Here is a 115,343-nt window from a genome sequence, read left to right on the forward strand (position 1 = left end):
CACGATCATCAATCCAAACCCGATACGAAAGCGAACTATTTTTTGTTTTTTCTTTCAGATAGTCATTCAGCAAAATATTGACATCTTCTTTTGATGAATGAACGAGAAATGTTGCTCCCTTTACAGCTTTTAGGGTCGGAAGCTTTGTTGAAGACGGCTGAAGAATAAGACACAGTAAACTTACCACAATGACCATATTGATTGCTAATAATCCAAAAAAAGCGATTTTCCATTTCATTGTTCCATACTCCCTAACAAATGTTCATAGACACGTTCAGCAATTTTTTCATATCCTAATTCATTCGGATGAAATTGATCATCGTAAAGCAAATCATCACGGTTATCGAATAAATCCTTCACATCGACAAAAATCGCTCGATCATATTTGCTTAAAACCGCTTGGCTTCCGCGGTTCCACATATCGATCACCTCATCGATTTCAGGAACGTCTTGAAGCGGGCTTGAGAATGGATTATACACCCCAACAAGAACAATCGTAGCATGTGGATTCAGCGCGCGCAGCGATTGCATGAGCCGGTCTAATTTGGCAGCAAAGCTTTTCTGATTTTTCTCAAATAAATCATAGGTTAAATCAAACAAATGAGAACGGACAACTTTCATAATATCGTTACCACCGATCGTGATCAACACCATATCGGCTTCCCTTATCTCTTGTTCGTGAGACTGAATGACATCCTGCAATTGTGAAAGACGTAAGCCTCTTTTTCCTAAATTCGTGACCGTAACAGAGCGAACTCCCTTATTATGCAATAATTTTTCTTTGAGATCAAAAACATAGCCGCCCTGATGGTCTCGATCTCCTACTCCTTCCGTTAATGAGTCGCCAAAAGCCACCACATTCCAATCCCGGGGGATAAAATCCTGGTCGATTATTAAACGACTCGGAAGACCGATTTGCCGCAATGGAATATTTTCCATTTTCATCGCTTCCGTGGCTGAGCATCCCCCACTTAGAAGCAGTGACAAAAACAGAAGTCCCCATTTTTTCATTTCTTTCACCTTCCTAGAAAAAGGAAAACACGAAGAGGCAAAAATGCCACCACATTTTTGCCTCTTTATGATGATTGCAAAATTTTAATATGCTCTAGAATTTTCTTGTATGGAACGTTATTCATTCCATTATAATATTGAACCACTTTTCCTTTTTGATCGACTAAATAGAAACTGGTTCCGTGGATGACCTGGCTTTGGTTTGCTGGCTTTTGTACAATCGTTTTAAAATTCTTTTGAGCAAAAGCTTCAATTTCTTGCTGAGTGTATCCCGTCAGCAAATGCCAATGACGAGTGTCAGCATCAAATTTCTCAATATATGCTTTTAATTGCTCCGGATGATCGTTTTCCGGATCCACACTAAAAGAAACAAATTCAACCTCTAATCCCTCTTCTTTGGCCATTCGCTGCAGCTTCGCCATATTGGCCGTCATTGGCGGACATACATCCGCACAGCGAGTAAACATAAAATCAGCTACCCATACTTTCCCTTTTAAGTCTTTTAAGCCAAACGGTTGATTATTCTGATCCGTAAAGGTAAAAGACGCAACCGGCCAGTTTTGGGCATCAGGGATCTTTTTACTGCATGCAGCTGTGAATAACAAAAGTATGCTTATAAGCACAATGGCACTTGTTTTTCTCATCGCTAAATCCACCTGTTTTCATTTCCTCTTTCATTTTACCAAATGTTTCATGATTTATTCAACGTAGTACATAAAACCAATCGCACCTGCACCTGTATGAATCGAAACAATCGGCGTCGTATATACTATGTCAATCTGCTCATAGCCAGTTGCCTCAACAATAGATTGCCTTAAGCGATTCGCCAACGTCAACGCATCAGCATGGGCAATGCCGATCGCACGAATCGTTTTGCCGGTCGCATCCTCGACCAGCCGTTGTGTGAAATAGCTGACGATCTGTGAATAGCTCCGCGCTTTCATCACAGGCGTATAGATGCCATCCATCAGCGCCGCAATCGGCTTGATGTTCAGCAATGAGCCGAGCAACGCTTTGCCGCGTCCAATTCGGCCCCCCTTCACTAAATGGTCCAACGTGTCAACAGCTATATAGAGACGCGTGCCGCAACGGACTTTTTCAAGATGCTGAATAATATCAGCACAGCTCTTCCCTTCTGCCGCTTGCTTTGCTGCTTCTATGACCTGGAATCCTAGGGCAAGCGAGATAAATTGCGAATCAACAACTGTCACATTTGCCTGTGACATGGCCGCTGCCTGTCTTGCCGATTGCACCGTCCCACTTAGCGCGCCAGCCATATGAATCGAAAGGATTTCACATCCATCTTCTCCCAAACGGTTATATAGCTCCAGAAAGCTTCCTATTGAAGGTTGAGAACTTTTCGGCAGCTCGTTTGCTTGGGCCATTTTTTTCATAAATTCTTCTGATGTGATATCCAAACGATCTGTATAGACTTTGTTGTCCATTGTAAAAGTGAGCGGAATCACTTCAATTCCATACCTATTTAATGTTTCAGTAGGAACATCTACTGTCGAATCCGTTACAATTTTGATTTTGCTCATTATTTCACTTCCTGGAGTTAAGGCTCATTGAACATTATACAATGAAACGAGTGAAATGCCTATAATAAATGCAAAAAAAGTTGCTTTGCTTTGGCAAAGCAACTTTTTCATATGATGCTTATGCATTATTTTTTAAAATATCTGTCTTGAAAATTTGTTCATAGACAGGCCATTTCAACACTCTTTTTAAATGATCCCTAAACGAATAAACACAACGGGCTTCCCGAGACCAATAGACCTTTGCTATCAGCGTCTCTAAACGTGATTGAACAATAAAGCGATAGGTGTTATCTTCCTCCAATACTGGAATCTCAATAATTTTTACCTTCTGTCCATAAGCATTCTTGAACTCCAGGCTTTTGAATAGCAAAATATCAATCCTCTTTTTTGACCGATTTATTATTATTATACACGAAATCGGTGTAAAAGTATGTCAGATTGCGCGAAAGATTTATAATTTTTTTAGCGAAAAATAACGAATGACTCATTGTGCTCCACATAACGATATCGACCTGTATCCACATTTAGCCTCAAATGAGCAGGCGATCATCTGATTTCGATTGTCGGCCGACCGAATACCGACCGCTTCCAAACACCCCTCTCTCCCCTACACTCTGTTAAGCGGTGGGAGACTTCTCAATAGATATATTAAATAAGTAAATGAAATAAGTTCGGATCTTTATTGACTTCCTGATAAGGAAATCCCTTCTTTTTCATTCTCTCAATGAGAGGAGCATAATCCTCCCGCCGCTTCAGTTCGATCCCCACTAATGCAGGTCCGTTCTCTTTATTATTTTTCTTTGTGTATTCAAACCGCGTAATATCGTCCGTCGGTCCTAGCACTTCATCTAAAAATTCGCGCAATGCTCCGGCACGCTGTGGGAAATTAACGATAAAATAATGCTGCAAGCCTTCATAAATCATGGAACGTTCTTTGATCTCCTGCATCCGATCAATATCATTGTTTCCTCCGCTAATGACACAAACAACGGTTTTTCCGCGAATCTGCTCTTGATACAAATCCAAAGCGGCGATTGGCAAGGCTCCAGCTGGTTCAACCACGATGGCATTTTCGTTATAAAGTTCTAAAATGGTCGTACACACTTTCCCTTCTGGCACAACGACGATGTCGTCAATCATTTCTCTGCATAACGCAAACGTTTTTTCTCCTACTGTTTTGACTGCTGCTCCATCCACAAATTTATCAATTTCCTCTAAAGTCACAACTTCCCCTTTCTCAAGTGCCGCTTTCATGGATGGAGCTCCGGCTGGTTCGACGCCAATCAGTTTTGTGGCAGGCGAGATGCTTTTGATATATGTACCGAGACCTGCCATCAATCCGCCGCCACCAATGCTGGCAAACACAAAATCAATCGGTTCCTCACAGTCATTAAGAATCTCCACTCCGATCGTTCCTTGTCCAGCCATCACATACTCGTCATCAAACGGGTGAATAAACGTTCTCTCTTCTCGCCCGGCGCATTGAACAGCCTCGTTAAAGGAATCGTCAAATGTGTCGCCAACTAAAACAATCTCTACCATATCTTTTCCGAATAATTGAACTTGTGAAACCTTTTGGCGTGGTGTTGTCGCAGGCATATAAATTTTTCCATGCACACCTAACGCGCGACATGAATAGGCCACTCCTTGAGCGTGATTACCTGCGCTAGCACAAACAATTCCCCGTTTTCGTTCTTCGTCTGTCAGATGCTTCATGCAGTTATAAGCGCCGCGAATTTTAAACGAGCGCACAACCTGCAAATCCTCACGCTTTAAATAAACTTGACAGCCATAGCGCTCCGATAGCAATGCATTTCTTTGTAGCGGGGTGTGGTATACAACATCTTTTAGCGTATGATGCGCGATTAAAACATCTTCCACATACACGGCTCCTCGTTTTCGTTTCAATTGCTGTTCCATATTCCCTTGTCCTTTCCATCACTTTTTTAATTTGAAAATTATATCACAAATTTTAAAAAAGGAAAGGGAATTTTCAAAAAATTTATAAAAACAGGGCATTTACTGAGAATCGTCGTTTTGTTTCGGTTCTTCATACTCCTCTGCGAATTCGGTCGCCCATCTTCCTTCATCGAACCAATTTCTTGTTTGCCGCATGGTGCGGTCAGTGAAAAGATGGTTTTCAAGAAACAGATGAAAAAATGCTTCTGCAGCTCCAATCGCCAACGTTGCGAAAAAAGCAACATAAGCCATATTGGCCGTTCGTTCGATTAACCAATAACAAAAAAACCAAATCAGCCCGAATGACAAAACAAGATCAGCAAGCGTTGCCACGAAATTTCCCATTCGCGGTAAAATCAATAAATCGCCAAGCACATATGAAATCACTGTTGCCGCCAATGAAATAAAAAAAATAAGCGAAATCGGCGTATTAAAAATGGTTAAAAACGAAAGCAACACCGTACTCCATAAAACAAATTTGATCACGAATGAAATGATATGCTTCATAACTTCTCCCTCCATTCTCGTTTAGTTATTGTTATCGTTCCTTTTCTACACCCTCTCTATTCAAAATCGGTCAAAAGAAAAACGTGCTTCGCAATAAGCGAAGCACGTTTTTGCGCAGACTGAAACGGACGCGGTAAGTCCTATATCCATCCAATTATGTGTTTTCACCCTTTCTTGTGGTGCCGGACAAAAGAGAAACGAAAACTGAAAAACACGGTTTACGGAGAATCGGAACGCGCATTTTTTCATGTCAAAGACCGGCCGTGTTCGGAGTGCGGCCGCTTGCGTTCATAGACGAGAAACGCAAAGTCATACCGGTTTTTTTCGTCCTTTTGGCCTTGCTGGCTTGACACCAGGCACCATTCTCCCTCATCAAACGAAGGGAAGAAGGTATCCCCAGCAAATTGCCCAGCAATCTTTGTGATATAAAGGCGATCAGCCAACGGCAGCGTCGCTCGGAATAACTCAGCTCCTCCGATAATAAAAATCTCTTCATTCTCGCGCTCTGCTGCGATTTTTTGAATATCCGCTACAGAATGAATAATCGTGCAGCCTTCGGGACGAAAAGAATGATTGCGGGTTATAATAATATTTTCTCTTCCTGGCAGCGGCCGGCCAATCGACTCAAACGTTTTTCTGCCCATAATGATGGGATGGCCCATCGTAACGCGCTTAAAATAGGCAAGATCGGCTGGCAAATGCCAAGGCAATTGATTATCCTTCCCAATCACGCGATGGTGATCCATTGCGACAATAAGCGAAATCATCTTCTCTCTCCTTTAGATCGCAACCGATGCTTTAATATGCGGATGCGGATGATAGTCAACAATTTCAAAATCCTCAAACTGATAATCAAAAATAGAGTCCGGCTTCCGCTTAATCACCAGCTTTGGCAACGGTCGCGGCTCTCTTGTTAATTGAAGCCTTGCTTGTTCCAGATGGTTCAAATACAAATGAACATCCCCGCCTGTAAAAATGAGCTCACCAACTTCCAATTCGCATTGTTGGGCGATCATATGCGTCAGCAGGGCATAGCTGGCAATATTAAACGGCAAGCCAAGAAACGTATCGACAGAACGCTGCTGCCACATGCAAGACAATTTTCCATCCGCCACATAAAATTGAAACGCATAGTGGCAAGGCGGCAATTTCATTTTGTCAATTTCCGCGACATTCCATGCGCTAACAAGCAAACGGCGCGAATCAGGATTTGTTTTAATTTGTTCAATGACTTGGCTAATCTGGTCAACCGTTTTACCGTCCGCTCCTTTCCAAGAACGCCATTGCGCTCCATAGACAGGCCCCAATTCCCCGTTTTCGTCAGCCCATTCATCCCAAATCGTTACGCCATTTTCCTGTAAATAGCGAACATTGGTGTTGCCGCTTAAAAACCAGAGCAGCTCATAAATAATGGACCGAATATGTAGCTTTTTCGTTGTTAATAGCGGGAAGCCCTGTTGCAAATCAAATCGCAGCTGCCGACCGAATACCGATCGGGTCCCCACTCCTGTTCGGTCTGTTTTTTCAATCCCATTTTCCAAAATATCTTCAAGTAATTGTAAATATTGCTGCATCGTGCTCACCTCATGTTCTATCATAAATGAAAAAGAACTCATTTTCGAGTTCTTTTCGTCAATTGCTGCATAAATTCATACGTTTTTGGTGCCAATCTCTGCAAATGAGCGCGCGTTTCATTGTTATGATAGTAATAAGCAAACGCTTCCGCAAAATATTCTTCCGGATAATCAAGAAAATAGTACTGACCGGGAAACAGGCGCTCTGCTTCTTCGCGCCAAATCGCCAAAAAATCCGGGGTTTCATGAATGTCGTTCAATACAATATAATCTACAGAATGGGCAAGCTCGTGCAATTCTAAATTGATGGAACCATGCCCTTTTCCTTTGTCACTATGCCCGATTTTAACGAGCACAAGACGTGAACCGCCCATCCCTGGCACATCATCCCATGTTAAAAGCGCCATATAGCCGCGGGGCACCTTTCCGCGCAATGATCGGGCGGACGGCTCATCCGTCAGCTTTCCATTAAACAGTTTAATATATATCTGTTTATCGGCCATTTTTTGTAATAAATCCCCGTCAATGCGAGCCAGTGTGCTCACCATTTTTTTGGCCTCTACCTGGTTGAATGGCCCATCAGGCAAAATGACCATGTTTCGCAATAGCGAATAAGAGGGAACGTCCATCCCAGCAAGAGAGCTTGCTCTTAATAAAACACCGTGCGTATTCGGATATGGCGAAAACGACAGCAGCGGAATAACAGCTACAACCATTGCCACGAGACCAATCAAACGTTTCATCCAGCTATTTCCCTGCCTTTTCCTGCATGCTATGAAACTATCAAGCCAACAGACTCTTTTTTTCTACTATAGCACACGAAAACAGCTAGAGAAATGCAAAATTTTAGGAAAAAGAGGGAAGATGGAAGATGCCGCTTTGCTTAATGCGGCTAACAGCTTCGGCTAATCTCTCCTCATCTTGAACAAGAGCGATGCGGACAAAACCTTCCCCATTCGGGCCGAATGCATGTCCCGGCGTTACCACAACATGGGCTCGATCCATCAAAGCATAAACAAACTCTAGCGATGTCCATCCATCGGGAATTTCTGCCCAAACAAACATGCTTGCTTTTGGCCGCTCAATGTCCCAACCAATAGAAGAAAGGCTCTCAATCAACAAATCGCGGCGAGATTGATAAATGTTTCGGCTTTCTTCACAAAAAGAAGCTCCTTTTGTCAGAGCTGCGACAGCCGCTTTTTGAACAGGCAAAAACACGCCATAGTCTAGGTTGGATTTAAACTGTGAAAACACCTTGAGAATTTCTGCATTTCCACAGGCATATCCAATTCGGCATCCAGCCATATTATAACTTTTCGACAGCGAGTTGATCTCAATGCCTACATCCTTCGCTCCAGGAATAGATAGAAAACTAATCGGCTTATGTCCTTCATAATACAGCTCGCTATAGGCGAAATCCGAAACAACGATCACGTTATATCGTTTGGCAAATTCAATTACCGCTTGAAAAAAAGACTCAGTGGCTAACGCAGGAACAGGGTTCCCCGGAAAATTGACGATCATCATCGCCGCACGTTTTGCCACTTCCTCCGGGATCTCGCGAAGATCTGGAAGAAAGCCATTTTCTTTGCGAAGCGGCATGAAATAAGGCTCTGCTTGGGCCATCGCAATTCCTGTTGCATACGCCGTATAGCCTGGATCAGGAACTAAAATAAAATCGCCGGGATCGGCAAACACCATCGGCAAATGAACAAGACCATCCTGAGATCCCATTAAGCAAACGACTTCTTCATTTGGGTTCAGCTGCACCTTATGCTCCATTTGGTAATAGGAAGCCACCGCATCGTAAAATTCACTCGTTCCTGTTAAAGAATAACCGTATGTATCAGGCTGGCTGGCATAAAAAGCGATGGTTTCTCTTACAAAGGACGGCGGCGGCAAATCGGGACTTCCGATACTTAAATCAATCATATCAAATCCTTGAGCCATCTTCGCTTTTTTATAAGCAACCAACTCGCTAAATACAGAAGCGCCGAACGCTTTCATGCGCTCTGATATTTTCATTTCCATTCTCCAAAAAACCCCTTTCTTTTTCTTATTTTTTTGATATATATTATGAATATAAGGAATACTCCGAGACAAAGGATTTCACAATACCAGTGTAGCACAATTTGATCACTCTAGAATAGAAAGGATAGGATAAAAATGAATGCGATTTTTTTCGGACTAAGCTTGCTGACGATTGCTTATTACATTTATAGCTGTTTTGCTGACTCGTAAAAACTCGCAGACTCCCCTGCGAGTTTTTGTTTTCATGACTATTTGGATATATTTCGACAGTCGGCAACTTGCTGTTGCCACGATTTAGCATAAACAAAAGACCGAACAGCCCGCCGTTAATGACAAATACGTTCCTATCAGCGGTGTTGTTCGATCGCTCAACCTTCCTATCTATCGCGCTATTGTTTTTTTTGCGAGCAGAATCAAGTTCGTGCGCTCCCGTTTCCGTAGTCGTCGTTCCTTGCCCTTGGATATGCGGAGAGCTTAAACCCGTCTTGGACGAATCTTTTTTTCGTTTTGACATGTTGTCACCTCCGTCCATGAACGTCCCCATCTTTATTTTTCTCTATTCCTTCTGCCAATTCAATCACCGCAAAATGGAACTTAGCCGTTTTACGCGCATAGACCGAAAAGCCGAAACGATGAAACCTTGTGCTCTGCCAATAGTCTTTAAGCACCACGCGCTGCCGCGCAACCCGTTTCGCATGGAAGATGGCCTCTTCAGCCAGCTCTGTATAAAGGGCAAAGGACTTTATGCCTTGAATGCCGTCCGATTCGACAATGGATTGTTCAAACATCGGATCGAAATAAACGACATCAAAGGAATGATCCGGAAGGGAACGTAAAAAAGAAAGGTAATCAGCGTGGAACACTTGAATGCGCCTCATCGCCTCATTCATTTGAACGATACCTGAATCCCATTGGCGCAATCCTTGCTGAACTAAATAAGCGATATAACGGTTCCCTTCTGTTCCAACAACAATGCCGTTTTCCCCTGTTACCGTACTGGCTACGATGCTGTCTGAACCGATTCCTACTGTACAATCTAAAAACGACATTCCTGGTTGCAGTTTAGTGGCTTCCAAAAACGGCTCCGTCTCTCCGCGCAATACCCTTTTCACTCGAAACATCGCCGAATTCGGATGAAAAAAGAAAGAGGACGTTCCATCAGACGGATATATTTCTAAACGTTTTTTTCCGACTACCATCACTTCATCGCCGTATTGCATTTGTAAGGCTTCTACCGACATTTTCTGACGCGGCACGTACAGAATATCGAGCTCATCCGCGATTTGTTTTGCCTTGGCGATCATGCTTGGATTCGTTCTTCCTGCAGTCGTAACAATCATACAAACCTCCACCAAAAAAGGATGTCTTGAAGACATCCTTATTCGCAGTGCGCTTCTAATGCACTCATAATATTTTCCATGACCGCTTCCATTGAATTTCCTTCAATTTCATGGCGCGGGATGAAATGGACAACCTCTTTTCCCTTAAGCAGCGCCATCGATGGCGAAGAAGGCTCGATTCCCACGAAATACTCGCGCATTTTTGCTGTCGCTTCACGATCCTGACCGGCAAACACCGTCACTAAATGATCCGGTTTTTTCTCACTGCGTAAAATCGCTTGTGTTGCGGCAGGACGCGCCAAGCCAGCCGCACACCCGCAAACCGAATTGACAACGACAAAGGTTGTTCCTTGAACATGTTCCATAAAGTTCTCCACTTCCTCAGCCGTTGTCAGCTCTTGAAATCCCGCACGGACAAGCTCATCACGCATCGGTTGAACGAGCTGGCGCATATATTCTTCATATGCCATTGACATTTGAATCCCTCCTAAACATGTCTTCAATGTCAAAAGGATACTATTTCCTTACGAAAAAATCAACGAAAAATACTGCTGTATCGATAGAAGCAAATACGTCTCTAGCCACCAGCAAGTTCACTATGATACTTGATTTTCACATCTTGAAACGGCGTGTAAACGGGATCGGCTCATCAAATTGACATGTTAACATGTGTATGGATATGGAGTTCATGAGTAGTAAAGGTCTCTTCCAACCGTGAGTTTTTACAGACCCCGTTCTGGGTTTCCTCTTTTTGAAGTTAGATTTATATAAACAGCCTTTATTCCATCAATCTTGATGATGCCTTCCTCCTTGTTTAATGGTGACAAATTGCAAAATGATCGGCGTACCTTTAAGTGGAACATCGGCAGAATTTAAAATCAACTTTCCTTCCTGTACTTCATACACGTTTTGCGGCTGCAGCACCCCGTTTATAAACAAATTGATAAAGGATACGTTCTTCGGGTCCAGTATTCCTCGATTTCCGTATTCCTTTAGTTCATCATCATTTGTATAAACCGTTTTGCAGCCATCGGATATCGAATTATATTGATACGTTTCGACTTGCAAAATTTGCAGCGGGATGAGCAAATCTACGCTGAGATGAATCGTTGTAGTTCGATTCACCCAGTCATATACCCTTGGAACAGCAATCACATGCCTCTGATCGTTCTGTTTTTTTCTCATAGATACCACCCAAACTGAAAAATAGATAACCAATCTTTCTCTTTATCAAGCGCTATTTGCCTTTTATGCAAGCGTTTGAAACGCTTGACCTATCAATGGAACGAATAGGATAACCGATTTCCCGGCCAATATGGATGGGAGTCTGTTCTGATCGATATCATTAGACGGCCCTTCAATCAAAAAATGCCAGCGGATCAATCGATCTTTCTGTCAGAAACAGAAGGAAAAACGGCGCATAAACTGGTTGGATTGATTCAGGCATTCGCCTGCTTTTTATATTTTTATGCAGAAAAAAAACATAAAGTGAACAAGGAAAGAAGATTATACAAACTAAGATGAACCTCTACTCCATCTCAGTGGATATGTTAATAGATCCAATGAGAAGACGGAATATATCGCTCTCTTTTTTACAGACGGAGGCAAGTCGGTTGCTTGCCTCGATCATGCCAAAGCGTGACCAAGAACAAAACAGCCAGCCACTTCCCGACAAAATTTATCTGTCTGGAAGCGATTGTTGTTCAGTCATCCGACCGTCATCATATCATCATAGGCTCCTTATCTGCTCATTTGCGGAAGTGATGTTGTCACAGCCAATGGGCTGAATCTATTTTTCTTTTTTATTCAAATACATGATAATTGGCTAAATCATTTTACCGTCCTCACTCATATGATAAATCATGAACAGTTAAGCAATAAACATGACCCGCGCAGTTGCTTTCTTTTTTTATGCCTTGCTTACTATGTTGGTTTATTGCTTTCTTAATTAAAAATCAAGAGGAAAGGGGGGATATGTTCATGGCTCTTCAACTTATGAAGCTCTTTGTTGGCGCTGCTACGGCCATCACGACCGTGCCGACCAGCACCAAATTTTTCTACGTCGCTGCAGCTGATACAGCAGCAGGAGCTACGCTTACGATTGATGCGGCAGACTTTTTGGATGACAGCGGAAACGCGGTGACAACGCTACCAGCTTTAGCGACCGACAACAGCTATTACACGGTTTATGTGAATGGAGTTTTACAAATGGATGGAATCTCTACCTATACACCTGGTGGTACTGGGGTGGGATCACTTGCGATTGACGTGCCGGCGGGCACAGATACTATTCCGGCTGGAACGCCGATTGTGCTCGAAATTGTGCAATTCGCTCCAACCGCAACGACAGACGTTGAAACGTAACTTTTTTATAAAACTATACAATCAAAGCGTGACGGGCCATCCATCACGCTTTGATTCATTCTTGGGATTGATTGTCACTTATTAACAAAAATACAAAATTTTACTTTTCTTGTTTTCTCGTTTCTGTCATCTGTTTCCACACTGACCCTTTTGCTTCTTCGCCACCTTCAATGCGCTCGATGGCCATTTTTATTTGCATGCTCACTTCAAATTCCGGATCGTCTTCTGCCGCTTTTAATGCTGGCAAAGCGGATTCATCGCCGGTTTCGTATAGAAACATCGCGGCGCGCCAGCGGACAAGCTTGCTTTCATCCTTTAGCGCTTCAATCATCACCGGAATCGCCTCAGGATCGCCGATATCGGACAAACAGTCGCCAGCCGTACGGCGAACAGACACCGCTTTATCCTTTAACGCCTCATATAAATATGGCAGCACCTTTTTACCGCCAATCATCCCTAAATAAGCAACAGCTAAACGGCGAATCGATACTTTTTCATCCTTCAGCGCTTTTGCCAAAACAGGCAAGTCCGCTTCGCTCGGCTCCGCCATTTGCTCTAAAGCGGCATAGCGCTTGGTCCAATCTGGATGATCGAGCATTTCTTCTGTTACTTTTAGGCTGGTACGCCGTTGTGTCTTCGCTTGGTCTCCGCTGCGAAACATTTCCACCATTCGCTCCAGACGCTCAGGCGGATAAGCAGCGGAGAGCTCTTCGATCACTTCAGCTCCAATTTCGTCAAACGTACCGTAACGAACTCCTTTTTCCGACCATTTTCTTTCAAGAACTACATTCTCGGCATATTTTTGCGCTTCTTTTACAGCGTCCATAAACCGTTCTGGCAAGCCAAACCGCCGCTCCTGCTCTCCGTCTGTCAGCTTGACCTGCATAGGCAGACCGTACAGCATTTGGACGTATACCTTTACTTCACCGAAATGCTCATTATGCATACGCGACCCAGCTTGGGCATCTTCCGCGTCTTCTCCGAACACTTCCCGCACCTTTTGCAAAATTTCTTTCCAATGATACTTAGCGTTTCGTTCAATGGCTAAGAAATCAGCCACATGATAAATCCCTTTTACTCCTTCAATTTGCATAATTTGCTGCAAAAGCGGCGGAGCCGTATGAATATTATCCGCTTTATAATTATAGCTCTTCCCAAATGGAAGCTCCTCATCCAGCAATACTTTCATCGTATTTGGACTTGGGGTTGGTTCAATCGATCGAATCCGCAAAATCGCTCCCTCCTTTATCATGAAAATCCCACTCTTTATAAAATTGCTGTAAAAATTGCTCCATAAATTCATGGCGGCGGATCGCAAGGTTTTTGGCGCTTTTGGTATGCAATAAGCTTTTCAATTTCAATAGTTTTTCATAAAAATGATGAATCGTGCTGCTAGGGCCATGCCGATATTCTTCTTTCGTCATCACATTTCGAACCGGCAGTGCCGGATCATACATAGGCTGCCCGCGATGGCCGGCATACATAAACGTTCTTGCAATTCCAATCGCCCCAATCGCATCGAGCCGGTCGGCATCTTGGACAACCATCGCTTCCAATGTTCGCGGCGCTTCTCCATTTCCTCCTTTATAGGAAACGGTTGAAATCGCCTCGATGACACTGTTTTCTTCTTTTTTCGAGAGTGAGCAGTGTTCCAGCCATTGTCTAACCTTTTTCATTCCCGCCTCTTCACTTCCCGCTATCTTTTCATCCGCAAGATCATGAAGCAGCGCGGCCATTTCCACGATAAACACGTCAGCTCCTTCTCTTTTTGCCAGCCAACAGCCAAGGCGGCGAACCCGTTCCATATGCCACCAATCGTGACCGCTTGAGTCATGCCCCAATACAGTTTTTACGTACTTTTCGGTTTCACGAATCATTTGTTCTTTGTTTTTCATCCCATCACCGACAAAAAACCGCCCTTCCCCTAAGGAAAGGCAGCTTATTCCTTTTTATAATAATTTCTCAATTTCCTGTTTTAATTCCGCAGGTCTTGTCTTGGGCGCAAATCGTTCAATAACCGTTCCATCGCGATCAACAAGAAATTTGGTGAAATTCCACTTAATCGCTTTTGTTCCAAATACCCCTGGCGCTTTCTCTGTTAAATAATCAAACAGTGGATGAGCATGTTCTCCGTTCACATCAACCTTTGCAAACATCGGGAACGTCACCCCGTAATTCAGCTCGCAAAATTGAGCAATTTCTTCCTCCGTTCCTGGCTCTTGGCTTCCAAATTGATTACATGGAAACCCGAGAACCACCAATCCCTTATCGCGATATTGGTCGTACAATTCTTGTAGTTCCTTATATTGCGGAGTAAATCCGCATTTGCTCGCCGTATTGACAATCAATAAGATATTTCCCTTGTACTCCGCTAACGTTTTCTCCTCGCCATGAATCGTTTTCACTGTGAAATCGTAAATGCTCAATTAGCATCACCCCTCTCTCTTTTATAATAAAAGAACGGAGAGGAACTTTTCCACTCTGGCACTTTATCATTTGGCCAATAATTTCAGTTCGTGAAGAGATTTTAGCATATATGGCAGCATTTCCTGCAAATCATCGATATGGGTTTCATCAATAAGCCGGCCAAATTGCACTTTTATTTCATGGCTGCCTTGCCCGCTTTTATAATCGCGTCGCAAAGTTTGCGAAATGCTCCGATTGCTTCCCCAAATCTTTTGGAGCACTTCTTCCACTAAAGGGCAGACTGTTTCCTCCTGCATTAGCGGCATCGTAAACATAATCGTTAATTTGCACCCTGGAGCCGCTAATGTTTGCAGCAGTTCTCCAGCCATTTGCTCCAAATCCATTGTCAGCTCCACCTTGCACGATACATCCACTCCTAGCTGTCCCCGTAGCTGAAAAGCAATCTCGTACATTCGTGAAAGGTGCGCTAAATCGATGAAATCATGGCGCTCTATCACTGCGATGACGCCTTCTAAATCTAAATCATAAACAGCTCCTTCGATCACTGTTTTCAAATTATCAAACACGGTTGGATCAAACATTCGTGTGTCTCCCTCTTTATGAACTCCATCTTTATTTTTCAGCAGCAAAGTTGAACATGGGCCTCTTTCACTCGAAAGCGAAGGGGATGAGAACAACAGCATTCTCGTCATCAACAAAAAAATACTTCTGTTCGACAGACGGCCAGCTTCGCCGGATCAGCCACTTAGTTAAAACAGCCCAATCGCTTGTCCGCGCTCATCAATATCCATCTGTAATGCGGCCGGCTCTTTCGGCAGTCCCGGCATCGTCATAACGTCTCCCGTCAAAGCGACAATGAAACCGGCGCCTATCGATGGCTTTAACTCCCTCACCGTAATGGCAAAGCCTGTCGGACGCCCTAATTTTTGTGGATCGTCAGACAGCGAATACTGCGTTTTCGCCATGCACACAGGTAAGCGATCCCATCCGTATTCCGCAAATTGAGCCATTTGCTTTTGCGCCTTTGTAGAAAACTCGACCGCTTGGGCTCCGTAAACAGCATGGGCAATTTTGCGAATTTTGTCAGGCAGAGGATCATGGAGATCATATAAAGGAGCAAATTGGTTTGTGCCATGTTCGATCATATCCAGCACTTTTTCCGCTAGCTCCATTCCTCCTTCGCCGCCTTTTTCCCATACTTCTGTTAAAGCAACTGGATAGTGATGGTCGCGGCAAAATGACAGCAGCGTTTCGATTTCTTGATCCGCATCAGTGATAAAGCGATTAAGAGCAACGACAAACGGCAAACCGAAGGCTTGAATGGTTTCGATATGCTTTTGTAAATTGCTTAACCCTCTTCGCAACGCATCCACATTTTCGACTGACAGTTCTTGCTTGGAAGCGCCTCCATGCATTTTCAACGCACGAACGGTCGCAACAATAACAACAGCGGCCGGTTCGATTCCTGCGAAACGAGCTTTAATATGCAAAAACTTTTCCGCGCCTAAATCCGCACCGAATCCTGCCTCTGTTACCACATACTCACCGAGCTTCTGTGCCATTTTCGTCGCAATGATGCTATTGCAGCCATGGGCAATGTTAGCGAACGGACCACCGTGCACCAGTGCTGGTGTATGCTCAGCCGTTTGAACTAAATTCGGTTTAAATGCATCCTTTAAAAGCAGCGTTAACGCTCCCTCAACACCCAAATCACCGACGGTCACCGGTTGCTTATCAACATTATACGCCACCACCATTCGCGACAAACGCTCTTTTAAATCAGTTAAATCTTTGGCTAAACAAAAGACAGCCATAATTTCTGAAGCAACGGTAATATCAAAGCCATCCTCACGCGGCACGCCTTGAGTTGGACCGCCGAGACCGACGATCACGCGGCGGAGGGCGCGGTCATTTAAATCGACCGCTCGCTTCCAAACAATGCGGCGCACGTCAATGCGCAGTTCATTTCCTTGATGAATATGATTGTCGATAAACGCTGCCAAGGCGTTTGTCGCGGTCGTAATCGCATGCAAATCTCCTGTAAAATGAAGATTAATTTCATCCATCGGCAGCACCTGTGAATAACCTCCTCCAGTTGCGCCGCCCTTTACGCCCATCGTCGGCCCAAGCGATGGTTCGCGCATTGCCACAATGGCTTTTTTGCCAAGCTTGTTCAACGCCTGCCCCAACCCTACTGTAACGGTTGATTTCCCTTCTCCGGCAGGAGTCGGGTTAATCGCTGTCACTAAAATCACTTTCCCATCTGGCTTGCTGGCTAACCGTTTCATCACATCAAGCGAGATTTTCGCCTTATAGTGACCATATGGCTCAAACTCCTCCTCTAAAAGACCAAGTTCCTGCGCAATCTCCTGAATGCGCTTTAATTTGATTTCTTTGGCAATTTCAAGATCTGTCTTCCATTTCGTTTTCGTTGTCATCGCTTTTCCTCCATCTATTCAACAGCTTGTTCTATTAATATTTATTTTATCATTTAGAGAAATGTGAAAAAATTGATTGAACAAAATTCGTAATGTTCTTATAATTAAATTATTTAGAAAAATAAGGAATGGAGGATGAGACGATTGCCTATTAATATTCCCAAAAATCTACCTGCTAAAGAAATATTAGAGCAAGAAAACATTTTCGTGATGGATGAAGAACGGGCTTATTCCCAAGATATCCGCCCGTTGAATATAGCGATTTTAAATTTAATGCCACAAAAAGAAAAAACAGAAACACAGCTATTGCGCCTGCTCGGCAACTCGCCGCTGCAAGTGAATATTACCTTTTTGCATCCGGAAACACATGAAGCAAAAACGACAAGCAAGCATCATCTCGAACAATTTTATACGACCTTTCCTTCGATTCGACATCGCAAATTTGATGGAATGATTATTACCGGAGCTCCTATCGAGCATTTGCCATTTGAAAAGGTGGACTATTGGCGCGAGCTTCGAGACATTATGGAATGGACAACAACCAATGTGACCTCGACCTTGCATATTTGCTGGGGAGCGCAAGCGGGGCTTTATTTCCATTATGGCGTTCCAAAATATCAGCTGCCGCAAAAATGCTTTGGCGTCTTTGAACACTCGATCAAAGCAAAAAATATCAAACTATTACGCGGGTTTGACGATGTATTTCGCGTTCCGCATTCGCGCCATACTGATATTTCGCACAAAGATATCGAAGCCGTTCCAGAGTTGACGATTCTAGCGTCCTCCGATAAAGCAGGAGTATGTCTCGTCGCCTCAAACGATGGCAAACACATTTTTCTAACAGGGCATCCAGAATACGATGCCACTACACTCCAAGAAGAGTACGAGCGGGATCTCGCTAAAGGCCTGCCTATTCAAATTCCGGAATCTTATTTTCCAAATGACGATCCGACCAAACCGCCGTTGAATACATGGCGTGCTCATGCCAATTTGTTATTTGTCAACTGGCTCAATTACTACGTCTATCAAGAAACGCCTTATATTTGGGAGTGATGTTATTCTTTTTTCTTCGTGTTTATCTAATTGAAGAAAAAACTTGATTTAATAGGTTTTTTCCACCTATCTTCCCTTATTGTTTTTATTGTATTTAACTCATTTTCACCTAATTACGTGGTCAAATGCGTGGTCAATGTGGTCACAGAAAAAGCGGGAGCAATCCCGCTTATTTTTTAGATATCATATTTACATAGAATTTCACAAAGAACGTCATATATTTGGGAGTAAGTCGATTCTTTTTCTTTAGATTCGGCTAAATTGAAAGGCTTATCAAATTAATATTTTTCACTTATTTTCCTATCATTCATTTTAATGTACCATCATCCACCGGGAAGTTTCCCCACCTCTTACGGAATGGAGGTGGGGGCATATTCTGCTTACCATTTTTTATCTCTCCGTCTATTCCCCCTGCATAATCCAGCTTATCGTACAAAATGAACGCCAGATCCTTATGTAGGCCTTTCGATCATTGACAGAAGCCGAGCTTCCTTGATATAATCCAAGGTAATTGAAGAGGCGATGGAGTTCGCCGTAATTGCCTTTGAGCTGATGACTCCTACCGGTATGCAAATACTGGTGGAGTCTTTTTTTGTCCAAACTATTGAAGGGGTGGAAAAAATGATTTATATTGTTGTTGGCATCGCTGGCATGATCGGAGCGTTGTCTCGCTATTATTTGGGGCTGTTCGTGGATATATGGTGGCATCACCCATTTCCGTTTGCCACATTGTCCATCAATCTGATCGGCTGCTTTGCAATCAGTTGGATCACCATGTATTTAGCGCGTTTGCATAGACTCCCTTCCGAGCTTATAACAGCCATTAATACCGGATTTATCGGTTCGTTTACAACATTCTCCACATTTAGTGTAGAATCGGTAAGACTCCTTCAACAATCCGAATGGGCCATCGCCCTTAGCTATATTTTCAGCAGTTTAGCAGGAGGGCTTGCAATGTCTTGGCTGGGAGCTCAGACAGGTAATTTCCTTTTTGTTAAATCAACACAAAAGCATCGTTTCGAAGGAGAAAAAAAGTAATGCTCAATCATTCGGCTTTATTAGTAGCGATCGGTGGATTTTTTGGCGCCATTGCCCGATTCAGTATAAACAATTGGTTGAAACGGAGTGGAAGCACCCCTTTTCCAACGGGCACCTTTGTAATCAATTTAGCGGGAGCTTTTCTATTGGGATACATCTTAGGCAAAGAGCTGAATCAAGGCTGGCAGCTGCTATTAGGCACTGGGTTTATGGGAGCTTTCACGACCTTCTCTACATTTAAATTGGAAGCGATTCAGCTGCATGCGAATCGGAAACGGAAAATGTTCCTTCTATACTTAGGCGCAAGTTATCTATTCGGGATTCTTCTCGCCTTTTTAGGCATGAAATTAGGCCAGCGATGACGTCTGCTGGCTGCATGTAAGACTTTAAACTAAAAATTTGTTATAATGTTTAAATGGTTGCTTGTCGACAGTACTATACTGATTCCTTCTACACAGCAAAACTTCTTATATCTCGACAAAAACAGCTAAAGGGTTCGACACAAAAAAAAGAGAAATAAAGAAGAAAGCGATTCAGCACAGAAAAAAGAAAGGGATGACATAGGGATGAGAGCCGAACGAAGAAAACAATGGAAAAGTCATTGGAAAAAGTATAAGCACCTATATAAAGGATCGCGGATGGAACGGCGCAACAAATGGCGAAATAAGTGGGAAGATAAATATATGGCCAGTTAAATAAAAAGCAGGTTGTAGACAAAGTTGATGTTGACGTTGTCTACAACCATTTTAATTTCAAGAGGCTTAGCAAACAAGGAGCATAGCCGAGTAAAGACGCAAATCGAACAAGAAACGTTCATGAGCGGATGAATAAGGCCAATGACGCAGCCTAAAAGGGCTTGCCTTTGTTAATAGGCAAACCCTTTTAGGCTTTTTATAATAAATAGTAGATACTCGTGGTGCCAGAAGAACGGCTCACGCCGCTTTAGCGTTTGCGCAACATAAATAGCCACATAAATGTCAGCGCCTGTTTTAACTCTGTCGGCAGACCGGAAACAGCCTCTTCATCCACTTCTTTTTTATACACGCCTTTCCCGTCCACAAGTTCCCAGCCATTCTCTTGCGCCAGTTTTTCAAACTCCCATGGCATCATCGTATTGCAAATGACCGACTTGCCGTATAGACGCTGATAGCTGTTGGCTCGAGGGCCTGCTGTCGGACCAAGCAGCCCGACACATAAATAGTGGCCGCGCTTAATGACCCGTTTCATTTCATTTAACGCTTTTAACGGTTCTTCCGTCCATTCAAGTGAATTAATCGCCATCGCTCCGGAAAACGCTTCATCATCAAAGGGCAAATGAGTCAAATCCCCTTGAATAAACCGAAGCTGCTCATTTTCTCCTCTTATTCTCGCTTTTTCCACCATTTCATACGATAAGTCGATGCCTACCACTCGGTAGCCTGACTGCGCCAGCTTCCAGCTTCCATATCCGTCTCCGCATCCTAAATCAATCATTTCGCTCCCAATGGGGATATAGGAGGCAAGAAACGGCAAAATCGTTTTCCTGCTTCCGCGTTCCCACATGTCCTCACTGCTTTTATTCCAAAATTCGGCCCGTTCGTCCCACTGCTTTTTCGCTTCTTCGTGCCATTTAAACATGTTCGCTGCTTCCATCTCCTCTAAGTGAAAAAGTGGCTGTAAACCGATTATACATTGATCTTCAATGATTGAGAAGGACCACATGCTTTAGACTAGCATGATAGCAAACTTTATTTTTTCGCTCCCCTCCCTCTCCCACTTCCACTCTTAGGGTGAGAGACGCGCGGCGGATTAGGTTAAAACTCGATTCCCTTAACAGCGGAAATCCCTTCATGATAATCATGCTTCACCGCTTGCATGTTCGTTACAATATCGGCTAGAGCTATTAATTCCTTTGCGGCTGAGCGCCCCGTAACCACCAGATGAAGATGGGAGGGGCGCATTTTCATCAGCTCGACTACCTCGTCCAAGGAAAGAATATCATCAATAGGAAAACGCTGAATCGCCAGCGCATTATTGAGTTCATCTAAAATCATCAGATCATAGCTTCCCGACATGATTTTTTCCTTGGCAAACCGCCATGCTTCAGCTAATGCTCGACGATGCTCTTGCGGTGTTTTCGTCCATGTAAATCCAGCTCCCATCGCATATATCTCAATCCCTAATTTTTTCAGCATTATATGCTCTCCATATGTCCGCTCAGGCGATTTAATAAATTGGATGATGGCTACTTTTTTCCCTCTTCCCGCCGCTCGCAGCGCCAGTCCAAGAGCGGCCGTCGTTTTTCCTTTTCCATCACCCGTATACACAATCAGTCTTCCTTTATTTTGTGTCAACGATCTCACCTTCTAATTCAGGAAACCATTGAATGGTTTCCCGCAACTTTACCACTTCTCCGACAAGAATGATCGCTGGATGAGAAATGCCCGCTCCTTCCGCTTTTTCAGCAATATTTTGTAGCGTGCCAACAACCGTGCGCTGCCGCATCGTCGTGCCCCATTCAATAATAGCGACTTTCGTTTCAGGATCCTTTCCATGTTGGATCAGCTGCTGGCAAATATAAGGCAAATTTCCGATCCCCATGTAAAACGCGATCGTGTCGCTCCCATCCGCTAACGCTCTCCAATTTAAGGAATCGGCTCCATGCTTGCTGCGGACATGTCCAGTCACAATGGTAAATGAAGTCGCCAGATGACGATACGTGACCGGAATGCCTGCATAAGCAGCAGCGGCAATGCCTGCGGTAATTCCGGGAATTACTTCAAACGGGATGCCGTGCTTTACTAGCACCTCCGCTTCTTCCCCGCCTCGTCCAAATACAAATGGATCGCCTCCTTTTAGGCGGACCACCATTTTGCCTTGCAGCGCTTTCTCCACAAGCCATTGGTGAATTTGCTCTTGAATGTTGTCATGCTTTCCCGGCTCTTTTCCGGCATATATCAATTGCGCCTCGTTTTTCGCATATTGGAGCAAATCTTGATTAACGAGACGATCATAAATAATGACATCGGCTTTTTGAATACATTCCAATCCATAAACGGTCATCAGCTTCGGATCGCCTGGTCCCGCTCCTACTAAATATACTTTTCCTTTGCTCATGTTTGCTCACCACCTTGCGATACACTCGCTTCTGCAAATGTCGTCATATTCAACATATTCACAGCAAATTGCAGCAACGGAAAGGCCACTGCCGCCCCGCTCCCTTCGCCAAGCCGCATGCTTAAATCAAGGAGCGGCTCTTTTCCTAACAACGTTAATGCCACACGATGGCCCGGTTCTTGCGAGCGATGCCCCGCAATCATATAGTCGGCTGCATAGGGATGAAACAATTTAGCTAGAAGAGCAGCAGTTGTACAAATAAAACCATCAAGTAAAATCGGAATACGCTTTTCCGCCGCGCGCAGCATCGCGCCAGCCATTGCCGCTATTTCGAGGCCGCCAATCTTAGCTAGCAGCTCAAGCGGCTGAGAAGGATCCGGACGATGAAGCCGCAATGCCTGTTCGATGACTTTCGTTTTATGGGCGATCCTATCATCGGAAATACCCGTTCCTTTTCCAACGAGCTGTTCGACTTTTTGGCCGCTTAATGCCGCTAAAATCGCACTGGCAACAGTTGTATTGGCAATTCCCATTTCCCCGACGATCAAACAGCGAATCCCTTGTTCAATCATCTCATTAGCTTGCTGATAACCGACCAATAATGCTTGCTTTGCCTCTTCCTGCGTCATCGCTTCTTCTTCGCAAAAATGATTCGTTCCATATTTAACCTTTTGACGAATAACCCCTTCTCCCGGAATATCGGATGCTACCCCCACATCCACGACAGCAAATAATGCGCCAATTTGTTGGCTAAATGCATTGATCGCCGCCCCGCCGCGCACGAAATTCATCACCATTTGCGCCGTTACTTCTTGCGGAAACGCAGAAACACCTGTTTTGGCCACTCCGTGGTCGGCAGCAAACAGAAGCACACCAGGCGGGGTCACCTGCGGAACATGAGACCCTGTCATTTTGGCAAGCTCAATGACAAGCTGCTCTAAACGTCCAAGGCTGCCAGGCGGTTTGGTAAGTTGGTTGACATGGGCTTCTACCTTTTGTCCCGCTTGTTCATCTAATGCTGGAATATCAAACAATGGGGTTACCTCCTTTGAAACTCCTTCATTTTTTGTTCAATTGTCTCGATTCGGACATGGCGCTTGACACAATCCGCTAACCGATCAAAGGCCTGCTCGCGCATCGCTCGATACGAAGGACGGTCATATAAAGGCGGAAGCCCTTTGCTGTGCCGGATGTGATTTAATAAATGGGCGCGAAAGGAATCGTTATGAAAAATATCATGAAAATAGGTCCCCCATACCCGTTCATCCTCTGTCTTGCATCCGTCTGTATGGGCTCCCATAGCAATCAGCGAAAGATAGCCGTCACAAGGCGTTGAATGTCCCATATGAATTTCATATCCGCGTACTTGGAAGCGCTCATTGCCAAGCGTCAACACACCCTCTGAAAGCACGGTTGTTTTTTCTTTCTCCAAGGTCGTATCGATCGGAAGAAAGCATAGTCCTTTCAGCTGCTTCACGGTTGTCTCCACGCCGAATGGATCGCGAATATGCCGGCCAAGCATTTGATAGCCGCCGCAAATTCCGATGATGGCGGTATTTCCTTGTTCATAAAGACGATTGATTTCGTCTGCGATTCCACTTTCTTTTATATACAGCAAATCTTCCATCGTATTTTTGCTTCCCGGCAAAATCAATAGATCCGGCTGACCAATTTCTCTTGCTTTTGTAGCAAAACGAACATGACAATCCGGCTCGCTGAAAAATGGATCGATATCGGTAAAATTCGAGATGCGGGGATATTGAACAACGACAATATCAATCTCTTTTTGAGCATTTTTGTATCTAGAAAACTCCGCCAGCTTAACAGAATCTTCTGCATCAATAGGTAAATCCGGCATGTACGGAACGACGCCGAGCACCGGCACATTTGTATAGGCTTCAAACCAATCCAATCCGGGCTGCAAAAGCGCCACATCACCGCGAAATTTATTAATGATCACGCCGATCACTCGTTTGCGGTCGGCTTCTTCTAAAAGTTGCAACGTTCCTACTAAACTTGCAAACACGCCGCCCCGCTCAATATCGCCAATCAAAATGACAGGAGCGTTCGCCATGCGAGCAATACGCATATTGACAAGCTCACGATCGTTTAAATTAATTTCAGCCGGACTTCCGGCTCCTTCGATGACGATTCGATCATATTCAGCCATCAGCTTCCGCAATGAGCGCTCGACAACTTGCAGCCCCATCGCAAAAAATTCGTTTCGATATGCACTTGCTTTCATGTTTCCATACGGTTTTCCGTGGACCACGATCTGCGACTCATTTTCCCGGCTCGGCTTAATTAAGATGGGATTCATATCTGTAGTTGCCACAATTCCCGCTGCTTCTGCCTGTACTCCTTGTGCGCGGCCAATTTCTTTCCCGTCAAACGTGACATATGAATTGAGCGACATATTTTGCGATTTAAATGGAGCTGTTTTCCATCCCTCCTGGGCAAAAATCCGGCAAAAAGCAGTGGTAATGATGCTTTTGCCTGCATCGGAATGCGTTCCTTGAAACATAATCGGCAGCGCTTTAGGCATGATGCTTCATCCTTTCGCATTGTTGAAGCCAACGCTTTACCATATCAGGACATGATGGAAAATACAGATGAATATAGCCAGCGACAAGATTTCCGCGCATATAGCCATCCTTTTTCACTCCGCGCAATCCTTTTGCTTCATAGGCAAAATCGCTTTCTGCCAAACGCGTAAAAGTAGAATAATGAAATTCATGACCTCTGGCCGCCGTCCCTTTCGGAAGCAGAAAATGATCTCCTGTTACTTCACGATAACCAAGAGCGGCTAACTTCTCCTGCATGCGCACTCTCCCCGGAATGACACCGACCATCTCGTAAAACGTGCGGTCTGTCGTTTCAATTCCTTCTGTCAAAAACATAAATCCTCCGCACTCTGCAAGGGTAGGAATTCCGCGTTCAATGGCCTGCTTTATTGATTGCTTCACATGCTCTTGCTTGGATAGCTGTTCGGCAAATTCTTCCGGAAATCCCCCGCCGATATACAAACCGTCTGCATCATCTGGAACCGTTTCTCCAGCCAGTGGTGAAAAAAACATAAGCTTCGCGCCATATGCTTCCAGCATCTCAAGGTTTTCTGGATAATAGAAATGAAAGGCAGCATCCTTCGCAACCGCGATCCGAACAGAAGAGACAGCATCACTGGATAAAAAAGAAGGCTTCACTTCTAATTCGGGAGCTTGAGCTAATTGCAACAGCCGATCAAGATCAATCGTTTGGGCGATTCGCTCGCCAAGCTTTGCAAAAAAATGGTCAAGCTCGCCGCGTTCAATGGATGGCACGAGTCCCAAATGCCGTTCAGGAATATGTAAATCGTCTTGTTTTTGCAAATATCCAATGACCGGAATGCCGCATTCTTGTTCAATCGCGGCCTTGACTAATCGAAAATGCCCTTCGCTGCCCACGCGATTCGCAATGACTCCAGCAATATGCACGCGCTCATCCAACAGCTGAAAGCCGCGGACAACAGCAGCTGCACTGCGTGCCATCCCTGAACAATCCACCACTAACAACACCGGGCTTTTTGTCAATAAGCTGATTTCGGCCGTCGACCCTTCTATCGAAGTCGCTTGCTTGCCATCAAAGAAGCCCATGACACCTTCAATCACGGCAATGTCTGCTCCTTCCCCCCCTTTTTGGCAGACCGCTTTCACAATGTCCTCTCCGCCCATCCAGCTGTCTAAATTGCGGGATGGACGGCCGGTAACAGCGGCATGATAGGTCGGATCAATATAATCAGGACCGCACTTAAATCCCTGAACCGTATATCCTTTCTTTTTTAGCGCCGCCATCACGCCAATAGTAATGGTTGTTTTGCCGACACCGCTTCCCGTTCCGGCGATCACCATTCTGCGCATTGCCTTTTCTCCTCCTGAAGCAAAGCAACGGAAATCGTTACATTGCCTGATTTTTTCTTCACAAGCGCAAGCGTATCAGCGCCGCTGTACAATTTTGCTGCCGGCTCGCTGACACCATACGCTCCCGTATAACGAAAGACCGTTTCCGAAGGTTGTTCGATCTCCACTTGATTAAGCTGTGCGGGAGAATAACAAATAAACTCCCAACCGTATTTTTGTACAACCTTAAGGAGCCCTTGTTCGTCCTTTTTCAAATCAATTGTACAAATCGCTTTCACGCTCTTCCAGGAAAATTGCAGCTCCTTGAGCGTTTCCATAATGACCGCTTCAATCTCCTCGGCAGATGTGCCACGATTGCAGCCAACGCCAAGAACAAGAACCTTTGGACGATATAGCACGCCATTCTGTAAAATCGCTTCTTCATTTTTGGAAAGCAGCCGATGCGTAACAACAAGGGCCGCATCCGGCTTAGCAGCAAGTGCATCTGCAATCGAAGCATAGACGCGAATATTAGACGGTAAAGGCGTATCATATCGCCACCAATTCCGTTCGCCTGATTCTTGGATAATGGCGACATGCTGCTCATTCACCACCGCAGCGCTCACAGGGGTCAGCTTGTCTTCCGACTCCCATACCCAGCCGAATGAGCGGCCGAATAAATCTACAGCGATCGTTTTTTGAACATCGGAAGCGGTTGTGATAACGGGATGGGCATGCAAAAGTTGAGCTACCTCACGAGTTAATTCGTTCGCCCCGCCAAGATGGCCAGATAATACGCTTATGACATGCTCCCCTTTATCATCAATGACAACAACGGCCGGATCTGTTTTTTTATCCTTTAATAACGGAGCAATCATCCGCACAACCGCGCCAAGCGAAATAATGAGAATCAACCCACGGTATGTAACAAACAGTGAGGGAAGCAAGAGACGCACATTTCCTTCAAATAAATGAATGCCTTTCTCCTCTTCATCGCCTCTGGCAAATTTGCTCGCGTAATATACACGGGCGCCTGGCAGCTGCTCGCCGATTTGGCGCGCGATAGTCACCCCATGCTTCGTAATCGCAACAACAGCGTACATGCTATTTCTCCCCCTGCCTATATCCATGCGTAAACGTTCGATCATAGAGCTTTGAGCGGTACGAACGCTCAGCTATTGCCGAATCAAGCGCCCATCCTGCCAAGATCAGCGCGTGCTTGCGAATGCCGTTGGCACGCATATCTTCATCTAATGTTCCGACCGTTGAACGGACAATTTTTTGATCTGGCCATGTCGCTTTGTACACTACAACGATTGGCGTTTCCTCGCTCCATCCCGCCTCAAGCAGCGCTTTCGTTACCTTTTTCGTCAACGTGGCGCTTAAAAATAACGCTAGCGTACAATGATGTTTCGCTAATTCCTCCAGCTTTTCCTTCTCAGGAACAGGGGTGCGTCCTTCTGCGCGCGTTAAAATCACGGTCTGGGTTAAATCGGGAACGGTAAGTTCAGCATGAGCAGCCGCCGCTGCTGCAAATACAGAGCTGACACCAGGAACGATTTCAACGCCAATCGCTTCTTTTTTTAATTGAACCATTTGTTCAAGCGTTGCTCCATAGATCGACGGATCGCCGGTATGGAGGCGCACCACTTTTTTGCCGCTTTTGACGCGCTCCACCATCAGCTGAACGATCTGTTCTAAGTACATGCCTGCTGTGTGGAAGATTTCCGCTTCCGGTTTAGCTTGCTTAAGTAAGGCATCATTCACAAGCGAATCTGTATAAAAAATCGCATGCTTTAACGGTTAATACGTTGCCAGTGGGCATGACAATAAAACCTGCTTCTTTCAATTTTTGAACCATGTCACAGAACGGTCTGTCAACATTTCCAGCTTTAAAAGATCACCATCTTTTAAATGTGTTTGGACAAGCTCTCTTCCTTTATCCGGCGTCACCCCCTTGTACCAAACTCCTTGCGGATACACGATTACTACGCATGCATCATTACAGCGGCCATTGCAGCGCGTTCTCGTTGTGTGTACAGTGCTGTCTTACAGATCAATACGTGATGCTTTACTCCAGTTAAATTCCACGTTGTCACACCGATCCTCTCCTTTTTGATGAAATAAAAAAGCACCTCTATCGATAGAGGTGCAGAAAAATGCATACGGCCAATCACAAATGCATATGTATACCATTCCCCCGCACGTCTACCTATAATCCCGTAGGTATCCGGCCGAGCAAATAAGGCAGGTCTCCTGACTTAGAATCATCGCTTCATTGCGCCTTCCCGAAGTTTCCTTCAGTGACATGATGCAATGAAGCTCCTCATCACAGTGGCGGGTACCGTGACGGCTTTTCACCGTACTTCCCTTTTAAGCCTGTCCCAATAGAGAAAGGCACCTTACTTGCTTTAGCAAACGATTCAATGATTCAGTTGTTCCTCCACAATGATATGATGAATTTTCGAAAAAAGTCAACCATTTTTATTTTTCGAACAGTTTTGTTTTAGCGACAACAACTCCATCGCTATCAACATACACATGCGCGCCCGGCTCCCAATGTACGCCCCCGAATTCAAGAACGCGATCACGCGCCCCTTTCCCTTCTTTTTTGCTTTTGACAGGGCATGTCCCAAGAGCGATTACGCCAAGCGGCATTTGCGCAATTTCAGCTGAATCGCGAATGCAACCATGGACAATCACGCCTGCAAGTCCTCGTTCACAAGCGATTTGTGCCAGACGATCTCCGAGCAATGCACAATTTCGCGAACCTTTTCCATCAACAACTAACACCGTGCCTGCCGGAATGGTTTCTAGCGCTTCGCGAACGAGCACATTGTCCTCGAATACCTCAACAGTGGCAATCGGTCCGGAAAACTCTGTTTTTCCGCCATAAGAATGCAACGGTAATTGGCACACTTGCAGCTCCGACAAAAATTGATCACATAAATCTGCTGTCTTCATTTAATTTCCCTTCCCCCATTTTTCTTTGTCTATTAAATCCTTTTGACATTTTGAAAAAAAATCCTGCAAAATCCGTCAAAAAAAACAGAGGAACGGTGAAATAAGAAGAACTAATATGGTTTCCCGCAAGTGTGGATGATCATTTTACTAAAAATATGGAATGATTGAGCTAGACACAAGCTTTTCTGCCATATGCATGCCCAGTCGGCAAGTCATTTGCTTGCCGACTACGGCAGAAAAGCGACGAATCAAGCCATGCCAACGGGCTTTTATTGGATCATCAGCACACCTGATTGTTTACATAAAATTATTATCGTAATACATTCTAGTCGAGCCTCCATATATGCAGACAGTCCCTATATAAGCAGGTTTCGACAGCATGCTTTGGCGTGGCCGAGACAAGTCAGCAGCCTATCCTCTAACCGTGGTTCTCCATTTTATACAGCACGAGAAATAAAACAAGTAATCCACCACCAGCGATTAGGTCAACAGCTAAAACCGTCCGGATTTATAAATTAAATATAACAGCCATAAAAACATCAAAGAGGCGATACCAAACCCAATCTCAATTGCTGGAATTTTCCAAAGTAAAGTCGATTGCCTACCTAAAGAAGAGCCAATAATAATCCCTGCCATAATAATGCTGAAAGACAGCAGCACAATACTGAACGATAAGCGATTACTAATTTGATCTAATTTTTTTAAAAAAAGCGGCCATTCAGGAATATCCATTTTCAAATGCAGCTTTCCTTGTTTAATAAATGCCGTTAACTCCTTCATGTTCTTAGGGAAGTCCAGCAACATTTCTCCATAATTGAACACGCGCTTCCACACTTCTTCGGTTAGATGTTTAGGATGCAAGCGCTCCTTTAATAGCTGGCGGCCGAATGGTTCAGCAATATTGAGAATGTTCAGCTCCGGATCTAACTGCTCTGCTACGCCTTCCACTGTTAGCAACGTCTTTCCCAGAAGGGTTAAATCCTTCGGAATGCGAATAGAGTGTTGAAAGGCAACATGAAACAAATCATGAAGAGCCTCGCCAAGACTGATTTGGCTGAGCGGAACATTGTAGTATTTCTCTCTTAATTGTTCGATATCCTCATGCAATCGCGATACATCGACATGCTCAGGAACAAGCCCCATTTGATACAGCGATTTAATGATCCCATCTGTATTATGACGCATTAATGCAATCACTAACGAAGAAAAGTGATATTTCATATCTGGCGTCAGACGCCCGATCATCCCAAAATCAATAAAAGCGATCACCTCCCCCGGCAATACGAATAGATTGCCGGGATGAGGATCTCCATGGAAAAACCCTTCTCTTAAAATTTGCTGCAAAATTGCCTTGGTTAGACGTTCGGCCAAATGTTTCAAGTCATATCCGCTTTCCTTCAGCCGCTCCAACTCATTAAGTTTGATGCCTTCCACATATTCCATCGTTAGCACTTTTTTGCTTGAATACTCCCAAAATACTTTTGGAACATAAATGCTAGGATCTTGTTTAAATTGCTGAAAAATTTTATCAGCATTCCTCGCTTCAATCGTATAATCAAGCTCGGCCCGAAGAGATTGCGAGAATTCTTCAACCATATCGCCGATTTGATATTGCGCGGCCCATGAAAGGCGGCGCTCAGCGAGAATCGCTAAATCTTGCAGAATTTCTAAATCCGTTTCAATCATATGGGCGATATTCGGGCGCTGAATTTTAACAGCGACTTGTTCTCCTGAATGCAAGATGGCTCGATGAACTTGTCCAATCGAAGCAGCCGCAATCGGAACCGCCTCGAACTGTTGAAACAATCGATCCACATCACTTCCTAATTCCTCATGAACCGTTCGTGCGACTTCGGCAAATGAAAAAGAAGAAACTTGATCTTGCAGCTTTTCCAATTCCCGAATAATAGGGCCAGGAATTAAATCCGGACGCGTGCTCGCAATCTGCCCCAGCTTCACGAAAGTTGGACCCAACTCCTGTAAAACGAGCCTGATTCGTTCTCCAATTGTTTTTTCATTCTTTTCCTGCGCATCGAAAAATAATCTTTGTGGAAGAGAAAGAAACTGGGAAAACCCGATTTCCTCCGCTACGATCCCAAAGCCATGGCGAATCAAAGCGACAGCGATCTCCCGATAACGACTTACATGACGCATCCTTTTTCCGGCCATTGGTTTGTCTCCTTTTGCAGCTCCAAAATCTTTTTATTTACTCGTTTTTCTGCTCCAAGCGTTGAATTCGTTCTTCTAATTGGCGAATATCCTCTTTTGTAGCTAAATCAAGTTTATCAAGCATTTGTTTAAACTGCTCGCGCACAGCGCGTTGAAACTCCGCTTTCCCTTCTTCCTTTTGCCGAATCCATTGATCAATTACATCTTTTGACTCTTCTAAAGATAATTCTCCTCTTTTCACTAGCTCATCCACCAATTTCTCTGCTTGCTCTTTGCTGACAGACGCCAAACCAAGCCCAAACGCCAACATTTTTCTAATCATATCCATTCTTATCCTTCCTCCTTCATTATGTGTTTTTTACATCTTTTGCATTTCGTGTTTGTTAGCTTCAATGTACCTTTGAATTTCGCTCCTGTCAAACATCTGTGCCTTCTGTTCCACCATAAAATGACGTTGCTTTGAATCCATCATGCCCTTTAGCAATAGAAAAGTTCCGCCAAACGGGCTATAAACATCGAATAAATCATCTGATTGAAGGAGTCGGCGGCTCGGTTCGTCCTTGTCACGCAAAGGCATGACGCTCTTACACCAATAAGAGGGAGGAAACAAAAAGCGATATATGATCGGCTGCCCAAAGCCGTTGTTTTTTTCCTTTGCCCAGTACCCAGCATTGTCTTTTTTCTTAAAATCGCTTATAATTCGTCGAAATAGGGAGGAGGAAACGCTTTGTTTCAAGTCGTTGAATATAAACGAAATGATATGATGATTTCCACTAATCGTGCCCTCATTCAAATGGACCGCGTATGCGAGTTTCTGGCTCAGTCCTATTGGGCCAATCAAAGGGAACGAACAACGATTATCAAATCGATTGAACATTCGCTGTGCTTTTCTCTTTTTCACGGCCAGACACAGATTGGATTTGCACGCGTGGTTACTGACGGAGCGACATTCGCCTATTTATGCGATGTTTTTATTGATGAAGCCTATCGCGGCAGAGAGCTTGGCAAGTGGCTGGTAGAATGTGTCCTGCAGCACCCGGATCTTCTCAATATCCGCCGCTTTTTATTAGTGACAAAGGATGCGCATGGTCTTTACCAGCCGTTCGGATTTGAAGTGCTGCATGAGCCAGATCAGTTTATGGAAATCTTTCGCCATTGCTAATGGTTGCTGCTTAAGTTTGCTTTCTACCCGGCACGTGCTCAGCTATGCCGGGTAGAAAAAGAGCAAGCATTTTTTAATATTTTGCAATGAGCCTCCCCCACCTACAATCCGTTAAAGAGACGGGAGACTTCTTGGTGGATAATGTTAAAATAAAAAAGTAATTCTTTTTTCCTGCTCATTCCACACTAAATGGGCATTAAATGTTTTATCCCCTTTTTTAAATCCTTTGATTAAATCTGTCTTTCCGTGCTGCAGAAGCTTTTTTACATTCGTTTGTGAAATCTTTTTACCGAGAATCACCTTTGAGATCGTAAATGAGCATTTTGTTTTCGCATAATGCGCGCAGCCATAAAACTCTCCTTTATCAATGACTGTTCCACCGCAATACTTGCATTGGCCGATCGGTTTGCCAAGCGTTGCTTTCGATGTTGTACGCTGAATAGAAGCGGTATCGAATCCTGAGAAATTCCAATCCTTCGCCATCGCTGTTGCATCTTCTATGATTTTTATCGACAGCTTTTTTACTTGTTCCATAAATAGGGAAGCAGAGGCTTTTCCTTCGCCAATCTCGCTTAAACGCTGCTCCCATTTTGCGGTCATTTCCGGCGAGGCTAAAATCTTATCCCCAATCGCTTCAATTAAAATTTTTGCTTTGTCAGTAGCATATACTTGATTTTTTTTCACTTCGATATACTTTCGGTTTTTCAACATCGTAATAATGCCAGCCCGTGTCGCTTCCGTACCGAGACCTTCCGTTTTAGCAAGCACTTTTTCCAATTCTTCGTTTTCTAAAAATTTCCCCGCTGTTTTCATCAACGTAATCAATTGACCTTCTGTATACCGCTTTGGCGGCTGCGTTTTGCCTTCTTTCACATCGACTTTTTCCACTTTCCCCCGTTCTCCTTCCGCAAGCGGCGGAAGAGCGGCTACATTCTCTTCGTCATGCTGAAAGAAAACTTTCCGCCATCCTTCCTGAATTTGCTGCTTTCCTTTTGATATGAAAACCGCCCGCCCATCAACAAGCGTCGTCACTGTCGTATAATCAAAAATGGCTTCAGGATAATGGGCAGCAAGCAATCTCCGGACAACTAGATCATAAATATTTCGCTCCTCTTTCGATAACGTTTCAGGATTCACCACCTGCTCAGTTGGAATGATCGCATAATGGTCTGTCACCTTTTTTTCATTTACATAACGTTTATTATGTAAAATACTTGTGTTTGGAAGCGGAAAGAAGGATTGATACGCTGCAAATTGGTTTAATTTTTGCAAAATTTCCGGAAACGCTTCCGCTTCCCCTCTTGTTACATATTGTGAATCAGAACGGGGATACGAAACGATTCCTCTTTGATATAGCTTTTGTAAAATATCAAGCGTTTTTTGCGGAGAGAATTGATAAAGTTTGTTAGCCGTTGCTTGCAGCGACGATAAGTTAAATAAAAGCGGCGGCTGAAACTTTTTCCGTTCCGTCTTGATTTCTTTGACTTCCGCTTGTTTATCTTGGCAAAATGCGGCAATTTTATTGGCCAGCTCTTGGTCCTTTAAACGAGAATCCTCCTGTTGCATCCATTTGCCCTCATAATGTTTGCCGTTCATAACAAATGAAGCAACAACCTCCCAAAACGGCTCTGGTTTAAAGCTTTCGATTTCTTTTTCACGCTTGACAATTAAAGCGAGAGTTGGGGTTTGCACCCTTCCAGCTGAAAAAACATCATTCATTCCTTTTTGTTTAAGTAAAATGCTGTAAATGCGAGACGCGTTCATGCCGACAAGCCAATCGGCACAAGCGCGCGCATATGCCTCTTCAAATAGCGGCCATGTTTCTTTTTCATCAAGCAGCCGGCGAAATCCTTCATCAATCGCTTTTGGAGTTAACGAAGAAATCCAAAGACGTTTCATCGGCTTTTTCACACCGCTCATGTGAATGATATTGCGGATGATCAGCTCTCCTTCCCTCCCGGCATCTCCTGCGTGAATAATTTCTATAACCTCCGGTTTTCGCAAGAGCTCCTTCACTATTTGAAACTGCTTCGCCTTGGATTTTTCCACTTCATAGCGAAATTGCTCGGGAATGATCGGCAGCATTTCCAGCTTCCATTGCTTCCACTCCGGCCGATACCGTTCAGGCGGAGCCAGTTGGAGCAAATGGCCGACTGCCCATGTCATATAAGCCCCCTTTGGAAACAACTCGTTTGGTAAAATTTCAAGATAGCCCTGGCGTTTTTTGGTCTGAAAAATCGAGGCCAACGCGATTCCTTGATCTGGTTTTTCCGCGATAATCACTTTCATAGCTTCTTTCTCCTTTAACCGATAAACGACATTTTTCTATATTAATCAACTTTAAAGATGAACCGAAGGATATCCCAAAAATCTCCAGTCGAAAAAGTCCCATCACGAACATGACCGTTGAAAAACAGGCCAAACTCCTGCATGCAAAGGTAAACATGCCAAGTTCCATCCATCTCTATCGAGTAAGTTCGCTATTTTTGCACATACTACTATATGGAACCTACAGGAAAGGGAGTGGCAAAAATGAAGCGAATGCTTCTCATCATGCTCACGCTGTGGATGATTATCATTCCGCTCCATCATACACAAGCAGCAAGCAACGCTCAACGTTATACTTGGAATCTCGCCGATATTTATCCATCTGAAGACGATTTCAACAAAGATTACGAAAAAGCAGCCAAAAACATCCCGTTATTATCATCCTATCAAGGAAAGCTTCATAACGAAAGCAATGTGGCCAAACTGTTCGCTCTGCAGGAAAAAACAGCGCGCACGCTTGAAAAACTCTCTCTTTATGCACATATGAAGCAAGATTTAAATATTGAAGACAAAACGGCAGCCAGCTTAAAGGCGAAGCTAGAGGTGCTTTTTTCTCGTTATCAAGCCGCTACTTCATTTATCGAACCAGAAATTTTATCGCTTCCTAAAAGCAAGCTGAATGATTTTCAAACAAGCAAACAACTAAAAGGATACCGCCGCTATTTTCAAGAGCTGCTGGAGCAAAAAAAGCATACGTTGTCAAAAAAGGAAGAACAACTGCTCGCTAAGCTCTCTCCAATCACAAGCGATGCCGAAAATATTTACAATAACGCTTCACGAGGCGATTATACTCCTCCCGTTATGAAAACGGCGGATGGCCAAACGGTGCAGCTTACAGAAGGCAATTATTTAAAAGCGCTTGAGCACCCTGACCGGGCCTATCGCCAGCAGGCGTTCCAAACATTTTTTAAAAGCTATGAGTCCTTCAAAAATACCGCAGCAGCAACATTATATGCTTCCGTTAAGGCGGATGAGCTATATGCCAAAGCACGCCGGTACAAATCAGGCCTTGATGCGGCTCTATCGGCCGATGATGTACCGGAACAAGTGTTCACGAATCTGATCTCAGGAGTCAACCAGCATTTATCGTCGCTGCACCGCTATGTGGAGCTGCGAAAAAACATATTGAAAACAGACCAAATCCATAGCTATGATATGTACGTTCCGCTCGTCTCACAAACAGTGGCCAACCAAATGAGGTTTCCGATTGACAAAGCACAGGCGCTTATACTCGAAGGCTTAAAACCGCTCGGCAAAGAATATATAAAGCAAGTGAAATATGCCTTTGACCATCGTTGGCTTGATGTCTATCCCCGCCCTAAAAAATATACAGGCGGATATAACACGGGAGCCTATGATACCCATCCGTTTATTTTGTTAAATTATGACCATTCACTAGACCAAACATTGACGATCGCTCATGAGATCGGCCACGCTATGAACTCTGTCTATACAAACCAAACACAACCTTACCGCTATTCAGGGCAATCCATCTTTACGGCAGAAGTGGCTTCGACAGCTAACGAGTGGCTGATGATGGATTATTTCATCAAACAGGCAAAAAACGATGAAGAAAAGTTATATTTACTCAATCAACAAATTGATCAAATTCGCGGTACCTTATATACACAAGTGATGTATTCTGAATTTGAAAAAACGATTCATGATCAGGTGCGGCAGGGCGGCAGCCTAACCGCTGAAGATTTGAATGCGCTTTGGCTTCGTTTGTTGAAAAAATACCACGGCCCTGCTTATGCGGCAGATCCTGAAGCCGGTCTTGGATGGTTGCGCATTCCTCATTTCTATGACGCCTTTTACGTATATAAATATGCAACATCGATTGCCGCATCGTTTGAGCTCGTCAAACAAATGAAGAAAGACCAAACAGGAGAAGCGACAAAGCGCTACTTAACATTTTTAAGCTCCGGAACATCGGATGATCCAATTTCTTTATTAAAAAAAGCCGGAGTGGATATGACTTCTCCGCAACCGTTAAATAGTCTTTTCGCTTACTTCGATTCGCTCGTCAATGAAATGGAACACATTTTGCGAAAACAAGGCAAGATATAGCAAAAACAGACCGCTTCCATACGAATGGAAGCGGTCTGTTCATTACGATGCCTGCTCGTTTGACATTCTTGCTGATTTCAGCTGCATGCGAAAAATCAACGATTGAATAATCGAAAAACAACCGCCGACTACCCAATATAATGATAAAGCGGACGGAACAGAGTTCGCCCCTATAAAAATCATGATCGGCATAATATAGGACATGATGGCCATTTGTGACATTTGCTGCTCCGACATCGTTGGTGACAATTTCATGGAGATGAATGTCGTGAGAGCAGCTAAAATCGGCAAAATCAAATATGGGTCGCGATGCCCGAGCTGTACCCATAAAAATGAATGAAGTGTAATTTCCTGCGTCCGTCGAATCGCATAATACAGTGCCATAAAAATCGGCATTTGAATTAATGCTGGCAGGCAGCCATTCATCGGATTCACTCCGTGCTTTTGATATAGCTGCATCATTTCCTGCTGAAGCTTTTGTTGTGTTTGCATATCTTTGCTTTTATACTTTTCCTGCAATTTTTGGATCTCCGGCCGAAGCTTTTGCATCGCTAACGATGTTCGGAACTGCTTCAGCATGAGCGGAAGCAAACAAAACCGCACCATCAACGTAACAGCAATGATCGCCGGGCCATAGTTTCCACCAAACAAATCTCCCAATACCAAAAGCAGCTTGGACATCGGATAAACAAAATAATGATCCCAAATTCCTTGGCTATGCTCATTAATCGGAGCATTGCGATTGCAGCCACTTAACACTCCGACAATCACGAATAACATCAACAGCCATTTTTTCTTCATCATTTAGCCTCCTTGCTTATTCTCTTTTTAGCGAAAAGCAAGGAGACTCCTTCCATCCTCATCGGAAACAGGCGATCGTTCCCTGACTGGAATCTTTCGCTGCCTCCATATAAACAAGCGATACAGCGGCAGCCGTATCCATTGATTATCCTGCTGCCGGCTGTGTACCTCCACATCATAAAACTCAAGCTGATGGAGAAACAGCCTATTTTTCCGATATTGAGTCATGTAGCATTTCATCGCTACAAACAAAGCGCTCACTAACGATAAATAGGGCAGCAGATCAAAGGGTGTTTCCATTTCCCCTACCTCATTTCTTTCAGCGTCCTACCTAACATAAACATAACAGATTTGTTTAAGAAAAAAAAGCGAGATGTTCGCCCCCTCACCATATTTGCTGAAAAAACGACCGCAGCGATCGCAGCCATTCATGAAACAGCTGATACTGGCTGGCTATGTAGATCAGCAACGAAAAGGAACCATAAAAGAGGACCGTTTCCAAGCGGCTCCCTGTCCGGTATAACGGAATTTTGTATCGTTTATCCTGCAAAGGCCAGAACAGCGGCACTCCCTGAACCGATAAAAAATCCTCTAAAATGTGAAGCAAATAACCTAATACGAGCCCCCTTGCAAAAACCGACGGCGATTCAAGCATAATAATAAGAGCGAGTACAGCCCAAACAAAAAGCGAGTGAGTCATTCCGCGATGGCCGAACGCCTGCTTCACTTTTTGCGCAGCTCCTAATGACCGGCGGCCGACATATGATTTCGGTTCATCAATATCCGGCAGCAAGCTCCCCGCTATAATCCCGGCCGTATAGCTAATCGTAAACGGCAAAGAGGTTTGTGAAGCGATTGCCGCTCCAATGCACAACGATGTCACCACATGAGTATGATACCGCAATCAACCATCACCTACAAACACGTTTTCATTAATGATACCACAAAAAAGAATATTTGTTCGTCTCCTCACATTCTAATACGAAAAGCGCCTAATCGCAATAGACAGTAAGAAAATTGGTGAAAAACTTTAGCCATTATTCTAGGTAAATCCCTCTCACCATGATTACTTCTCACACGTGTTTAAACCGGCTTGCTGATTGCCTGTTCATTTTTTCTCATCCACTCTATTTCATTTCCTCGCTTTTTAAAAAAGAAGGCATTTTGTGTTTTGGGCACATATATTATGTATATAAGGGAGGGGTGCTATGTTTCCAAACTACAAAGAACTTTATCCTACCTCGGCTATTCCAATGGGGGAAAATGACCGCAACGCTTTTATACAAAATCTTTCTGAAAACAAAAAAACGTTGTTTTCCGCAACCCATTGGGTCATCGCCTTAGAAGGCTCGCCAACGGACCACGCTAGCGAGCTGTATTATTGGACCGTCAAAGTATACCCGTCAAACAATGAAAACATATTTTACTACGAATATCCTCATCTCGCCTCACTGCCGCTTTACTCATTTCATGATGCCGAACTGCTTGCTAAAGAAATTGAGCTGCAAATCAAAACCGACGAGTTATTTACAGAAAAAAAGCCTTTATTAAGATTTATATAATGTTTAGGTTTTTTCTCTTTTTACATCGCTTTGTGAAAAAGCATACAAAACTTTCTTGCTATTTTTTCAATTCTTGATTAGCACTAAAGTGTTTGGCAAGAGTAATGATCATCGCTCCCATGCGCTCCAGCTCTGGAGCAACGATGCGATCGACCCCTTCCTCAGAAAGCGCCTCAGCCGTTACTTTCCCAACGGCACAAGCGACCACATCCCTAGCAAAAGCCCGACGCAGCTGCTCAAGGTCTTTCTTTTCCTTAACAAAAGAAAAGAAAAAACGCACTTGCATCGCTGTCGTAAAACAAACAGCATCAACCTGCTGGTTCGTCACTTCTTCATATAGCTGCCCAAGAACCGCTTCATCTGGTGCAATATGCTGATAAGGCAACAATTCCGTATAAATGGCGTCCGATTCCTGGAGAAATTGCTTTAATGACGGAGCAGTATCTCCGTATAGTTGGACAACCACACGTTTTTGAGCAAATGAAAATGATTGTAGCGAGCGAATTAATCCTTTCGTCGTTCCGTCATCGCTTTCCGCAATAGGAGCGATTCCGATTCGTTTCAGGGCGGCTGCCGTTTTATAGCCGCGAATAGCAACATTCGCTTGCCGAATCGTCTCCAGCCACTTTTCTTTCATTCCTCCTCGCTCAGCTGCTTCTAATAATGCATCTACTCCAATCCCCGTTGTAAAGATCATCCAACTTGGGCGGCTTGCAATCACCTCTTCGATTTCGTGAACAAGCTCTTCTTTTTTAGCAAATACCGTTCCTTGAGCAGGTCGCACAAGCGGAATGCCTCCTTGCTTTTCAATCAATGTTGCCATTTCTTCCAGCTTTCTTGATGCACATAAAACGACTCGTTTTCCCTTCAATTTTGCTTCCCCTTCCTTGCAATGATGTTTATTTGCTAGACAAAATCCCCATGAACCTTGCCCTATCATTCTTGTAAACTATCTTATGTCGATTTTTTCCGCCGCAAATGGCTTAAGAGCGCAGCCATGCGAGGTCCCTAATGAAGAATACAAAACATTGGTCAACAGTCTCTAAAACGTTTAGAGCTTGATTGACTTGTATATCCATGTAAAAACCAACGTTCAGAGGCGGGGGACATCACCTGCTCACATGAAAATAGATGTTAAAGTAGTAACCGTACGTTATGCTCACCTAGCACCGCGGATCCTAATTTAAACGACCATAGACCAAACAACGGCTCGCTTGCTAGCCAAAGGAAACACAGGTTTCAGATTTGTTTCATTTTTCATACACATAGTATATAACAAAAGGAAAAGCGTTGGCCACCTATCCATATAAAACCTCTAAAAGCGACAAAGAGCGGTCACAGACCGCCCTTTTTTTACAGCATATACATATGTATCAGCTTGCGCCGATCAAACGAACCGTAAATACGTGTTGGCTTGATGGAGATAATATCGTCAAAAGCAATATTCATCAACCGCATTTCTCTGTTGTATACAAATAATTTTTGCGCATCTTGATATAGCTTTACCGGCAAAAATGTTGCTTCTCCATGACGCATCTTGATTTTGACAGGCTGTTTTTGCTGAATCCATTGGATAAGTTGGTTATACTGATCCCCTGTCATAAAACTCCCCCTTTTTCTTTCCATTCCAATAAAATTATATAGAAGAAAATATTGAACAATAAACCAAAAAAAATCAACAAATTTTTGAGCAGTTAAACGAACCTTGTCATTTATGCATCAATGTGTTGAAAAAGCAGGATTTATGTCAAAATAACTCTAATGATTCCCCCTTAACATTTGACAGTTTTTTTGTTTACAATGAAATAGACTAGTACATGCTGTCGAAATGCGAAAGAAGGTGCTTTTATGCTTAATATTTTGAAGGATTTTTTGTTGAATTTATTTTTCATTTTAGCTCCCATTTTCGCCGTTCCGTTATGGCTAGAGGAACGAAAGGTGCCAAAACTGCTTAAAAATCATGTGCTAACCGTTTCGTTTGCTTTAACGACCTTTCTTTGCATGACTTTTCCAATCAGCACCGACACAGAGCGCGATTACAATCTGCACCAAATTCCTCTTTGGCTCGGAAGTTTATATAAAGGACCGCTTGTTGGCTTCATTCTTTGTTTGCTTGCAATTGGATATCACATACTTTTAGGAAAAGAACAATGGATGATTACCGTCATGCCATCCTTTTTTGTGATGTTCGTTAGCATGCTGCTGTCAAAATATTTTTTATCATTGTCTGTTAAGCAGCGTATCTTGCTCACCTTTGTTTTATCCACCTTTTCCGGGATGTTGACCGTCCTATTGGATCAAATGGCGTTCTCATCGCTGCCGTTTTGGTCTTCGTATTTGATTATTCAACCCATTAGCATGGCAACAGCCTGTTATTTAAAAGAAATGCTTTATAAAAACAACTCATTGCGCAAACAAATTATTCGAGCAGAAAAAATGGAAGTCGTTAGCCACTTAGCCGCTTCCATTTCTCATGAGGTGCGCAATCCGCTCACTGCCGCCCGAGGTTTTATGCAGTTGCTTGAGCAGAGCCATTTGCCACCGGAAAAACGAAAGCAGTACATCCAAATTGCCATCGAAGAATTAGATCGGGCGGAGTCGATTATTACGGATTATTTGACATTTGCTAAACCGGCCCCAGAATATGTAGAAAAGCTCAATGTCAAAACAGAAATTGAACGAGTCATTGATTTGCTGCGTCCGCTTGCCAACATGAACAGTGTGGATATTCAAGCATCGTTAATCCCCTTCCATGTAAAAGGAGAACGAGAAAAATTCCAGCAATGTTTATTGAATATTATGAAAAACTCCATTGAAGCAATGCAAAATGGCGGAACACTTGATATTTATGTATCTATTGAGCATGAGCAAATTTTAATCCGCGTGAGTGATACAGGAATCGGCATGACAAAAGAACAAATCGACCGGCTTGGTGAACCTTATTTTACGACGAAAGGCACAAAAGGAACAGGACTTGGCATGATGGTCGTTTATCGCATCGTTGAATCGATGGACGGAACCATTCATATTACAAGCGAAGTTAACAAAGGGACAACCGTATGCATCTATTTCCCATTAGCGCAATCAAGACAAAAGCAGACGGCCAGCGACCAAGAAAATGCTCTAGTCATTTAACCTTTTCCTTCATATACATAATATGAACCGCTCCAGCCTACGCGCTGTCAAGATGAGAGATTTCTCGGCAAATATGTTAAAATAAGAAAGAAAGATGAGAATAAAGGAGAAGCTTATTGACAATGATTCATTTAAAAACAGAACGAGAAATTCAGCTTATGCAGGAAGCCGGAAAATTACTGGCTGCTTGCCATCAAGAAATTGCCAAACTCATTCAGCCAGGAATAACAACAGCAGAAATTGACCATTTTGTTGAGAATTTTTTAGCTCAACATGGAGCTACTCCAGAACAAAAGGGGTATAAAGGCTATCAATATGCCACATGCGCTTCGATCAATGATGAAATATGTCATGGTTTTCCACGCCATGAGCCGCTGAAAAACGGGGATATCGTCACCATTGATTTCGTTGTAAATTTACATGGAGCGCTTGCTGATTCGGCATGGACATATGCCGTTGGCGAAATCAGCGAGGAGCTGAAATCCTTGTTATTTGTTACGGAACAATCTTTATATAAAGGAATTGAACAGGCTGTAGTCGGAAACCGGATCGGGGATATCGGTTATGCTATCCAAACATATGTGGAAGCACAAGGTTTTTCAGTTGTCCGCGACTTTACGGGTCATGGCATCGGTCCGACCATTCACGAAGAACCGTTCATTCCCCACTTCGGGCAAAAAGGAAAAGGGATGCGCCTAAAAGAGGGCATGGTGATTACGATTGAACCGATGGTAAACACCGGAAAATGGCAGAGCCGCATGGACAAGAACGGCTGGACAGCCAGAACGGTAGACGGATCTTATTCTGCCCAATACGAGCATACAATTGCCATTACGAAAAACGGACCGTTAATTTTGACTACTTGTTCCATATAAAATGAATGGAGGTCCGCCTTTTGCGCGGACCATCTTATTCACTTTTTATTTGCCGTTCGTACAAATCATTTAGATACATCGTGAAAAGTGAACCTGTCAAAGCAGCAGGAAGAGAGAATGTGATATGATAGCTCTCAAACGGTTTAAAAAGGAAGGAAAGCATCATGAAGCGATATGAAAATTTAGACCTTATTTCGACTAAAAAAACATTTTCTGACTTTCGTCGATGGCAAAAAGAACGAAAAACCAAACAAAAGGATCTTTCCTATCAAGTTCCACACGTTGATCCGCCTGAATATCAACAGCTTCATGAGAATCAAGCGAATACATTGCTTTCATGGATCGGCCATTCTACCTTTGTTATCCAAATAAATGGAATAACGGTTGTGACAGACCCTGTATGGGCTAAAAGAATGGGGACAGCTAAACGGCTTACTGCTCCGGGAATTGCGATCAACGACATGCCAACTGTCGATGTTGTTCTTATTTCACACGGCCATTACGACCATTTACATTTTTCCAGCATTCGCAAACTAAAAGGAAATCCTCATTTTTTCGTTCCAGTTGGCCTTGGACGTCTATTCCGCCGAAAAGGATATCAACATGTGACAGAATGCTCTTGGTGGGATACCGTGGAGTATCGAGGAACATTCTTTACCTTTGTGCCCGCACAGCACTGGACAAGAAGAACATTGCTAGATATGAATACCTCCCACTGGGGAGGCTGGATCATCCATACAGATGGACAGCCAACCTTTTATTTTGCCGGTGACAGCGGCTATTTTCGCGGCTTTCGCGAAATTGGTGAACGTTTTTCTATCGACTATGCGCTCCTGCCCATCGGCGCTTATGAACCAGAATGGTTTATGGGGCCGCAGCACGTGACTCCTGAGGAAGCCGTTCAAGCCTTTATGGACTGTCAAGCCAATATATTTATTCCCATGCATTATGGAGCGTTCCGCCTCGCTGATGACACACCGCAGGAAGCGCTTGACCGTCTCGTATCTGAATGGCAAAGGCGCCAGCTCGATCTAGAACGGCTGCGCTGCTTAAAGCTTGGAGAAGTATTGAATTGCTGCGGCTAGCCAGCATAGGCAGACAGCCCTTGCTGCTTAATAAACGGCAAGGGCTGTCTGACGATCATCCATCTCCTATTCCATTTGCTAACGGTCATAGCCGCGAAACACATAGGGCTCTTCCGGTTGTTTCATCGTATGCCAAGATGCTACCTTCACATATGGAATAACAGCATTATACGGCTGGTAATACATAGTGGATAGTTCCCCTTTTATATGAATCCATTCATCATTTTTGAGAGCAGGCGGTTTTGCAAACTCAGCCAGCAGTCCATAGACCCCTGAATCAGCTACACAATGGATGATGCCAAATCGCAAAATAAATACTTGGTCCTTATTCGTTGTTTCATCATGGTAAACAAAGCCATCCAATTCAATCTCTTTATCGCTAAACTCACCTGGAAATTGATAAATGGTCTCAATCGCTTTTAAATAGTTTTGGTCATTGAGAATCAGACTGGATTTTTTAGAGAACTGAGCCAAATCCTTTCTCATTAAATCCTCATAGCCGCTTCGATCATAATAAATGCTTGTATCAGGACGCAAAAACTGCCGCTGCACGGTAGGGTCTTCGCTTTGCGTATCAAATCCTGGAATATGAAACCCTTTGGCTTTGACAATGTCTGAATCCAACGTAGCGATGGGAAATGCTAATGCTGAGACGATCGGAAAAATGAAAATAGCATAATTAAGCGCTTTTTTCCACTTCGGCTGCCCCTCTTCATGATGATGGCAGCAATCATCATGACAATGGTGATGATGTGTATGTTTCTCCTTTCGATTTGCGATGATAAATTGAATAACCGTTAGAAAAACAAACAAAAAAATGGCACTAAACGACAAGTAAGAGTAGCGCATATTAATGTATTTGCTTATATCACCAGTGGCATGCAAATGAAAAAAAACAAAAGCAAAGCCAAGTAAAATATATGTGCGCAGCATCGAACCGCCCTCCTTATTCACCGCTTTTTTATGCTGAACTGCCAGCAAGATATGGCCACCAAGCTGTTTCATCTCATCGATTCAACTATCGCCCTGCTTCCAAGCCATATGGATAGTAAAATTTCCGGATCAGAAAAGTCGTTCTCCTTAATGAATCCCCCTCCACTTACCCTTTGTTTAGAGGTGGGAGACTTCTCGACAGGTTATGTTAAATCAATAATGAGCCGATAAAAACAAAGAGTGTAATATAAGCAATCAGCACAAGCACAAATCGTGTTTTAAACGATTGAAGCAGCATAAGCGTATTCTTAATATCCAACATCGGTCCATATACTAAAAAGGCAGCCAATGCTCCAAAAGAAAATGTATTTTGAAACGACGAAGCAATAAATGCATCCGCTTCAGAGCATAATGAAAGCACAAACGCCAGCGCCATCATCACAAGAGATGCCGTCATTTTCCCGTGTCCAATGGCCAGAAGTGTTGATGTTTTGACGTACGTTTGCATAGCAGAAGCGATAAAAGCACCGATAATTAAATATTTCCCTGACGTAAAAAATTCTTCCACCGTATGCTCTAGTGTCCCCATCCATTTTTCCTTCAATGTCCGGGACGGGGAAGCATGGATCACTTCTTGGTTTCGCAGCTGCTCATCTTTTTTATATTGTATCGATAATATGAGTCCAACCATGACAGCCACAATATACGCAAAAACCGCACGATAAATCACCATTTTAAAATTGCTGCCAAAGGCAATATACGTAGAAAACAGGACGATTGGATTAACGACAGGCCCTGTCAACATAAACGGAATGGCAGCATGTAGCGGCACCCCTTTCGTAACTAAACGGCGGGTAATCGGTACAATGCCGCATTCGCATGCTGGAAACAACACGCCAATGAGAGCTGAATACAGGACAGCCAGCACTTTATTTTTCGGAACCCATTTTTTGACCATTTCTTCTGTCACAAACATTTGAATAATGCCCGAAATAAATACACCAATTAATATAAAAGGAATAGACTCTATTAAAATACTAACAAAAATAGTATTAAGCTGTAGAAAGGACTTCATGCGGCCTCTCCTTTTCTTTAATAAAGTTCATAACAGGATCTCACCATTATATCTGATGGTATCTGTAACACCCCTCGGTCAAAAGGGTCTCGCGACTTGTTTTTCACCACGCACTTCTGTAACGAAAATGAGCGGAAAAATCGGTTCAACCTTCGTATCCATGCAACTGTGAACATGACCAATTCCAACTATATATTGGCCATTCCATCAACGGATCATGTTGCAATCAGCCGACTGATTCCATCGTTCCAGACGTGCCGTTGCTGTATGCGAAGCATCGATGATCGTTATACTATCATAATACAACTGAACGTTTCAAACTTTCTATATGGAAATACAGATGGAGTTTTCACCAGAAACCCATCTCCTCCATTTTTTCGACAACGGAAGATCAATCGGTAACGGACTTCTGTCACGTCAAAGCGCCACTGAGCGCCGAACAATCAGCCGCTTACAAACAAAGCCACTTGCAGGAAGCAGCATCAGTTGCCCCTGGCAATCGGATCATCATATAGAGGTCTATGGCAAAAAATTTATTAATAAAACACCTTATTTGTTGAATATGTTTCCGTTTATCCGCATTGGCCAATAGCGTCTTTTTATGCCGGATGAAACAAATGATCGCTGACGGAAGCCAATCGCCAGAGACTTACCTGTCGCACGAATGTATAGCAAAAGTTCACACAACACCGTTTCCCGACCGATTCCGTCGTTATTGACAAATATACCCTAACAGCAACTTTTTTATTTTAGCACGACTGATCCATCCTTTTCATGAGAATTTCATAAAATTTTCTCATAAAAAAACGAAGCGTTTCCACGCCTCGTTTTCCTATCCATCTTTTATTCTTTCACTTCTTTTTTCCACAGACCAATCATCAAGGCTGTGACGATGGATCCTATTAAAATAGCAAGTATATATAACCATGGACTTCCTTTGACGATCGGAATGACAAAAATTCCGCCATGCGGCGCTGGAAGGCCGATTTTAAACAGCATCGTTAACGCTCCGGCAATCGCCGACCCGACAATAATCGAAGGGATGACACGCACCGGATCGGCGGCTGCAAATGGAATGGCTCCTTCCGTAATAAACGTGGCGCCCATAATATAACATGTTTTTCCAGCTTCCCGTTCCGCTTTTGTAAATTTACGCTTAAACAATGTCGTGGCCAAGGCCAGACCGAGCGGAGGAACCATCCCTCCTGCCATAATCGCCGCATGTGGAGCGTAATTTCCGGCATCAATCATGGCAAGTCCGAATGTAAAGGCCGCTTTATTAATCGGTCCACCCATATCAATCGCCATCATTCCGCCAAGAATGAGTCCCAATAGTACAAGATTCCCTGTTCCCAGACTGGAAAGCCAATGCTTCATTCCATCATTTAATGCTTTTACTGGATCGACAATTACATACAGCATAATAAACCCAGTTATAAGAATACCAAATAGCGGATAAATCAATACAGGCTTAATGCCTTCAAACGCAGCAGGGAGCTTATGAAAGGCTTTCTTAAGTCCAACCACTAAATATCCGGCTAAAAAGCCTGCGATTAATCCTCCTAAAAATCCAGCCCCGCCATTAGCTGCGATAAATCCACCAACCATTCCTGGCGCAAATCCTGGGCGATCAGCAATGCTCATGGCAATGAACCCCGCAAGCACAGGAATCATAAGCGCAAAGGCGTTGCCGCTTCCAATATCCATCAATGCCTTGGCTAATGGATGAAACGATGGATCGTTTGGATCAAAGGCTTTGATTCCAAACAGGAAGGAGATCGCAATCAAAATCCCCCCGCCGACCACGAACGGAAGCATGTTTGATACGCCGTTCATCAAATGCTTGTAAAAGCCTGTACGTCCTTTCACATGAGTTGATTCCAGCTTGGCCCCACTTCCTTGATAGACGGGTGCTTCTTGCTTTAAGGCCTGCTCAATCAGCCTTTCCGGTTGGCGGATCGCTTGAGCAACAGGCACTTGCAGCACAGGCTTCCCTCTGAAGCGCTCCATTTCTACTTGCTTATCTGCCGCAACGATAACAGCAGATGCTTCTTCAATCTCTTTCGCTGTTAATTCATTTTTGACACCGCTTGAACCGTTCGTTTCAACTTTGATGTCGATATTCATTTCTTTCGCTTTCGCTTTGAGCGCATCAGCCGCCATATACGTATGGGCAATTCCGGTTGGACAAGCTGTAACCGCTACTATTTTTTTTGCTGAAGCTGGCGCCGTTTCAGGCTCTATCTCTTCTGCCGCTTCTTTTTCTTTGATGACAGAAAGCAGCGCTTCCTTAGTTGAAGCGCTTTCAACACGTGAACGAAATGCGGCATCCATCAGCATGGATGATAGACGGGCGAGCGCTTCCAAATGAGTGTGATCCGCCCCATCCGGAGCAGCAATCATAAAAAATAAATGGCTTGGCTTTCCGTCCAATGCGTCATAATCGATTCCAGGATTAGATCGGCCAAAGGCCACCGCCGGTCTGGCCACCGCGGATGTTTTCGCATGAGGAATGGCAATTCCATCACCGATTCCCGTCGTACTCTGCGCTTCACGGAGCAAAACCGCCTCTTTAAACGCTTTCAAATCATGCAATACACCTGCTTGCTCTAATGTTTGAGCAAGCTCGTCAATAATTTCCTCCTTTGTTCTCGCTTTCGCCTCAAGAACAATCGTTTCCTCTGTTAATAAATCCGTAATTTTCACGATCACACCCTCCTTTTAAATGCGCATGATTTTTACTTGGCCAAGCAACCGCTCGACATTTTCTTTTGTGCATAAGTCTTGCGAAAAAGCGGTAGCGCTTCCGGATGCGACACTATAAGCAAATGATTCTTCTACACTTTTTCCGCTCGTATAGGCAGCTAGAAAGCCTGCGACCATCGAATCACCAGCGCCAACCGAATTTCTTACCGCTCCCTTCGGCGCTTCAGCAAACAGCGCGGTTTCCTTATCAAAAAAGAACGCTCCCTCTCCTGCAAGTGAGACAATGACATGCTTCACACCCCATTCAACTAGGCGGCGTCCATATATGGCGGCCTCTCTTTTCGAATGAAAAACCGTATCAAATAATTCTCCTAGCTCGCGATGATTCGGCTTCATTAAAAACGGCTGGTCGTTCATGAGCCTCTTTAGGGCGGGGCCGCTTGTATCCACGATCACTTTTACCTGCGCTTTTTTCGCCACGTCCATGATTTGTTCATAAAAACGCACAGAAAGCGAGGAAGGAATGCTGCCAGCCAGCACGAGAAAGTCATCAGGCCGCAAACATTGAATTTTTTTGAGCATTTCCTTTTGCGAATCAAAGGAAATCGTCGGGCCTTTTCCATTAATTTCGGTTTCTTTTCCCGATTTTAATTTAATATTAATTCGCGTATCTTCCGGCACTTTGACAAAATCAAACTGAATATTTTCGCTCTGTAATTCATGCTCAATAAAGGCTCCTGTAAATCCACCAATAAAGCCTAAAGCCGTATTTGGCACACCAAGACGTCTCAGTACGCGCGATACATTAATTCCTTTTCCACCTGGAAAGGTCGTTGCACTCAACGCTCGATTCAGTTCACCAATTTGAAAATGATCTACTTCGACAATATAGTCAACAGAAGGATTTAGTGTACATGTATAAATCATTTTGTCACAACCTTAACCTCGGTCTTTGCTTCGTATTGTTCCAGCAGTTCTTCATCTAACTCATCTGTAATAATCGTGGCCGCTGGCAAATCGGCAATTTTCGCAAATGTGCTTTCATTTATTTTCGAGTGGTCTGCTAAAACATAGGCTTGCCGAGAAAGCTTAATCGCCATGCTTTTCACCATCGCTTCTTCCGGATCTGGTGTTGTGTATCCGTATTCAAGATGGATGCCATTCACACCAATAAAGCATTTGTCAAAGCTATAATTTTCTAATGAATGAAGCGCCCCGCGTCCAATTAGCGCCTTTGTTTTCTTTTTAATCAATCCCCCTAGCAAATAAGTGGGAATATTTTTCTCCAGCAATGCTTCTAAATGAGTGATGCCGTTGGTCACAACAATAAGATCTTTGTCATTTAAATGCGGTATCAATTCAAGAGTCGTTGTGCCTGCATCTAAGTAAATGCAATCGCCAGCTTCAACAAAACCCGCAGCATATTGAGCGATCATTCGTTTTTCTTGTATATACTTTTCTGATTTCTCAAGTATGCTCAATTCCTCTCTTTTTTGATGCAAAACAGCAGCTCCTCCATGAACGCGCCGCAATTTTTTCTCCTTCTCCAGTTGGTTTAAATCGCGGCGAATGGTTGATTCGGAAGACGCCGTTGCTTCAACCAGTTCCTGCAATTTCACAACCTTTTTTTCTGCTAATAGTTCTAGAATCAGGCGATGTCTTTCCGCTGTCAGCACGGTCTCACCTCCCCTTCTGAATCATATCGTTGCTTTCATCATATCGTATGGCGAACGAAAAATCAATCAAAAACAATCAAATTCATTCATAAAAAATCAAAATTTATCTATAAATCAATCAAAAATAATCATTCCCGATAAATACAGCTTGAAGGTCGAACAAAAGGTCTCTAAAAAATAACGGCCGAAGATAAGTCCACATACTCATCTTCGGCCGTCAAAAAACAACACGAACTCTAATATTCATATACATGGCTAGCGATTCGTCCGCTCCAAACGCGGCATATATTGCGTTTCGATAAACTGAATAAACTGCTGGGCATAATAAGGGTCAAACTGTGTTCCTGCACAGGCGCGTAGTTCGGCCACAGCTTCTTCAAATGTCTTGGTGGGCTGATACGGGCGCTCTGTTGTCATCGCATCAAAGGAATCGATGATGCATAAGATGCGAGCCAGCTTCGGAATTTCCTCTCCTTTTAATCCATATGGATAGCCTTTTCCATCATATCGTTCATGGTGAAGCTCAACAAGCGGCAGCACATCTTCAAACCGGCGATTCGAAGCTAAAATTTCTTTTCCCCATATCACGTGCTTTTGGATAATTTCCCATTCATGAGGCTCCAGCTTTCCTTTTTTATTTAAAATGTCGCGCGGCACTTCGATCTTTCCGATATCGTGAATAAGCGCTCCTAAAATAAGCGTTTGTTTTTCATGATCGGTTAGATCAAGCCGTTCACTGAATTCAAGCGCATACGTAAAGACCCGCTTGCTGTGACGGTACGTATAGACATCCTTTGACAAAAAAATTCTCAACAGCTGCTCCATGTCCTCCAAATCTTCTTTAAATTCAATTTGACTCCAACAAATATTTTCCTCGTCATATATTTGTACATTATTCTTTCCTTGCGCTTTTGCATAATACATGGCTTGATCTGCTTTATGAATTAACTCACCGCTGTCATACATTCCTTTTTCATATTCAGCAATTCCACAGGAAAAAGAAAGACAGCGATAAGGAACATATTCAACACCAATAAAATACGTATCATTCACTTTTTTACGCAGCCGATCGAGAAATAAAAAGGCCGCTTCTTTCGTTGTGTTCGGCATTAAAATGGCAAATTCTTCGCCGCCATAACGCGCCACAATATAATTTTTCTCCTTTGTTTCGGCTTGCAATAAATCACCGAAAAACTTCAACAGCTCGTCCCCGCGCAAATGGCCATTGCAATCGTTATATTTTTTAAAATCATCCAAATCCAGCAACGCGAGGCAAAAAGATTGCGGCAACTTTTTCACATCTGCAAAATGTTCTTTTAACGTTTCTTTAAAAAAACCATGATTGTACAAACCCGTTAAATCATCCCGATTCGCTCGTTCAGCGACGGATTGATATAGCTGCAAAAACTTTCGAAATACAAATGAAAGCAATGTGACTAAAACAGTAAATAAAAATAAACCAAAGAATCTCTGCTCATTTAATAAAATAGTTAAAACTAAAGAAAGGAGAAGTGTAACAAAGTAGCTGACAGTAGACTCTAACAATACTCCCATATCAAAAGTACCTTTAAATATTTGACCAGAAAAAAAGAAGAACAGAAACATTAATGTCACATTTATACTAAAATATACTACTAAACTAATCATGTATGGCCATAAATTATACGTATTGATTGCACCAATTTTTCCATTAAATAAAAGAAAAGAATAATACGCTCCCAGAATCATTAAACAGTACATGGAAAAATTAAAGAGATGTCTCCATAAGGACATTTTACGTCTGTAAAAAAGCTCTACTATACTACAAAGCAGCAGAACTTTTAAAGCTAAATCCGTTCCGTACAAAAATAAGGTGGCAAGATATACCGACGAATCCATTGAAAATGAATTATCTTTTGGCGGAAGATTGATTAGAAAAAAATTTAACAAAGTAATCGAGCCAGCTAGCATATAAATTAAAACCCAATCCTCTAGGGATTGAGTATGAAAGTGATCTTTTATAACAATCAGAGATATTCCTAAAATTGAGATAAATAATGTATAGATCTTTTCATGGCTTTTCAAATCTACCTTTACAAACATATTAAATCACTCTCATTATAAGAATTTTAAGAAGGAGTAGTATCATAACTACTCTCCTTCTTTGTTAAATTAACCACCAAGTTTATATCCCGATGTCAACGCCACGATAACAGAACCGATGATTAATAGGTTCACAAGCACTTTTTTAACGGTTACGTTCATCCTGTTCACCTCCCTTCATGGGCGGTTTGATGTGAAGAAGGATTATTCTGTCCATTCACCATAAGATGCTGAACAAAGAGAAACGCTCCTACATTCATGACCACATCGCCGATGCTGATTACTTGCCGGCGCGGATATGGCGGGGAAAGCGGAATAATGTCTCCTAAAAACGGCAAAACAGTGGAAGCGTGAATCGCTTCATGCTTTCCATATATGCCAGCCTTCAAAATTTCGACATACTCCCGCCCAAGCGTTTGTGCAGCTTCAATGGAAACAGGCATCCTTCCGCCGTTGACTGCCATAACAATGAAATTCAAAAACACTCCTGCAAAAATCACCAAAAAACCCGGCTGGTGTCGATTCATCCAGAGAAAAATCAGGCCAACTACATAAATCAAAAGAAACAAGACATTGCTAGCTTGACCAATTATATCTATTTTATTTTGCAACATAAAAATACAAATTTCAATCCCTAGTAAAATAGGAAAAAGCCAGCCGCCGCGCAAGTTTATATGGGCAATCCCTTTAAAATTTCCCCCGCGCAATAAACCGATTAATAATGATAAAAGAATACCGTCATAAACCATCTTTTACTCTCCTTTACCTCTCGCACCTTCCATCAATCGTCAAAATTCGCGCGCATGCCCTATGCCATCTCATTCTCTGAATCTATATACATCCACCTTGCGAAGAACTGGGAAGTCAATGGTTGGAGGCCAGTCCAAGCACTTGCTTTTCTCATGCAAAAACCAGAAAAAATATTTAGAAAATTATTACCCTTTATATCCATTAAATCTATTCTTGTATAAAAATGTAAATAGGAGTTTAGAACTATTTATATCAAGATATCTTTCAATCGCCCTTCTTCTCGTTTCAAACTCTATTATACAGCTTAAAGCGAAGCAGCCGGCTTATCGACCTCACACCTTTCCTTTGCGTCATGCATCTTGATGACGAAAACGGTCGTCCGAATACCCTATCTGATCATTGGCGAGAGAAATGTGGACACATTCCATTCATACCGTTGCACTCGATTACACCACGAAAAGAAAGATTCATTCCGTTCTCTATCGATCATTTCGCATAACAAATGGCCGAGCGGCACCGCCTTTCACTGCCTGCCAAGCGATGATCTTCGGCCACCTTTCAAAAGGAGAAGGCGTTCCAGCGCATTTTCCCCGTTGTCCTCTCCTTCACTTAGAGGTAGGATTGTCTTACTTGCTTCTATCGTTTTTGTCCCCCTAAATGCCCCTCCCGGAAAAAATAACCACGATTTATATCGCTTTATTTTTTATGAGCTTGATCGGAAATACCATATGCTCTGCTAACTCCGGAACATCAATAAACGGATTGCGATTGCCTTGAATCAGAAAAATGGCTTGATTTCGATGTCTTTCATAAAGCGTAGCGGGAAACTGTTTGTGCCAGCGAATAAGCAACGGAACATCAATTTTACGGCGGACTCCCTTGGCAATTTGCGTCGGATAGCGCAGTAAAAAATATAACATCGCCCTTGCCACTGTCCCTTTTCCGTATTCCGGTTCAAAAAAGCCATTTTCAGCGACGCCGCAATGATTTTGAATCAGTTCATCAGGTGATTCTGGTTCATAGAAGGGAAAGTCAGCATATGGAAAGTTAGAGCGGACCGTATTGCATTCCGGCTGGCACACAAACAGATGATGCAAATCTCCTTTCATCGGCTCTCGCGCTCCAAACCATGATTGCGGCACAACATGCTCCGTGTTAAATTTAAATTGCTGTTCAATCCCTTTTATCTTTTGTTCGACATTCAATTCACTTTTTCTTATTTTTTTTAACAGCAGCCGGAATTCCTCATATCTCTTTTTAACGATTTCATAATCTCGGACAATCATCGCTTCCGGGGCCTTTTTCTCTCCTGAATAAATGCTTTGAACGGAGCCATCCGGATGAAGATCGACCCATGTATACAAATACTCATCCTTACTGAAAAAATACGGCAATCTCCGCTTATGCGTTTTTGTAATCAGTTCGTGATACTGTACAAACAGGGACAGCTTATCCGCTTGATGCTCAATCTTCCGGTAATATCTCTTAATCGCTTGACCATCTTTTGTTTCATCGTAATAGATCCTTGCATCCGCTTGGATTTGCTGCTGGTTTTCCTTCAATACCATCAACTGCGTATCGCAGTCCTCGCAATTCCACTGTTCAAGCTCCTGAACACTTTTCAACAGGTTCATTTCATTTTCCATCTTCCTCCACCCGCCTTTTAGGAGGTTTATCCGCCGATTTTTAGGCAAACAACAAGCTTCTCTGTCCCCTGATTGATAAACGGCTGCATATGGATCGTCATTCTTTCTCTATATGGTACGTCAATGCTTGCTTTCTTGACCGTGCGCATCTTGTTTGGCTTTCCATTTTACACTAGAACGCCACGGGTCATTTGAATTCACTAGACAATGAGAAGACAACAAGGAAGGGGATGATGATTGATTGTTTCTTCTGTCTACAACTAACGTAGCAGCTAGCTCTCAGGATGAAGCCGATGATGCAACTGGACAAATAAAATGGTGATTATCTGTATTATATCAAAAAAACCGATTGGCAGATATTCACCATTTGAAAAACTGTCGAGGCATGCCTAGTAAGCAAGGTTCAGTAACTGGAAGCTCTGAAAAAATAGCGGCCGGAGGCAAGTTCAAAAACCTTCCTCCGGCCGTTGAAAAACCGCACGAGATCCATATGAATCAAGTGACCCTTATATAGACTTTTTCACTTAGCCGCTTTTCAGCCATGCTACCAGACTACCGCATAATAAACGACATGACGCTGAATAAAATGACGGCTAGGCCCGCTGCAATAAAAGAAGGAAGCAGCTTCGTGCGCGCATATTCAATCACCGGCAGATCTAAAATGGTACAAAGCGTTACCGTGTTATCGCTAAGCGGGGAAGCAAAAGCGCCAAATGTACCGCTAGCAAATACAGCGCCAATCACTAATAAAATGTTCGTGCCCGATTCATGAGCAAGCGTAACGCCAAGCGGCATTAATAATCCCCACGTTCCCCAAGAGGAGCCGATAAAATAAGAAATCAGCGCACCTAATAAAAACAATACAGGAGCTACAAAATAGTGAGGAATCCAGCCTTTTACATGATCCGTAATATACTGCGAGAATCCCAAGTCCTCAGAAATCGCGGACACCGCCCAAATTAATGAAAGCATAATAATGACAGACATTAACTCATTTCCGCCTTTGACAAAATGAGTGAGCAAATCCGCTAGCTTAAATTTTTGAAATAAAAAGTAGGCCACAGCGATGATGACCGTTATGATTAACGATTCCAGCATGACTCCAAGGGCATCGCTGCGCAGAAAAGCATCAAAAAAGCTGTTTGCTCCTTTCCGTCCGTCCCACCAGCTAAGAAATAACGTTAATACAAGCACAAATGAAAGAGGAATCATTAAATTCCAAGGCCTGATCGGCGTTTCTTTTTCAAATGCCTTTGGACAGGTTTCTAATCCTTCCTCCCCTTGAGCCTCGTTCGGATTGGCTTCCGCCTCGCTTGCCGCTTCAACCATGACCGCCTGATTCCATTTTTTTATGTCGGCCATCGGCTCCGTTTTTTTCGAGTATTTGAAAAAGCTATAATACAGACCAACCACAATAATGGTGAATGAAAAAAAGTTAAAAGGAATGCTTTGGACATAAATGGTGTAGGCTTTTTCATGAATCCCGGCGGTTTTCAGCGCTTTATCAATCACCGACACCATGTATCCGACAAACGCAGTCGCCAGCGGAATCAACGCTACGACAGGATTGGAGGTCACTTCAATTGTAAAACCGATTTGCTGGGACGATAAATGAAGACGTCTTTTCAGCGCTTTCATAATAGGAGCCACGGTCACAATCCGAAAATCAGGATCGCTAAAGGTCACCATCGTCGAAACCCACGTAAGCAGGAGAGCGCTTCTCGCTGTTTTCACCTTTTTGCTCACGAGGTGAACAAAGCCTTTGATTCCTCCTGTATATTTGATCATACTAATTAAGCCAGCAAATACATAAAGGAAAATAATAATTCGGATGTTATTCGTTTGCATAAGATTATGAACGACATAAGACAGCATCGTTTTTAAACCGCCAAGCAGCGTTGGCTCTATTAAGTAGCTGCCTAGCATCAGCGCAGCAAACAAACCGGGAATGACTTGCCGCGTCCATATTGATAGTGGAATCACAATTAAAAATGGGAGAAGAGATTTCCAAGAAGGCTCCATCATGAACCGCTCCTTTGTCAATAAATCTTTTACTTTATATGTTAGTATGATTCGTACGGCTAAAATGTATTCTCTTCTCCATTTTGGCTATTGGTTTATCCGCGCAGACGAAAGTGAGCATTCATTTGTCCTTTTAACATTTTTTCTCTAACTTCCTTTGTCAACTCTTTGCGAATTTCTCGGGTCGTAACGCCCTCTTCTCGCTTATCGGCAATATCCATTAATCGTTCTACATCATCAAATGAATATTTGCGCGCTCCCTTTGATCGATCTGGAAAAATGAGCTTTCGTTCCTCATAGTAGCGAATCTGCCGTTGCGAGAGCCCTGTTAACTCACTAACAATTCCGATCGAAATAACCTTTTTGAATTTATAAGAATCTTCTTTATGTGACATGGCGCCCCTCCTATGATAGTTTTTCTAACATTATTATAAAAGTTTTAAGGGAAAACTGTTACCATATTGTTAAAAAAATTAACAATCATTCCGATTTTATGTAAGAAAAACTAACAAAAAGATATGAAATCATTAGCTGAATCATATAAGATGAAAAGAAAAAGGGAGTTGATCATATGGGAGCATTCATGCGGAAAGCCCTGTCGAAACAAAAGCAGTTTTATATTTATGAACTGATGAGGAAGGGACAGTTTGTCAATCCCGATCTCCTTTCCCAATGGACCGTAAGCGATCTGCGTCATGAATATGAGAAAAATAAAAGCCGGCGGAAAAGAAACGGAGGGGATGATGTTGAATCGGCAAGCTCTTGAATTAGCTAAAAAAGTCGTAGATTTAGATATAAAACGCGACGAACTGTTTGAACAGCTTATTCTTCTTGTCGGCGATCGAGCGTACGAATTGTTGCGATTCGTACAAAACAGATGATCTTTCATCGCCCCCTGCCTCTCACTCCTTTTCGTCCAGGGGGCCCTATGTACAAAAAAGGAGCATAAAATTAGCTCCTCTTCTTCATCGGCATTTTTTCAATAGCCTTTTATGTCTCGTTTCCATCCCTTGATTTTCCATTTCAAATAAAGTGAACTAAACCAGCTTCCTCTATAATTCCAACCGTTGTCGTAATGCTTTGACATAATTCCGGCTCACCGGAATTTTATCGGCCGTTCCCTCGAGTGACAGCTGATATGCTCCATTAAACCAGGGGGTGAGCTGCGCAATTTTTTCCACATTCACCAAGTAGCTTTTATGCGGCCGGAAAAACAGATTTCCTTTTAGCTTTTGCTCCAAATCCTTTAGCGACACCTTCGTATAATACGTTTTTTGCTTCGTAACAATAAGCGTATCTTTAATTTCTCGACAGCAATACAAAATATCGTGTGGCGAAACATAAACAATCCCGTCGTCTTCCTCGACGGCCAGCTTGCGAACCGCCTCCTCAGAAGCAGCCGGCCTCTCTTTTTCAAATTTGCGAATCAAACGCCATATTGTTTCGCGAATCTGCCCTTCATCAAATGGCTTCAACAAATAATCGACCGCTTCACATCGGAACGCCTCTACCGCATAATTAGGATAGGCGGTAGCGAACACAATGCTCGGCGGCTGCTTCATGCGCTGCAGCATTTTAGCTAGACTTAATCCGGACATTTCCGCCATTTCAATATCAAGAAAAACCACATCGGGCTCTAATGTAACAATTTTCTCTAATGCGCTTTCTCCGCAATCCGCTTCACCGACAAGTTCGATCTGTTCATATACACAGAGCAGATGCTTTAGCTCTTCGCGGCTCAAAGGCTCATCATCTACGACCATAACCTGAATACGCAACCGCATATCCCACCTTTCTTTCTGTATATGGAACAAGCAATTGAACCGTTGTTCCCTTTCCTTTTTCAGAGGCAAGCGAAAGCTCCGCCTCCTCCCCAAGCAGCGATTTTAAACGCTCATAGACATTATACAATCCGATTCCTGCACCGGATTGGGAAGCAATCGGTGCCTTCAACAATTGCGATAATTGCTCCTCTGTCATTCCTTTTCCATTATCAGAAACGGAGATTTTCACCATACTTCCCTCTGCTTTGACAGAAATAACAATTTCGCTTCCTTTTTTCATATGCTTCAAACCATGCCGCACCGCATTTTCGACAAGCGGCTGCAATGTCATCGTCGGCAGGGTCATTTGCTCATACCCGGCCTCGATTTCATAGCGGACGCGCAATTTATCTTGAAATCTCGCTTCTTCAATCGTCAAATACGCCTGGACATGCCTGATCTCCTCTTCCAGTGTTGACAGCATCTCCGTTGCATCCGCTAAATTTTTGCGAAAATAATACGCTAAAGACACAAGAAGCTGTCTGGCGCGATTCGGATCGATTCGAATACATGAGACAATCGTATTCAACGCATTAAATAAAAAATGCGGGTGCACCTGTGCGTGCAGCGCTTTAATTTTCGCTTCTTTCATAAGCTGATAATATTTTTCTGCTTCGGCAATTTCAAGCTGCAGGCTTAAAAGCGAAGATAGCCCTTTTACAAATTCTACTGCAATCGATGATAGCTCCGCTTCCGAATGAAAATAAAACTTAAGTGTCCCAATGGTTTCATCTTTTCGCTTCAGCGGAGCAATAATGGCTTTATGCAGCGGACAATGCCGGTGACCGCAAATCACACGATCGCGCACAATCATCATTTCTCCTGTTTCAATCACTCGGCGCGTCATTTCTGTTTGGATCGGCTCGTCAGCCAAGTGGTGGTCACTGCCTGCCCCCACATGGGCAAGAATATGAGTTCGATCCGTAACGGCCACCGCTACGGACGGCACCTCCCGAATAAAAAGCTCGCATATCGCCCTAGCGGATTGCGGAGTCAAGCCGTTTCGCAAATGATGAACGGTTGCTTCGGCCAGACGCATCGCTTTTTCAGCCTGTAAAGCCCCCGCTTTTTCTTCCTCTTGAAAAACATTGCGAATCACTAAAATAAAAATGGCGCTGCCAAGCCCGTTCGCAATAATCATTGGAATTCCGATTTCTTCTACCAAAAGCCACGCACTCGCAAAGGGCTTGGCCACCAACAAAATAACAAGCATTTGCAAAGACTCGGCGGCCATTCCCACCATAAGTGCCACACGCGGCGAAAGAGCGTTCGCTCTTTTTTTACGATGATGCACAATCCCAGCAATAGCACCGGCAGCCATCGTAGAAATTCCGCAAGCTACAGCGGTAAATCCACCAAGAAACAACCGGTGAATTCCGGCAATCAGCCCGGCTCCAAGCCCTACTTTCCAGCCGCCGAGAAGACCGGCAATAACAACTCCAATAACACGCGAATTAGCAAGCGCTTCATTCTCTTTTAACGACCATGGCCATTTCATAATTTCAAATGTTTCAACCCGAACGGTCAAGCCTGTATAAGTACCAACAATGCCGAAAATTCCGAAAATGACCATAATAATAAACCGCTGCATCCCGTCTACTTCTTGATGATAAATTAAGCGGCGAAAATATGGAAGACGCGTCAATAAAAAAGCGACCATCACAATAATTCCAAGCCTTTCAACCATGGAAAGACAAAGCTGCCACATCGCTCTCACCTCTATTTTTTATCATATCATGTTTTACACATTTCGCTAAAACTTTTGGTGTTGGTATTTACAGAAAAATCAAAAAAATATATTCATTCTACTTTCGCATCAGACAGTGCTCGAATAGCCAAAAAAGCGATAAAAAAACGGGGCTAGAAAATCAGCTTCTCCCCCGCTTTCATGATTGATTAAAAATCATCTATGCTTTCGTAGGCAATCCATTTTACAGATCCAAAACCATCCTTTCCGCCCATGCTTCCTTCAGCTGCTCCCTTAATATTGAAAGCAGTTCGGCTGCCGGCAGCGCCTTAGCTAGCCGATATCCCTGTCCAGCCCATAATGCCATCGCATGCGGGTCGCCATGCTGGGCAGCAGCTTTGCGCAGCTGTTTAGTCAAATGATGCACCTGCGGATAAGCAGCTGGAGCGGTTGCATCATGTTGAAGGAAAAATCGATTCACAAGACCTCGTGCCGGCCGCCCTGTAAACGCACGGGTAACCGCTGTCGTTTGAAACTGCGGATCAGCAAGCGCTGCCTTGTGCACCGGATGTGCCCCGCTCTCTGGGCAACGCAAAAAAGCGGTTCCCAACTGTGCGGCACATGCTCCTGCCGCCAACACGGAAGCAATATCCCGTCCTGTCATGATTCCCCCTGCTGCAATCAACGGCACCTTGACAACATCGCGAACTTGCTGCAATAAAACCAATAAGCTCGTTTGGTCGTCCGCTTCTTTGCTGTTGCGAAATACGGAACGATGCCCTCCCGCTTCCATTCCTTGCACACAAAGAGCATCCGCTCCCTCTTGTACTGCCTGGATCGCTTCATCCTTTGATGTCACGGTTACAATTATAAAGGAGCCATGAGCTTGTAATGACTCCATCACCTCGCGTGAAGGACAACCAAATGTAAAACTGACGACCGGGACTTTTTCTTCCCTTAAAACCGCAAGCTTCTCCTCCCACTCATCATCGTCCCATTTTTCTGCTTCAAGCGTGATGCCAAAACGTTTCGCTTCTTCCGCTAATTCTGCTTTGTAGCTGACTAATTCCTGCTCGTCTGCTTTATTTTCCCCAGGTACAAATACGTTGACGCCAAATGGAGCAGTGGTCAAGCCCCGAATCTTTTTTATTTCACTTCTCATTTCTTCCGCCGTTTTATAGCCGCCAGCTAAAAAACCGAGCCCTCCGCCATTGGACACTGCAGCGGCCAGCTGTGGAGTTGAGGCCCCGCCTGCCATTGGGGCCTGAATAATAGGAAGCTGAAGCGAGCGCAGCATTCCGTTCATCGGCATCTCCCCCTTTCCGACTGTTGCGCACCCATAAAAAGCTGCATGATGTCATAGATGAATACAGGATAACTATCTGAAATCCAACAACCATTTTGGGATAAATTTTCTTTACAGTCCACCGAAATACTTTGCTTCTGTTGAAAGAACCGTATATATAAGCTACTTTCCGATAAAATTTGGCTTCCGTTTTTCAAGAAAGGCGCGAATCCCTTCACGATGATCTTTTGTTTGCCGCATATGCTGCTGCCATTCTGCTTCAAGCTGCAATACCTTTAATAACTCATTTTTGCCTAAACGGGCATACAACATTTTACTGGCAATCATCGCTTGCAGCGGCTTAACCTGCCATTCGCTGATTTTTTGCTCGATTTGCTCCCCATCTTCCGCCAGCCAATCAACGATGCCAAGCTCATAGGCTTCATGTGCGCTCATTTGTTTTCCTTCCCAAATCAATTGCTTAGCCTTGATTTCACCGATCCGTTTCGCTAAAAAGAAATGACCTCCTCCATCCGGAATCAGCCCAATCCCAATAAAATTCATGGCTAAACGCGCTTCCTTCGCAGCCATCACATAATCGCCCGCTAAAGCCAAGCTTAATCCCAACCCTGCTGCAGGTCCATGAATCGAAGCAATGACGACCTTTGGCAACGTATACAAAGTCACAATAATCTTTTGAATCGTACTCATCACCTTATGAAACGCTTCTGGATCATCTACATTAAGCATCGTTTTAATATCGCCACCGGCAGAAAACCCTCTTCCTCTGCCGCGAATGACAAGAATGGAGGCTTCACTTTGCTCGACTTGATGCAACGCTTCTAACAGTTCATTTAGCATTTGAACATTGATCGCATTTAATGATTCGGGACGATTGAGCTCTAATAACGCCAAGTTTCCTGAAAAAGAAAGCACGACTGTTTCCATTTTTCTCCCCCTTGTTTGACTCATATGGGTGCGATCATTCATAGCAAGACCGTCTTATTTTCATTTTCTGTAAAACTGCCGGCATGACAGACGGCATGCGGAAAAAAGCTTGAACAATCCACAGCCCTTTTATTTGTATTTCCTCATAGCAAGCAAAATTCCTTTTTTATAAGCCAAAATCCACCCCCTCGCATCTAGTAAAGCCATCATTATGGTCCGTTATCCTCAAAAAAGAGCAGCGGCGTAAAGCCGACACCCCATCCTATAAACAAATAGAGTTTTGAAACGAAAATAAAAATCTCATATAATAAAGTTAATGCACCAACGAGTAGGAGGACAGGCAGTGGACAAAGAAGAACAGGTCTTAATGAGCTTCAAGAATTTATTAAATAAGTTGATTTTGCTTAATAAGACTAAGATGGAAGAAAGTCTTAAGGGTTATAAGCCTTCTGAAGTACATTGCATCGAATACATTGGAAAACATGTAGATTCCAATGTAACAAAACTTGCGGAGTTCTCTTATATGACTAGAGGTGCCATAAGCAAAATGACCAAGAAGCTCATAAAAAAAGGCCTTATCGAAAGCTACCAGAAGCCGGATAACAAGAAAGAAATCTATTTTAGACTCACTGAGCAAGGGAAAATCATTTATAAAATCCATGAGGAACTGCACAAAGAATTTCGAGAGCGAGATAAAGCCGTATTTGAGCAAGTAACAGAGGAACAACTTGATATGATGATCCATTTCGCAGAGAAGTATAGCAGGCATTTGGAGGCGGAAATAAAAAAACAGGGGATCAAAATAAATCAGAACAAATTTGATGAATAAAAATGAACCAAAGACAGCCCAACTCTACCTGAGGAAAGGCTGTCTTTTTATCGCGATTATTTTGTTGACAAAGAAACAAAAAATGATATATTGTTGACAAGGAAACAAAATGACAACTTTTAAGGAGAGAATCTAAATGTTGAAATTTAGAGCACACAATGGACAGAACAGAGAACAAACCATAGATACAAAGGCTTTACTATTCGGTCTTATGTCCGTGTTTCTTTGCGGTGTAGGCTTCAGCATCATAGCGCCTGTCGTCCCATTTTTAGTGCAGCCTTATATAAATAATCCGGGAGAACAGGCTATCGTTGTTACGCTGTTGACCTCTGTTTATGCGATCTGCGTGTTTTTTGCGGCCCCCGCACTTGGGGCTTTGAGCGACAAATACGGTCGTCGCCCATTGCTCTTAGTATGCCTTTTGGGTTCGGCCATAGGGTACTTCGTTTTTGGTATAGGAGGAGCTCTATGGGTGCTATTTGTCGGGCGCATCATAGAGGGAATCACAGGCGGGAGCATAGGCACGATCTTCGCATATTTCGCAGACATCATTCCTCCGGAACAGAGAACTAAATATTTTGGATGGATGAGTGCAGTTGTAGGCGCAGGCACTGTCATTGGCCCGACTCTGGGTGGATTGCTTGCCAAGTTGGGGTATTCTGCACCCATGTATTTTGGAACGATCATCACTTTATTGAATGTTGTTTATGGATTCCTTTTTATGCCTGAAAGCCTTGACAAGAATAAAAGACTGAAAGAGATTACCATAGTAAGACTGAACCCATTTACGCAGCTTACAAACATACTTTCCATAAAAAACTTAAATAGGCTGCTTGTCTCCGCGTTCTTGCTTTGGATACCGAACGGATCTTTGCAAGCGGTGTTTTCACAATTTACAATGGATACTTTTAGTTGGAAACCTGCGCTAATCGGACTTATGTTTTCCATTATTGGCATCCAAGACATCCTTTCACAAGGTTTCATCATGCCAAAGCTCTTGAAAAAACGCGGCGATAAACAGATAGCCATTCTTGGAATGGCTTCAGAGATGATAGGCTACATTCTTATTGCGTTATCTGCTTTATTCTCATTCTATCCTCTATGCATCGCTGGAATGTTTATATTTGGTTTTGGCGATTCGATCTTCGGTCCTTCCTTCAATGGGATGCTCTCGAAGTCTGTCGATTCTAGTCAACAAGGAAGGATCCAAGGTGGCAGCCAATCTATTCAGGCTTTAGCAAGAATAATTGGGCCAATTATTGGAGGGCAAATCTATGTATCACTTGGGCATGCCGCACCCGCTTTTATGGGCATGATCCTTATAGCAGCGGCAATACCTGTTTTGTATAAGGGTACGCATATAAATATGTAAACGACCACCTGCTTTATGGAGGCAATGCCCTACCTTCATTTTCGATGATAGAAAGGAACGCAAATGCGCCATATACATCTTCACGTCGAGACAAAGTCGTCTGAAACGCGAAGCTTTTGGTATCAAATGGTTTGCGAACCATTATACTCTTTTTTCATTGCACACGATAAAGGGAAAATTGTGTTGATGGAACTATACTCAATCTAACTCTTCCACGTTAATACTCCTTGAGTAAGTTCCTTTTATTTTTTCCATAACTGACAACATACTGTTTACTCCAACTAGAATTAGTGAAATTTCCCGTATAATTAAACGTAATATTGCTCCCATTCGACCAACTTCTCCAGAAGTTTTATATATTGATTAAGCGATAATTTCCCATGGTTAAAAAAGTTTTTCAAAATCTTTAATTCATAATAGAAAGGCTCCATTAGCTCACCATTCCTATCTTGAGGGAAAAGTTGTATGTTTTAAAATAGCGTTCAGAGCGTTTATTGCAAACTCACGAAAACGATCTTCATAACCCCATTTGTCATTGCTAATGTTATAAGCTTCTTCACCTTCATCCATTTCTTCGCGACAATTTTCACAATAACGAATAATAACTTCGTCGTCACAAGGGTTATCGAGTTTCCAACTTTAGTCAGATTCGATTAATTTGGTGTTCAAACATTTCCCAAGCACAGTTCTAATATTTGACCTAATGGTTTCATCAATAGTACCATAATGTTAGTTAGTGATAACTAACATATTTGGGAGAGGAATGAGGAATGTGCAAAAAGAGATGAAACAATATATAATTTTAATTATTGGATTGCTAGTAATGGGCATAGGGATTGCAATGGTTACGCAAGCTGAACTCGGTACGACACCAATTGCTAGTATACCGTATGTATTAAGTCTTATTTTTCCTTTAACGATAGGACAATTTACGATCTTCCTAACTGTTTTATTTGTATTAATCCAAGTAATTATTTTAAGGGAAGATTTTCCTAAATTTCAATATCTTCAGTTGTTGATTGGTTTTATATTGGGTTACTTTATCGATTTGGGTATGTTGATTTTTTCTTATTATCACCCTTCCTTATATATTGAAAAGCTAATTTTATTAGTTGTAGGGTGTGTCATGATCGCATTAGGAGTGATCCTTCAATTAGCAGCAAATACGATTCTTAACCCTGCAGATGGGATCATAAAAGTTATTTCCATGAAGTACGAACGGAACTTTGGGAGATTGAAAATAGCGTTTGACTCATTACAAGTAATCATTGCTGCGCTTATTTCGTTTTGGACATTTGGGGAAATACAAGGGATTAGAGAAGGAACGATTATGTCAGCTTTTCTTGTCGGTTTTTTTATTAATAGAATTAGAAGGATACAACAGTTATATCTAAAAAAAAGACAACATTTAAAATAGCATTATACCAACTTTCTTTTATATTTTTTGGGTTTATAACGATTGCGAAACGGGTGATGATATGGAAACAAACGAAAAAATTTTAGATTCAGCTATTTCATTAATGGCTTCAAAGGGATATAAAGCTGTAACGATTAAAGAAATAGCAAGACATGCTTCTGTCAGTGAAATGACAGTATACCGCCAATTTGGGAACAAACAAAATATTTTAGACGCCATTATCGCTAAATTTCAATATGCTTCTTTCATAAAAGAACAATTGGAAAAAGAGCTAACATACGAATTAGAACATGATTTATTACTATACTCGACGATTTATCAAAATTATATGATGAAAAACAAACAAATTTACATGATATCTGTTCTCGAGCGAAACACCATGCCTGATCTTCACCTGACTCTTCACAAAAACGTTGAAGAAATTCAGCAGTTTTTATTAGATTACTTTAAGGAAATGCAAAATCGGGGCAAATTGATTAAAGGCAACATCGATTCATTTGTAGCCTTATTTATGCGGTTCAATTATGGTCACTTTGTTTCAGAAACGTTGCTAGGATTTTCAAATATTCCTATTTCAAACGAAGAATTTCTTAAGGATGCTGTCTCTGTTATAGTAACAGGATTAACTCCTAAAGCTTCTAAATAAAATCAAGACGTGGGGCATAGAAGCCCCCAGCCCCCATATACCTCCAAAGGAATTTTTCGTGAGCTTTAATTCGAAAAATTTTCTCGCCGACAAAAGAAAGCAGCAAATAAAAAGTTTTTTCTTTCTACGGAGGATGGGAAAGAAACCAGATGCAGGCGATGCTTGTTTATGCGGCCATGAATTTGATAACTGCCTATGGAGAAAGGGCCCCTCCCTTCTTTTGCATTCGAGTATGCATTTATGTTTGTCGTTTCACCAAGAAAAACAACTACGAAAAATGAAACAAAATAGGTGTAAGACAAAAGTCTTACACCTATTTTGTCAACAGTCTGAAAGAGGGGGTTCCAAGCTGCTTTTGGGACACCCTCTTGCTTATTTTCGAAACTTCTTTAACTGTTCATTGATTTCTTTTGTCTGTGCATAAATTTGCCGATACACATGGAATAGCTCTTGATAGCGCTGAGCTGCGTCCTCTTGAGGCTCAACCAGCTGTTCGACTTGCTTAAACGTAGCTGCACACTCTTCCAAAGACTCAAACCAGCCGCAGCCGCATGCCGCAATCATCGCTGCCCCTAAACCTGGCCCTTGTTCATTTTTCAGTTTTTCAATCGGTGTATGAAAAATATCGGCTTGAATTTGTAGCCACTCATGACTTTTGGCTCCCCCGCCGATGGAAACGATCGACTTCATTTTTTTGCCGCTCCGCTTTATGATCTCCACCGACTCATTTAAAGAAAAAATAATGCCTTCCATCACGGCACGCGCAAAATCCCACTTTGTATGCGATGCATCAATTCCGATAAAAGAGGCGCGAATATGAGCATCGGCATGGGGGGTTCGTTCCCCAACTAAATATGGCGTAAATAACAGTCCATTGGCTCCGATTGGCGATTCTGCTGCTTGGTGAATCACTTCTGAAAACGAGATTTCCGGCATAAATGTTCGTTTTAACCAATCAAAACTATATCCGGCAGCCAAGGTAACGCCCATAATATAATACGAGTTTGGCTTCGCATGGTTAAAATAGTGCACCTTTCCAGCAAAATCTTTGGTCGCCGTTTGCTCATATGCTAAAACAACACCCGATGTGCCGATGCTGCACATCGTTGTTCCTTCTGATAAAATGCCAGCTCCGATCGCTCCACACGCATTATCCGCTCCACCGGCAAACACCTTGACATTCGCGGAAAGCCCGATCTGTTCGGCAATATCGGAAAGCAGTGTGCCTACATAGCTAGTCGATTCCACAAGAGGTGGACACAATCGCTCATCAATGTCCAGAAGCTCGCAAATTTCTCGGCTCCATGCTTTCTTTCGTATATCCAGTAATAACGTGCCAGCAGCATCGGAATACTCCATTGCCATCTGCCCGGTCAGCCGAAAACGAACATAATCCTTTGGCAACAAAAATGTGTAGGCTTGTTGGTATAACAGAGGCTCATGCTTTTTCACCCACAATATTTTCGGTAAGGTAAATCCTTCTAACGCGCGATTTTGCGTAATAGATAGCAATCGATCCACTCCGACCCGTTCTTCAATTTCACGGCATTCATTTGCCGTTCTTGTATCATTCCAAAGAACGGCCTTTCGCAGCGCCTCTCCTTTCTCATTTAAGAGCACCAATCCGTGCATCTGTCCGGAAAAGCTTAATCCGCATACGGAGCGCGGATCGATATTGGCTGTTTGTACTACTTGTCTTAACGCAACCATCGTTTTTTCAACCCAATCCTCCGGGTTTTGCTCACTATATCCAGATTGCGGCTGATAGAGAGGGTAAGGCTCCGTCCACTCCCCTCTCACCTGCCCGTTTCGGTCAACAAGCAACACTTTTACCGCACTTGTCCCTAAATCAATTCCGATAACGTATTCCATATGGACCTCTCTCTTTCATTAACGGGATACGCTCAACACGCTGACTTCAAGCAAATATTGGTTGAGCAACGTCTTAAGACGCTCGAGACGGCCGGATGTATTGCGAATCTCACCAAGTTGCAGCGCATATTTTTCTAATTTTTTAAAATCAGCAGTTTCTTCGACAATCTCGCGACCAATGCCTTCCGTATAGCTCTTGTACCGCTCTTCGATCAATTGTTCAAATACGCGGTCTTCAAGCAAACGATGGGCCACTTTCAAGCCGATCGCAAAGCTGTCCATGCCGGCGATATGGGCATAGAACAAATCTTCCGGTTCAAATGATCCTCTTCTCACCTTAGCGTCAAAGTTCAAACCGCCTTTGCCAAGACCATTGTTTTTCAAAATTTCGTACATGGCTAGAGTAGTAGAATACAAATCCGTCGGAAACTCGTCCGTATCCCAGCCTAATAGCGCATCTCCTTGATTCGCATCGACCGAACCAAGCATGCCGTGAATGCGGGCGACTTGCAATTCGTGCTCAAACGTATGGCCAGCCAACGTTGCATGATTGGCTTCAATGTTGAATTTAAAGTAGTCTTTCAGTCCATATGTTTGCAAAAATGCAAGAGCAGTTGCCACATCGAAGTCGTATTGGTGCTTCGTCGGCTCTTTTGGCTTCGGCTCAATCAAAAATTGTCCATCGAAACCAATTTCTTTCGCATAGTCCACCGCCATACGCAAGAAACGGGCCAAGTTGTCAAGTTCCAGCTTCATATCGGTGTTCAGCAGCGTCTCATAGCCTTCCCGTCCTCCCCAGAAGACGTAGTTTTCCGCTCCGAGCCGTTTGGCAATCTCGAGCCCTTTTTTCACCTTCGCTGCTGCATAAGCGAACACATCAGCGTTGCACGACGTCGCCGCTCCGTGGACAAAGCGCGGATGGCTGAACAAATTCGCCGTATTCCAAAGCAGCTTCGTTTTGCTCGTTTTCATGTACTCTTCGATCATGTCGACAATTTCATCAAGGTTTTTGTACGTTTCAGCAAGCGTATCTCCTTCTGGAGCGATATCGACATCATGGAAGCAGAAAAACGGAACGTTCAACTTTTCAAATAGTTCAAACGCCGCCTCGACGCGTGCTTTCGCCAAATCCATGCCGCTGTAATGGTCCCACGGGCGAATCATATTGCCAGCGCCAAACGGATCCGACCCATTTCCGGTAAATGTATGCCAATATGCAACCGAAAACCGCAAATGCTCCGCCATCGTCTTGTCGCCGACCTTTTCTTCCGGATTGTAAAACTTAAACGCTAATGGATTGCGTGACTGTGGACCTTCATACGCAATCGAGCCAATATTCGGAAAATAAGCCATATTCAAATCCCCCTTAGCGGTTAATTGATATCAACACGCAAGAATCATATTGCTTCAGTTCCATTATAGCGCTTTCATGTTTGTTTGTCTATCGGATAAACAAAGTATTCTATCACTCTTTCTTAATTAAAAAGTATGAGTCGACTTCCGCACAGCAAAAGACGGATCGGGATGAAGGCCGCTTCAAATGATGTTTTGATGTTGAGTATTTTTGTTTTACTAAATGGCTCATCGCGGGGACGCCTAATTCTGCAGTAGCTTTTCCTCCCCGCTGTTCATTTGCGTCAATCACAGCGGTATCCATGCCTCAAAAGTTATTTTTACGGTCTTTATAATTTTTACCCTAAAACTTTTAACTAAGGCATTTGCACACCATTATGCAACGTCATCGTGCTTTGCGGATTTTCCAACATGAATTTCCTCAATTCTACCCATGATTTTGTCAGCAACACAACCATACTCTTTTAATTGGGAGGTTTATAAATGGGAAACGGATGGATTCGTGTACTTCGTTAATATCTTCAATAGGCCGTGGTTAATTTGGCAATTTTTAAATGCGAACGACTGCATAATATCATCTATTTTTTCCTCCGATAATCCTTTAAACAGTTTTGCATACGTCGGCTGAATTAATGCTCCTGCATAGACGGTTAAAATGGTTTGGGAAAGGCAAGCAATATTATGACTATGAATAATATCAGGATCCCCAATGACTTCTTCCAAATGATCCGCCAATTGTTCCACCATCTTTCTTGCCTTAAAGCCTGGAAGCCAAATCATCCAATCATCCGTATTTAATGTATGCTTTAGCTTAATAATCGAAGCGATCCGCTGCATATACTCCGATTCAGGATCCAGCGTGACAAGTCCCATTACCCCGACATCTTTATAGGTCCATGTCGTCCAATGTGCTCCAAACTCTTCGAAAATACTAATTTGGTCGTCCATGGCCCGCAAACGATCTGGAATTTCATTAGCCGGTCCGTTATACACGGAACCAAATTCCCCTATCCAGAGCGGAACATGATATCTTTCGGCAAACTGGGTGCCTTGATGGTTTTTAAATTCCTGTCTTTGTACGTCTTTATCCCAATATTTTCCCCCCGCAACACGGGCATTTTTAGCATCCGCCACCCCTGGATATGATCCTGGTCCAAATCCTGCCGCCGTATAGTTATGACTGCTGTAAACAAGATTGTCTGCAAACGGCGCTTCTAAGCCATCAAACAAAACAGAATAACGATCACCTTCAAGAAAAATGATATGATCCGGATCGATATGGCGCACAGCCTCGACCGCTCGCCGGTAAATGCGATTGATCCTGTCCCAATCCGGCTTGTAGTTGTTGAAAAACGTATGTGGATAATCTCCGTGCGGTGTATTTACGCAAGGTTCATTCATCAAATTATAACCGGCGATAACGGCTCTTCCCCGATAACGCCGTGCGAACTCTTCCCACAATGCGACAAATCGATCTTGATATGTCCGGTCATGCCAAAACAAGCTGTGTCTAATATCATTGTCCGAATGCCAGTGGGTATTTTGGTACCCTTGAACAGCGTGGAGATCTAAAATAACATATAACTCATGCTTCTCACACAAATGGATGATTTTGTCCAATCGTTCAAAACCGCTTTCCTTGTAAGTAAACGGCTGCTCGTCATCCTCAAAATGCCGATAATTCAAAGGCAGACGTATTACATTGGCCCCCCAGCTTTTAATAAATCGAATGTCGTCTTCTCCAAAGAAATAATGTTGCATTCTCTCAAACAAGAACTCTGCCTTCCCTTTCCCAATGACTTCAGCAACCGTATGGCGCAATGCATGCTCCGAACCGGTATAGCCGTTAATAAAATCTTCCATGTTCATCCAACCACCGATACAAGTGCCTCTTAACTGTACAGGATTTCCGTTTTGATCGGTAATCTTGTTTTTAGTAACCTTAAGCATTTCCATATTTGCCCTCATCCTTTCTTTAATTTTGATTTACTTTTTCATCAGGCTGGTTTTCCTCCAGCCCTCATTTCATCAATTATTCGATTTGTCCCAAGCAAAACCAACGGCTTTTAAGAACTCTCTTGCCAAAATCATATGGCCTGCGGCGAATGGATGAACGCGATTCTAAGCTAAAGCGGCAGGATAAAGGGCCGTTAATACATCATTAAAGGCTGACTGGGTATCGACGAATACACCGTTCGCTTCTTTCGCTATTTTTTTTTGACAACCAGGCCGTATTGATCCATTGTCCGGCGCATCGCATCCTGTTCATTTCCTTCTATATAAAATGGCGTCATAAGGATCATTCCTTTTACGAAAGGCCTTGTCTCGATCACAAGGCTACGGAGCGTTTCCTCGTATTCATCTAAGTACACATGTTTTTCTTTTATGAATGGCAAATCGTATTGCCGCCAAACATCGTTAATTCCAATCATAATCGATATCCAGTCCGGTTTTTGAGCAATGACATCCTCCTGCCACCTTTCCTTTAAATCGCGCACCGTATGGCCGCTTATCCCTTTGTTGACAACCCGGATGCCAAGTTCCGGATAAACCGCTTGCAGGAGGCCATTGATATAAGATACATATCCTGTGCCTAACGCTCCGAATCATCCTTCTCCCTTTGGCTTGGAGCGGTCACAATCTGTTATAGAATCGCCAATAAATAACAACTTTTCTCCCTTTCTGATCTTCATTTGCTTCTCCCCTTTGAAAATTAAACAAACTTGCTCGACTTAAGCTTCAACTAAACCACCTGAAATATCGGTTTTTCAGAAATAAAGCAAATGGGTATATTTGGAAATATTACTTTCAACCATTCAGCCAGATACTTCATGCCTGGCTCTTCACTTTCTGCGTGCCCAAGTACAATCAAAGCCTTTTGTCTCCCTAGGTGCACAGCATCCCGAACGTATTCTGGAGTTTCCCATTCTGGACCTTCTCCATAAATAATTAAGTCAAGACCCTCTTTTTCAAACAGCGGGATAGATAAAGCCCCTCCACCTCGATACCCGGCCAATAGCCCGATGCGGGTGCATGGGGCTGATAAATCCCCAGAGACACGTACAAATGGAATACCTAGCCTTCTTTTCACGTACTCGGCAATTTCTTTTACAGTCATTTTCGGAATGATCAAAATGGTGGCGGCTGGTTGATGCTCAGAAACATACGCTTCCCATTCCAAAGCGCGGACTAACCCAACCATAATACCATCCGGCTGATATCGGTGCCAGTAATCATGAAATCGATAGATCGCAACACGAGATTCATGGATCAGGAGACGTTTTTCATCATATACAGGGTCATTTTTCAATATTTCTGTATTGTGTGTGTGGCTATAAAATAGCCCTTCATGAGTAATGAGAAGATTTGCCCCCATTTTAACCACCTGTTGAATGACATGACAAGTAGGCATAAAACTCGTCGCGATCCCCTTGATTTTCATGTTTGGATCGCCATGCACAAGGGTATCCACCGCATTTGGAATTTCCCCTATCGGTTCCATCAGTTTATCCAACACATTCTGGACAGTTAGCGTCATGGCTCTATTCCTTTCCTAGCAGTCTATTTACAATCATTTATTGATTCAAACCTACAATTTCTGTAAATTTTTTCCTAACCCTCAAACATAAGCATCTCACCGACAACTACTAACACAAGTATAGATTGAAGAAAATCTTAGTTCGTTTATCATCTAAACTAACATCGTGCTGAATCTAGGTCCCAAGTATCATGATCTAAACCCGCCCCTTGAACCGTTATCGACCATACTCAACAGCTTAAAGGCTGCAAAGCAATCTTTTGCGACAGCCTTCTTTGCTGATCTATTTATTTTTCCTGTTGCCACGCCGCTTGTTTTTCCTCCATTTTGCGGAATGTCCACAAAGCGCTGCCCATCACAATAAGTGAAAATAGACTAATGCTGAAAAACGGAATAAGCCCTGGGATCGACATAAAAACGATGAGCAATAGCCCTAGGCTGATCAGCATGACAAGAGTCATAAACGGATTAGTCATTCCAATCAGAAAGGAGTACTTAATATACTGCCAAAAGCGCAGCTCATAATGCACATAAATCGGGAACACATATAACAATGTCACGACGTAAAAGATAGAAACAATCAACAAAGCGACGGAAAAAGGCAACTGCCACGCTGCTGAAACCTGGGCGATATATAACATGTCGATATAGATCATATACGCTACAACCATAAGTAAAAGCCCCATTCGATTCGCCCGCAAAAACTCCTTTTTGTATGTTTGAATAAACGTTTTAAACACAGGAACAGAATCATCATGAAATAAAAGCCACTTCCGCACAATCGTAAACAATGCCACCGTCGCCGGGGCGATACCGAACACGATGGCTCCGAGTGCCGTAAAAAGCAGCCACAAAATATTGATATACGCAAGTCTTGTAATCCACTCGCAAATACGGTACAGCTTCCCATCTAAAAGACCGGAACGCATGACGACTCCTCCACCTTTGTTCTTGCTTTCTGTTGAAACTAGTATACCACACTCCAAAAAGAGAAAGGAGGAGCTTCCTGACTCTCCCTTTCTATTATCCTATTTACCAATCAAATTTCGCTCCTAGTGCAGGATAGGCAAAAGCAGATTCATACTCCTGAATAGGCCAAAAAGCCGCCATCGACCGGGACGGTAATTCCAGTGACAAAACCGCTCGTGCGTTCATCGACCAACCAAAGCAGCGTTCCCAACAAATCTTCCGGGTTTCCTAGCCGTCGCATCGGGGTATGGGATAAAATTTTCTCCGTGCGTTCGGTATAGGACCCGTCCGGATGTTTCAAAAGACGCTCGTTTTGCTTCGTCAAAAAGAATCCGGGGGCAATGGCATTGACGCGAATTCCAGCTTCAGCAACATGCACTGCCAGCCATTTCGTAAAATTTTCAATTCCGGCTTTCGCCGCGCTGTATGCCGGCACCTTCGTCATCGGCCGCGGTGCGCTCATAGAAGAGATATTAATAATTGTGCCTCCTTTTCCGACCATTTGCTTCAGAAATATTTGCGTCGGAATCACCGTGCCAAGAATATTTAAATCGAACACATACTTAAATCCATCGGCCGTTAAATCAAAAAATGTTAGGATGTTCTGGTTCTCGATGTCTTGCCGTTCCAACATCTCTTTTGTTGTGATGCCTTGTGGATGATTGCCGCCCGCTCCATTAATGAGAACATCGCACGGTCCATAGACAGACAATATCGTTTCCGCCGCCTGTTTGACACTATCAATATCCAATACATTGCATGAAACAGCCAGCGCCTCTCCACCTTGCTCGGCAATGTCCTGCTGCACCTTTTCCGCCTTTTCCATCGTCCGATTTAAAATTGCGACTTTCATTCCTTGACGGGCCAGCTCTTTTGCCATGCAGCTGCACAGCACTCCGCCGCCTCCTGTTACAACTGCCACTTTTCCTTTTAAATTTGGATGGATGGGGAGCATACGCTTTCTCCTTCCTGTTTTCTCTTTTCATTCTCCAGACTGTCCCAAACGCCCCAAAGATACATAATGCCAAGTGCCCGATCATACATTCCATAGCCGGGCCGCGCTTTTTCATTCCAAATCATCCGTCCGTGATCCGGCCGGATATACCCTTGGAAATTCGCCTCGTGCAGCGCCTTGACAATTTCACAGATATTCAGTGAACCGTCGCAGCTGCGATGAGATGTTTCTTCAAAATTACCATTCTCGTAAACTTGAACATTGCGGACATGGGCAAATGGAACCCTCCCCATGGCCAGAAAATGCCGGAAGATTTGCGGAATGTCATTGTTTGGGTTGGCCCCCAGCGAACCGGAACATAACGTCAGTCCATTGGCTGGACTTTCAACCATGTTGACGATTTTCTCTAAATTTTCTTGATTCGTTACAATCCGCGGCAGCCCGAATACCGACCAAGGCGGGTCATCAGGGTGCAACGCCATTTGAATGCCGCATTCCTCAGCGACTGGAATAATTTGTTCTAAAAAATAGTGCAAATGGTCAAACAAATCGTCTTCTGTCACCCCTTTGTACAACTCAAAAAGACGTTTGATCGTCTTCAACCGTTCCGGTTCCCAGCCGGGCAGCAAAAAGCCGTTTGCTTCGTTTTCAACGCTCCGTACCATTTCTTCCGGGTCAATTTGTTCAATTTTTTCTTTTTCATAGGCAAGGACGGTAGAGCCATCTGGCCTCCTTTTAGCCAGATCAGAACGCGTCCAGTCGAAAATCGGCATGAAGTTGTAACAAATCACTTTTACGTTTGCCTTGGCTAAATGACGAATCGTTTGTTTGTAATTTTCAATGTACCGCTCTCGTGTCGGCAAGCCTAGCTTAATATCTTCATGGACGTTGACACTCTCAATGACTTCAAGATGAAATCCTTTTTCATGGACGTGCCGCTTTAATTCCAATATATCATCAAGAGGCCAAACCTCTCCCACCGGAATGTGGTAGAGCGCCCCAACGATTCCTTCAACCCCTGGGATTTGTCTAATATCATCCAACGAAACCGTATCATGGTCTTTTCCAAACCAGCGAAAGACCATCTTCATTCTCATCTGTCCTCCTTTCATGGTAAAGGAAAGTATTGCTTAGCATTGAAATAGCATATATCTTGAATGATTTTCCCTAATAATGCGTAATCTTGGGGAATCTCCCCTCTTTCGACCCATGAACCGATCAAGTTGCAGACAATTCTTCGAAAATATTCGTGGCGCACATAAGATAAAAAGCTTCTAGAATCGGTCAACATGCCAACAAATGTGCTTAACACCCCCACATTGGCGAGATCCTTTAAATGCGTCACAATGCCATCTTGATGATCGTTAAACCACCAAGCCGCCCCAAATTGCACTTTTCCTTTTATCACTTCTTGCTGAAAGTTGCCGATCGTTGAAGCAACGACATAGTTATAAATTGGGTTTAACGTATACACAATCGTTCTCGGCAATTGCCCTTCTTTGTCTAATGCATTTAAAAAGGCGTTCAACGGCTTCGCAAAGAGAAAATCGTTAATCGAGTCATAGCCGGTGTTGGGCCCGAGTTGTCGAAACATTTTCTCGTTTGTATTTCTAATCGAGCCGATGTGAAGCTGCATCACCCAGCCGAGTGATTGGTAGAGGCGAGCCAGAAAACATAAAGTGAATGTTTTATATTTTTCTTCTTCCTCCCCGCTGACGGCAAATCCTTCTTTTCGTTTTTGGAAAATGGCACTTGCTTCATTCCAATCGCACCAAGCATACGGCAGATACTCCAATCCGTGATCAGCCATCCGGCATCCAGCCTCGTGGAAATAGCGAACGCGGTTTTCGATAGCTTGCAACAGCTGCTCATAATGCGTGATCGAAACGCCTGCCGTTTTTCTTAATTCATCAACATAATCTAGAAAAGAGGACCGATTCAGTTCCAAAAGAGCGTCTGGCCGAAACGAAGGCACTACTTTAACAGGAAACGATAGATCTTCGGCGATTTGTTTATGGTATGATAAATCATCAAGCGGATCATCGGTTGTGCCGATCCATTCAACATTGGACTTCAGAATAAAGCCACGGGCTGAAAATCCCTCTTGTTGCAGCAACGTATTGCAATGATTCCATATTTCCCACCATGTCTGTTCGTTCAAAAGGGCATCGACCTGAAAATACCGTTTCAATTCCAAGTGTGTCCAATGATAGAGCGGATTCCCGATACAATAAGGGACCGTTCGGGCCCAAGCGCGAAATTTTTCCTCAGCCGAAGCTTTTCCAGTAATATACGGTTCCTCAACTCCTAACATCCGCATCGCTCGCCATTTGTAATGGTCCCCTTCAAGCCAAAGCTCGGTCATATCGTGAAACCGTCGGTCTTCGGCAATCTCCCTTGCGCTTAAATGGCAGTGATAATCGATGATGGGCAACGTTTTCGCATATTCATGATACAGCGCTTGTGCATGTTTGTTTTGCAGCAAAAAATGATCATGAATGAACGGCTGCACGGTTTCTCCCCTCTCTTTTCTTTGCCAGTTAAACAAAGTAGTGCGGATATTGTTTTTTCAACTGATCCTTTTCAATATCCACAAGCCGCAAATGTTCCTCCATTACTTTCCGGACTTTCTCTGCTTCTTTATCCGCAATCAATTGATAAATTTGCTTGTGATGAGAAATGATAATATCCCAGTCTAAGTCGGAAGACAATCGCAGTACGCGTAAACGATTGAAATGACTGTTTAAGCTTTGCACCATCTTCCATGAGCGCGACATGCGGCAACCATCAAAAATAAGTTGATGAAACATCTCATCAAGCTCAAAAAGTTCCAAAAAATTCCCTTTTTCCACGCACAGTTCCTGCATCATAATGTTCTTCTCAAGTTGAAACAAATGATCTTGGCGAAATCTCGTGCAAGCTAACGCCGCGACTTCTTTTTCAACCACCTCACGAATGAAACGCCCTTCTTCAACATGTTCCAGATTAATACGCGAAACGATCGTCCCACTCTGTGGAATGATATCGAGTAGCTCTTCCTGCGCCAGTTTTAAAAACGCTTCGCGTACCGGGGTGCGGCTAATATGAAGCTGCTCAGCAATTTCTTTTTCTGAAATTTTCGTTCCTGGTTCAAGCTTCAGACGCAAAATTTTTTCTTTCAGCATGTCATACAACTGATCTCGCGCTGAGCCTCTAATGGAACTTTTGATTTGCTGGCTTTGCTGGGAAGTAAACATCGTCATTGAGTTCTCCCTTTCTTCTATACTAGTATGGTAGAAACCAAACAAATGGTTTTCCTTCATTTTACTCCAATCTGTTCCACCTATCCACCTTTACCCTCCGAATGATCTGTTCTTTTTTCACTCTCCCCTCACGATCAAGACAAGTTCGTCTATTGATTCTAATCCCCGCTGAGTCGTCTCGTACATGTAACAGCTTGCCTCGTTCATCCTCCGCTTGCCGGTGTAAAGGATGCAATCGATTCTCCAATGGCGACAATGTCCATACCATCCCTCCTTTTGTTAACTGTTTTTCCCCAAAACCTCATAATCTTTACGTGCATTTAAAGATCATACGCTACGATTTTTAAACCCATAAACTTACGAATACGATGTCATTTGATTGTCATCGAGACCGGAATACGTATACGTGGCATCTTTAATTGGTTCGATTTCGATGAGCGTCACTTCATTTTTCGTCAACAGAAGAGACAAACGAGCCGCACCGTTTTCCGCCCTCAGCCGTTCAGTCGTTACTTTCGGCCGTGCCACTTGACGCAACGTCTCAATTGCTTTCCGGCTCGGAAAGCGGGGCCGGTCCATCTGCTTCCATACTCTCCACGGGTTTCCGTACTCTTCATTAACGGTTTGCCGTTTCATAAATCCATCAGTAAATGGAATGGGAATATCCAGCCGTATTTCTTTGGTCCATCCCTCGCCTTTTTCCATAACTAAATTCCAGAGCACTACCGCGACCGATCCATCTTTCCGCCTAGTCACCATCATCTCTGAGTCACGATACAGCAGTTCCTCGCCCAATGTATTAAAAAACGTAAATACATGAAACGTCGGTTTCGGAATCGCATGGAGTGCCACCAAACCGAATCCGCCGTGAAACACCGCTTTTGGTACGTCCATTTCCTCAAACACATCGCTAAACGTCCAATACGAAAACGAATCGACATAATCGCCGCCTTCACTCAAAATACGGGCGATATAGGCAGCATTGAGAGCCGTATCATGAATCGGGTTGACCGGGCTATACGACGTGTTATATTCCGTAATATGAAACGGTAAATTTGGGAACGGGGATTGGTTAATCAATTCGCGCACCGTTTTGAACTGCTCAAGCATATCTTCGGGCGGCTCAAGCTCCTGGTAGTAATATTCAAACGTTTTCTTATGCGGCGCCTTCGACGTATAGGCATGCCGACTTACAAAATCAACAGGTATATGTTTTTCGGCACAAAAATTCAAGAAATCGACAATCCATTCGTCGCTTCCCCCGCAAATAGCGGGACCTCCGACTTGCAATTGAGGATGCACACTTTTTACCGCTTGTGCCGTCACTTCATATAGCTTAAAATATTCTTGTTTGTCTGCATCCTTCCAAAAATTCACTAAATTCGGCTCATTCCATACTTCAAACGGCCATGTTCGCACTTCCTCCATCCCGTAGCGTTCAACAAAATGGGAAACGACTGCCACAATTAAATCGCGCCATTTGCCATAATCTTTCGGCGGGGTAACGTTTCCTTTCCAATAAAAAACGGTTTGCTCTCCTGAAGCGAGCGCGCTCGGCATGAACCCGAGTTCAATAAACGGGCGAATGTTCAAATCCAAATATGAATCAAGAATCCGGTCGATGTACGTAAAGTTGTAGAACGGCCTCATTTCTCCGTCTATTTCTACTTCTCGATAAATCCCGACATCATCGGAAAGCAAGCCATGGCCGCGAATATATTGAAATCCAATTTTCTCTTGGACGAGCTTCAGATGATCTAAATATTCCTTTTGTAAAGCAAGGCCGAGCCGGCCGGTGCCAACACAAAATTTCCAATTCTTCCTGAAGTTCATTCGCCGACCATCGGGCACTTTAACGACTTTCATCCTCTACGCCTCCCCTATTCATTATCGATAAATTTTCCGTCCATATTGGTCATCGATGCCTGATTTGCGATAAAAATACGTATTGATGACATCACGCCATTCCTTTGCATGTTCAATCTGAATCGCAAGCCGTTCCAATACATCCATATACCGTTTTTCGTCCATTTTCCCTTTCAGTTGCTCCCACCGTTTTTTGAGCTGTTGGGTCTGCTCTACTCCAGCAAAATGAGTGTTGTAAATATGCTGCATCACTGTTTCACCCGATTTTAAACGATAGGTATACGGAACATGGTGAAAAAACAGTAACAGCTCATCAGGACAAGTATCCAATAATTCATACATCGTCGCATTTTCCGGAAAATACTGTGCGGTATAGCCGGTTCCGGTTGCGACCGTCCGATCGACTCCGATTCCTTTGCAGTCAGCATAGTGGTACGTTCCCCAATGGGAATATTCATATCCATCCACGTTCGGTCCATAGTGGTGGCCTGGGTTCACCATCCAGCCGACGCCAAGCGGAGCGGTATAGTTTTCGTAAATGCGCCATGATTCCAAAAGCATTCCGCTAATTTGCTCAACGAGTTGCGGATCATTCCCAAATGTTTGCACAATCCATTCTTTCGCTATTTCCTCCGCAGACAAATCCGGATTCCAAGCAAGACGCCCAAATCCATATAAATTGGCTTGTGCGAGCGTATGCCCAGTCCAGTTGGGGTCATCGCCAATATTGGATACACCGACCATGCCACTATACCGATAACCGAATAAAGAGCCATCGATCACTTTTTTCACTTCTGATCCTTTCCCTTTGGCATATGTATCAAATTCAAGCACCTCTTTCCATTGAGGAACAAGAAAACATAAATGCTTTTGCTGTCCTGTATACTCTTGGGTGATTTGAACTTCTAGCATTTGGTTCGTTTTCGGCATGGCGCCGAATAAAGGGGAAACGGGTTCCCGCACTTGAAAATCCATCGGGCCGTTTTTAATTTGTAAAATAACGTTCGAATGAAACTGCCCATCCAATGGCTTAAAATGCTCATAAGCGGCTTTTGCTCGATCTGTTGTTCTGTCTCGCCAGTCCTGCTGACAGTTATAGACAAAACATCTCCAAATCACGACACCTCCGAACGGTTCCAGCGCTTCGGCCAACATATTTGCTCCATCCACATGATTGCGTCCATAGGTGAACGGACCGGGTCGGAACTCGGAGTCCGCCTTGACGACAAAACCGCCAAAATCAGGGATATAGCGATAAATTTGTTCAACAGTTTCCTTCCACCATTGCTTTACACTTGGATGAAGCGGATCGGCGGTCGAAAGCCCACCGATTTCAATCGGACTCGCATAGTTAATGCTTAAGAACGTTTGAATGCCGTATATCCGGAAGATATCCGCCACTTCCGCCACTTCAGGTAAAAACTCTTCCGTGATCAAATTCGTTTCTGTTTGATGAACGTTTACATTATTGATCGAAAGCGCATTAATGCCTATGGAAGCAAGCAGCCGCGCATAATCTTTAATCCGTTGCTTTTGTTTGACAAACTGGCCGTCAGCAAAGAAAATCGATCGTCCCGCATACCCGCGCTCAATACTTCCATCCATATTATCCCAGTGATTGATCATGCGCAATTGATTTCTCGGCTGTTCTACGATTGACAAATGGTAAACATCTTCCTTCATCTCAAGCAAGCGAAGGAAGTGAAACACACCGTATAGCGTTCCTTTCTCTGTCTTCCCGGCAATGTAGATGTACGGTTGCCCATCGTGAACATAAGAATAAATAACATAGCCGTCCGGATCATAAACTGCCGTAGCGTCACGATCCGGCCATTGCTCCTTTATCTCATCATCATCAAGCGTTCCGAGCCAAATAAAACTCGTTTGTCCAGCTTCCGCCGTTACTTGCGGCTCGATGCCAAACATCGATGCCATTCCGACCTTTAGCTCTTCCACTGCCGCGCGGAAAACCGAGGACTCCCCTTTGGCTACAATCGTTTTAACCAATAATGGACTGTCTTGATATTTATCATTTTTCTCATATCGCAGCCAGCAAGATTCATATTCTTTCGTCATGTCCGCCTATCTCCTCTCATTCTTTTTCTGCCCCTAATACAATCCCCTTAACGAAAAACCTTTGCACAAATGGATAGACGACCAGCATCGGCAACGCCGCAATAAAAATTTGCGCTGCTTTCACCGTCCGTTCAGACAAATTTTTCATTGTTTCGGCATCGACACTCATTTTCGTAAAGTCTTGTTGAACAATGATTGTTTGCAAGAAAGTGGATAACGGATAATGTTTAACATCAGACATGTAAATCATCCCATCAAACCATGAATTCCAATGAAACACCATTGTAAAAAGCGAAATCGTCGCAATAGCTGGAATAGAGATCGGCAAATAAATTTTCCAAAAAATCGTAAAATGATTAGCCCCATCCATCAAAGCGGCTTCTTCAAGCGATTTCGGCACCGATGTCCGGAAAAAGTTAACAAGCAAAATTAAGTTGAATGAACTGACCGCCGATGGCAAAATCAACGCCCAAATGGTATCCATCAATCCAAGTTTCGTCACGACCATATAAGTTGGCACAAGGCCGCCGTGAAACAGCATAGTAAAAACGAAAAACCACATATAAATTTTCCGACCATGAAATGCTTTGTCACTTTTGGATAATGGATAAGCCGCACACAACATGACTGCCATAGAAATGACAGTTCCTAATATAACCCGCAAAAACGAATTCCAGAGCGAGCGCAAAAAGTTTTCATTTCCAATCGTTTTTTCGTACGCATCAATTGTAAAATCGACCGGCCACAGCCCGACAAGATTGGCGGTCGCCGCCGCGCTTCCGCTAAAAGAAACGGCTAAAATATGAATCAACGGCAAAATACAAAGCAACGCAATGACGGTTAAAAGAACATAGTTAAAAATGGCAAATATTTTATAGGACAAACTTTTTTGATAATGATGATGCATATCCTCCCCTCCCTTAAAAGATTTTATAATTGGCATATTTATAAGCGAGTCGATATCCCGTTACCACTAACATAAAGCTGATAATAGATTTAAATAACCCAACGGCGGTCGCATAACTGAAGTCTCCATTTAAAAGACCAACGCGATAAACGTACGTATCAATAATATCGCCCGTTTTATAAACAAGCGGATTGTACAAGTTTAAAATTTGGTCAAACCCGGCATTTAAAATATTTCCTAACGATAATGTTCCGACAACGATGATAATCGGCAGCATGGAAGGCAGCGTAATGTAAATGGTTTGCTGCCAGCGATTCGCACCATCAACGATCGCGGCTTCATACAACGATGGATTGATTGAAGTAAGGGCGGCTAAAAACACGATCGTGTTAAATCCGCATTCTTTCCATACATCCGTCACAACAACGACCGTACGAAACCAATCGTTGTCACCGAGAAAAAAAATAGAATCCATTCCAAATAAAGATAACATGCGATTGACCATTCCTCCTTCAGGAGAAAGCATGTCAATCAAAATCCCGCCTAAAATTACCCAGGATAAAAAGTGCGGCAAATACACGATCGTCTGGACAGTCCGTTTAAACTTCACCACGTATATTTCGTTAAGGAGCAAAGCAAACGCAAGCGGCACTCCGAGATTAAAAATGATTTTCAATGTGGAAATAACAAATGTATTCCATATAACTTGACGCGCATCTTCATATTCAAACATCGTTTTAAAATGTTCAAGACCGACCCATGGCGAGTGCAAAAAGCCAAGCCACGGCTCATAATCCTGAAACGCCATAACGAGTCCGACCATTGGAATGTATTGAAAAATAAACACAATGACAATGGCGGGAAGCAGCATCGCATGCAGCTGCCATGTCCCCCTCCATTTTCGTTGTTTCCTTACTTCAACTGCCGCTGTTTGTCCTTTTAAATCCACTGCCGGTTGCATGGTTTCCTCCTCCTTTCATCTGATCAAAAACATTTTTGCAGAATCGGTTCATACTAAAAAATAGGTGCAGACATTGATTGTGATTTCAAACATTCCAACCATGTCCGCACCGTCACATCCATTCCGCTTTACTTTTCCCCTTTCACCGATTGATACCACTCATTTACTTCTTTTGTCATTTCTTTACCGCCAGACTCTTCCCACTTTTTCACAAACTCGTCAAATGCACTGAGCGGCGCTCGACCATAAATGATGTTGGCGAACGTTTCCCGCTCCATTTTCGTCAAGAATTCCGAACGTTTTTGCATCGTTTTTGTTGGCGGTCCAGTAAACTCATTTTCAATACGGTATTGGTTTTGCTCATTGACGATGGTAGCCGCTTTCATAAAGGAATCGCCTAGGGAGACAATCCGTGTATACTCATAAGCGTTTTTCGGCTGGCGTTTGGTTGTATACATTTCTTCGACTAAATCGTAAAGCATATATGGGACGGTCGGAATGGCTTCAGTAATAAAATAGGTTCCTGGATCCAATCTTCCACCTGGAATTTCTTTGTCATCATAAACAGTCTTGCCGTCTTTCATGACATAGTCATAGCCTTCAGCCAATCCATATTTAAAATACTTCGAATCGTTATATACATAAGCGAAGGCTTCATCTAAGTACTCAAAAAACTTATCCATATGTTTAAAATCTTTGCTAAATAAGAACATCCCTGTAACGAGCCCTTCACCGCGGCGTCCAATTTTTCCGTCTGGCCCACTCGGCAGCGGATATGGCTCAACCACCGCCCCTGGGTTGTTTTTTAACGCGTCTGTAATCGGCCATCCAGATGCCCATGGAGGCGCAGAGATGATACCGGATTTTCCAGCTACAAAACTTTTAATCGCTGTCTGTTCGTCTAAAATCCCAACTTCTTGATCTAAGTATCCTTTTTCATACCATTCATGTAATTTCTCTAATCCCTTTTTGATCGACGGCTGGACAGAACCATAGACTAAAGAGCCATCTTCATCTTTTGACCATGAACCAGGTTCATAATTGCCGTACGCACCAAAAATAAAACTTCCGTCAGCAAGCCATGTCGCCAAACCATTTTTACTGGCCAACGTCAAACCAATGGTATCCTTTTTGCCATTTCCGTCAGGGTCTTTATTCACAAAGGCGTCCATAATTTTTTCAAGATCTTCAATCGTTTTTGGCGGCTGCAATTCTAATTTGTCGAGCCAATCTTTGCGGATCCAAAGCAATGAATCTGAGCCGTTACCGCCAGAAAAACGCGGAATGCCGTAACGTTTTCCATCAACCGTAGCCGGGTAAAACGCTTCTGGGAACTGATTAAAAATTTCCTTCAACCTCGGAGATGCGTATTTTTCAATGGCCTCATCAATAGGCATTACTTTTCCAGAACGAATCAAATCGTTGATTAATTGTCCGTCCGACACTTTGAATACGTCGGGCAACTTCTGGCCGGACGATAGAGCGAGGCGAATCTTATTATGATATTGCTCATCGTTCGGAGCCGTCCATAGAGTTTTCCATTTAATCCCCAATTCCTTCTCTGACCATCGTGTGATCGGATTGTTATTCAAATCTTCCCCATTTCGAAATTTTGTGTCATCTTTTAGGGTACGCACAGTTGTAATGGTGACTTTTCCATCTTTCGATTCACTGGAGCCGCCTGATGAAGCTGATTCATTGTCCGTGCACCCCGCAAGCATTCCAACAGCCAATGCTGTTGCTGCTAAAGTGGCCAAAAACTTTTTTAGCATTTTTCTCCCTCCAATCCTACTTTTCTAGATCCCCCTTAACCGGAAACTACTATAAAGAAAAACGGTACCCCTCTAATTCAATCCCCCCCTTCACGACTAAAAGTAAGCGATTTCAAAATAAACTTTAACAAGCGATATTCTCTCCCTGCAGAATGTAATCATTAAAAAATTAACATTCTAGTATGTTAGTTTGGCAACAATCTTCCTTAATTACTTCCAAAAGATATAACAGCCAAACGCATAATTTCGCACTGAATGATTATTAGTAATACTAGTATACTAGTTTAATTCCGATTATAAAAGAAAGTCAATCTATATTCAATACCTACATGTCAAAATTTTTTGATTATTTTTCGTAAGAACTTTTCCTATTTTTGGTTAAATGACTGAGCACATCAAACAAAAGTCCGAAATTCCGACATTTACGACCCACCAAAAAGCCGGCTTCGGCTCGTGTCGTTCATCGAACAAAAACGGCCCATTTTTTCTTCCTTTTATCGGGAAGTTATCAAGCCATGTATCGTCGTCGGCTATTCCCCAAAACGTTACACTTTGAACCACCTCACGACATTCTTTAAATAGGGAGAAAATTTGTCCGTATCGTTCTGCCTGTTGCGCTATCGTTTCCTTGGTCGGTCTTGTCAAATCGTTCCGATGATCATGAAACTCAAACATGGAAATATCGAGTTCAATAATGTGAAAGACAACACCGAGGGACGCATATCGCAATGGCCGCGCGAATCTCATCCAGCGATGGGCGAGCCAAGCTCCAATGAGCCTGCATACCGATGCCATGAACTGGAATTCCTCTGGCGCGCAATGACTTGACAAGCGCAAAAATTTTCTCTCGTTTTTCCAGAAAACATTCATTGTAGTCATTGTAAAAAAGCCGGGCATCTGGATCGGCCTTATGTACATAAAGAAACGTTTGTTCCATAAAATCGGCCTCGATGATTTGTCGCCATTTGGATGAGCGCAACAACTCATCCCCTTCGTCGGTGACTGCTTCATTGACGACATCCCAGCCATATACTTTTCCTTTGCAACGCTGGACAACGGTTAAAATATGGGATTTCATCCGCTCAAGCAGCACATCCCGACTAACAAAACGGCCTTGGCTGTCCTGACGCACCCAATCTGGAGTTTGATCGTGCCATATAAGTGTATGCCCCCGATCCATCATCTGATAGGAATACGCAAAATCAACAATTTGATCGGCTTGTTCAAACCTTCCTTTGGCTGAAGGCGTTCACACTTCATATGATTTTCCGCTGTCATGCTGTTTACATGGGCAACCAACAGCTGTTTTTGCATTTGAATAGTCACTGGGGTTAACTGCGGCGCCGATGCGAAAATCATTCGCAAACACCTTGTGGAGGGGGGAGCAAGCAGTTCATGTTCGCTCCCCCTCCTCAAGCCATAAAATACTCGTCACGCCGCGCGGGTAATATTTGCTGCCGCTAATTTCACCGGCAATTATTTGGTCGCTCCAGCTCCAAATCGATAGCTCGGGATGTGTGAGCCATGCTACATGCGCCGCATCGGCTTTCTTTCCTAATTCATCCCATTTCCATCCTAAAAGATGCCGGGCAATAAATTGGCACAAATAGATTTTGCTGAGCCATGAATTGTTACTTGTTGATGAAATTTTCCATCCGCCATCCGGGAAGAGGCAAATTCCTTCTCGTAACACATAACGCAAATGTTTGCGCAGCGCTTGAATATATCCCCCAAAGCGGCCGTCGTCTTTTAAAGCCTCATGGCAATTCGTGAAATAAGGGAATACAAGCCCCTCGATGGCCGGAATGATTTTCGAATCATTTCCTTCTCCCATTACGGCCGGAATATACCCGTCATCGGTCACATAGCTGACGATCGTCGCCGCGCATTTTTCCGCCTGCTCCCCAGCCAGTGCGGCTCCTTCTTCCTTGCCGACATCACGGAACAATTTCTCAAGCGCTACATAGGCCGCCCAACATTTGCCCGCCAAATATAAGTTGTTGCGTGCTTGGCCAAGAGAAACGTCTAAACTATCATATGTCGTGATTTCCGCTCCCCCCATCGTACGGCTGCTATCAAGTCCCATTATTCCATTCCGCTTTTGCGGCTGGGGATGATCGCGGCGAATCATGCTTTCCAAGCATTGTTCTAAGATGGGGAGCCGCTGTTGGCGCCATGCCCAATCTTTTGTTTGCTCGATGTATACCGCGGCGCAAAGCACCCAGTTGACGAGTTGTTCGTGCGTCATATGCGAAAAGCAGCCGCTGATTCCATATAGCTCATAAGAAGAATACTGGGGACGGGAAAACGTATTGGCCACTCCCATATCATGAGTGAAGCTGATGCCTCCCGGATATTCTGTTTCCTCTCCCGGAAAGCGGACACGATCCTCATAGCTATACCGTTCAACATATAAATCAAGCACATTTTTAACTGTCCACGGATTCATTTTCAACTCAAAAAACAGCTGATCAACGGTTAAATCAAAGGTATTCATCATGCGATATTCGCCTTCATTGACAACCCAAATCGGCTTCCCTTCATGCTCAAGCAGCTGGGTGTTGCCGTAATAACTTCGAATGGCATGAGCCATCATAAATTTTTGATCGTCGGAGAGCCATGCTTTTTCAATGAGCTCGTTCGAACGGAACGACTGTTCTTTCAACACCTCCACCTGCTCTAACGCATAAAGGCCCACTTCTTCGATATTGTTGAAAAAACGGGTATAGAAATAAGAAGCATCCATTCCCACCGTTGCATAACCGCCACGGTAGAAACAAACGGCAAATTGATATGTTTTCTTCTCCCCAGCTGGCACATCCGCAATTAATGCGCCGATTTTCCCAAGTCCGAACGTCCAGTTTTCTTCGAGCGGAGTCGTCAAAATATCCTCCATACTAAAATGCAAAGCAGAGCGGACGCCTTCATCTTTTGATACAATCCCAACAATCCGGCCTTGGCCAATCCCGCACAGCTCTTGGCACGTTTCATCGATTCGTCTCATCGACGTATACGGATCGGTGCCTTCAAATCCGAAAAATGCCCGTCGCGCTTTTGTTCCGTTTGTATTGTCAATCGTCATCTCGACGATAACGGCTGGGACTAACGCCAGCTTCAGCTCTTCAGCGGTCGCCGTTTTTGGATCCGGCACCGCTTTCACCGGAGAATAAATCGTAAACGTTAAATCTTCCGCTTTCCATGTATCGGTCGCAACACGAAATTCCCGTTCGATGGCCTCTTTGGCAAACGGAAGGAGAATGTTCGGCTTTTGCGGATTCGGATCCGGATTTTCAATATCATATCGTTTGCTTTCATCTTCTCCTGACATTTCTAAAAAGGGAAGGACATGATACAAGCCCGGTTTACTTAACGATTCTATCCCAATCCATACGTTTTGCCGCGGCGGTCGGCCGAGTTCAAGATCCAAGCCCCCGTTCTTTCCTGGAAATCCCAACGTAAAGCTGGCAAACGCTCCAACGGGCGAATGATGGGCGTTAAAAAATATATTTTTAGGCATTGAGCATTATCTCCTTTCTCCCCTAAATGACCTTAAAGCTCGAATGTGAATCATCGACAATCGAGAGCAAATCTATAAAACTGGTTTTGTCGAACAACCAAGATTCAGAAAACAGTGATCCATAGCTCCATCAACGAATGTGTGAAGCGCTTCGTTGGCCAATCACTTCTCGATCGCCGAAAAACCACACACTCCCTTTTAAGCGGAAAAGGCTAAAAAGCTTCGTTTGATTGATCGATCGTTTTCAAGCTATTCGTTCTCTTATGCCATCAAACTCTCTTTATCCCTTAATGGCACCGGCCGTAATCCCTTCGACAATTTTGTCACTGAGAAAAAAGAAAGCGATTAAAATCGGCAAAACACTAATCATCAGCGTGGCACCAATGGCTCCCCAATCGGTCGTATATTGCCCAATAAAGTTTTGAATTCCTACAGTCAAGGTTTTATATTGCTCAGAGCTAATAAATGTATTAACAAACACAAATTCATTCCAGTTGTAAATCATATTAATAATGGTAGTCGTGACAATGACAGGGGATGTCATCGGCAAAATCACTTGGAAAAACATCCGATGGACAGAGCATCCGTCAATAATAGCCGATTCCTCCAATTCGCGCGGCAAGGAATGGTAAAATCCAAGTAAAATCATGATCGTAATCGGCAAATTAAACCCGATATTTGTTAAAATGATCGACATTGGATGGTCAATTAATTGAAGTTTAGTAAAAAAGCCGAATAATGGAATTAGTGTGGAATGCACGGGTATCATCAACCCAACGATAAACATCCCTAGCACCACGTGTTTCAGTCTCCAATTCATGCGCGTCAGCGCGAATGTAGCAAAACTCGCCAACAAGACCGTAAAAATGACTGATACGGCAGTAATCCAAACACTGTTGAAAAAATAACGGCCAATGTCTCCCTCCACCCATACTTTCACATAATTTTCCCAGCGAGGTGGAGACGGAAGCGCCAATAACGGCGTATTAAAAACCTCTTGATTATTTTTAAGCGAAAAGAATAACAGCCAAACAAGAGGAAGGATTTGAAAAATAGCTAAAATGATTAAGATGGCATAAAAAATGGCCATCCCTATTCTTTTCCCTAGGGCTCGAAAGGATGATAACGAAGCTTCCGTTTTTCCTGACACTAGTGCTTCCCCCTTTTGTGCTAATACTGGATTTCTTCATTTGAACGGGTAAGTTTTCTAATCAACCATGTCACTAAAACGCAAATCAGCAGCAATGAAAAAGCGACGGTGCTTCCATATCCGAAATTAAAACTGCGGAATGCCTTTTGGTACATATAAGAAGCGATGACTTCACTCGCGCCGTTTGGCCCCCCGCCCGTCATCACATAGATTAAATCAAAGTATTTTAACGAACCGACAACAGCTAGCACAATCGTGACTTTAACGACTCCCGCAATTAACGGAAGCTTGATTTTATAGGCGAGCTGCCACGGATTAGCACCGTCGATTATTGCCGCCTCCATAATCGATGCGGGAATGCTTTTTAAAGCAGCATAATAAATCAAAATATAAAATCCGGCATATTGCCATATAATCGGAACAAAAATGGAATATAGGGCAATCGAAGGATCAGCCAGCCAGTTTGGCGGATCATCTATTCCTAGAAACAGGAGAAAATGATTTAACATCCCGTTCGATGGGTGATAAATCCGTAACCATAGCTGAGCAATGGCAACTGAAGACAACAGCATCGGAATTAAATAAATTTTTCTTAATAAATGGGCTCCCTTGATTTTTCCTGACAGTACGAGAGAAACCGCCAAATAACCGGCGAGGCTGATCACGGAAAACACCGCCAGCAAAAAGGAGTGGTATACGCTTTTCCAAAACATCTTATCTTTTAGCAGCTCTTTATAATTATCGAGCGCGATAAACTCCATGCGTCCGATGCCGTCCCATTTCATGAAACTGTAATAGCCCGTCATCACGATCGGAATGTACACCAATGTCAAAAGCAGCAGCAAAGACGGCAAAATATAGAGCGCAATGACTTTTTTATCGGACATCATTTTATTCATGCTGTCTCCTCCTTTCTCATTGGACAAAAAGGACATATATGGCATATGTCCTTTTTGTCGTCCTTCTTTTCTCTCATCATTGCGTCTTAGACAGCACTTCTTGATGCTGTTTAGCGAAGTCTTTCGGTGTCACTTCTTCACCAAATAACGATTGGATTAAATTTAAATGTGTTTGCGCTGCTTCCGGGTTCATTTGCACATCGGCAAATAATGTAATATTGCTAGCTTTATTTAATTCATTGAGCACATCGATATACATTTGCGGCAGATCGACATTAGCCGTGTTCACTTTTGTTGCTGGAATGACACCCGCTTTTGTGACTGACTGCTCGCCCCATTTTTCAACGAAAAATCTTACAAACTTTTTCGCTTCCTCCTTCGCTTTCGAATTTTGCGCTACAAACAATCCGACTCCCGGTCCTCCGACCCAGCTATCCACATTTCCTTTTCCGCCTTCAACAACAGGGAATTTAAAGAATCCGACTTTGTCGCGAAACTCCTTTGGAACATCTTCATTTGTTGTAAACTGCGGCAAATCCCATGTTCCCATTAAATACATGGCTGCTTTTTCATTGGTAAACTCCGCTTTTGCTTCATCGTTCGATAAACCGTTAAACCCTTTGATAAACGCTTTCATTTTGACGAGGTTTTGGACTTCTTCCGCCGCTTTGATTAATCCTGGGTCTTCAAATGTGCCGCTTCCGTTTATCGCGTTTTTTAACGTGTCAGCGCCGCCGATTCGATCGGCTAAATACATATACCACATCGATCCCGTCCAGCGATCCTTATTGCCTAACGCGATTGGGGCTACGCCATTTTTCACAAGCGTTTGCACCACATGCTTGAATTCTTCATATGTTTTAGGGACTTCTAAATGATATTTCGCAAAAATTTCTTTATTATAGTACACAGGAGTGATGTTAAGCTCCAATGGAAGGGCATACGTTTTGTTGTCAACCGCATATGCTTCTGTTGTCCCGGAAACAAACTGATCTTTAAGACCACCGTCTAAAACATCATCTAAAGGTGCAAATAAATTCCCTTTCACGTATGGCTCTAAAAATCCTGCTGCCCAAGTCATCCCAACATCAGGAAGCTCATTGGAAGCTGCTAATACTTTTAGCTTGTTTTTATATTGTTCGTTTTCGAGAATTTCCGTTTTGACTGTTACATTCGGATTTTCTTTTTCAAACTCTTTAATAATGTCATTAACAATCATATAGTGCTGCTTTGAGCTTCCGGCAGGCCAAAGATGCATAAATGTAAGCGTCACTTTTTTCCCGTCTTCGGGTGAAGCTCCATTTTCATTGCTTGAGCTGGAGCTAGAGCAGCCTGTGACGGCTAGCGCCAATACGAACATCATGCCGATCAGCCATGAATGCGCTTTCTTTTTCAACAAAGCCATTTCCCCCTTTGAATCTTTTTGGTTTGCTAAGATTATATCATTGGCTGATGGGGAAATAAGGCCACACTCATTGCCTAAAATTCTACTTTTTTTAGATGTTGCTTTCTGAAGCGATAGGGAGTCATTCCTTCAAATTCTTTAAATACTTTAATAAAATATTTCGCTGTTTGATAACCGACAGATTCGGCAATTTCTTCAACAGATAAATCGGTTGCCACCAGCAAGCTCTTGGCTTTCTGTATCCTGCATCTTGTCACATATTCACTAAAGGTCATATCTGTTTCTTCTTTAAAAAGGACACTAAAATAGCTTGCATTCAAATGTACATGCCTAGACACATCGCGCAGGCTCAATGGCTGATGCAAATTTTTATGAATGAACTGTATGGCTTCCCTTACGGAAGAAGAGCGGATATGTTCTTGAATTTGAATGACTTGATGATCGATCATCTGTGCCAGCATTTCTGATTTTTTTCGCTCTTCCAATATCGCCAGCGCCTGTTCCACCGCCTCAATGAGTTTATGTTTGCTGACCGGTTTGAGAAGATAATTGACCACTCCTAATTTGATTGCTTTTTGGGCATAGGCAAATTCAGAGTAAGCGGAAATAATAATCACAACTGGCTTATGCTTGTGCTCCGCAAAGGCCTCGATCAGCTGAAGCCCAGACATTTGCGGCATGCGGATATCTGTTAAGATTAAATGAACGGGGCGCTGTCTCAGAAGCTCGATTGCTTCATCCCCGCTGGCCGCACAAAGAATCTCGCATGTTCCCATCGCCCAAGCATCCAGCGTTTTTTTCAGTCCGATTCGCGCTCTCGGTTCATCATCGACGACTAAAATCGTCTTTACATCCATCATCTTTGTTCACCACGCTTAGGGATTTTCATAGAAACGTGCGTTCCTTTTCCTAATTCACTATGAATGAACAGCCTTCTATCTTCTCCATAATAAAGCTGCAAGCGCCGATTGACATTGATGATCGCCATGCCGCTCCCTTTCAAAAGGGAAAACTCTTTATCATAGAGACGCTTACGGATCTCTTGAACGGTTTGTTCCTCCATTCCATGTCCATTGTCCGTAACTTTAATGATTAAATCAGAGGAATCGCTGTCTTCCTCGATGGTGACCCAAACAGAACCCGGCTCCGCCTTATTGCCGATGCCATGCAAAACAGCATTTTCTACTAGAGGTTGAATCAGTAGCTTAGGAATAGGAATCTCTAAATATTGAAAAGGAACAACCATATTCCATAAAAGGCGGTCTCCCCACCTTAATTTCATGATCTCAAGATAGCGGCGAATATGTTCAATTTCCTCGCGAAGCGTTACCCATTCATCGTTCTTTGAATGGCTAATCGTATAGCGAAACAACTCGGACATATTTAGCACAAATTGCGATAATTCCTCTTCTTCTTTATCGACAAGTGACCAATATAGAGCATCGAGCGTGTTAAAAAGGAAATGAGGGTTAATTTGCGCTTGCAGCGCCTTTAGTTCAGTGCGGTTACGTACCAATTCTTTTTCATAAACAACTTGAATCAAATGATTGATGTTGTCTACTAATGAATTGTACGTATTGTTTAATTCATTAATCTCAATAGTAGAAAAAATAGGCGGACTCGGCTTTAATGTCCCGTTTTTTCCTCGCTTCATGATTTTGGTTAGCCTTAAGATCGGCTTGGTGACTATGGTCGAGAGAATAAAGGAGAAGATGAGAAAAATGAGAAAGCCGATAGCTCCTGAAAGTAGGATCGCATTTTTTAAGATCGAGAGGCCACTTGTCAGCACCTCTACTGGTGTCATCATAACAAGCAACCAACCGGTCAGGGGGGATCGCTGTTTGACCACAATATACTCCTTTTCATCTTGCTTGATCATCCGCTGTGGGGTATGCAAAATAGGAGCAGGATCTCCTTGAAAATTAGAAAAAATAGATTGGAAATCATGATCGACAAGCAGCATATAGCCTTTTTCCTCTGTTTCATTGCTATAAACGTCCGTTAGTTGAAAATAGTCGCGATTCACACGTACTAATAAATACCCTCCTGGAGAAAACCAGCGGTCCATTAAGCGAATTTGCCGAATCGCTAAAAAATCTGAAGAGGCTGGATCTCGTCCAATCCAAACAATCCTCCCCTTCGCATCATTCGCTCTTTGAATCGATAAAGCTCCTATGCGATTGACCAAATCCATTTCATTCAGCGGGAACACTCGTTTGTAATGATTCGTATAAAGTTCAAAGGAATGAATACCTTGGGAATACGTTTGGTACGAATTGACGATTTGCATTAAATATTGCCGTTCGCTAAACCCAAGCAAATGGCCTCCAGCCTCTTTTAAAAGCAATTTTTGTACATACGCGTCTGTCGCCACTTGATTGGTCAATGCATCCAGTTGTCCATAAAGCGCTTCCAATCTGCCGTTTGCCTGAATGGCTGTTTGGCGAATTTGCTCCTCGGCATTTTGTTTTAATAACACCGATACGAAATGAAATGTCATCATTCCTACGAAGAGCAAGACAAATGTCATGACGAATATAAAAACGATTAGAATTTGGTTGCGAAGAGTATTAAAGCGATTCAATTTTTCTCTTATCTTCATATTCAGCAAGACACCTACCATTTATGACGCACATATTACATAGATGAAAGATCGCTCGCAGGATCAGAGCAAATTATAGATGTTTGCGACGGTAGGAGACAAATCACAGACTTGTCTCCTACCGTCATACCTGCATATTGGCGTAGGAAATCGTAACACGGGATGATGCCGCTAACAGAAAGATTCACTCCGTTCTATATCGATGCAGCCCATGGATTCACTCCCCCCGTCGACAGCTTCGTTTTTACAAGCTCACCTATTCTTTCATCCAGCATTTTGAGCAAAAAAATCGTTATTGCCGAACAAGTCTAAATGTTGCAAAATTTAATTTTATTATACCTTTTGTTTGTTTATGTGACAAACAAAGTTTGCCAACCATCTAGAATTGCCGTATAAATTATGATACATTGGTACATAGGGTGATTCATTTGACAAAAGTAACGGGAAATCCACATCTAATTAAAAAAATTAATAAGTCGCTAGTGCTTGAGATGATAAGAACACAGGGTCCTTTGTCGCGAGCTGATATAGCACAGCGTTCCGGACTGAATAAAGGGACGGTTTCTTCCTTAGTCAAAGAATTAATCGAGGAAGAGCTCGTATATGAAATAGGCCAAGGAGAATCAAGCGGCGGACGGCGGCCTGTTCTGCTGCTGTTTAATGAAAAAGCCGGCTTCTCGATCGGCATCGATTTAGGGGTTCACTACATTTTGGGAGTGTTAACAGACCTCCAAGGAAACGTCATAGCCCAAAAGCGAGTGTCTTTTCAAAATAAAGGGTATCAAGCGGTATTGGTTCTTATCAAAGAAACCGTTCTCTCTCTGCTTGAACATATGCCAAAGAGCCGCTACGGATTGGTCGGTATCGGAATGGGCGTACCAGGAATTGTTGATAAAACAGGGACGGTGCTGTTTGCTCCGAATTTATCGTGGAAGGATATCCCTTTAAAACAGGAAATGGAGGCTGTCTTTCATGTTCCTGTCGTCATTGATAATGAAGCCAATGCGGGAGCATATGGAGAAAAACGCCTCGGCGCCGGACAAGAATTCGACCACATTCTTTATGTGAGCGCTGGCATTGGCATCGGTGTCGGTTTGGTGCTTAACGGTGAGCTTTATCGAGGAACGAACGGCTTCGCAGGCGAAAGCGGCCATATGACGATTGACATCGACGGACCCGTTTGCCGCTGCGGAAATAAAGGATGCTGGGAGCTGTACGCCTCAGAACAAGCCATTTTGGAAAAAGCCAAACAGCAGAATGTTGTTTCTGAAACAAAAGAAGTTTCTTTGGAGACTTTATTAAGCTTGGCCAAGCAAAATGATCAAAAAGCCATTCAGTTATTTGCTGAAATTGGCCGCTATTTAGCGATTGGAATCAATAACCTTCTCAACACCTTTAATCCACAGCAAATCATCATCGGCAACCGCCTTTCGATGGCAAAACAGTGGATTAAGCCGGCGATTCAGCAAGCGCTCTCTTCTCGCACTTTGCCGTTTCAGCCAACCCATTTAAGCCTTCATTTTTCTAAGCTATCCATTGATTCAACGGCACTAGGAATGGCTTTGTTTGTCATTGAAGATTTTTTGAAAAAAGGAGAAAAAATACAAGTGTTTCTATAACCAGCTCTCATCGACCGTTGAGAAGCAAGTGACGAGCTGATAACAAACAAGGGGATCCCAGCATGTTTTATGGGATCCCCTTTCTTTTAGTTAATACGCCCCTCGAATAAACGGATGCACTTCGTTTTGATAAAACTCGGCTAATTTTTCCTTTTCCTCCGGGCTAAAGGAAGGAACCATGGCAGCTTGCAAATTGTCCTCCACCTGTTTAATCGTCTTAAATCCTGGAATGATGCATGTAATTGAGTCATGATCTAAAATCCAGCGAAGGGCTGCTCTTGTCATATTTCCTCGGCCATTGGCAATCCACTCTAGCTGTTCGCTGAGCTCTACCCCTTTATGGAACTCAAGGCCGGCAAATGTTTCTCCGACATTGAAATGCTCGCCATTTCGATTAAAGTGGCGATGGTCACCTTCTGCAAACGTTGTCGTTTTTGTAAATTTTCCTGTCAGCAATCCGCTGGCCAGCGGCAGCCGCGCCAATATGCCTACTCCCTTCTCTTTCGCCTGTGGAAGCAGCTTTTCTAAAGGTTTTTGCCGGAAAATATTAAAAATGACTTGCAGCGCTTTGACGTTCGGATTGGCCAAACAAACAAGCCCTTCCTCCACCGTCTCAACACTGACGCCGTAATAACGGATCTTCCCTTCTTGCTGCAATTGATCAAGCACTTCAAACACACGACCATCTTTCAGCACTTCCAGCGGCGGGCAATGGATTTGATAGAGATCAATCCGCTCACGCTGCAGGCGCTTTAAGCTCCCTTCACAATACTTGCGCACCTGTTCCGCAGAATATGTGCGGAAATCATGAATATCGCCCGCCCGGCAAAATTTTGTCGCGATGTAGATGTCGTCTGCTTTTCCTTTTGTCGCTTTCGCTAGAAGTTCTTCACTGCGTCCATCTCCATATACATCGGCCGTATCGAAGAAGTTTACACCAGCTTCAATCGCCCGCTGCAACCCTTTTAGTGCCTCTTCTTCATCCGTCTGTCCCCATGATCCGCCAATCGCCCATGTCCCAAAGCTAATTTCACTTACCTCAAGCTCGGTATTTCCTAAACGGCGATACTTCATGACTTTCTCCCTCCATATGTAAGCATCTATTTTTTAATCAGCTACGCCAATCTGATACTTCGTTACAGAAGAATAGGTGTCACCTGCACGCAAGATCGGGCTAGGAAAGTGCGGATGATGAACAGCGTCCGGCAGTCCTTGTGTTTCTAGGCAAATGCCAAGATATTTCCTTGACGGCACGCCGCCTACATCCAATTCTTCTGGAAACTGGTTCGACGTGTACACGACCACCCCAACTTCATCCGTCTCAACCGTCAATACCCGGCCGCTCTCTCTGTCATAAAGCACAATCTCGTTGTCATGATGCCGATCCAGCCAAAACGGATGGTCATACCCCCCACCAACCAACTCGATTTGCGGATGCCCGGATGCGACGGCCTCTCGTATGCTCTTTCCTTGCCGCAAGTCAAACGGCGTGCCAGTGACATCCAAGACGCGGCCCGTGGGAATCAGCTCCTCATTCAACTCCAGCACGCGCGAGCTTTGAATCATCAACATGTGATCCAAAATATCACGTTTGCCGTTGCCGCTTAAGTTAAAATACGTATGATTGGTCAAACTCAACGGGGTATCCTGATCGGCGATAGCCTGATACGCAATGCTCCATTCGTTGGCGTGATTCAGCGTATAAGTGACTTGGACATGCACTTGGCCCGGATATCCTTCTTCACCATCAGGACTCGTATAAGAAAATTGCACTCCGGCCTCATGATTAGCTTCAATGACTTTCGTATCCCAAATCACGCGATGAAATCCATTGATCCCTCCATGTAAATGGTTCCCATTCTCATTTTTATGAAGCGCATAGGTTGTTCCATTCAACTCAAAAGATGCTTGATGGATTCTGCCTGCTACTCGCCCGATAACAGCGCCGAAATACGGTTCATTTTTTATATAAGGAGTAAAGTCATCAAAGCCAAGTACGATATTTTCATAGTTTCCATGACGATCGGGAGCGATTAGTTTCGTAATAATACATCCATAATTAAGGCATGTCACCTCTACGCCGTTGTCATTGATTATCGTAAAAGCGACAATAGGGCGCTCTGACAGCTCTGCCCATTTTTTCTCAATGATTTTCATCGCCGCGGCCCTCCTCTATTAGTAAAAAAACGCTTGACACTCATCATGCTAGCGGTACTTTTCTTCCCGTTTCTGCCGATATCCGGCATGCCTCCAGCACTCTTGCCTGCTGAAGCATCGCCTGATGGGAGTAGCTTGGCTGCTTTCCTGTCAAAATGCATTCAGAAATGTGTTCAACCTCAAGCACATATTGATCGCCCGTCACTATTTCCTCGCGCACTTCACCAGAAGCGGTTTGCACCACGATCAATCCCTTGCCATCGTGCAAATCGGGCCGATATGCCCGCGGTACGGTCAGTTTTCCCTTTGTTCCAATGATTTCATATTCATTGCGCCAAACCGCTTCAAAACTACAGTCAAATAAAGCATGAACACCATTGTCCATTTTCATCCATCCGCTTGTCGCTACATCAACCGAATGCTGGTTGTCATAGCTGGAATGAACGGCTAATTCAATCGGCTCCGCATTTAATAGATAACGAGTGGAATGAACGCAGTAGCAGCCAATATCGAACAGGCTTCCGCCGCCTAATTGTGCATTCATCCGGATATTATTTTTGCGTTCCTGAAGATCAAACGAGAAGCCCACTCGAATGGTCTTTATCTCTCCTATTTTACCTGAAGCAAGAATATCTTTCACTCTTTGATGCTGCGGATGAAACTGATACATAAATGCTTCCATCAAAATGACTTGATTCTTTTTACAAGCCGCCACCATATTGCTGACATCTTTTTCACATAAAGCGGCCGGTTTTTCGCACAGCACGTGTTTTTTATGTTCTGCTGCTTGAATGGTCCATTCGGCATGCAAACTATTAGGAAGTGGAATATACACAGCATCAATATCAGGATCGTGAAGCAAAGCTTCATAGCGATCATAAGCCTTTGCAATTCCCAGCTGACGCGCCGCTTCATGCGCTTTTCCGCTCTCGCTTGCAATCGCTACCACTTCAGCATTTTGCGAACGCTGAATCGCAGGAATCAACGTTTCTCTTGCAATCGCAGCGGTGCTTAAAATCCCCCAACGGACTTTAGAACTCATCTTTCTTCACTCCTTTTACTAACCAAGACCTATGGTTGGCAGTCGCTTAGCCAACACAATATCGTATTGTTTGAAATTTCTAAAAACGAATCGTAATACTTCCATCATAGCAAGGTTTAGTTAGTTTGTACAGGAAACAAACTAATATATTTATCGACAGGTTCTTTCAACAAACAAAACTAAAAGATCTGCAAATAAACGACCCTTCCCCTTGCTTTATCTGTCTTATTTTTCTAATTCCGTTCAAAATATCAATCTTTATTAATCTCCACCTATTCTCTTCTAATCATCAATTCCCCAATCAATGAGCCCTGGACTGATGAATAAAAAAGACATGAGAAGCAATTTCCTCCCCCATGTCTTTTGATTGCGTTCACTTCAACATCTTAGCGATACCGCCATACTACTTCATTCCACATGAGCTCATTTTTGATCGTTTGCGGTGAAGTGCGCTCATCGATAACTACACATTCAATGCCGCCCATTTCCGCAAAATCTTGCAATTGCTCCGTTGTGACGGCAAACGAGAAGCATGTATGGTGAGCGCCTCCGGCTAAAATCCATGCTTCTGCGGAATCGCGAAGTGACGGGCGTGGTTTCCATAAAACTCTTGCAACTGGGAGATTAGGTATTTCCTTTTCTATTTTAACCGCATCCACCTCGTTCACAATCAATCGGAAACGATGTCCAAGATCAATTAGGCAAGCATTCACCGCTGATCCCGCATCACCATCAAAAACAAGACGGGCCGGATCCTCTTTTCCTCCGATCGACAGAGGATGAACTTCAATTCTCGGTTTTGTTGCGGCAATCGTCGGGCACACTTCAAGCATATGGGCGCCGAGAATCATTTCGTTGCCCGGCTCAAAGTGGTACGTGTAATCTTCCATAAATGACGTTCCTTTGCCATTGGCCATCACTTTCATAAGCCGAACAAGCGCAGCCGTTTTCCAGTCTCCCTCGCCGCCGAAGCCGTATCCTTCCGCCATAAGCCGCTGAACTGCGAGCCCTGGAAGCTGCTTCATGCCATGCAAATCCTCGAACGTCGTCGTAAAGGCAGTAAAGTTCCCATCTTGTAAAAAGGCTTTTAGTCCAAGTTCAATCCGCGCCTGTTCACGGATCGACTCGCGAACAGGCCCTTCTTGGCGGCCGGCTGGTACAATGTTATACAGCTCCTCGTATTCATCAAGCAGCTCGTTCACTTTTTGTTCGGAAATATCGCGGATGTATTGGACTAAATCCCCAACGCCATAGCCGTTGACCGACCAACCGAATTGGATTTGCGCTCCAACTTTGTCCCCTTCAGTAACTGCTACTTCGCGCATGTTGTCGCCAAAACGGGCCACTTTTAGATTTCGGCTTTCCGCAAAAGCGACAGCCGTCCACATCCATCCTGCCATTTGCTTAAGAACATCCTTCTCCTCCCAATGACCAACGATCACTTTCCGGGCGATCCCCATTCTCGCGCCGATAAATCCGTATTCCCGATCACCGTGGGCTGATTGATTTAAGTTCATAAAGTCCATATCAATGCGATCCCATGGAATGTCACGGTTAAATTGAGTGTGGAGATGCAATAGCGGTTTTCTTAGCTGCGACAGACCGCCAATCCACATTTTCGCTGGAGAAAATGTATGCATCCATGTGATCATCCCCGCACAAGCGTCATCGGCATTCGCTTCTATACAAAGCCTACGAATGCCATCTGCCGTTGTAGCAATTGGTTTCAACACTATTTTAAATGGAAGAGCGCTATCCTGATTGAGCCCTTCCGTTATTCTGTTGGCATGAACCTCCACTTGGGATAATGCCTCTTCCCCGTATAAATGTTGGCTTCCTATGACAAACCAAAATTCATATGGACGTAACTGTAGCATCCAATCTCTCCCCTCATTGATTAAACATTGGATTCTTCTAATCTTGCGTTTTCTTTCAATGCTTTTAATCGCTTCATCACATGATTTCCGCCGCGCCCAAAATAGTCATGAAGCTTTACATACTCTTGATAAAGCTGCTCATAAATAGCCACATTTTCCCGTATCGGCTGAAATACTTCATCGCGGACCCTTCCCATTTTTTGCGCCGCCTCTACAATCGATTCATATCCGCTGTTTTCTTTGCCGGCAGCGACGGCTGCAAACATCGCTGCTCCAACAGCCGGGGTATGCTTAGAAGCTGCCACTTTAATAGGACGATTCGTTACATCGGCATAAATTTGCATAAGCAATTTATTTTTTTGCGGCAGTCCACCGCACGCATAAAGCTCCTCCACTTTGACACCGCTTTCAACAAAAGCATCAATGATTCTCCGTGTGCCAAATGCCGTCGCTTCAAGCAAAGCTCGATAAATTTCTTCAGGTTTTGTCAGCAATGTATAGCCAACGATGAGCCCCGTTAAATCGGCATCGACCAGCACCGAACGGTTGCCGTTCCACCAGTCCAAGGCAAGCAGCCCGGTTTCTCCCGGCCGATAGGCAGCAGCCCGCTTTTCGAGCCATTCGTGGACGTTGCCCCCTTCTTTTTCCGCCGCTTCTTTGACATATGCCGGAACGCCTTGTTCGACATACCAAGCAAAAATATCACCGACCGCTGATTGTCCTGCTTCATAACCGAGATAGCCAGGGATGATTCCGTCTTCAACGACACCGCACATTCCTTCCACATGTTTCTCTTCTGTTCCGAGCAGCATATGGCAAATAGAGGTTCCCATCGCCATGACAAGCTTTCCGGGTTCTACCACACCAACTCCAGGTACAGCGGCATGGGCATCGACATTTCCTACGGCGACCGCTGTTCCTGGAAGCAATCCCATCATTGCCGCCATTTCATTGCTCAGTCCGCCCGCTTTAGTTCCGAGAGGAATGATTTCGCCGCGCAACTTCGTTTCTGTTAAGTGTTCCAGCCGCGGATCAAGCGCTTGGAAAAACTCCTTGCTTGGATAGCCGTCTTGTTTATGCCAAATCGATTTGTAGCCTGCCGTGCAACTGTTCCGCACGATTTGTCCCGTCATCTTGAAAACAACCCAGTCAGTCGCCTCTAAAAAGAGGTCGGTTTGCTCGTAGATGTCCGGCGCCTCATTTAAAATCTGCCAGATTTTCGCAATCATCCATTCGGATGAAATTTTCCCACCGTATCTCGGCAAAAATGCTTCTCCTCTTTTGGCAGCGATCTCATTTAACTTGTTCGCTTCACCTTGAGCCGCATGATGCTTCCATAATTTGACCCAACTGTGCGGCCGATGCTTAAAGTTCGGTTGGAAACAAAGCGGCTCGCCGAAAGCATCAACCGGTAACATTGTACATGATGTAAAATCAATGCCAACACCAATCACATCCTCAGGACGAACACCCGACTTTTGCAAAACGGCAGGAACCGCCGTAGCTAATACTTCGATATAGTCTCCGGGATGCTGGAGCGCCCAGTCTGGCTCCAGCTTTATATTCGATTCTGGCAGTGCTTCATCGATCACTCCATGAGCATATAAAGTAACATGATCGGCGATTTCGTTTCCCTCTAAATCGACAAGAACCGCTCGCCCAGACTCCGTTCCATAATCAATGCCAATCACATATTTCATCATGATATCCCCTCCGTCATTGCCCATAGTAAGCGTTTACTCCATGCTTCCGAAGATAATGCTGATCTAATAAAGATTGATCTATTGTCTGGACATTTGGATTCAGCTGATATGTTCTCGCTGCCATTTTTGCTACTTCTTCAAGAACGACGGCATGATAAACGGCCTGATTAGGATCTTTCCCCCAAGTAAAGGGACCATGGCCATGAACGAGCACTCCAGGTACTTGCATCGGATCAAGAGAATGGAACGTCTCCACAATGAGGTTTCCCGTCTCTAGTTCATACGCTCCTTTAATTTCCGCTTGCGTCATTTTTCTCGTGCAAGGAATTTCTCCGTAAAAATAGTCGGCATGTGTCGTTCCTAACGCCGGAATCCCTTTTCCAGCCTGTGCCCAGATCGTCGCCCAAGGAGAGTGCGTATGGACAATGCCGCCAACCTGAGGAAACGCTTTGTATAAGACTAAATGCGTAGGAGTATCAGATGAAGGCTTTAAGTTCCCTTCGACAACCTTTCCTTCTAAATCAACAACAACCATATCCTCTTTTGTCATTTTTTCATAAGCGATACCGCTTGGCTTAATGACCACAAGACCTTGCTCACGGTCAATGCCGCTGACATTTCCCCATGTAAACGTGACCAATTTCTGTTTGGGAAGCTGTAAATTCGCTTCCCAAACAAGCTGTTTTAACTCGTCAATCATCTCCCCCACTCCCTAATAAAAATGATGTCACCTCCATTATAATTTTGTACGTACAATTTTTCTATAGTTTTTTGAAAATTTTATTCAAATATTTTAAACTCTTTTCGTCGAATCACGAATAATCAGTTCAGGCTGGTATACAATATCCTCTACTTCTTCATGTTGCTTTTCAATCATTTTCACGAGCATTTCAGCTGCCCTCACCCCCATGTCCACTTTTGGATGGCGAATGGTGGTCAACTTCACTTCTGTCGCTGTAGCAAATGTCGAATCATCAAAACCAACGATGGAAATGTCGTTAGGGACACTGAGCCCTTGCTGCCGAATGACATCTAATAGTTTGACCGCCAGTTCATCATTGTAGCACACAAACGCAGTTGGCCTTGCTTCTTTAGGCTGCTGCAAAAAAAGGCGTGCTGCTTCTAATGGCTTCGTGTCTCTTTCCTCTGTCATATAAGAGATAAGATGGCCTGTCGTCAGCGGCATGCCATGCTCTTGATGTGCTTGAATAAAGCCTTTGAGTCGATTGACACCTTGCAAATCATCCGTTTTGAAAAACCCCGCAATCCGTCGATGCCCAAGCTGGATTAAGTGATCGGTAAGCAAATAACCACCACGCGCATCATCCATTTTTATGTACGGACAATTCATTTCCAAATATCGCTCGTTAATCATCACGTAAGGAATGTGCAGATTGTTAAGCACTAAATAATAGTTTAAATTAGGGTTCCCTTGGGCGCTTTTTGTCGGTTCGATGATGAGGCCACTTAGCGGCTGCTGAATCATCGCCTCTAAATGTTCCCGTTCCTTATCCTTATTATTGCCTGTGCTGGCTAAAAGCAGCCGATAGCCTTTTTCATAAAGGGCTTCCTCCGCTCCTCGAACAATGTGGGGGAAAATATAATCAGAAATATACGTCGTTAAGATCGCTACCGTTTTGGTGGTTTCTTGTTTTCCTATTGATTTGGGCTTAGAAACAAACGTTCCGCTTCCTTGGATTTTATATAGCCATCCTTCATGCTCAAGTTCCCCCAACGCCTGGCGAACGGTATGGCGGCTTAACTGAAATTGGGTTACAATTTCATATTCTGTCGGTATTTTTTCATCCGGTTTTAATTTCCCTGACTTTATCCAAGATAAAATTTCATTTTTTAACTGCAAATACTTTGGTATATTTTTATCCTTCATATGTTCACCGCCTTATGACCAAATATCGATTTGCAAATGGGCTCATTCACTATCCAGATTGTCTTGCTTAGTTTCAGCATTCCGTTTCATTTTGCAACGGTCGAAGCATCGGCACCATCTATCATTCATTATAACAGTTTTTATTTGTACGTATATATAACATGGCATTTTTTTCATAATAAAAGAGGGGGCTCCCCCTCTCTTTCACACACTTGTCCCTAAGCTGATTTGTTTTTATTATAAATATCGAAAGCGACAGCCGCGAGCAGCACAAGTCCTTTAATCGCTTGCTGCCAATCAATTCCTAAGCCAAGCAGCGACATCCCATTGTTCATGACGCCCATTACCAAACCACCGATAATCGCTCCGCTTACACTTCCGATTCCCCCGTATGCCGATGCTCCGCCAATAAAACAAGCAGCAATGGCATCTAGTTCAAATAAATTCCCAGCTTTCGGAGTGGCTGCGTTTAAACGGGCAGCAAAAATTAATCCGGATAATGCGGCTAAAACTCCCATATTGACAAATACCCAAAAAGTGACTCTTTTCGTCTTTACACCTGACAGCTGTGCCGCCTTCTCATTGCCGCCGATGGCATATATATGACGGCCAGCAATGGTCTTGTTCGCAACGAAGGAATAGACAGTAATCAAAACGGCTAAAATTAGCAAAATATTAGGAATTCCCTCATAGGTGGCTAGCACGTAAGCAAAAAGATTAATAACCGCCAGCACCCCAATTAACTTTGCGATAAACACAGCTTGATGTCCTACTTCAAATCCGTATTTCTTCTGCTCGTTTCTTTTTCTTATTTCAAGCCATAAAAATAGCAGGGACAATAGAGCGGCCAGCACCATTGTGAAAATATGAAGGCTGTCTCCATGAAATACGTCTGGAATAAAGCCAGAGCTTATATTCTGAAACGATTTTGGAAACGGGGCAATGGACTGTCCTTCTAAAATAACCATCGTCAATCCCCTAAATAATAGCATGCCCGCAAGCGTAACAATAAAAGCAGGAATTCTCACATAGGCGATCCAAAAGCCTTGCCACGCTCCAATCAATGCTCCCAGCAGCAAACAAACCAGCACCGTCGCCGTCATGGAAACATGATGTTCAACCATTAAAATGCCAGCTAAAGCCCCTACAAAAGCTGCTACCGAGCCAACGGATAAATCAATGTGTCCGGTAATAATGACAAGCATCATGCCGATGGCTAAGATGAGAATATAGCTATTTTGGAGAATTAAGTTGGTTACGTTTAAAGGACGCAATAAAATACCGTCTGTTAAAATTTGAAATAAACCGATAATAAGTACAAGTGCTACGACCATGCTGTAGCTGCGAATATGATTTTTGATTGTTTGTGCAAACAGCCTTGTTTTGCTTTCATTTGCGGCTGAATGATGTGAAGACATTTTTTGTGTTGGTACTTGCATGCTGTCTACCCCCTCACCCTTGTTTTGGTCATGAGTTTCATCAAGCCTTCCTGTGTCGCCTTATATCGATCTACTTCCCCGGTTATTCTTCCTTCACTCATCGCATAGATTCGATCACACATGCCAAGAAGCTCTGGCAGCTCCGATGAGATCATTAAGATCCCCTTTCCTTCTTGAGCCAGCTGGTTCATGATCGTATAAATCTCATATTTCGCTCCAATATCAATCCCGCGTGTCGGCTCATCTAAAATCAAAATGTCCGGTTCCGCAAACATCCATTTTCCTAATACAATCTTTTGTTGATTTCCGCCGCTTAGCTTTTCCGCTTTTTGAAAAACACTCGGTGTTTTAATTTTCAATCTGTTTCGGAACTTTTCAGATTCGATGATTTCCAGATTCTCATTGACAATAAACCACTTCGCGATTTTATTTAGACGAGACAAGGTCATATTTTTACGAATATCCTCCATTAAAATCAGACCGTTTCCTTTCCGATCCTCTGTTACATAAGCAATGCCCTGCTCAATGGCCTTGCTAACATTCCGAACATCAATTTCCACGCCATTTTTAAAAATTTGTCCGCTAATTTTTTTTCCATAAGATCGCCCAAAAAGACTCATTGCGAGTTCGGTTCTCCCTGATCCCATCAAACCAGCAATGCCGACAATTTCTCCTTTACGGATATATAAATGAACATCATCAATTACTTTTCGTTCATGCTGAAAAGGATGATAAACGTTCCAATTTTTCACTTCAAATATGACTTCGCCAATTTTTGATTCCCGTTTGGGATAACGGGCTGTTAAGTCCCTTCCAACCATTCCTTTAATAATCCGATCTTCTGTCACATGATCTTTCTTCATATCTAGCGTTTCGATCGTTTTTCCATCCCGCAAAATCGTAATGGAGTCAGCAACACGTGCGACTTCGTTTAGCTTATGAGAAATAATAATCGCGGATACTCCTTGCTTTTTCAATTCTAATAAGAGATTTAACAAGTTCTCGCTATCAGCCTCATTTAAGGCAGCAGTTGGTTCGTCTAAAATGAGCAATTTCACTTTCTTTGCTAACGCCTTAGCAATTTCCACAAGCTGCTGCTTCCCCACTCCGAGAGTCCCCACTAACGTATGAGGCGATTCATCTAATCCGACTTTACTGAGCAATTCTTTCGTTTTAGCAACCGTTTCATTCCAGTTGATGATCCCTCTTTTTGCCTGCTCATTTCCTAAAAAAATATTCTCTGCAATTGATAAGTACGGAATTAAGGCCAATTCCTGATGAATAATCACAATTCCTAGCTGCTCACTCTGCTTAATATCTTTAAACTTGCATACCTCTCCCTTAAATAAAATCTCTCCATCATACGTTCCGTACGAGTAGACGCCGCTTAACACTTTCATCAACGTTGATTTTCCTGCCCCATTCTCCCCGCAAAGCGCGTGAATTTCACCTTCCCGTACTTTTAAATTCACATTATCAAGCGCTTTCACCCCAGGGAATTCCTTTATAATCCCCCTCATTTCTAAAATAAACTCGGACATATGTCTTCCTCCTTGCGAGAGAGTACGGATATAAGGGGGATCAATGCCCTTGTATCCGCCTTTCTCTTCGATCTATTTCTCTAAGTCTTCTTTTTTGTAATAGCCGCTGTCCACCAATACTTTTTCGTAGTTAGATTGATCCACCGAAACAGGCTCAAGCAAATAGGATGGTACTATCTTTACCCCATTGTTATATGTTTTTGTATCGTTAACCTCTGGTTTTTTTCCTTTTAATACAGCATCCGCCATTTCAACAGCTTTTTTCGCTAGTTCACGTGTATCTTTAAATACTGTTTGCGTTTGCTCACCAGCGATGATCGATTTCACCGACGCTAATTCGGCATCTTGTCCAGTTATAACAGGCATCGGCTTGCTGGTTGTGCCATAGCCAACTCCTTTCAGCGATGAAATGATACCGATGCTAATGCCATCATAAGGTGACAAAACAGCATCCACTTTTTCATTCGTATAATGGGCACTTAGCAAATTGTCCATTCTTGCTTGCGCAGTTGCTCCATCCCATCGTAACGTGGCTGCTTGATCAAATTTTGTTTGACCGCTGCGAACCACCAATTTTCCGGAATCAATATAAGGCTTTAATACAGACATCGCCCCATCAAAAAAGAAATAGGCATTATTATCGTCAGGCGAGCCCGCAAACAGTTCAATGTTAAATGGACCTTTCCCTTCCTTCAATCCTAGTTTTTGTTCGATGTATGTCCCTTGCAATACTCCAACTTTAAAGTTGTCAAATGTCGCATAGTAATCGACATATTTGCTGTTTTTAATCAGACGATCGTAAGAGATGACTTTAATTCCTTGTTTATGCGCCTTTTCAAGAACATCCGTCAATGCCTCGCCGTCAATCGGAGCAATAACTAAAACATTGACTCCTTTTGTAATCATGTTTTCAATTTGCGATACTTGATTTTCAACGACATCTTCGGCGTATTGCAAATCGGTTTTATAACCAAGCTTTCGAAATTCCTTTTCCATATTTTTTCCGTCACTAATCCATCTTTCCGATGATTTCGTCGGCATTGAGATGCCTACAAATCCCGCTTTGCCATCGCCTGCTCCATTTCCACTACATGCAGTCAACGCAAAGGCAAACATAAATAAAATCATGAATGACAACCATTTTTTCATAGCTTTTTTCTCCCCCTTTTATAAAGTGATTGAATAATTACCTAAAATATAGCACCAAGATAATTTTCAGTCTTTTCAATAAAATAACTATTTTTATAAAAATTTGACTTACTTAAAGCGCTTTCAAAAAAAGAAGAGCTATTAATAGCTCTCACTTAACCAATGGAAACTTACGCGGATCCCTTTATAGTAAATTTTCATGAATTTCTTTAAAAAGGAAGGCCCCCTTACGATATTGATTTGGAGGGATTCCAACTGTTTTCTTGAAAGCTGTGCTAAAATAATGCTGTGTTTCATATCCTACTTGTTCGGAAATTTCATAAATAGGGAGTTCGGTAGAAGTCAATAACTGAATAGCCTTTTTCATTCGGGCTTCTGTTACTAAATTAACAAATGATACTCCAAGCTCTTGTTTCATCATGCGGCTTAAATAAACAGGAGACACGTTTAAAAATTGAGCAACAGATTCCAATGTTAGCTTTGGATTCGAAAAATGCTCTTGAATATATTGTTTGGCGCGGCGCACAATCGGAGAAATATTCGTTTCTTTATAAATTAGTTCTTTACAATGCTGATAGGCCTCAGCTACCTTTCTCATCCCTCCCTCGATGCTTTGTATGTAAACGTTAGTCTGTACATTCAAATATTGTTTCAGTGTTTTTTCAATGGTTCGGATCATCCCTTCATCAATTTGCCCCCAAATACAAGCGACGATAAATCCAGCAGTATCTCGAAACATTACATGACAATCAGTAGACAGCAATTCAGACGCAATGTTTTCGATTGCAAAAAAGAGCAGCTGCTTATCCCGGTCATTGAGCAATGGCTGATGATTAAAAAAATCTTGCCAATAAATCATTGCTAATTGATTCGGGGCAGATGAAGGAAGCTGGAAAAAGGAAAGTTGCGCCATAATTTCTTTCTCTGTCAGCTCGCCATGGATCCATTTTAAACAAAATTGTTGCCGGATGAGCGAAAAGTTTTTTTGAACCTGCTCCGACAGCATCCTGATGTATTCGTTTTGCTTGAACCCTTGTTCCAGCGCTTGTTTTATTTTCATTACGACCTCTCGCAAATGCTGAGGATGAGTCGGCTTCAATATATAATCGTCAACCTGCAAACGAATCGCTTCTTGTGCATAAGTAAATTCATCGTATCCGGTAATAACCACCATTCTGCATGCAGGCAGTTTTTCACGAATCTGCCTCATTAATGTAATGCCATCCATCATTGGCATATTCAAATCAACAAAAAGAACGTGAATCTCATGATATACAGCCAGTTCTAACGCTTCTTCTCCATCCTCAGCTTCCGCGATTATCTCCATGTCAAATTCTCTCCAATTGATTGCCTCTCGTATTCCTTCGCGAATAATCGGTTCATCATCAGCAATTAACACCTTCCACATCTCTCTTTCCTCCTACATCGCTTGTCTAACAATTGGATGGATCATCGTCACGGTCGTTCCTTTTCCTTCTTCACTGTCGATCCATAAACCGTAAGTACTCCCAAAGGTTAATTGCATTCGCGCTTGCACATTCAACATTCCATATCCCTGCACCTTTCCTATCTCCTTTTCTTTGTCACGAGCCGTAAAATCAACCGTTAAGTCTTCACGCAAAGATGACAATAATTCTTTTGACATTCCGACACCATCATCATGAATGCGAATGATCAGCTTTCCATCCTGTTCCTCAGCTTGAATCAAAATATGGCCAGGTCCTCTCCGCTGCTTGATACCGTGATAAATCGCATTTTCTACTATCGGCTGCAAGACAAGCTTTAAAATATATAAATCTTGAACGTTAGAAGCGATGTCAAATGTATAGTTCAACTTGTCTCGATATCTCGTTTTTTGAATGCTTAAATAGCTTTGAATATGTTCCATTTCTTCCGCAAATGAAATGATATCCCTTCCTTTGCTTAATCCGATGCGAAATAGCTTTGACAACGCTTCCACTACTTGGGCTACATCCTCCGCTCCTCTTTTTCTAGCCAGCCAATGAATCGTATCTAACGTATTGTAAAGAAAATGAGGTTTAATATGCGCCTGCAAGCTCCGAAGCTCCGCTTCCCATCTTTGTCGTTCCTTCCACTCTACAAGAGAAATGAATTTTTGGATTTGATCGAGCATTCGATTAAAACTTCTTCCTAACATACCGATTTCATCTGCACGAACACTGTGATAGCGGCTCGTTAAATCGCCTCCCTCTACTTTTTTCATAAATGAGATCAATTGTCTGATCGGTCGTGATAGCGAATGAGCCAAATAGTAAGAAGCGCCGATACCAATAAGACAGACCAAAAATACAAAACAAGTGACATAAAAACGGATTTCCATGATTTCTAACGCTGATTCTTGATTGGAGAAGACCCCAATCGTTGTCCAGCTTGTAAACGGTGAACGCTGATAAATAAATTGCAAATATTGTCCATCTACCTTCTTGCTAAATGTTCCGGAATCCCGATTGCCAAGCCATTGAGCCGGGATATTCGCGATAAGCGGATGGGCAGGTGAATAAATATTTTCGCCGCGATGATCGATAACCATTAAGTATCCTGATTTTCCTAAACGAACACTTTTCACGGCTTCCGCAATAACACGCAGCTTTAGGTCGATTAAAATCACTCCTTCTACCTGCTGAGTTTCTGGATTTAAAACGGCTCTAACAACTGACACCACTTCCTCTCGTTTATAATTCGTGTGTGTTGTTACATTACGTTTCTCCGGGTGGCCAATAATTTTAAAAATGCCTTTATTTTGTACAGCCTCCTGATACCATCCTTCCTCTGTGAGCGGCTTAGCTGAACGGGTATACATTTCGTTGCTGATATACTCTCCTTTATGATTAGCAACAAGAATACCCGCAACTTCAGGATACAATGTTGTTAATCCGCGCAGAAATTGACGAATTCGATATTCATCGCTCGTTTCACCAATTCCTTGCATCCTCTCGTTTCCTTCTAAAAACTTTTTTATTTCTGGATTAAATGCTGTTAAATAGGTAATATTTTGCATATTATTCAAGTAAAACTCGAGCGTTCGATTTACTTGGTTAATCACTTGAAGTGTATTTTGATTAATTTGCCGATCAATAATCCGATCAACTGTCCAACCTGTTACGCTCCCAAGTCCGATGGAGGGAAAAATGATAATGAATAAAAAAAGGAAAATCAGCTTATAGCGAATAGGTACATTATTAATCTGAAAATATTTCATTTGCTTCAATCCTGATCCCTCATTTCTAGCATCCGCATTCTTTCCCTTATTTCGCATAAAAGCTATCCACGTTTTCTTTCGTTACAACTGTAATTCCAGTGTCCATATACGCAGGCAATAAAGGATAGCCAGATGGCAAAGAAGGAGTTAAGCGATGGTGAAGGTGAAATAAAAATTGCAATGACCAATATCCCATATTCCATGTTCCTTGAGCCAATGTGGCTTCTATCATTCCTTGTTTCACCATATCCAATGTTCGTTTATCGGTATCAAAGCTAATAATTTTTACTTTCTTCGCTGTTGCAAACGATGCAACGGCTTCACCCACTCCGACTCCTCCATTGGCCTCGGTAACAAAAATACCTGATAGCTCTGGATATTGTTTTAACAGCTCTAGAGCGGCTTGCTTCGAGGCAAGGGCATCTCCTTTCCCATCCTTTACTATTACGACTTCCATTTCCGGATATTCTTTATCAATCGTTTCAATAAACCCTTTTGTCCTTTGTTGGTGATTTAACTGATTGGGAAGCGTAATAACCGCTACTTTCCCTTTTTTTCCTAACAGCTCTGCCATTTTATGCGCCGCTGTCACTCCGGCATTATAATTATTCGTTCCTAGGAATGAAAACGCTTTACTAGAAAGAGCATCGGAATCGAATAATACAACTGGAATTCCCTGTTCCACAGCTTTATTAATCGTTCCAGTCAGTTTATTTGGATCTATTGCAGAAATCGCAATGCCAGCTGGTTTTTTAGCAATTACTTGCTCAAGCACCGTCACCTGTTCATTTACGTCATATTGTGTCGCCCCCCGATACTCTACTGAAACATTGAGTGCTTGAGCCGCATCCTCAAATCCCTTTAAACAATTTTTCCAATAGTCAATTCCAGATAAAAAAGTGACCATTACATATGTCTCCTCGATTTTCCCTTGTAAAGTTTGCTCTTCTTGATTAACAGCACGAATACGGGAAGCTTGCAAATGATAGTTATATACATAAATAAGAAAGACACCGATTAAAAAAACATAAACCAATAACAATTTTTTCATGGCAATCCCCCTGTCTATTGTCACTATAAGATGTTAAAACATGATACAACTTGATTCGTTCCCACCCTTTTTCTAAAATTGAATCAGGGTCTAAAAATCCGCTTTGAAAATCCAACAGTCGAAAAAAAGATTCTGCCGATTCGAATCGGCTAGAAGTCTAATCTTCTCATTACCCGTGGTGCTAGTTGAGCATCAAATGCAACTATACAGATCTAGATTGATGCATGAACACTTGTCCCTCGCCGTGAGCAAGCTCCCCCTCCTTTCATCG

99 protein-coding genes, 5 pseudogenes and 2 riboswitches (1 of these 106 only partly in view) are annotated in these 115,343 nt (G+C 43.2%); of the genes and pseudogenes, 16 read left to right on the top strand and 88 right to left on the bottom strand.

From position 1 onward, the window contains the following. The 15 genes and pseudogenes from GGQ95_RS00270 to GGQ95_RS00340 all read right to left on the bottom strand — a co-directional run. Positions 1–238 carry the start of a YpmS family protein gene (locus GGQ95_RS00270; RefSeq protein WP_066149252.1) on the bottom strand. 326 nt of this gene lie to the left of the window's left edge, so only the first 238 of its 564 coding nucleotides appear in the window; the start codon lies at positions 236–238; its stop codon lies beyond the left edge, outside the window. Beyond that, positions 235–1,011, bottom strand: coding sequence for an SGNH/GDSL hydrolase family protein (locus GGQ95_RS00275; RefSeq protein ID WP_183186192.1), 777 nt, complete (start codon positions 1,009–1,011; stop codon positions 235–237). The genes GGQ95_RS00270 and GGQ95_RS00275 overlap by 4 nt, the downstream gene beginning before the upstream one ends. A 65-nt stretch (positions 1,012–1,076) precedes the next feature. Then, positions 1,077–1,655 carry an SCO family protein gene (locus GGQ95_RS00280; RefSeq protein ID WP_066149247.1) on the bottom strand — a complete coding sequence of 193 codons (579 nt, stop codon included), beginning with the start codon at positions 1,653–1,655 and terminating at the stop codon, positions 1,077–1,079. A gap of 54 nt (positions 1,656–1,709) precedes the next feature. Continuing rightward, positions 1,710–2,552, bottom strand: a complete 843-nt coding sequence (gene fakB, locus GGQ95_RS00285; RefSeq protein ID WP_183186193.1) for a DegV family protein — start codon at positions 2,550–2,552, stop codon at positions 1,710–1,712. Positions 2,553–2,670: 118 nt separating this feature from the next. Continuing rightward, entirely contained in the window at positions 2,671–2,922 is a 252-nt protein-coding gene (locus GGQ95_RS00290) for a YpmP family protein (protein ID WP_066149243.1), read from the bottom strand. Positions 2,923–3,200: 278 nt separating this feature from the next. Next, positions 3,201–4,472, bottom strand: a complete 1,272-nt coding sequence (gene ilvA, locus GGQ95_RS00295) for a threonine ammonia-lyase IlvA (protein ID WP_066149241.1) — start codon at positions 4,470–4,472, stop codon at positions 3,201–3,203. A gap of 99 nt (positions 4,473–4,571) precedes the next feature. After that, positions 4,572–5,018 carry a YndM family protein gene (locus GGQ95_RS00300; protein ID WP_044743478.1) on the bottom strand — a complete coding sequence of 149 codons (447 nt, stop codon included), beginning with the start codon at positions 5,016–5,018 and terminating at the stop codon, positions 4,572–4,574. 245 nt (positions 5,019–5,263) lie between these two features. Then, positions 5,264–5,785 carry a dihydrofolate reductase gene (locus tag GGQ95_RS00305; protein ID WP_159719733.1) on the bottom strand — a complete coding sequence of 174 codons (522 nt, stop codon included), beginning with the start codon at positions 5,783–5,785 and terminating at the stop codon, positions 5,264–5,266. Between the two features lie 12 nt (positions 5,786–5,797). After that, positions 5,798–6,592: a thymidylate synthase gene (gene thyA, locus GGQ95_RS00310; protein ID WP_066149234.1), complete on the bottom strand. Its 795-nt coding sequence runs from the start codon at positions 6,590–6,592 to the stop codon at positions 5,798–5,800. Positions 6,593–6,630: 38 nt separating this feature from the next. Then, complete coding sequence (locus tag GGQ95_RS00315) at positions 6,631–7,335, bottom strand: anthrax toxin lethal factor-related metalloendopeptidase (RefSeq protein WP_159719732.1); 705 nt, start codon at positions 7,333–7,335, stop codon at positions 6,631–6,633. 103 nt (positions 7,336–7,438) lie between these two features. Beyond that, a complete protein-coding gene (locus GGQ95_RS00320; protein WP_183186194.1) occupies positions 7,439–8,623 on the bottom strand; it encodes an LL-diaminopimelate aminotransferase in 1,185 nt (394 codons plus the stop codon). Positions 8,624–9,020: 397 nt separating this feature from the next. Beyond that, positions 9,021–9,137, bottom strand: a pseudogene (locus GGQ95_RS18195) (YuzL family protein); the annotation flags it as partial. A 4-nt stretch (positions 9,138–9,141) separates the two neighbouring features. Then, positions 9,142–9,963 (bottom strand): class I SAM-dependent methyltransferase, encoded by an 822-nt coding sequence (locus tag GGQ95_RS00330; RefSeq protein WP_183186195.1) that lies wholly within the window; start codon positions 9,961–9,963, stop codon positions 9,142–9,144. A 38-nt stretch (positions 9,964–10,001) separates the two neighbouring features. Beyond that, on the bottom strand, positions 10,002–10,439 hold the full coding sequence (locus GGQ95_RS00335; protein WP_066149226.1) for a BrxA/BrxB family bacilliredoxin: 438 nt from the start codon (positions 10,437–10,439) through the stop codon (positions 10,002–10,004). Between the two features lie 310 nt (positions 10,440–10,749). Beyond that, the gene (locus GGQ95_RS00340; RefSeq protein WP_183186196.1) at positions 10,750–11,148 is read right to left on the bottom strand and encodes a DUF4183 domain-containing protein; all 399 of its coding nucleotides are present in this window, start codon (positions 11,146–11,148) and stop codon (positions 10,750–10,752) included. 795 nt (positions 11,149–11,943) lie between these two features. Here GGQ95_RS00340 and GGQ95_RS00345 point away from each other — a divergent pair. Continuing rightward, on the top strand, positions 11,944–12,327 hold the full coding sequence (locus GGQ95_RS00345) for a DUF4183 domain-containing protein (protein WP_044743469.1): 384 nt from the start codon (positions 11,944–11,946) through the stop codon (positions 12,325–12,327). A gap of 100 nt (positions 12,328–12,427) precedes the next feature. Here the strand turns inward: GGQ95_RS00345 and GGQ95_RS00350 are convergent, their stop codons facing one another. The 5 genes from GGQ95_RS00350 to GGQ95_RS00370 form a co-directional block, all read right to left on the bottom strand. Then, positions 12,428–13,558, bottom strand: a complete 1,131-nt coding sequence (locus GGQ95_RS00350) for a conserved virulence factor C family protein (RefSeq protein ID WP_183186197.1) — start codon at positions 13,556–13,558, stop codon at positions 12,428–12,430. Next, positions 13,539–14,222 (bottom strand): HD domain-containing protein, encoded by a 684-nt coding sequence (locus GGQ95_RS00355; protein WP_183186198.1) that lies wholly within the window; start codon positions 14,220–14,222, stop codon positions 13,539–13,541. The genes GGQ95_RS00350 and GGQ95_RS00355 overlap by 20 nt, the downstream gene beginning before the upstream one ends. 54 nt (positions 14,223–14,276) lie before the next feature. After that, positions 14,277–14,753 carry a glutathione peroxidase gene (locus GGQ95_RS00360; protein ID WP_066149221.1) on the bottom strand — a complete coding sequence of 159 codons (477 nt, stop codon included), beginning with the start codon at positions 14,751–14,753 and terminating at the stop codon, positions 14,277–14,279. 66 nt (positions 14,754–14,819) lie between these two features. Continuing rightward, positions 14,820–15,335: a hypothetical protein gene (locus GGQ95_RS00365; protein ID WP_044743465.1), complete on the bottom strand. Its 516-nt coding sequence runs from the start codon at positions 15,333–15,335 to the stop codon at positions 14,820–14,822. A gap of 168 nt (positions 15,336–15,503) precedes the next feature. Continuing rightward, on the bottom strand, positions 15,504–17,192 hold the full coding sequence (locus tag GGQ95_RS00370; protein ID WP_183186199.1) for a formate--tetrahydrofolate ligase: 1,689 nt from the start codon (positions 17,190–17,192) through the stop codon (positions 15,504–15,506). A gap of 144 nt (positions 17,193–17,336) precedes the next feature. Between GGQ95_RS00370 and metA the strand changes: the two genes are divergently transcribed. The 3 genes from metA (at position 17,337) to crcB (GGQ95_RS00385) (ending at position 19,645) form a co-directional block, all read left to right on the top strand. Continuing rightward, positions 17,337–18,245 (top strand): homoserine O-acetyltransferase MetA, encoded by a 909-nt coding sequence (metA, locus tag GGQ95_RS00375; RefSeq protein ID WP_080861874.1) that lies wholly within the window; start codon positions 17,337–17,339, stop codon positions 18,243–18,245. Between the two features lie 509 nt (positions 18,246–18,754). Then, positions 18,755–18,814, top strand: a riboswitch (Fluoride riboswitch). Positions 18,815–18,866: 52 nt separating this feature from the next. Further along, positions 18,867–19,283 carry a fluoride efflux transporter CrcB gene (gene crcB, locus GGQ95_RS00380; protein ID WP_044743507.1) on the top strand — a complete coding sequence of 139 codons (417 nt, stop codon included), beginning with the start codon at positions 18,867–18,869 and terminating at the stop codon, positions 19,281–19,283. Then, on the top strand, positions 19,283–19,645 hold the full coding sequence (crcB, locus tag GGQ95_RS00385) for a fluoride efflux transporter CrcB (RefSeq protein ID WP_183186200.1): 363 nt from the start codon (positions 19,283–19,285) through the stop codon (positions 19,643–19,645). The genes crcB (GGQ95_RS00380) and crcB (GGQ95_RS00385) overlap by 1 nt, the downstream gene beginning before the upstream one ends. A 580-nt stretch (positions 19,646–20,225) precedes the next feature. On the opposite strand, the gene GGQ95_RS00390 is transcribed toward crcB (GGQ95_RS00385), so the two are convergent. The 12 genes and pseudogenes from GGQ95_RS00390 to GGQ95_RS00445 all read right to left on the bottom strand — a co-directional run bounded on the left by GGQ95_RS00390 (position 20,226) and on the right by GGQ95_RS00445 (position 31,715). After that, positions 20,226–20,900 carry a class I SAM-dependent methyltransferase gene (locus GGQ95_RS00390; RefSeq protein WP_183186201.1) on the bottom strand — a complete coding sequence of 225 codons (675 nt, stop codon included), beginning with the start codon at positions 20,898–20,900 and terminating at the stop codon, positions 20,226–20,228. A gap of 176 nt (positions 20,901–21,076) precedes the next feature. Next, positions 21,077–21,616 (bottom strand): cob(I)yrinic acid a,c-diamide adenosyltransferase, encoded by a 540-nt coding sequence (gene cobO / locus GGQ95_RS00395; RefSeq protein ID WP_183186202.1) that lies wholly within the window; start codon positions 21,614–21,616, stop codon positions 21,077–21,079. Then, positions 21,603–22,379, bottom strand: coding sequence for a uroporphyrinogen-III C-methyltransferase (gene cobA, locus GGQ95_RS00400; RefSeq protein ID WP_044743459.1), 777 nt, complete (start codon positions 22,377–22,379; stop codon positions 21,603–21,605). The genes cobO and cobA overlap by 14 nt, the downstream gene beginning before the upstream one ends. Continuing rightward, positions 22,376–23,413, bottom strand: a complete 1,038-nt coding sequence (cobT, locus tag GGQ95_RS00405; protein ID WP_183186203.1) for a nicotinate-nucleotide--dimethylbenzimidazole phosphoribosyltransferase — start codon at positions 23,411–23,413, stop codon at positions 22,376–22,378. Before cobT ends, cobA begins: the two co-directional genes overlap by 4 nt. A 5-nt stretch (positions 23,414–23,418) precedes the next feature. Then, the gene (locus GGQ95_RS00410) at positions 23,419–24,924 is read right to left on the bottom strand and encodes a cobyric acid synthase (protein WP_080861860.1); all 1,506 of its coding nucleotides are present in this window, start codon (positions 24,922–24,924) and stop codon (positions 23,419–23,421) included. Then, positions 24,917–26,275 (bottom strand): cobyrinic acid a,c-diamide synthase CobB, encoded by a 1,359-nt coding sequence (locus GGQ95_RS00415; RefSeq protein WP_183186204.1) that lies wholly within the window; start codon positions 26,273–26,275, stop codon positions 24,917–24,919. Before GGQ95_RS00415 ends, GGQ95_RS00410 begins: the two co-directional genes overlap by 8 nt. After that, complete coding sequence (locus tag GGQ95_RS00420) at positions 26,260–27,357, bottom strand: cobalt-precorrin 5A hydrolase (RefSeq protein ID WP_159719724.1); 1,098 nt, start codon at positions 27,355–27,357, stop codon at positions 26,260–26,262. The genes GGQ95_RS00415 and GGQ95_RS00420 overlap by 16 nt, the downstream gene beginning before the upstream one ends. 1 nt (position 27,358) lies before the next feature. Beyond that, positions 27,359–28,045: pseudogene (gene cobM / locus GGQ95_RS00425) on the bottom strand (precorrin-4 C(11)-methyltransferase); the annotation flags it as partial. 54 nt (positions 28,046–28,099) lie between these two features. After that, positions 28,100–28,353: pseudogene (locus GGQ95_RS00430) on the bottom strand ((2Fe-2S) ferredoxin domain-containing protein). 130 nt (positions 28,354–28,483) lie between these two features. Beyond that, positions 28,484–28,674, bottom strand: a riboswitch (cobalamin riboswitch). 64 nt (positions 28,675–28,738) lie between these two features. Continuing rightward, positions 28,739–29,218 carry a ribonuclease E activity regulator RraA gene (gene rraA, locus GGQ95_RS00435; RefSeq protein ID WP_159719716.1) on the bottom strand — a complete coding sequence of 160 codons (480 nt, stop codon included), beginning with the start codon at positions 29,216–29,218 and terminating at the stop codon, positions 28,739–28,741. A gap of 492 nt (positions 29,219–29,710) precedes the next feature. After that, entirely contained in the window at positions 29,711–31,387 is a 1,677-nt protein-coding gene (ubiB, locus tag GGQ95_RS00440) for a 2-polyprenylphenol 6-hydroxylase (RefSeq protein ID WP_183186205.1), read from the bottom strand. A gap of 37 nt (positions 31,388–31,424) precedes the next feature. Beyond that, the gene (locus tag GGQ95_RS00445) at positions 31,425–31,715 is read right to left on the bottom strand and encodes a phasin family protein (RefSeq protein ID WP_183186206.1); all 291 of its coding nucleotides are present in this window, start codon (positions 31,713–31,715) and stop codon (positions 31,425–31,427) included. 399 nt (positions 31,716–32,114) lie between these two features. On the opposite strand from GGQ95_RS00445, the gene GGQ95_RS00450 reads away from it, so the two are divergent. After that, positions 32,115–32,549 (top strand): GNAT family N-acetyltransferase, encoded by a 435-nt coding sequence (locus GGQ95_RS00450; RefSeq protein WP_044743438.1) that lies wholly within the window; start codon positions 32,115–32,117, stop codon positions 32,547–32,549. Between the two features lie 144 nt (positions 32,550–32,693). On the opposite strand, the gene GGQ95_RS00455 is transcribed toward GGQ95_RS00450, so the two are convergent. After that, a complete protein-coding gene (locus GGQ95_RS00455; RefSeq protein WP_183186207.1) occupies positions 32,694–34,838 on the bottom strand; it encodes a DNA topoisomerase III in 2,145 nt (714 codons plus the stop codon). A gap of 243 nt (positions 34,839–35,081) precedes the next feature. On the opposite strand from GGQ95_RS00455, the gene pepF reads away from it, so the two are divergent. Then, a complete protein-coding gene (gene pepF / locus GGQ95_RS00460) occupies positions 35,082–36,947 on the top strand; it encodes an oligoendopeptidase F (RefSeq protein ID WP_183186208.1) in 1,866 nt (621 codons plus the stop codon). Between the two features lie 42 nt (positions 36,948–36,989). Here the strand turns inward: pepF and yidC are convergent, their stop codons facing one another. From yidC to GGQ95_RS00475, 3 genes are all read right to left on the bottom strand, one after another. Then, positions 36,990–37,748 (bottom strand): membrane protein insertase YidC, encoded by a 759-nt coding sequence (gene yidC / locus GGQ95_RS00465; RefSeq protein ID WP_080861807.1) that lies wholly within the window; start codon positions 37,746–37,748, stop codon positions 36,990–36,992. A gap of 27 nt (positions 37,749–37,775) precedes the next feature. Next, positions 37,776–38,048 (bottom strand): hypothetical protein, encoded by a 273-nt coding sequence (locus GGQ95_RS00470; protein WP_066149164.1) that lies wholly within the window; start codon positions 38,046–38,048, stop codon positions 37,776–37,778. 85 nt (positions 38,049–38,133) lie between these two features. Further along, positions 38,134–38,652, bottom strand: a complete 519-nt coding sequence (locus GGQ95_RS00475; RefSeq protein ID WP_183186209.1) for a metal-dependent hydrolase — start codon at positions 38,650–38,652, stop codon at positions 38,134–38,136. 304 nt (positions 38,653–38,956) lie between these two features. On the opposite strand from GGQ95_RS00475, the gene GGQ95_RS00480 reads away from it, so the two are divergent. Beyond that, positions 38,957–39,310 (top strand): hypothetical protein, encoded by a 354-nt coding sequence (locus tag GGQ95_RS00480; RefSeq protein WP_183186210.1) that lies wholly within the window; start codon positions 38,957–38,959, stop codon positions 39,308–39,310. A 58-nt stretch (positions 39,311–39,368) separates the two neighbouring features. On the opposite strand, the gene GGQ95_RS00485 is transcribed toward GGQ95_RS00480, so the two are convergent. Next, on the bottom strand, positions 39,369–40,181 hold the full coding sequence (locus GGQ95_RS00485) for a uroporphyrinogen-III synthase (protein ID WP_183186211.1): 813 nt from the start codon (positions 40,179–40,181) through the stop codon (positions 39,369–39,371). A 482-nt stretch (positions 40,182–40,663) separates the two neighbouring features. Next, positions 40,664–40,912 (bottom strand): hypothetical protein, encoded by a 249-nt coding sequence (locus GGQ95_RS00490; protein ID WP_044743430.1) that lies wholly within the window; start codon positions 40,910–40,912, stop codon positions 40,664–40,666. Positions 40,913–41,158: 246 nt separating this feature from the next. Here GGQ95_RS00490 and GGQ95_RS00495 point away from each other — a divergent pair, with 246 nt between their 5' ends. From GGQ95_RS00495 to GGQ95_RS00505, 3 genes are all read left to right on the top strand, one after another. Further along, entirely contained in the window at positions 41,159–42,445 is a 1,287-nt protein-coding gene (locus GGQ95_RS00495) for a sensor histidine kinase (RefSeq protein WP_066149156.1), read from the top strand. Positions 42,446–42,567: 122 nt separating this feature from the next. Beyond that, positions 42,568–43,320 carry a type I methionyl aminopeptidase gene (map, locus tag GGQ95_RS00500; RefSeq protein ID WP_044743428.1) on the top strand — a complete coding sequence of 251 codons (753 nt, stop codon included), beginning with the start codon at positions 42,568–42,570 and terminating at the stop codon, positions 43,318–43,320. 161 nt (positions 43,321–43,481) lie between these two features. Then, positions 43,482–44,405 (top strand): MBL fold metallo-hydrolase, encoded by a 924-nt coding sequence (locus tag GGQ95_RS00505; RefSeq protein ID WP_044743427.1) that lies wholly within the window; start codon positions 43,482–43,484, stop codon positions 44,403–44,405. Between the two features lie 78 nt (positions 44,406–44,483). On the opposite strand, the gene GGQ95_RS00510 is transcribed toward GGQ95_RS00505, so the two are convergent. The 11 genes from GGQ95_RS00510 to GGQ95_RS00555 form a co-directional block, all read right to left on the bottom strand. Then, positions 44,484–45,338, bottom strand: a complete 855-nt coding sequence (locus tag GGQ95_RS00510) for a TIGR03943 family putative permease subunit (protein WP_044743426.1) — start codon at positions 45,336–45,338, stop codon at positions 44,484–44,486. Positions 45,339–45,546: 208 nt separating this feature from the next. After that, positions 45,547–46,413 carry a permease gene (locus GGQ95_RS00515; RefSeq protein ID WP_183186212.1) on the bottom strand — a complete coding sequence of 289 codons (867 nt, stop codon included), beginning with the start codon at positions 46,411–46,413 and terminating at the stop codon, positions 45,547–45,549. Between the two features lie 843 nt (positions 46,414–47,256). After that, positions 47,257–49,119, bottom strand: a complete 1,863-nt coding sequence (locus GGQ95_RS00520; RefSeq protein WP_183186213.1) for a PTS fructose transporter subunit IIABC — start codon at positions 49,117–49,119, stop codon at positions 47,257–47,259. Between the two features lie 15 nt (positions 49,120–49,134). Continuing rightward, a complete protein-coding gene (gene pfkB / locus GGQ95_RS00525) occupies positions 49,135–50,046 on the bottom strand; it encodes a 1-phosphofructokinase (protein WP_183186214.1) in 912 nt (303 codons plus the stop codon). Then, a complete protein-coding gene (locus GGQ95_RS00530) occupies positions 50,043–50,795 on the bottom strand; it encodes a DeoR/GlpR family DNA-binding transcription regulator (RefSeq protein WP_183186215.1) in 753 nt (250 codons plus the stop codon). The genes pfkB and GGQ95_RS00530 overlap by 4 nt, the downstream gene beginning before the upstream one ends. 255 nt (positions 50,796–51,050) lie before the next feature. Beyond that, positions 51,051–52,877 carry a diguanylate cyclase gene (locus GGQ95_RS00535; protein WP_183186216.1) on the bottom strand — a complete coding sequence of 609 codons (1,827 nt, stop codon included), beginning with the start codon at positions 52,875–52,877 and terminating at the stop codon, positions 51,051–51,053. A gap of 167 nt (positions 52,878–53,044) precedes the next feature. Next, complete coding sequence (locus GGQ95_RS00540; RefSeq protein WP_159719708.1) at positions 53,045–53,626, bottom strand: DUF5317 domain-containing protein; 582 nt, start codon at positions 53,624–53,626, stop codon at positions 53,045–53,047. Positions 53,627–54,313: 687 nt separating this feature from the next. Further along, positions 54,314–55,273, bottom strand: a complete 960-nt coding sequence (locus GGQ95_RS00545; protein ID WP_183186217.1) for an endonuclease I family protein — start codon at positions 55,271–55,273, stop codon at positions 54,314–54,316. Positions 55,274–55,299: 26 nt separating this feature from the next. Further along, positions 55,300–55,422, bottom strand: a complete 123-nt coding sequence (locus GGQ95_RS18530) for a hypothetical protein (RefSeq protein WP_280528778.1) — start codon at positions 55,420–55,422, stop codon at positions 55,300–55,302. Between the two features lie 403 nt (positions 55,423–55,825). Continuing rightward, the gene (locus GGQ95_RS00550; RefSeq protein WP_183186338.1) at positions 55,826–57,295 is read right to left on the bottom strand and encodes a Na+/H+ antiporter NhaC family protein; all 1,470 of its coding nucleotides are present in this window, start codon (positions 57,293–57,295) and stop codon (positions 55,826–55,828) included. A 95-nt stretch (positions 57,296–57,390) separates the two neighbouring features. Then, the gene (locus GGQ95_RS00555; RefSeq protein WP_044746833.1) at positions 57,391–57,690 is read right to left on the bottom strand and encodes a MerR family transcriptional regulator; all 300 of its coding nucleotides are present in this window, start codon (positions 57,688–57,690) and stop codon (positions 57,391–57,393) included. A gap of 351 nt (positions 57,691–58,041) precedes the next feature. Between GGQ95_RS00555 and ykzB the strand changes: the two genes are divergently transcribed. Further along, positions 58,042–58,176: a protein YkzB gene (ykzB, locus tag GGQ95_RS00565; protein ID WP_255357508.1), complete on the top strand. Its 135-nt coding sequence runs from the start codon at positions 58,042–58,044 to the stop codon at positions 58,174–58,176. A gap of 171 nt (positions 58,177–58,347) precedes the next feature. On the opposite strand, the gene GGQ95_RS00570 is transcribed toward ykzB, so the two are convergent. The 4 genes from GGQ95_RS00570 to GGQ95_RS00585 all read right to left on the bottom strand — a co-directional run bounded on the left by GGQ95_RS00570 (position 58,348) and on the right by GGQ95_RS00585 (position 63,038). Then, positions 58,348–59,079: a LytR/AlgR family response regulator transcription factor gene (locus GGQ95_RS00570; protein WP_066149140.1), complete on the bottom strand. Its 732-nt coding sequence runs from the start codon at positions 59,077–59,079 to the stop codon at positions 58,348–58,350. Continuing rightward, on the bottom strand, positions 59,045–60,826 hold the full coding sequence (locus tag GGQ95_RS00575; protein WP_080861779.1) for a sensor histidine kinase: 1,782 nt from the start codon (positions 60,824–60,826) through the stop codon (positions 59,045–59,047). Before GGQ95_RS00575 ends, GGQ95_RS00570 begins: the two co-directional genes overlap by 35 nt. Positions 60,827–61,049: 223 nt before the next feature. After that, the gene (locus GGQ95_RS00580; protein WP_183186339.1) at positions 61,050–62,102 is read right to left on the bottom strand and encodes an NAD(P)H-dependent flavin oxidoreductase; all 1,053 of its coding nucleotides are present in this window, start codon (positions 62,100–62,102) and stop codon (positions 61,050–61,052) included. A 171-nt stretch (positions 62,103–62,273) separates the two neighbouring features. Then, entirely contained in the window at positions 62,274–63,038 is a 765-nt protein-coding gene (locus GGQ95_RS00585) for an enoyl-CoA hydratase (protein WP_044746837.1), read from the bottom strand. A 367-nt stretch (positions 63,039–63,405) separates the two neighbouring features. Here GGQ95_RS00585 and GGQ95_RS00590 point away from each other — a divergent pair, with 367 nt between their 5' ends. From GGQ95_RS00590 to GGQ95_RS00605, 4 genes are all read left to right on the top strand, one after another. Continuing rightward, positions 63,406–63,867 (top strand): MarR family transcriptional regulator, encoded by a 462-nt coding sequence (locus GGQ95_RS00590; RefSeq protein WP_370514202.1) that lies wholly within the window; start codon positions 63,406–63,408, stop codon positions 63,865–63,867. 136 nt (positions 63,868–64,003) lie between these two features. Next, on the top strand, positions 64,004–65,239 hold the full coding sequence (locus tag GGQ95_RS00595; protein WP_159719706.1) for an MFS transporter: 1,236 nt from the start codon (positions 64,004–64,006) through the stop codon (positions 65,237–65,239). Positions 65,240–66,011: 772 nt separating this feature from the next. Then, entirely contained in the window at positions 66,012–66,656 is a 645-nt protein-coding gene (locus tag GGQ95_RS00600) for a YczE/YyaS/YitT family protein (protein ID WP_240371636.1), read from the top strand. A gap of 61 nt (positions 66,657–66,717) precedes the next feature. After that, a complete protein-coding gene (locus GGQ95_RS00605; protein WP_044745387.1) occupies positions 66,718–67,302 on the top strand; it encodes a TetR/AcrR family transcriptional regulator in 585 nt (194 codons plus the stop codon). Positions 67,303–67,674: 372 nt separating this feature from the next. Here the strand turns inward: GGQ95_RS00605 and xylB are convergent, their stop codons facing one another. The 22 genes and pseudogenes from xylB to GGQ95_RS00715 form a co-directional block, all read right to left on the bottom strand. Beyond that, positions 67,675–69,174, bottom strand: a complete 1,500-nt coding sequence (gene xylB / locus GGQ95_RS00610; protein WP_183186220.1) for a xylulokinase — start codon at positions 69,172–69,174, stop codon at positions 67,675–67,677. An 18-nt stretch (positions 69,175–69,192) separates the two neighbouring features. Beyond that, positions 69,193–70,527 carry a xylose isomerase gene (gene xylA / locus GGQ95_RS00615; protein WP_183186221.1) on the bottom strand — a complete coding sequence of 445 codons (1,335 nt, stop codon included), beginning with the start codon at positions 70,525–70,527 and terminating at the stop codon, positions 69,193–69,195. Positions 70,528–71,004: 477 nt separating this feature from the next. Then, positions 71,005–72,483 carry a glycoside hydrolase family 5 protein gene (locus GGQ95_RS00620; protein WP_221211947.1) on the bottom strand — a complete coding sequence of 493 codons (1,479 nt, stop codon included), beginning with the start codon at positions 72,481–72,483 and terminating at the stop codon, positions 71,005–71,007. 72 nt (positions 72,484–72,555) lie between these two features. Then, a pseudogene (locus GGQ95_RS00625) lies at positions 72,556–73,220 on the bottom strand (SGNH/GDSL hydrolase family protein). A gap of 50 nt (positions 73,221–73,270) precedes the next feature. Continuing rightward, the gene (locus GGQ95_RS00630) at positions 73,271–74,065 is read right to left on the bottom strand and encodes a Nif3-like dinuclear metal center hexameric protein (RefSeq protein ID WP_183186222.1); all 795 of its coding nucleotides are present in this window, start codon (positions 74,063–74,065) and stop codon (positions 73,271–73,273) included. 287 nt (positions 74,066–74,352) lie between these two features. Further along, a complete protein-coding gene (locus GGQ95_RS00635) occupies positions 74,353–74,994 on the bottom strand; it encodes a YesL family protein (protein ID WP_066147642.1) in 642 nt (213 codons plus the stop codon). Positions 74,995–75,143: 149 nt separating this feature from the next. Beyond that, on the bottom strand, positions 75,144–75,989 hold the full coding sequence (locus GGQ95_RS00640) for an SDR family oxidoreductase (protein ID WP_066147639.1): 846 nt from the start codon (positions 75,987–75,989) through the stop codon (positions 75,144–75,146). After that, the gene (gene uxuA, locus GGQ95_RS00645; RefSeq protein WP_066147638.1) at positions 75,965–77,080 is read right to left on the bottom strand and encodes a mannonate dehydratase; all 1,116 of its coding nucleotides are present in this window, start codon (positions 77,078–77,080) and stop codon (positions 75,965–75,967) included. The genes GGQ95_RS00640 and uxuA overlap by 25 nt, the downstream gene beginning before the upstream one ends. A 17-nt stretch (positions 77,081–77,097) precedes the next feature. Then, complete coding sequence (gene uxaC / locus GGQ95_RS00650; RefSeq protein ID WP_183186223.1) at positions 77,098–78,501, bottom strand: glucuronate isomerase; 1,404 nt, start codon at positions 78,499–78,501, stop codon at positions 77,098–77,100. Between the two features lie 28 nt (positions 78,502–78,529). Beyond that, entirely contained in the window at positions 78,530–79,231 is a 702-nt protein-coding gene (locus tag GGQ95_RS00655) for a GntR family transcriptional regulator (RefSeq protein WP_369815498.1), read from the bottom strand. Positions 79,232–79,588: 357 nt separating this feature from the next. Then, positions 79,589–81,097 carry a GH39 family glycosyl hydrolase gene (locus GGQ95_RS00660; protein WP_183186224.1) on the bottom strand — a complete coding sequence of 503 codons (1,509 nt, stop codon included), beginning with the start codon at positions 81,095–81,097 and terminating at the stop codon, positions 79,589–79,591. A gap of 21 nt (positions 81,098–81,118) precedes the next feature. After that, the gene (locus GGQ95_RS00665; RefSeq protein ID WP_066147627.1) at positions 81,119–83,173 is read right to left on the bottom strand and encodes an alpha-glucuronidase family glycosyl hydrolase; all 2,055 of its coding nucleotides are present in this window, start codon (positions 83,171–83,173) and stop codon (positions 81,119–81,121) included. A gap of 16 nt (positions 83,174–83,189) precedes the next feature. Next, on the bottom strand, positions 83,190–84,080 hold the full coding sequence (locus tag GGQ95_RS00670) for a carbohydrate ABC transporter permease (protein ID WP_066147626.1): 891 nt from the start codon (positions 84,078–84,080) through the stop codon (positions 83,190–83,192). A 13-nt stretch (positions 84,081–84,093) separates the two neighbouring features. Then, positions 84,094–85,041, bottom strand: a complete 948-nt coding sequence (locus GGQ95_RS00675; protein ID WP_183186225.1) for an ABC transporter permease — start codon at positions 85,039–85,041, stop codon at positions 84,094–84,096. A 128-nt stretch (positions 85,042–85,169) separates the two neighbouring features. Beyond that, positions 85,170–86,813 carry an extracellular solute-binding protein gene (locus GGQ95_RS00680; protein ID WP_066147622.1) on the bottom strand — a complete coding sequence of 548 codons (1,644 nt, stop codon included), beginning with the start codon at positions 86,811–86,813 and terminating at the stop codon, positions 85,170–85,172. Between the two features lie 378 nt (positions 86,814–87,191). Beyond that, a pseudogene (locus GGQ95_RS00685) lies at positions 87,192–88,210 on the bottom strand (endo-1,4-beta-xylanase). Further along, complete coding sequence (locus tag GGQ95_RS00690) at positions 88,207–90,330, bottom strand: glycoside hydrolase family 52 protein (RefSeq protein WP_183186226.1); 2,124 nt, start codon at positions 90,328–90,330, stop codon at positions 88,207–88,209. Before GGQ95_RS00690 ends, GGQ95_RS00685 begins: the two are co-directional and overlap by 4 nt. A gap of 280 nt (positions 90,331–90,610) precedes the next feature. Then, entirely contained in the window at positions 90,611–91,420 is an 810-nt protein-coding gene (locus GGQ95_RS00695; protein ID WP_066147745.1) for a carbohydrate ABC transporter permease, read from the bottom strand. A gap of 80 nt (positions 91,421–91,500) precedes the next feature. Further along, positions 91,501–92,379, bottom strand: coding sequence for a carbohydrate ABC transporter permease (locus GGQ95_RS00700; RefSeq protein ID WP_066147617.1), 879 nt, complete (start codon positions 92,377–92,379; stop codon positions 91,501–91,503). Positions 92,380–92,455: 76 nt separating this feature from the next. Further along, positions 92,456–93,775, bottom strand: coding sequence for an extracellular solute-binding protein (locus GGQ95_RS00705; RefSeq protein ID WP_183186341.1), 1,320 nt, complete (start codon positions 93,773–93,775; stop codon positions 92,456–92,458). 83 nt (positions 93,776–93,858) lie between these two features. Further along, positions 93,859–94,644 carry a response regulator transcription factor gene (locus GGQ95_RS00710; RefSeq protein WP_066147613.1) on the bottom strand — a complete coding sequence of 262 codons (786 nt, stop codon included), beginning with the start codon at positions 94,642–94,644 and terminating at the stop codon, positions 93,859–93,861. Further along, on the bottom strand, positions 94,641–96,386 hold the full coding sequence (locus tag GGQ95_RS00715) for a cache domain-containing sensor histidine kinase (RefSeq protein ID WP_244963549.1): 1,746 nt from the start codon (positions 96,384–96,386) through the stop codon (positions 94,641–94,643). The genes GGQ95_RS00710 and GGQ95_RS00715 overlap by 4 nt, the downstream gene beginning before the upstream one ends. 419 nt (positions 96,387–96,805) lie before the next feature. Here GGQ95_RS00715 and GGQ95_RS00720 point away from each other — a divergent pair, with 419 nt between their 5' ends. Then, positions 96,806–98,005 carry an ROK family protein gene (locus GGQ95_RS00720; protein WP_311975613.1) on the top strand — a complete coding sequence of 400 codons (1,200 nt, stop codon included), beginning with the start codon at positions 96,806–96,808 and terminating at the stop codon, positions 98,003–98,005. Positions 98,006–98,095: 90 nt separating this feature from the next. On the opposite strand, the gene GGQ95_RS00725 is transcribed toward GGQ95_RS00720, so the two are convergent. From GGQ95_RS00725 to GGQ95_RS00785, 13 genes are all read right to left on the bottom strand, one after another. Further along, on the bottom strand, positions 98,096–99,079 hold the full coding sequence (locus GGQ95_RS00725) for an aldo/keto reductase (protein WP_183186227.1): 984 nt from the start codon (positions 99,077–99,079) through the stop codon (positions 98,096–98,098). Between the two features lie 33 nt (positions 99,080–99,112). Next, complete coding sequence (locus tag GGQ95_RS00730) at positions 99,113–100,162, bottom strand: aldose epimerase family protein (RefSeq protein WP_183186228.1); 1,050 nt, start codon at positions 100,160–100,162, stop codon at positions 99,113–99,115. A 43-nt stretch (positions 100,163–100,205) separates the two neighbouring features. Then, positions 100,206–101,204 carry a Gfo/Idh/MocA family protein gene (locus GGQ95_RS00735; protein WP_183186229.1) on the bottom strand — a complete coding sequence of 333 codons (999 nt, stop codon included), beginning with the start codon at positions 101,202–101,204 and terminating at the stop codon, positions 100,206–100,208. Between the two features lie 386 nt (positions 101,205–101,590). Continuing rightward, a complete protein-coding gene (araA, locus tag GGQ95_RS00740; protein WP_159719700.1) occupies positions 101,591–103,081 on the bottom strand; it encodes an L-arabinose isomerase in 1,491 nt (496 codons plus the stop codon). A gap of 20 nt (positions 103,082–103,101) precedes the next feature. Beyond that, a complete protein-coding gene (locus GGQ95_RS00745; RefSeq protein ID WP_156450506.1) occupies positions 103,102–104,787 on the bottom strand; it encodes a ribulokinase in 1,686 nt (561 codons plus the stop codon). A 10-nt stretch (positions 104,788–104,797) separates the two neighbouring features. After that, positions 104,798–105,484 (bottom strand): L-ribulose-5-phosphate 4-epimerase, encoded by a 687-nt coding sequence (araD, locus tag GGQ95_RS00750; protein WP_066147597.1) that lies wholly within the window; start codon positions 105,482–105,484, stop codon positions 104,798–104,800. 93 nt (positions 105,485–105,577) lie between these two features. Then, positions 105,578–106,672, bottom strand: a complete 1,095-nt coding sequence (locus GGQ95_RS00755; protein WP_080861736.1) for a GntR family transcriptional regulator — start codon at positions 106,670–106,672, stop codon at positions 105,578–105,580. Between the two features lie 218 nt (positions 106,673–106,890). Then, positions 106,891–108,111 carry a multiple monosaccharide ABC transporter permease gene (gene mmsB / locus GGQ95_RS00760; RefSeq protein WP_080861734.1) on the bottom strand — a complete coding sequence of 407 codons (1,221 nt, stop codon included), beginning with the start codon at positions 108,109–108,111 and terminating at the stop codon, positions 106,891–106,893. Positions 108,112–108,116: 5 nt separating this feature from the next. Then, complete coding sequence (mmsA, locus tag GGQ95_RS00765; protein WP_183186230.1) at positions 108,117–109,652, bottom strand: multiple monosaccharide ABC transporter ATP-binding protein; 1,536 nt, start codon at positions 109,650–109,652, stop codon at positions 108,117–108,119. A 72-nt stretch (positions 109,653–109,724) separates the two neighbouring features. Beyond that, positions 109,725–110,801, bottom strand: coding sequence for a multiple monosaccharide ABC transporter substrate-binding protein (chvE, locus tag GGQ95_RS00770; protein WP_044745419.1), 1,077 nt, complete (start codon positions 110,799–110,801; stop codon positions 109,725–109,727). A 184-nt stretch (positions 110,802–110,985) separates the two neighbouring features. Beyond that, positions 110,986–112,209: a response regulator transcription factor gene (locus tag GGQ95_RS00775; RefSeq protein WP_044745420.1), complete on the bottom strand. Its 1,224-nt coding sequence runs from the start codon at positions 112,207–112,209 to the stop codon at positions 110,986–110,988. 12 nt (positions 112,210–112,221) lie between these two features. Beyond that, the gene (locus GGQ95_RS00780; protein ID WP_044745489.1) at positions 112,222–114,021 is read right to left on the bottom strand and encodes a cache domain-containing sensor histidine kinase; all 1,800 of its coding nucleotides are present in this window, start codon (positions 114,019–114,021) and stop codon (positions 112,222–112,224) included. Between the two features lie 46 nt (positions 114,022–114,067). Further along, on the bottom strand, positions 114,068–115,072 hold the full coding sequence (locus GGQ95_RS00785) for a substrate-binding domain-containing protein (protein WP_066147588.1): 1,005 nt from the start codon (positions 115,070–115,072) through the stop codon (positions 114,068–114,070). Positions 115,073–115,343: the final 271 nt, after the last annotated feature.

It is taken from the genome of Anoxybacteroides rupiense (assembly GCF_014196195.1).
In the GTDB taxonomy this organism is placed as follows: domain Bacteria; phylum Bacillota; class Bacilli; order Bacillales; family Anoxybacillaceae; genus Anoxybacteroides; species Anoxybacteroides rupiense.

What these genes read in the sequence shown, in the direction of transcription:
- GGQ95_RS00275 (WP_183186192.1), bottom strand. Translation starts at nt 1,011, where the DNA reads ATGAAAAAATGGGGACTTCTGTTTTTGTCACTGCTTCTAAGTGGGGGA.
- GGQ95_RS00280 (WP_066149247.1), bottom strand. Translation starts at nt 1,655, where the DNA reads ATGAGAAAAACAAGTGCCATTGTGCTTATAAGCATACTTTTGTTATTC.
- fakB (WP_183186193.1), bottom strand. Translation starts at nt 2,552, where the DNA reads ATGAGCAAAATCAAAATTGTAACGGATTCGACAGTAGATGTTCCTACT.
- ilvA (WP_066149241.1), bottom strand. Translation starts at nt 4,472, where the DNA reads ATGGAACAGCAATTGAAACGAAAACGAGGAGCCGTGTATGTGGAAGAT.
- GGQ95_RS00300 (WP_044743478.1), bottom strand. Translation starts at nt 5,018, where the DNA reads ATGAAGCATATCATTTCATTCGTGATCAAATTTGTTTTATGGAGTACG.
- GGQ95_RS00305 (WP_159719733.1), bottom strand. Translation starts at nt 5,785, where the DNA reads ATGATTTCGCTTATTGTCGCAATGGATCACCATCGCGTGATTGGGAAG.
- thyA (WP_066149234.1), bottom strand. Translation starts at nt 6,592, where the DNA reads ATGCAGCAATATTTACAATTACTTGAAGATATTTTGGAAAATGGGATT.
- GGQ95_RS00315 (WP_159719732.1), bottom strand. Translation starts at nt 7,335, where the DNA reads ATGAAACGTTTGATTGGTCTCGTGGCAATGGTTGTAGCTGTTATTCCG.
- GGQ95_RS00320 (WP_183186194.1), bottom strand. Translation starts at nt 8,623, where the DNA reads ATGGAAATGAAAATATCAGAGCGCATGAAAGCGTTCGGCGCTTCTGTA.
- GGQ95_RS00330 (WP_183186195.1), bottom strand. Translation starts at nt 9,963, where the DNA reads ATGATTGTTACGACTGCAGGAAGAACGAATCCAAGCATGATCGCCAAG.
- GGQ95_RS00335 (WP_066149226.1), bottom strand. Translation starts at nt 10,439, where the DNA reads ATGTCAATGGCATATGAAGAATATATGCGCCAGCTCGTTCAACCGATG.
- GGQ95_RS00340 (WP_183186196.1), bottom strand. Translation starts at nt 11,148, where the DNA reads ATGAGAAAAAAACAGAACGATCAGAGGCATGTGATTGCTGTTCCAAGG.
- GGQ95_RS00345 (WP_044743469.1), top strand. Translation starts at nt 11,944, where the DNA reads ATGGCTCTTCAACTTATGAAGCTCTTTGTTGGCGCTGCTACGGCCATC.
- GGQ95_RS00355 (WP_183186198.1), bottom strand. Translation starts at nt 14,222, where the DNA reads ATGAAAAACAAAGAACAAATGATTCGTGAAACCGAAAAGTACGTAAAA.
- GGQ95_RS00365 (WP_044743465.1), bottom strand. Translation starts at nt 15,335, where the DNA reads ATGTTTGATCCAACCGTGTTTGATAATTTGAAAACAGTGATCGAAGGA.
- GGQ95_RS00370 (WP_183186199.1), bottom strand. Translation starts at nt 17,192, where the DNA reads ATGACAACGAAAACGAAATGGAAGACAGATCTTGAAATTGCCAAAGAA.
- crcB (WP_044743507.1), top strand. Translation starts at nt 18,867, where the DNA reads ATGATTTATATTGTTGTTGGCATCGCTGGCATGATCGGAGCGTTGTCT.
- crcB (WP_183186200.1), top strand. Translation starts at nt 19,283, where the DNA reads ATGCTCAATCATTCGGCTTTATTAGTAGCGATCGGTGGATTTTTTGGC.
- GGQ95_RS00390 (WP_183186201.1), bottom strand. Translation starts at nt 20,900, where the DNA reads ATGTTTAAATGGCACGAAGAAGCGAAAAAGCAGTGGGACGAACGGGCC.
- cobA (WP_044743459.1), bottom strand. Translation starts at nt 22,379, where the DNA reads ATGAGCAAAGGAAAAGTATATTTAGTAGGAGCGGGACCAGGCGATCCG.
- GGQ95_RS00410 (WP_080861860.1), bottom strand. Translation starts at nt 24,924, where the DNA reads ATGCCTAAAGCGCTGCCGATTATGTTTCAAGGAACGCATTCCGATGCA.
- GGQ95_RS00415 (WP_183186204.1), bottom strand. Translation starts at nt 26,275, where the DNA reads ATGCGCAGAATGGTGATCGCCGGAACGGGAAGCGGTGTCGGCAAAACA.
- GGQ95_RS00420 (WP_159719724.1), bottom strand. Translation starts at nt 27,357, where the DNA reads ATGTACGCTGTTGTTGCGATTACGAAGCATGGGGTGACTATCGCGCGC.
- rraA (WP_159719716.1), bottom strand. Translation starts at nt 29,218, where the DNA reads ATGAAGACAGCAGATTTATGTGATCAATTTTTGTCGGAGCTGCAAGTG.
- ubiB (WP_183186205.1), bottom strand. Translation starts at nt 31,387, where the DNA reads ATGGCCGGAAAAAGGATGCGTCATGTAAGTCGTTATCGGGAGATCGCT.
- GGQ95_RS00445 (WP_183186206.1), bottom strand. Translation starts at nt 31,715, where the DNA reads ATGGATATGATTAGAAAAATGTTGGCGTTTGGGCTTGGTTTGGCGTCT.
- GGQ95_RS00455 (WP_183186207.1), bottom strand. Translation starts at nt 34,838, where the DNA reads ATGAAAGTGATTATCGCGGAAAAACCAGATCAAGGAATCGCGTTGGCC.
- pepF (WP_183186208.1), top strand. Translation starts at nt 35,082, where the DNA reads ATGAAGCGAATGCTTCTCATCATGCTCACGCTGTGGATGATTATCATT.
- yidC (WP_080861807.1), bottom strand. Translation starts at nt 37,748, where the DNA reads ATGAAGAAAAAATGGCTGTTGATGTTATTCGTGATTGTCGGAGTGTTA.
- GGQ95_RS00470 (WP_066149164.1), bottom strand. Translation starts at nt 38,048, where the DNA reads ATGGAAACACCCTTTGATCTGCTGCCCTATTTATCGTTAGTGAGCGCT.
- GGQ95_RS00480 (WP_183186210.1), top strand. Translation starts at nt 38,957, where the DNA reads ATGTTTCCAAACTACAAAGAACTTTATCCTACCTCGGCTATTCCAATG.
- GGQ95_RS00490 (WP_044743430.1), bottom strand. Translation starts at nt 40,912, where the DNA reads ATGACAGGGGATCAGTATAACCAACTTATCCAATGGATTCAGCAAAAA.
- GGQ95_RS00495 (WP_066149156.1), top strand. Translation starts at nt 41,159, where the DNA reads ATGCTTAATATTTTGAAGGATTTTTTGTTGAATTTATTTTTCATTTTA.
- map (WP_044743428.1), top strand. Translation starts at nt 42,568, where the DNA reads ATGATTCATTTAAAAACAGAACGAGAAATTCAGCTTATGCAGGAAGCC.
- GGQ95_RS00510 (WP_044743426.1), bottom strand. Translation starts at nt 45,338, where the DNA reads ATGCTGCGCACATATATTTTACTTGGCTTTGCTTTTGTTTTTTTTCAT.
- GGQ95_RS00515 (WP_183186212.1), bottom strand. Translation starts at nt 46,413, where the DNA reads ATGAAGTCCTTTCTACAGCTTAATACTATTTTTGTTAGTATTTTAATA.
- pfkB (WP_183186214.1), bottom strand. Translation starts at nt 50,046, where the DNA reads ATGATTTATACATGTACACTAAATCCTTCTGTTGACTATATTGTCGAA.
- GGQ95_RS00535 (WP_183186216.1), bottom strand. Translation starts at nt 52,877, where the DNA reads ATGTTTGTAAAGGTAGATTTGAAAAGCCATGAAAAGATCTATACATTA.
- GGQ95_RS00540 (WP_159719708.1), bottom strand. Translation starts at nt 53,626, where the DNA reads ATGGTTTATGACGGTATTCTTTTATCATTATTAATCGGTTTATTGCGC.
- GGQ95_RS00545 (WP_183186217.1), bottom strand. Translation starts at nt 55,273, where the DNA reads ATGGAAAATGAAATGAACCTGTTGAAAAGTGTTCAGGAGCTTGAACAG.
- GGQ95_RS18530 (WP_280528778.1), bottom strand. Translation starts at nt 55,422, where the DNA reads ATGCGCACGGTCAAGAAAGCAAGCATTGACGTACCATATAGAGAAAGA.
- GGQ95_RS00550 (WP_183186338.1), bottom strand. Translation starts at nt 57,295, where the DNA reads ATGGAGCCTTCTTGGAAATCTCTTCTCCCATTTTTAATTGTGATTCCA.
- GGQ95_RS00555 (WP_044746833.1), bottom strand. Translation starts at nt 57,690, where the DNA reads ATGTCACATAAAGAAGATTCTTATAAATTCAAAAAGGTTATTTCGATC.
- GGQ95_RS00570 (WP_066149140.1), bottom strand. Translation starts at nt 59,079, where the DNA reads ATGCGGTTGCGTATTCAGGTTATGGTCGTAGATGATGAGCCTTTGAGC.
- GGQ95_RS00575 (WP_080861779.1), bottom strand. Translation starts at nt 60,826, where the DNA reads ATGTGGCAGCTTTGTCTTTCCATGGTTGAAAGGCTTGGAATTATTGTG.
- GGQ95_RS00580 (WP_183186339.1), bottom strand. Translation starts at nt 62,102, where the DNA reads ATGCTGCGCTCGCTTCAGCTTCCTATTATTCAGGCCCCAATGGCAGGC.
- GGQ95_RS00585 (WP_044746837.1), bottom strand. Translation starts at nt 63,038, where the DNA reads ATGGAAACAGTCGTGCTTTCTTTTTCAGGAAACTTGGCGTTATTAGAG.
- GGQ95_RS00590 (WP_370514202.1), top strand. Translation starts at nt 63,406, where the DNA reads ATGAGCTTCAAGAATTTATTAAATAAGTTGATTTTGCTTAATAAGACT.
- GGQ95_RS00595 (WP_159719706.1), top strand. Translation starts at nt 64,004, where the DNA reads ATGTTGAAATTTAGAGCACACAATGGACAGAACAGAGAACAAACCATA.
- GGQ95_RS00605 (WP_044745387.1), top strand. Translation starts at nt 66,718, where the DNA reads ATGGAAACAAACGAAAAAATTTTAGATTCAGCTATTTCATTAATGGCT.
- xylB (WP_183186220.1), bottom strand. Translation starts at nt 69,174, where the DNA reads ATGGAATACGTTATCGGAATTGATTTAGGGACAAGTGCGGTAAAAGTG.
- xylA (WP_183186221.1), bottom strand. Translation starts at nt 70,527, where the DNA reads ATGGCTTATTTTCCGAATATTGGCTCGATTGCGTATGAAGGTCCACAG.
- GGQ95_RS00620 (WP_221211947.1), bottom strand. Translation starts at nt 72,483, where the DNA reads ATGGAAATGCTTAAGGTTACTAAAAACAAGATTACCGATCAAAACGGA.
- GGQ95_RS00630 (WP_183186222.1), bottom strand. Translation starts at nt 74,065, where the DNA reads ATGACGCTAACTGTCCAGAATGTGTTGGATAAACTGATGGAACCGATA.
- GGQ95_RS00635 (WP_066147642.1), bottom strand. Translation starts at nt 74,994, where the DNA reads ATGCGTTCCGGTCTTTTAGATGGGAAGCTGTACCGTATTTGCGAGTGG.
- GGQ95_RS00640 (WP_066147639.1), bottom strand. Translation starts at nt 75,989, where the DNA reads ATGCTCCCCATCCATCCAAATTTAAAAGGAAAAGTGGCAGTTGTAACA.
- uxuA (WP_066147638.1), bottom strand. Translation starts at nt 77,080, where the DNA reads ATGAAGATGGTCTTTCGCTGGTTTGGAAAAGACCATGATACGGTTTCG.
- GGQ95_RS00655 (WP_369815498.1), bottom strand. Translation starts at nt 79,231, where the DNA reads ATGACGATGTTTACTTCCCAGCAAAGCCAGCAAATCAAAAGTTCCATT.
- GGQ95_RS00660 (WP_183186224.1), bottom strand. Translation starts at nt 81,097, where the DNA reads ATGAAAGTCGTTAAAGTGCCCGATGGTCGGCGAATGAACTTCAGGAAG.
- GGQ95_RS00665 (WP_066147627.1), bottom strand. Translation starts at nt 83,173, where the DNA reads ATGACGAAAGAATATGAATCTTGCTGGCTGCGATATGAGAAAAATGAT.
- GGQ95_RS00670 (WP_066147626.1), bottom strand. Translation starts at nt 84,080, where the DNA reads ATGCATCATCATTATCAAAAAAGTTTGTCCTATAAAATATTTGCCATT.
- GGQ95_RS00675 (WP_183186225.1), bottom strand. Translation starts at nt 85,041, where the DNA reads ATGCAACCGGCAGTGGATTTAAAAGGACAAACAGCGGCAGTTGAAGTA.
- GGQ95_RS00680 (WP_066147622.1), bottom strand. Translation starts at nt 86,813, where the DNA reads ATGCTAAAAAAGTTTTTGGCCACTTTAGCAGCAACAGCATTGGCTGTT.
- GGQ95_RS00690 (WP_183186226.1), bottom strand. Translation starts at nt 90,330, where the DNA reads ATGCCTAAAAATATATTTTTTAACGCCCATCATTCGCCCGTTGGAGCG.
- GGQ95_RS00695 (WP_066147745.1), bottom strand. Translation starts at nt 91,420, where the DNA reads ATGGCCATTTTTTATGCCATCTTAATCATTTTAGCTATTTTTCAAATC.
- GGQ95_RS00700 (WP_066147617.1), bottom strand. Translation starts at nt 92,379, where the DNA reads ATGAATAAAATGATGTCCGATAAAAAAGTCATTGCGCTCTATATTTTG.
- GGQ95_RS00710 (WP_066147613.1), bottom strand. Translation starts at nt 94,644, where the DNA reads ATGATGGATGTAAAGACGATTTTAGTCGTCGATGATGAACCGAGAGCG.
- GGQ95_RS00715 (WP_244963549.1), bottom strand. Translation starts at nt 96,386, where the DNA reads ATGAAGATAAGAGAAAAATTGAATCGCTTTAATACTCTTCGCAACCAA.
- GGQ95_RS00725 (WP_183186227.1), bottom strand. Translation starts at nt 99,079, where the DNA reads ATGAAGTATCGCCGTTTAGGAAATACCGAGCTTGAGGTAAGTGAAATT.
- GGQ95_RS00730 (WP_183186228.1), bottom strand. Translation starts at nt 100,162, where the DNA reads ATGAAAATCATTGAGAAAAAATGGGCAGAGCTGTCAGAGCGCCCTATT.
- GGQ95_RS00735 (WP_183186229.1), bottom strand. Translation starts at nt 101,204, where the DNA reads ATGAGTTCTAAAGTCCGTTGGGGGATTTTAAGCACCGCTGCGATTGCA.
- araA (WP_159719700.1), bottom strand. Translation starts at nt 103,081, where the DNA reads ATGCTACAGTTACGTCCATATGAATTTTGGTTTGTCATAGGAAGCCAA.
- araD (WP_066147597.1), bottom strand. Translation starts at nt 105,484, where the DNA reads ATGATTGACGAGTTAAAACAGCTTGTTTGGGAAGCGAATTTACAGCTT.
- GGQ95_RS00755 (WP_080861736.1), bottom strand. Translation starts at nt 106,672, where the DNA reads ATGAAGGATAAAAATATACCAAAGTATTTGCAGTTAAAAAATGAAATT.
- mmsB (WP_080861734.1), bottom strand. Translation starts at nt 108,111, where the DNA reads ATGCAAGTACCAACACAAAAAATGTCTTCACATCATTCAGCCGCAAAT.
- mmsA (WP_183186230.1), bottom strand. Translation starts at nt 109,652, where the DNA reads ATGTCCGAGTTTATTTTAGAAATGAGGGGGATTATAAAGGAATTCCCT.
- chvE (WP_044745419.1), bottom strand. Translation starts at nt 110,801, where the DNA reads ATGAAAAAATGGTTGTCATTCATGATTTTATTTATGTTTGCCTTTGCG.
- GGQ95_RS00775 (WP_044745420.1), bottom strand. Translation starts at nt 112,209, where the DNA reads ATGTGGAAGGTGTTAATTGCTGATGATGAACCGATTATTCGCGAAGGA.
- GGQ95_RS00780 (WP_044745489.1), bottom strand. Translation starts at nt 114,021, where the DNA reads ATGAAATATTTTCAGATTAATAATGTACCTATTCGCTATAAGCTGATT.
- GGQ95_RS00785 (WP_066147588.1), bottom strand. Translation starts at nt 115,072, where the DNA reads ATGAAAAAATTGTTATTGGTTTATGTTTTTTTAATCGGTGTCTTTCTT.